This is a genomic window from Paenibacillus baimaensis (assembly GCF_025567575.1).
On sequence record NZ_JAOQIO010000089.1, the window covers coordinates 1 to 115,343 of the forward strand.

Genomic DNA, 115,343 nt, shown 5'->3' on the forward strand with positions numbered 1-115,343 from the left:
GGGGGAGTTAACTCTGAAATATATTGAATTTGGTCTGGGCAATCCATGGTTAAGACATTTCAGATTCTGGTTGTCTTGTGAGGTGTCAAAGCTCCTTTCTCCTTGTCACATTTACGTGAGACATGTCACCCCACGAAAACGCACACAATAGCAGGCTGTTGTGGGAGCAGCCTGTTAATTTAGTAAACTAACGTTTTCGATTACCGAACTTTTTTTCTTTGTATAAAAAGACGTATGCCTGCCGTGAGCAGTAGTAGCAATGTTACTATCCATGTGAAAAAAAAGGAAAGATCCAGACCAATATTGGCCCCTACTATCTTTGCAGGATTGTTGTTGTACAGCATATAAAGTAAAGGTAGAGTCAGGATGATGAATGTAGTTAATATACCTACCCATCGAAGGTTATGCTGGAAGCGGATTGTTCCCCATAGCAGCCAATGAGCGAACGCCAGAAGAATCAGAGAACCTGTGGAGTAAATGATTAGCACTAATTAACACTTCCTCTCTTACTTGTCTTTACTCTTTGCCTAAGTAAGTATTATAACTTTAAGTAAATCAGTTGCAGCGCGTATTCACCAATAAGGCAGAATATTATCGGTATCATTATTCCTTAGTATGGTAAAATTGTTTTAAAATTAGCCTGGATGGGGGGATTATACTTGCCTTGGCCTATGGTACACTTTGAAATTGCAAGGCGTTTGTACGGCGATCCAAGTCCTGAATTTTTGCTAGGAAGTTTGGCGCCCGATTCGATTCATGTAAGAACGAATGACCGTGTAGAGAAAAATAAGTCTCATCTCATGAAGCCAAACGGGGATTTTGCAACCAATGATGACCTGAAGGAATTTCTGAAAACCCAAAGAATTTACGATTCATTATATTTGGATTTTATTCTTGGATATGTTGCTCATATCTATGCCGACCGCGTATGGACCTTTACGGTATATCGCGAGTTTGAAAAGCAATCTGCTGATAAGAATGTCTACAATATCGATGTGAGCAAGATTGAGTTTTTGCTGTCGCGCTCAACGGAATGGTTTGAAGAAATCATTCAGAAGTTGAACAAATCCGCGTGCTATGATGTTGGTGGCCTAACAAGACAAGAGATCTTAACATACAAAGACGAGAAAATTGATTATTTGTCGGATCCTCTAAATGAGCCGATGAATGTACCTCGAATTATCTCTCTCGAAATGGTTGAAAGATTTATTGATGATGTGGCGCAAGAATTGAATTTGATGTTCGAAAATGTCTCGTTAGGAGCTAAAGAATGAGTGTAGTGTACGAATATCAGCTCCGAATCGCTCAATTATTTGGTGTAAATGAGACATTTGCCTTGCAAGCGGCGCTACTCCATGACGTTAGTAATGTTGTTCCGAAAGATAGGATGATGAGTATTGCAGAAGCTCAATCAATCGACATCATTGAAGTGGAGCTACGTTTTCCGAGAATCATTCATCAGAAGCTTTCGAAGGACATGGCTATGGGAATATTCGGTTGTACGGGTATAGCTATTTTAAACGCAATTGAATGCCATACGACCCTAAAGGCAGGAGCAAGTCCATTGGATAAGGTTTTATTCGCCGCTGATAAAATTTCTTGGGAACTGCCAGGTGAACATCCATATCAGGAGAAGATGAGACAGAAACTTGAGGTTTTTGATCTGGATGGGGCGATATTGGTCGAAACGTCTCATTTATAATCGTTACTCACAAAAGCCTTGATACATCGGGACTTTTTACGAATACATAGATGGAATATGAACAAAACGAAATACTTTAAATTTCCAACAGTTGAGCTTAGAAAGTATTGACAAAAAAAAGAAAACGTTTTACTATTTAGTTATCATTTAAATCGATTTAAATTAAAAGGAGCAGCTATTGAAAAATTTCACAGTTACAATAAAAGACGTTGCCAATCTAGCCAATGTTTCAACCGCGACCGTATCCTTAGCACTCTCTGGTGATCCAAGGGTAAACGTGAAAACGAAAAAGCTAGTTGAAGAAGCAGCTATGAAGTTAAATTATATTCCTAATGAGATTGGTCGCAGTCTTAGAGCTAAGAAAACCGAAACGATCTCATTTATCATTCCCAATACTTCTCACCATGTATTTACACACCCTTACTTTGCACAACTGCTAGAAGGGATTAACGAAGTATTAGACAGGCACAATTATAATTTACTAATTTCCACAAGCCCCTCCGAAAAAGATGAATCTGCCGCCTACAATAAAATATTAAAGAATCGACGTGCAGATGGGATTATACTTTCTTCAGCTTCTATCCATGACAAAAACATATTAAGAATGGTCGAATCTGGTTTCCCAGTTGTGTATCTGGGGAAATGGCATCATGACGATGCGCTAACTGTTGAAAGAGATGATATGGGGGGGGCTTATACAGCCACAGAGCATCTTATACGGATTGGCAGGAAGCGAATTGTACATATTACAGGCCCACTGGACCATCAAGAAGGTATTGATAGGTTGGAGGGATATAAGAGAGCACTCATGGATAATAAAATCCATTATGATGAAGCATTGATTATGGAGAAGGATTTTTCTAGAGAGTCCGGATATGAAGCTGCTGCAGAATTAATGCGTAAACAAATCGTTTATGATGCGTTATTCGCTGGGAATGATCTAATGGCGATTGGTGCACTGAAATTCTATAAAGAAAACAAGATTTCGGTTCCAACTGATGTGTCCGTTGTAGGTTTCGATGATATAGATATGTCGACAGTGGTTACTCCCATGTTAACGACAATTCATCAGCCTATGAGAGAGCTCGGTTATGTGGCCGCGGAGAAATTGATGGCCGTCTTAAATAACCAAGAAGTAAAGGAAAAAAGAACGGTTATGTCTACACATTTAATTATTCGTGAATCCTGTGGTGCGGGTATGACATAAAGTCTTTTTTTTTAAAACAAATTTAAATCGATTTAAATTTTAAAGGAGGTGATGTGCATGTAGCGTTATTGAGCTATCCAAGTTGTCAGAAAGTAAGGGTCTATCACATTTTAAACCAAACAGGAGGAATACTATGAACAACCTTTTAAACAAAAAGTCATGGTTGATTTCGTGCGTATCTGTATTTACTTTATCAGTGGTCCTGACAGCATGTGGAAGTAGCAACACAGGATCAGAAACAGGAAGCAAAGCAACTTCTGAAGCCAAAGTAACGCTAACGTATTGGAATGGGTTTACCGGTCCGGATCGTCCGGCTTATGAGGAACTTGTGAAGCGATTTAACGACAGTCACCCCAATATTCAGGTTACGATGGAGATCTCTCCTTGGGATGCACTTCTAGCCAAATTACCTACATCTCTTGCATCGGGTCAAGGGCCTGACATCGCATCCTTCGATTCCGCATTAATTCCACAATATGCCAAAGGTAATTTGATTCTTCCTGTAGATGATATTTATGGGAAGGGAATTGATCCTAAGGTGATGGCAACGAGTTTAGTCGATGCTATGAAATATAACAGTAAATTATATGCAGTACCTGCCAATACGGCAACGTTATTAATGTACTATAACAAGGACTTATTTAAAGCTGCTGGGATTACTGCTCCTCCGACGACATGGGCAGAATGGCAGGATGCTATTATGAAAACAACAAAAACGAACGGCAATGAGAAACAATATGGACTGGTGCTTGCTGACCATGCAACAATTCCGATGTGGCCCATTCTTATTTGGGGGAATGGCGGAGATATTCTTTCTGCAGATCATAAGAAATCAATGTTAAACGACAGTAAAACTGTGGAAGCGCTTAAAATATGGGCTGACTTAGTTGCAAACAAGCGGATTTCTCCTGTTAATCTGACGGGGGGAGATGCGGACAAAATCTTCGCTTCTGGCAAAGCTGCAATGGAAATCAATGGTCCTTGGATGGCTGGTGGGTTAAGCGGCGTAAACTATGGCGTTGCACCGGTTCCATCAGGCCCTGCAGGCAAAGTTACACTTGCTAATGCTGCTGCGATGGTGATTGGGAAAAACACCAAGCATAAAGATGAGGTTTACGAGTTCATGAAGTTCTGGAATAGTGCAGATGCTCAAGCTTATCTGTCTTCAAAAAGCGGTTTCCCTCCAACGAGAACTGATTTAAGTGACAATCCGCTAGTGAAGTCGAATCCTCTCATTCCACAATTCGCTGCAGTCGCAAATGAATCCAGATTTTACTTAGCAGGCTTAGAGCAATTTAGTAAAATTGACAGTGACATTTTCACACCAGCTATTCAAGCGATTACTAACAATAAAGGTACTGTCGAAGCTACTATGGCAGATGCAAGTAAGAAATTGGATGCCCTCTTATCAAACAAATAAGAATGAACGAGATCCAGGAGGTAGCTATGATAAGCCCACGCGTCAACAGAAGGACTTTGACCAAACAAAGCCGGGCAGCTTTTTTCTTTTTATTGCCAACAGCGCTCCTATTGTCATTATTTGTATTTTGGCCGATTATTAACTCATTCTGGTTAAGTCTGCATCAATGGAGTCTGCTGGAAACAGAGCACCCCTTCATTGGGATAAATAACTACAGCAAGCTGATGCAAGATGAACGCTTGTGGAACTCTGTGCGAAATACTGTTTATTTTACAGTAAGTTCTGTGCCTTTGGGTATTTTTTTCTCGCTGCTGCTCGCATTATTATGTAATTTGACACTCAAGGGAATGAGTTTCTTTAAAGCTATTTATTTTCTACCTGTGATTTCATCCTTTGCCGTACTTTCGATTATATGGTCATTTTTAATGGATCCGGATATCGGATTGCTATCTTATTATGGTCATATCATTGGCTTTTCCGTGACAGGTTGGCTACGGGATACAACATGGGCGATGCCAGCCGTCATTCTGATTGCTATTTGGAAAAATGTCGGATTCAATATGGTTATTTTTATGGCAGGCTTGCAAGGAATCTCGATCTCATTGTATGAGGCTGCAAAAATGGACGGTGCGAATACACTACAGAAATTTTGGCACATTACTTTGCCATCACTACGACATACAACACTGTTCGTAACCATAATATCCATAATTGCTTCATTTCAAGTATTCGATCAGGTATTTGTTATGACGCATGGAGGGCCCTTATTCAGTACGGAAACCATCGTGTATTACATTTACCATCAAGGCTTTGAATTGCTGGATATGGGCTATGCCTCTTCAGCGGCCTGGGTTTTGTTTGTTGTTGTATTTCTAATTACGTTAACTCAGCTTAAGCTGTTTAATTTCAATGAAACGGACTAGGGGGTACTGGGCATGAAGTCATATGTAACCCGCAATTTCCAGTATCTGATGCTGATTGCGGCAGCTGTTGTTGTTGCTTTTCCATTCGTATGGATGGTATTTACATCGTTTAAGCCTGAGAATGAAATTGTACAGTTTCCACCTACATTAGTACCGTCCAAGATAATCTTAGACTCGTATATACATGTATGGAGCAGGATTCCTTTTCTCACTTTTTTCAAAAATAGCGTTATTTTCTCCTTCAGTGTTACCTTGGTTTCTCTCCTTTTTGACTCCATGGCCGGTTATGCGTTTGCCAGACTTTCATTTAGAGGACGAAATCAGTTATTCCTCCTCGTGTTGGTCGCATTAATGATTCCTGTTCAGGTGACAATCATTCCGTTGTTTATCATGCTCAGCCATTTGGGCTGGCTCAACACATTTTGGGGATTGATTATTCCACGAGCAACGAATGCATTCGGTATTTTTATGCTTAGGCAATTTTTTATAGGATTGCCCAAAGAGTTGGATGAAGCAGCCAGAATTGACGGGTGCTCAGAATTTAGGCTGTATTGGCAAATTATTTTACCATTGGCTAAGCCCGCTATTGCCAGTCTGGCACTGTTCCACTTGATGTACAACTGGAATGATTTATTGTGGCCCTTAATTATTACGAGTACTGAGAATATGAGAACCTTGCCAGCTGGACTTGCCTTATTTATGGGTCAGCATGTGGTGGAATATGGGGTTTTAACCGCTGGTGCCGTGATTGCTACCTCTCCGCTTGTTATCGCTTTTTTATTTGCCCAGAAGTATTTTATTCAAGGCGTTGCTTTTACTGGCTTAAAAGAATAGAGATCAGAGATGACGGAAAAGGAGAAAGCTACTGTATGGACAAATTACATCCTTGGGTTTGGGCTGTAGGCTTCGAAAATACCTTCATTGGTCAAACGGCCAGAGGCGAGAGGGTTCTGGATGAATATGAGATTACGCAGCACTATCAATACTGGGAGGAGGATTTAAATAGAGTCAGGGAGACAGGGGCTACCATGATTCGTTATGGTATTCCTTGGTATCGAATTGAAACCAGTAACGGTGTATTCGATTGGTCATGGACGGATAAGGTAATGGCTTATTTCGATCAACATCGCGATTTAGTGCCTATTATTGACCTGATGCATTATGGTACGCCGTTATGGCTCAAGAATGAATTCATGAATGCGCAGTATCCGCAATTGGTTGCGAGATATGCCAAGGCATTTGCGGAAAGATACAAAGGTGTAACATCTTACTATACTCCACTTAATGAACCATTTGTTAATGCGGAATGGTGCGGGTGGAGTGGGAAATGGCCTCCATATCTAACAGGGGTACTTGGCTTTACACTGATGATAAATCAGTTGTGTAAGGGAATCATTATGACCGTTAAATGTTTAAAAGAGGTTGATCCCAATGCTGTAATGGTGCACGTGGAGGCTTCCAAGAAGTATGTGGCAGAAGATCCATCCTACGAAGAAGCAACCCGATTATGGAATGAAATACGATTCATTATGTGGGAGTTGGTGCAGGGGCGAATTCAGAAGGGACATCCACTGTTCACATGGGTTCAGGATCATCATATGAGCGATCAGGATTTGGCATGGTATGCGCAGAATCGCATTGAACTTGATCTGGTCGGAGTTAATTATTATCCGCAATTCTCCTTAAATGTGATTGGCAAAGAGACTGTTGAGCAAGGACAGGTCCCAAGGGCGGTGATGGGAACTGCCGAGGATATGATCGATATTGCCAGAGAACTGTATCAACGCTATCAAAGACCCATTTTCATTACGGAGACAAGTTACAATGGTAGCGAAGAAGAGAGAGTTTCCTGGCTGGAGGATGTTATTCGTGCAGGCTGGAAAATGAGTGAAGAGGGGATTGAGCTGTATGGTGTAACATGGTTCCCTTTTCTAGATATGGTGGATTGGCCCTACCGGACGAACGGTCTATCGTTTAAAGAAAATCTGGCTACCTTCGGTTTATATAACCTGGAAGAGCAGCCTGACGGAACGATCCACAGAGTGAAAAATGCAGCAGGAAAAAGATTCGAGGAAGAGCTGAGGGCAAAGTCAGTTTTGTGATAATAAAGCGGTTGTAAATCGGGGTGCTGGCTGGGACCATTGCGGGAAGCGCGGTGCAGCCAGCACCCCTTGGTAATTAAAAATATTAAAATATTACCAAATTAATTTTAGAAAATTACATTTTATTAATAAATGTTGAGAGTATAATTTTCTACATGAAGATATCTTTATAAGATTTGTAACGCAAATTATTGAACAGGAGGATGTTTGGTTAAAACTTATTGGAAGAGGGATGATGTAATTGAAAGCGGTTGTAGGCAGCTCTAGAGGCAATATCAAAGTAAACAGGAAAAACAGTATCGTACATAGTTTGAAAAAAGATTCTCTACTTTATTTTCTCTTACTGTTGCCAATAGCTTATATCATAATATTTAAATATGCTCCCATATATGGTGTATTGATGGCTTTCCAGGACTATAACATTTTTGAGGGAATTAGCGGGAGCGAGTGGGTTGGGCTGGACGTCTTCAAATTCATATTTGAACAAAATAGTTTTTACCGTGCTCTTAAAAACACACTGGTTTTAAACTTTCTGGATTTGATAGTCGGTTTCCCAGCACCAATAATACTGGCAGTTTTGTTGAATGAACTCCGGCATGTAAGATTTAAAAAAGCGACCCAAACTATTTTATATTTACCGCATTTCTTGTCCTGGATCATTATTGGAGGTATGGCATACCTGATATTTTCCTCTGGTGGCATGGCGAACAGTTTCCTATCTAGCCTTGGCTTTGCTAACATTGAGTTTCTGTCTCAAAAAACGAACTGGCTGATCATGTATCTGGCTATTGGGATATGGCAAAGTGCAGGGTGGGGTACAATCTTATATTTAGCGGCAATAACTGGAATAAACAAGGAGTTATATGAGGCTGCAGATATGGATGGGTGCAACAGGCTTCGTAAAATATGGCATATTACTTTGCCTGGAATTAAGCCAACAATTATTATTTTGCTTATTTTACAAATTGGAAGAATGCTCTCGATAGGGTTTGACCGGCCATTTGTTTTGGGAAATTCACTGGTAAGTGAATACTCCGATGTAATCAGTACATTTGTTTATAGGATCGGAATTGGATCTGGCGATTTTTCACAGGCAACAGCAGTGGGACTATTTCAATCTGTTGTCGGGTTGGTATTTTTAGTGACAGCGAATTTTATTGCTAAAAAAATAGGGGAACAGGGAATTTGGTGAGGAGATGGGCTTGTTGAGTAGAAAGCAAAAAACTAATTTAGTTGATCTATGTATTATATTATTCCTTACTGGAGTAGCCATTACTTGTCTGGTTCCATTTCTGTATATGATTGCTCTTTCTCTAAGCTCGAATAATGCAATTATTTCCCAGAAGGTTGCTCTTTGGCCGGTAGAATTCACAATTGAAACCTATAAAACAATCTTAAACGATATAGAGATGATTTATACACTAGGGTATACGATTGTTCTTACTATTATATATACAATAATTTGTATGTTTTTAACCATATGCGCAGCGTATCCGCTTACAAAGAAAAGATTAAAGGGAAGAAGCTTCTTTTTAACATTCCTGGTGTTTACGATGTATTTTAGTGGAGGTTTGATACCGAGCTATATTCTGGTAAAAAACCTGCTAATGATCAATACGATATGGAGCTTGGTTTTGCCTGGTGCTATGAGTGTTTTCAATTTGATCATACTCAAGACCTTCTTCTCATCACTTCCAGAAAGCCTGGAAGAATCGGCATCTATAGATGGTTGTAATGAATTTGGGATACTTGTACGGATAGTTCTTCCACTATCTTTGCCTGCTATAGCAACCTTAAGCCTCTTTTATGCGGTTGACAGATGGAATGGTTTTCAAGATGCACTTTTTTATATAACAGATAAGAACTTATATCCGATGCAATTAAAGCTGTATCAAATTATAACTGCAAATCAACAGTTAGATGCCCAGCAAGGTGAGGGTAGTATGGGTGCCTATATTGTTCCAGAGTCATTGAAAGCGGCAAGTGTAATGTTTGCGACAGTTCCTATATTAATTGTTTACCCTAAACTTCAAAAATATTTTGTTGATGGTGTCATGACGGGGGCAATTAAGGGCTGATCCTGAATCTGGAAAAGAAAGGAGGTGGTTACTTGCCGATCATCCAGGATTGGTGAGGACTCATACAAATGGCTGTAGAGTTTTAGAAATGACTAAGTAATAAGGAGAGGTCAAAAATGAAAAATAAAAAATTGTTGGCTGTATTACCGGTTATGACGTTATTAATAAGTACTGTGGTAGGATGTGAAAGCGGGAGTAAAAAGGAAGGCCAGCCAACGTCAACGGCAGCTGCAACGCCTTCAGCTTCGCCGGTTACACTAACAGTTGAAGTATTTGATAGAGGAGTACAGGGACAGCCGGATTTGAACAATAATACCTGGACACGGTACATAAATGAAAATTTCGGAAAACCGAATAATGCGGTTGTGAAGTTCGTTCCGGTACCCAGGTCACAGGAAATTGATAAGCTCAATGTATTGATGGCTGCAGGCGAGGCGCCTGATATATCATTTACTTATGACAGCGCAACCGTATCCCGATACGCTAAGGTTAATGGCATTATTCAATTGGATGATATATTAGCTAAGCATGGTAAGGAATTAACGAATTATCTCGGTAAGACCGTTCTTTCTTACGGACTTTTTGGTGGGAAGCAGATGGCGATCCCTGCAAAAAGAACTTCGCTCGCATGGAATGGTATGTTTATTAGAAAGGATTGGCTGGATAAAGTGGGGATGCCCGTTCCTACCACCCGAGATGAATTATATAATACATTAATTGCATTCAGAGATAAAAATCCTGGAGGCGTAGATCGGGTTATTCCCTGGGGATTGGCAGCAACCGGTATGAACTATAACTATGGAAATTTAGGCGAATCCTTCTGGGGGAAGCAGTCGGAGGAAGAATTCGTTACAACTCCGAGTTGGCTAAGACCCGGAAATAAAGATGCGCTCAAGTTTCTTAACAAGCTCTACAATGAAAAATTAATCAGCCCTGATTTTGCTCTAGACAAAACGGCTAAGCAGGCGGATGCTGACGTTACAAATGGTAAAGTTGGATTCTTGATTGCTAACTGGGATTATCCGTTAAGGCAAAGTATCAGTGAGCCCTTAAAAGCAAATGTACCTAACGCAAACTTTGTTCCTATTGATACTTTTAAGAATTCTGAAGGGAAATACAAGAAAATCGCGTACAATGAAAATGGAGTGAATATCTTTATCCCTAAGAGCAGTAAAAATGCAGAGCTGGCAATTAAATACTTAAACTGGATGTCCGACCCCAAGGTATTATTCTTCCTGCAATACGGACAGGAAGGCGTTAATCACAAGATGGTTAATGGTATTCCGCAGGTTATCAATCAAACAGGGGACAACATGCAAACCAGTAATCTAAATCTTGATCTTACATTGGTTGTAAATGGTGTGGAGCTGGGTGATCCTCAGAAGAATATTAAGGCTTTAGCTGCATCGGCTCCAGGTCTCGAAGATGCTGCAGAAAAATCATACAAAATCAATACTACGGATACTTACACAAATTTCTTCTATGATACGCCAAGTGAGTCTAATATTAAGTTTGGCAAAACACTTGGGGATATGGACAAACAAATGACGGATAAACTTATTGTTTGCAAGCCTGCAGAATTCGACAGCTTGTACGATAAGCTGGTTGCAGAATATATGGCAGCAGGCGGGCAGACTGTAATGGATGAAAATGTGAAAATCTACAAGGCCATGCAATCCAATAAGAAATAAGAAATAAGAAGTAATCCAAAAGTTCATACAGGCCGTTGACATATCAGCGGATAAGTTAAAAGCCTATGGACATAACGGCGTTATATCCATAGGTTTTTATCATGGAACGTGTGGCTGTCTTGTTATTTTGCTGGTAAAGAGTTAAAATTTAGCAGATTATAGGATGGTAGGGCGGACAGGCTGTTAGGAACAGGTATATCAGCTATCAAGGGGGTACTTATGTATAGTGTTATTATTATAGATGATGAACCGTGGGCGATAAAAGGAATACGGAATGCATTTAACTGGAATAAATACGGGTTTGAAATCACAGGCCAATTTACAAGCGTCCATAAGGCAATTGATTTTATAAACGAAGAGCGTCCTGATCTCGTTTTTACAGATATAAGAATGCCTGAAATTTCCGGCCTTGACCTTATTAGAATGACCAAAAAAAAGGAATTGGATGTTGAGTTCGTTATTGTAAGCGGTTTCGCTGAATTTGCATACGCGCAGGAGGCCTTAAGGTATGGTGCGCTGGATTATTTCCTAAAGCCCATAGATATAGAGATGGCAGATCCGTTAATTGAAAAGCTGGCATTGCATTTTTCTAAAAAGAAAAGTATGAGAAATAACCTTATTCTAGAGGCTCTAATCTCAACGGATAAAAGAGAATTAAAACATTTAACTTCATTTTTTGATCATACATCGGACTATTACTTTCGTGTACTTATCATGTATTCAAATAGCGAAAAAAAGGATTATAATGACAGACCGTTTTTTGATAGTAAACATACATTGGAAGTTGAATTTGGATCAAGAAAGACATTATATATTCTCAAAAGTGAAAAAAGTACTGATTTGGATGATAGATTGGATGCTACAGTTTTCACTGGTTCAGATATAAAAGCGGTAGGAATCAGCAGCATTTCTAATAATTATGAAAATATTTCCAAGCTTATAAAGGAATCAGATATCGCAGCGTCAAACATATTTTTAAATGAAGAAAAAGGTATATTTGAATATGAGCCAAAGCTTAATTTGGTTAAGCCGTTTATAGATCGAATTTCTTCTATTATTCAAGAGAATAAGTTTGAAGAAATGGATGACATCATGAAAACACTCATGTATTCTTTCAAACAAAATAATTTAGGTATGGGGGAGGTGGTTTATTTATGGAATCAAGTGGTCAGTGTGTTGGTTGGCACATATTACGAAGAGCTGAGATACATGGAACTTGATTTCCTGAATTACTCTGAACTGAAAGAGCGCTTTAAAAACTTTGAGTCATTATGCAGTTTTTTATATGACATTTTTATATACATAAAGCAACTGAACAGCGAGTCTGTAAATGAAGGTGATATAGACTCCTATTTTATTCAAATGGTTAAATACATCGACAATAATTATCAGCACAAGCTATATCTTAAAGATTTATCCGTAAAATTTTTTGTAAACCAAGTATATTGTTGCCAGCTTTTTAAAAAAGTTTTGGGCAAAACCTTTTCCGAATATGTAACTGAATTGAGGATAAAAAAAGCTTGTGAGCTATTGAAACATACAGAATTATCAATTGAAGAAATTACAACAAAAGTAGGGTTTTCTGATTACTATTATTTCAATAAAGTATTTAAGAAACAATGTGGGATAACGCCTACGAAATTCAGAAAAAGCTGATTTATATAACCTTTTTGCAGGATCGGAGTGGGGGAATTTGAAGATTAGTAGATTGAAGCTCAAACATCAGATATTACTCATATTTTTATTCGCGATTATAATATTTACAGCAATGGAGTTTTATTTCTATTATAGCTTTTATAATTTGACTCAAAATAGAGCTACCAATTATGGTAATAAAATTATCGAACAAACACGCCAAAAGATAGATTCAGTTTTTAACGATATAAAGGTCAGTACAAACATAGCTGTTAATAATAAAAAGATACAAGAATTCACCATTGCAGAGGATGACTATACGAGGGATTTCGATATAGGCACTTATGTACTGGATCTAATGGAGTATATGAGGTCCTTTAATTCTTATGTGAATGGAATTGTTATTAATGACAATCAAGGAAGACGAGTTTACAGCATAGCTTCCACAAATGGTGATATTTTTTTTTTGAAACAATATGATGAATTTATCAGTGATTATAAAAATGATAGTGAGTCTGTTAAAAAAGGAAAGTTTACAAACATATTAAAAAACGAAAAAACAGGAAATGAATATTTCTTTTATATAGCACCTATTATTGAATCTATTGGAGGGGTTTATTTTTCTCAAAAAACAGGCTATTGTTCAGTTATGGTTAATACGGAAAAAATGCAAGAACTTGTTGAAAATACGGAATTGACGCCTAACTCTACTTTGTATATTCTAAACAGCCGAAATGAGGTTATTGCATCCAATAATGCAAATTTACGTGGCATTTTATTCAAGGATATACTATCAGTAGATAGGAATAGTTTAACCAATGGAGTAAAAACAACAATAAATGGGGAAGACGTAATCGTTCAGGAAAAAGGCCTGGAGCAGGCGGATGGGTGGAGTATAGTAAGTATTATTCCGGTGCATGAATTGACAACGGACATGAATGCTATTAAAAATATTAGTATTATAGCAGGGATTGGTATAAGTCTAAGTATGATTATTCTCGGGTATTTTTTCTTGAATAATCTAACACGACCTGTCATGGGGCTTGTAGCAGATATGCGAAAAATTGGTGAAAGAGATATGGGCTTCAGGATAAAGGTACGCTCAACCAATGAAGTTGGAGTGTTGGCCTATGATATCAATAGCATGATTGACAAAATGGAAGAGATGACAAGAAATATATTTAATACACAGGGAAGATTATATGAGTCAGAGCTCAGCAAAAAGCAGGCCGAATTTTCTGCCTTACAAAGTCAAATAAACCCGCATTTCCTGTACAATACATTAAATTGCATAAGCAGTATCGGACTTGAATACGGGAGCAAGGAAATAGCGCAGATCACTTCAAGTATGTCCAAGATATTTCGATATAGTATTAAACAAGACGAACTTGTTAGGATAAGTGAAGAAATTCAATGTATTAAGGCATATTTGAATATTATCTCAATTAGATATGAAAACAAGTTTTCTATGGAAGTAAATGTTGATGAAAAGCTATTGGAAATGAAAACACCTAAAATGATCTTGCAGCCCATTGTTGAAAATTCAGTATATCATGGACTTGAAAGTATGGACGCAGGAGGTCATCTTAGCGTGAGTGGCCATATAGATGCTAATGGAGATGTTTGTTTTCAAGTATCGGATTCTGGAAAAGGGATAGGTAAAGATGAGCTGGAAAGCATTAAAGCGAAACTGAATATGGAAGATTCGGAGAGAGTGAAAAACAGTTTTGATGGGAAAAGTATCGGTCTTTCCAATATTAATAACAGGATAAAGCTGCTGTTTGGAGAAGGTTATGGGGTAGGGGTTGAAAGTCAGGTAGGTTATGGAACGACAGTGATAGTTAAGATCCCCTATATTTGAAGTAACTATATACATGCGAAGAACGCATCTATCTCAGGGATAGATGCGTTGTTTGTTATGATAATAATTTATAAACAACTTGAAGTCCGGTGAATCATGAGCGGAGCGGCCAAATGATCCTGGAGAAGCGTTAGTGTTTACTTTGTTTCGGAAGGATATTTGGCGGCGCAGCGGGACTTATTCACCGGACTTCTAGGCATCGACAGTTTGAATCCTTATGGCTGCCTGCGGCAGGCAGTCGGTGATAACTAGATCCAAACCGCCGCACGGGTTCATTGTCCAATTTACAACACAACCCGTACTGCTGGCTTCATACTGGTGTCCGCTCGCCATATTGACAATTAAGCTGAAAGGTTGATCGGTAGCACCTTCATAGCAGAATTCGGCTTTGTATGTGGTGAGCGTCTCGTTAAAGGACTGTTCCAGCATCCATACATTGAACCCGACAGAAACCTTGCCCCGTTCATAATAAGCGGCGAACCAGTTCAAGACGGGGGCCGACAGCCCGCCAAAATGATGCCATCCTGCTCCGCGCCCGGTTTGCACGATAAAATGCTCATAACAGTTATAAGTCGTTTCAGTTTCTCGTTTCCATACCGTAAGCGCTGTATCGGCAATTCGGAAAGCCAGCTCGGGATGACCCAAGTCCAGCATCGTTTTCCAGAAAAACCACTGGTGAGGCATCCAGACTGCACCGTTCCAGTACCCGTCTGCTCGATAGTAGGGGGCGCTTTGGTCAACTGTCGATATTCCGATTGGCGTCCAGAGTCGGGTTTCATCAAATAACGCGGAGATCAGCTGTTCGGCCCGCTCTTTGGTGCAAATTCCAGCAACTAAAGGATACAGGCCATCCATGCCCCTGTTATAATTGGTGCCTGAAGTATGCCGAAGGATGCCTTCGGGTTGGCCATCTTCGCCATGAACAACATAGCTGTAATAGCCGGCTTCTTCATCCCAAGCATACGCTTCAAGCGCTTCACTCCATAAGCGGATATCTGCCTCGTACTCTGGAATATCCTTCAGCCATGCATCCGACATGCGGGCAGCCATTTTGAGTATTTTAGCAACACGAATGGCTTGACTTGTAGTAATAACAGGTGCAACTGTATGCTCCAATGATTGTGCATGTACATATTTCTGAGGCGGATAGTCGTCCCAACCCCCGGAATTGTAGAAGTAATCCCATGTTTTTAGTAATCCTGAATGGCTTGTATCTGTTGTTGAGCCGCCGATTTTGCCGGCTAGAAACAAGTAATATTGCCTTAATTGCGGATATAAAGCATGCACGTAGGCTTGAGCTTGGCCGCGGTTCCACAATTCCAGGAACAAATAATGTTGGACAGGCACCGGACTGCCATGATGAATGAAGGCGGCCTGAGAATCTCCCGGCTCGGTCAAATAGGCATTCAAGCAGTCCAACGCACGCTGGGCATCCAGCTCCATGAGACCGAGTCCGATAAATCCAGAATCCCACGTATAAAGTGAATCCCACCATCGGCCGGGTGTATTGTGACGGATATAGCTGCGCTTCGTATAGACAGGAAATACCGTATTCGTGAGCAGCGTAGCTCTCATTAATTGTTGGCTGAACAGGTAGGTATCGCCTGTCGGATAGCAGGAAGGGCGATTCAGATCTGCCCTTGCTGCTTGATAAACAATCTCGCACTGCTCATCCTTCAAGGAAAACTGCTGAAGGGCGGCTTGCACCTCCTCGTATGAGCCAGAGCAAACCATGCCGTGCAGGGTAATGGATGAATTCGGATTCAAGTGAATCGGTCGCATGAAAATATTCGTAAAGTGGCCTTTCTCATTCCCGAGAAGGACCTCGTCGACATGATTGTGAACCGTATGACGCGCATAACGATCCAATTCGTCGTTCTTATATTGCCGAACCTCGACATCTGGAAAATTCCACATAAGTCCGTAATGATAAGGGCAATTGTCATACCGGAGAATCAGGCTGCCTGTCACAGGGCCCTCCAGAAGCTCAGGCTCCGTTTGCCAGGGTAAGTCAGGGAAAGAGACAACTTCGATATCAGCTTGTTCGACTAGTGTAAATCCATCTATTATTATGGCTCCTGTGCCTGTCCCATATAGTTCAACGCTGAACGAGCCCGCAGGGATTTCGCCTACGTGTATAGTTGAAGTACGAAGCTCTTCTGATTTATGCACATTCAAGCGATAGGACTGTTGGCCGATTCGAATATCGAGATTTCCGTTATGAGATGCTTGATATCGGAGAAGAAATGTGCCTTCCCGCAAGGAGGTGTTCAGTTGTACTTCATAGAGCAGCAGATCGCCTTCATCCGTACCGAAGCCTTGTCCGATGGCAGAGCCTCCGGTATAATGCTGACCGCGCGTTTCTCCACGCAAGTAGCCGTCATACACTAAACCGTCTGATGGGCGAGAGCGCGCAAAGGTCAATTCCTTGTAATCAAGCGAATCTATCCATTGGGCTCCTTGGGGCAGCCGAGCCTCAGCGCATACATGAATTTCCCTATGTCCCGGAAGCCGGGGCGGTTGTAGGGAAGCCATCCAATGCAGCACCAGGTTTTGAGCATGGTTGGTCTGGTTGACGAATCTCGCACGCACCAGACGAGAGTTATCGTCCAATCGGCTAAATGAGATATCCGTGTATACTTCATCCTTCCATTCCAACTCATGGCGGTGAGAGAAAAAGCTGTAATCTGCCGTAGCTTCCCACGGATGATAGCCGGATTCCCATAACACGGAGGGGATATCAATCTTTCTTCTGTAAAATCCCGGCATTAAGCTGAGGTCAAAGCGTAATCCACGCGCTTGATCGCTGATATGGGAGATGCCCATATATTGCTTCGTATAAGGGCCCCAAGCCGGCAGCCTCAGGTCATGACCAGCAGGTAAACTTTTCATGCCAAGTACACTCCTTCCATAGTGGCTTTCCTTCTCTTTATTTTAGATAATTATTTAGAAGAAAGCCTCTTGAAATCAGGTAAATATGTCTTGAAATCGGATATTTATGGTAGAATAGGGACAAGTCAAGAGGAAGTCGGAGGAACCGCTGTGCCCGTTAATCTCGAAGCGTACGACAAAGAGCAGGTGGACTATTCGGACCCTTATTTCAGGCTGAAGATATGGACCATTCATCATGCCAATGAGGCATCGGAGCAGTATGGCGTTTGGCACTACCATCAAGAAATGGAGTGGATAGCCGTTGTTGAGGGAGTGCTGCGGATGGAAACATCCACTTGCAGCTATGAGCTGCAAGCCGGCGATGTGGTGATGCTCGGCTCCAATGAACTGCATCGCTCTTATAAATATCGGCAGCAAGCGCTGACGTATATCGTTTGTCATGCAGACATAGCGTCGTTTATGAACCCGTCCTTGCTGCCCTATTATGCTGCGTTTACGGGACGGTCTACCAGCTTGATCCCATTAAACGAGAAGCTAATCAAGTACCCGGCATACAAGTTAGAAATATTTCGGCTTCTCCAACTAATACTGTTGGATATGTCGGAGAAGCAGCGCGGCTATGAGCTGTCTGTAAATGCAAGCTTGAAAGGTCTCCTGTATATGCTCATTAAAATTGACGAGGATCGGCTGATCGTACCCATGGATCCGCATCTTGCCGAAAAGCTGCGCCCAGCTCTCGCCTTTATCGAAGAATGTCTCGAAGGTCCTTGCCACCTTACTGCAGTTAGCGGCAAATTGAACTACAATGACAGTTATTTTGCCAAGCTGTTCAAAAAGGGAATGGGGATGACATTTACGTCTTATGTACAAATGCGCCGGATGAAGCGGGCGGAGCAGCTCTTGCTGACTGAGGCATGGTCGGTAACAGAAATTAGCGGAAAAGTTGGCTTTACGAGTCCTGCCCAGTTCTATCAATTGTTTAAAAGATATCAGGGGTGTTCACCAAGACAATATATGGATAGGCGTATGCACCAAGAAAGGCGGCATTAGCTATTGACTCCATAAAGTGGGTGAGTATATCTGTTTCTTCAGATAGCTCTTTAATCAGATTAAAGAGCCGGGCTTTGGTTTATAGAAAGCTCCAGACGGTTAGCGACCGACACTACCCGCTGGAGCAAATTCAGAAGGCCTGCCGCAATGAGGAAGCCGAGCGTAAAAGGGACAATGTCGTGATCTCAGTGTCGCTTGATCGCTAACCCCCCGCAAAAAGCCGTTGCCGTCTGCCTAGCATGAAAAGGAATCACACGCTTCAATCCTGATTTCGCTCAGCAGGGCAACAGGATCTCAATTTTCGTGCCTTGCCACACCTTGGATTGTACCTGGATTTCGCCGCCGTGCGCTTCCACGATGGTTTTGGCGATGCTCATCCCGAGCCCGGAGCCATTCGTCGATTCTATAGTATTCGTTCCCCGGTAGTAGCGATTGAACAAATGATGCAGCGTTTCCTCGTCCATTCCTTTGCCATTATCGATTACTCGGATGCAAGTCTTGTCGTTCATCCTGCCGACAGAGACGGTAACGATCACGCCCGGCGGGTTATGCTTCACGGCGTTGGACAGCAGATTGTCCATCAGCCGCTGCAGCCAGGTTTCATCTGCCTGTACCAGCAGGGGACTCTCCTCCCCAACGTAGTGAAACTGATACTCAGACATCGTGGCGTCGTTGACGTACTTCAGTACGGAGCGTCGCACCAGCTCAACCAAGTTGATCTCCCGAAGCTCCATGATCGAATCGCCCTGCTTGAGCTGATGAATCAATGAGAAGTCGGAGATCAGCTCCAGCATATAATCCCCCTTTTCCCGGATCGTCGAGCCCATGATGCGCATCTCCTCTTGGCTCCATTGCTCAGGCAAGCTCTCCAGCATATACCCATAGCCTTGAATTGTGGCCAGAGGCGTGCGCAGATCGTGGGAAATCCCTGACATCCACTCCGCTTGAGCCTTTTCCAGCCTCTCGCGTTCCTTCTCGATCTGAGCCAATTGATGAGTCATCTGATAGAAGGATTCAATCACTTCCTTATAGAGCCTGTAGCGGATTCGCATCATGCCATTGCGACGGAATACCTTGCGCATGTCCTTGGCGGTCAGTACCTGGTCGTACTGACCCCGGCCCATACGTTCGAACCAGCCTGCGAACAGAATCAGCGGCTGACCGTAGCGGTAGCCATGCCAGATGGAGATCGGCAGCGCCAAGAGCAGGATCAGAACTGCAAACCAGACGAGGCCACGCGCTGCCGTTTCCAGCACAGGATGCTTCAGAGGGGCTCCGGCTGCATGGGTCGTATAGAGCATCCAGGTCATTCCGCTCAGCTTGTCCCGATGGGCGACAATATTCGTGTCATAGTTGCTGGGCGATTGCTGGATGGCCAGAATATCCAGCGGTCGATATGCCTTCTTCACGTATGCTCCATCGCCGATGCCTTGTACGATATGGCTCTCGGGATCGATCACCTGCAGATAGCTGCCAGTTTCGCGAAGCCGCTGTTCCAAGAGGGGAATCGCTTCGCTGCGTATGATTCCCTGCTGCCCGTAGGTGTCGAACCAGGCTACGAGCTGGTCAAGGTCTGGACTAGGGTAGCCCAGCATATACAGAAGCGGCTCCTGGAAAGAAAAATTCAGTTGAGTGTGTACGGCATACGACCCAAGCGTCCGTGTTTCTTGAATATCGAGCAGTTGAGCGATAGAGTAGGAAGCCGGCAGTGCATGATCCGGAGTTGTATTGACGCCGTATATCACCTCTCCTTCGGCACTGACAACCTGCAGCCACATGCCTTTCTCCTTGATGAGCTTGTCCCACTCGGGGGAGATCTGAATCGTCCTATCCTTGTAATGAGCTTCTTGAGCGATCTGTTGCAGGACGCCAACCGGAAAGTTTCGGCGTATCTCATTACTCGTCATGTTCTGGAAAAACAGGATGCAGGCAACCAGAGTAATAGCCACAATCAGCAGGGCATAGAAGATCAATTGATACGTGAAGTGGAAGGCCATGCGTTGTTGGATCTTCATCGTTCCTGCGACTCCTTCACCAGCTTGTAGCCAAGCCCGCGTACGGTAAGCAGCAGCTTCGGATTGCCGGGATCGATCTCGATCCGCTCCCTTATGCGCCGGATATGCACCATTACCGTCGAGTCATCGCCCTGTCCGTTGATCCCCCAAACCTTGTCGTAGAGCTGTGTTTTGGAAAATACGATGCCGGGAGACTTACAGAAGTGCAGCAGCAACTGGAACACCTGCGCTGGGCAAGGAACTGGCTGTCCCTCCACGATTAGTTCGCCCTCCGCCTCGTTGACGGTGAAGTGACCGAACCGGTAAATCCCAGGATCGGGCCGTTTCGCCGGACTTGACGTCGAGGTTTCTGGATCTAGTCGGCGTATGCGCGCCTGAATTCTTGCGGCCACCTCCAGGGGATTGAAGGGTTTCGTGATATAATCGTCCCCGCCCATGGCGAAGCCTCGCAGGACATCGAGATCGGAAGCCTTGGCCGTTAGAAACAAAATATGCGGATTCCCGTATTCGCGGAGCTTGGAGCAGAGCTCCAGGCCGCTGCCGTCGGGGAGCATAATGTCGAGCAGGATGATATCGGGGGCTTCACGCTTCGCTAAATCGAGAGCTTCCGCACAGGTGGAGGCCGCGTACAGCTGATGAAACCCTTCCCTGCGAAGCACCATTTGCAGCATCGTGACAATCGAAGGCTCGTCGTCGACGATTGCGATTTTAATATCGGATAGATTTGTCATAGTTTTCACCCATTTCCATAGTAGCATAATCACCTTAACAGAACCTAAACGGCGGGAGCAAAATTAAGCTGATGTTTATCTATCCGTTCAGGTTCTGTTTCATTGGGGCTGGTAGGATAGGGGTTGAGCATCCTATTCGAACATCCAGGAGGAGTGGTTTATGAGAAGATCGTCCCTAATGGCCACCGTTCTCGTTGTACCCATGTCGTCCTATTCGCTGGCTGCCTCGGCTTCGTCGAACCAGCCAGCCGTCGATAGCAAGTCTACCGAGGCCAAGTCGGCTTAGGACAAACTTTCGGGAGGTCATGTCAATTCCAATTAGGCGCTTTCAATTGTAAGCAGCTTATCCAGGTAAGTAGGTCACTCAAAGCCTCTGATTATCAACAATTTATCATCTTACTACTAAGGAGCTTATATGCAGATGAAAAAAATTAGCACTTTATTTCTTTCCCTATTCTTGTTTGCTTCTGTATTCTCTACCGTTCACGCAGTAGAGAATGCCTTGTCCATATGGCTAAATGGCGAGCAAATCCAGTTCAGCAAGTCCGAACCGATCATAGAAAATGGGGTGACACTCGTCTCGATGCGTCCGATTCTGGAGAAGCTGGCTGTCAAAGTGAATTGGGATGAAGCGACCCAAACCGTCAGCGGCGCCAAAGAAGGTCTCACCTATTCCCTTCAAATTGGCAGCACAAATGCCATTGCAAATGGCAAAGCAGTCAAGCTGGAAGCAGCGCCAAAGCTAATCCAGAATGTCACGTATGTGCCGCTCCGCTTTGTCGCTGAAACTGTAGGCTATCAAGTTGCCTGGAACCAGTCTCTACGTCAGTTTACCCTTACCTCCAAGCAGCAATCCGATGGAAGCCGCGGCTTTCTGTGGAAGGTAGAGAATAAAGGCAACACGGTGTATATGCTGGGTTCCCTTCATTACGTACTTGAAGGAATGTATCCACTGCGTCCGGAGATTGAGAATGCGCTCCAAGCTGCTCATTATTTGGGCGTAGAGGTCGATTTGTCGAAGGTCGCTCCCGAAGAATTGCAAAAACAGGTATTGGACCTGGGTGTTTATAAAGACGGAACCACACTGAAGGATCATATCTCCGCCGATACGTATAACAAAGCTGCAGCATTGCTGCAAGCAAATGGAATGCCGGAAAACAGCTTCGATAACTTCAAGCCGTGGTTCGTCCAGCAAAACATCTTGGGGATTATAGTTGGAAAAGAAGGCTATCAATCGGAAATAGGGATTGACCAGTACCTGATCGATAAGGCCAACAAAGCGAAGAAACCGGTTATTTCGCTGGAAAGTATCGATTCCCAGTTCAATACGAACAACAACTACTCCGACTCACTGCAAGAAAAGCTGCTGCTCGACACACTGGACCCAGCTTCTGGCGTCACTCTTTCTCCTAAGGGAGGGATCGATTATTTTGCCGACATATGGAAAAAGGGCGATTATAACGCCTTGCATGAATATACCAACTCTTCTGATTGGGATGCTGAATATCACGAGGCTCTGCTGACTGACCGCAATGTAGAAATGGCCGAGAAGATTAAAGGCTATCTGAACAGTGATAATAAAGAAACATATATGGTTGTAGTTGGAATGCTGCATATGCTGGGCGACCAAGGGGTAGTTCCATTGCTGGAGAAGAAAGGCTTCACGGTGGAAAGACAGTAGTACTTGAATCATTGTTCCTAACACGACAAAGATCATCCATAGTCGCCGCCGTGCTCGTTCATCGCTCCGGGTCCAAGCCTGCAGCACATGATAGGAGCTCATCCGAATAAGGTAGATTGGAGCCTGAAGCGGAAAACAGCAACAAGCGTATCACCATATAACAAGACCAATTGAGGAGGATAATTTATGATTATAACCACTACACCAACTATTGAAGTTTCCCCGATCAAGCAGTATCTGGGTATTGCCACTGGTGAAGTCATTATGGGAGCCAACGTATTCAGAGACTTTAAGGCTACGATTACTGATCTCGTAGGGGGGCGCTCGCGCGCTTACGAAGGCAAACTTCAGGAAGCGAGAGATGCGGCATTTGCTGAGATGACCCAGAAAGCTTCGGGGATGGGAGCTAATGCGATTGTCGGGGTCGACATTGATTACGCAGTCATTCGCGATGGCATGCTGATGGTCGCCGTAAGCGGGACGGCTGTGATCGTGTAAGCCACCTCACGTCCTGATGCATCCGATTCTTGAGAAACAGGGTGTGAAATGGGATGAAGCGACCGGAACTGTCAGCGACGCCAAAAGAAGGTCTCCTCTTATCCCATTAACAGAAGTTAAGCAACCTCCAAACGCCGCTATCATTCAGATCAGGGCATTTAGGAACAAGGAGAGCCTAAGATAGCTGTAGCCATAATTCTCATTAACTTGGAGGAATTAACAAAGCAAAAACAATTGAAGAAAAAACAAATGCGACCGATAAAGCTGCACAAACCAGGCTGCAAGCCGACTTTTATGAAGCTGTAAATGCTAAATGGCTGGAGTCCACTGAATTGTCAGCAGATAAAATACTCGTAGGTGGCTTAATAGATCTCGATACGGATGTAAAAAAGCTGTAGTCAAAGAATATGGCAAAAATGGCACCGATGATTTCTACTCCACATTTGATGTCAAAGAAGGCGATGCTATGTACATTGCCCCAGAGAACAGAACTACTCTTTGGTAAAGTATTATATAAATACGAACAAAAGCTGAGAGGTTATTAACCTTGCAGCTTTTTTGCTGTAGAAGTCTTGGTTAGCGCAGACTAAAATTGATTGATTTTAATGCATATGTATCGGTTATTTGTACATTCTATCTTAGTATTATAATGAAATATTGGAGAGGAGCCATATTGAATGAAACACCTACTCATTTTTTCTCACCCAAGGAAAGATAGCTTTAACCATGCCATTCTGAAAACAGCAACTGAAGGTCTTCGGCAAGGAGGACATGAGGTCATTGTTAGAGACTTATACGAGATAGGTTTTAATCCAGGCAAGGATGATATCTTCGGAGGAGCCGGCGAGGATGTAAAGCAAGAACAAGAACATTTAATATGGGCAGATGTCGTTACTTTTATATATCCTATTTGGTGGACCGGATTACCAGCCATGATAAAAGGGTATATCGAACGTATTTTTTCTTACGGATTTGCATTCAAATATGTTGACGGAGTTCAAATGGGGTTGTTAAAAGGAAAAAAAGCGATCATTATTAATACACAAGGCAAATCTTTCGCCGAATACGAAGCAAATGGAATGCAGGATGCCCTTCGTCTCACATCTGATAAAGGAATATTTGAATATTGTGGATTTGAAATCATATATCATATTTTCTTCGATTCGACTGACCGCTCGGATGAACCTAAGCGGAAAGCTTTTCTCCGACAAATTTCAGATATGGCAAGCAAAGCGTGATGATTATCTGCTTGAAATTGTGAAAATAGTTAAGCATGTTGTCCAAATCAAGACTGCGTAAATCGCGGACTTGATAGTTAGTAATCAATCAATAATTTTGTGATTGACCAATCAATTATCAGGTGGTATAGTATTGGCATTAAGTAATTGAGTGATCAATCAATAACATGACAAATTGGAGAGGATGATACATGTGAATAAAGCTATCGTTGCAAGGGCAACAGGAGGAACAGGAGCTTCAATTACTGAGGATCTTATCAAGCGAGGGATTCACACGATTGCCCTCGGACGATCCCGTCAAAAGCTGGAGCAACTCGCGGCTAGGGTAGGGTATTCGTACGTATCGCTCGGAAAGCAAGTGGTAGCTCGAAACCGATTATTTCACTGGGGAGAGTTGGGTTATCTCTACTCGGCATGGTCGTCCCAGTGATGAAAGAAGTTGTTGAAATGTTATATTTAACTGAGGATCCGCTTGTTTTGAATGGAGACAAATACAAACGGCTCATCGGCCCGATTGTCGCGACACCGTTCGAAAAAGGTATCACCTTAACGATTCGCGGGTTGCAAGGGAGATAATGAATAATGTTTTTGATGAAATTTATTGATTGATCACTTAATTGATGTGATCTACAGTATCAGACATGGATTTTTGCATAATAAATATTATAGTGAAGGACTGATTTGCGATGGGGAAAACGAATAACAAAAAGCACTTTTTCTTCTTTGGTTTCTCGCTGCTCTTACTGTTAATTGGAGTGACGATCAGTTTATATTTCTGGCAAATTAGGCTTCAGAAGCCTGTGAAAGTCAATATGGGACAGCATCAGCATACCGCAAACGCCGTCTCGTCAGAGGGATCTCATGACCACCCTAACGATGGAGTTTCTTGCGAGAAGATAGTAGATAAGGAAACATCGGCACCAATACGCAAGTTCGAACTAACAGCTGCCCGCACCACAGTGAAGCTTGATAATGGCAAAACGGTCGAAGCATGGACCTTTAACGACATGTCGCCGGGTCCAGAACTTCGAGTTCAGCAGGGTGATAGAGTAGTTGTCACGCTGCACAATAAGGACATTGCGGAAGGTGTTACAATTCATTGGCACGGGGTAAAGGTTCCCTGCTCACAGGATGGAATAGCAGGAGTTACGCAGGAATCTATAATGCCTGGGAACCAGTTTACCTATACTTTTACCGCTTCAGAACCAGGCACGTATTGGTACCATTCTCATCAGATGAGCTCCATTCAGGTACAGAAGGGACTGCTTGGTTCGTTTATTGTGGAGCCGCGGACTTCGTCCATCCCACTGTCCACCGCGACAGAAATATCGGCGATCTTCCAACAGTTGAATTCAGCTATGTTGTTGAATGGTAGTGCTAGTGGATTGAATCTAGCGGGAAAAGCAGGCGATTATGAGAGACTGAGGCTGATCAATGCAGGAAACGATACGATAAACATTTCGGTCGACGGGGCGCCCTTCCAAGTTATTGCAATGGATGGCCACGATTTACATGAAACTGGTAAGCTGGACGGCGTTACTATACCGATAGGGGCAGGCCAGCGCTATGATTTGCTCGTTCAACTTCCCGAGCATAACAAGGTCGTTATAAGAAACGATTTGGATAAGAGCCTTTCGATTACGTTTGGCAGCGGAACCGATCCTGAGCCGTCAGGTGGCAGGGAGATGTTCTCATTCGTAAATTACGGCTCCCCACTTCCGAATGATCCGCTCAATAAGCTGACAGTTGATAAGCAGTTTGAATTACGACTTGGACGCTCCCTCTTCGTCAGCTCGATCAACAACCATTCCTTCCACGAGATTCCACCGATGAATGTGAAGGAAGGGGATCGTGTACTCATTACAATCACTAATGAGGGGGGAGGGGATCATCCGTTCCATATACATGGGCATACGTTCCGGGTATGGAGCAAAAACGGTGTTCTTTTAAAGGGCAGCCCTGTCTACTTGGATACACTCCTGACAAAAAAGGGAGAAACGTATGAAGTGTACCTTGTCGCGGACAATCCGGGCTTGTGGATGGCGCACTGCCATAATCTCCAGCATGCCTCAATGGGGATGAGCATGATGCTGAACTACGAGGGAATTACAACGCCTTTTCGGGTAGGAACCAATTCAGGTAATCTTCCCGACCTATAATATCAACATCTAATAAAAAAATTAGGAGTGATCGCAATGCGTAAAGCAATGGTTGTAAGAGCAGGCCGCGCAATAGGAAACGTTCTGGTTGAGGGATTAATAAAAGTAGGTATGGATGTCATCGCTTATTCAGGGTCACAACACAAGCTGTCCCGTATGAAAGAAGCTTTCGATCATTCCCCGCGTTTGCTTACGGCGCAAGGAGATGTTCGAAATGCAGACGAAATGCTTGTTGCTGCAGACGGAGTCGACGTTATTTACTGCGGCATATATTTGACTTATGATGAGAATGCAGAAAAGGTACAACAGATGCTCAAAGCAATCGAGACAGTCTCTTCCCGAACAGGTGCCAAAGTTGTTATCATAGAAGGTGTTTATCGTCCCTCAGGGCAGAATAAACTGCTGCTGGCCAATTTCGATCAACGTTATTTACATCTGAATAGTCCTGAGCTGTATGGGGCGGGAGCTTCCAATACGATCTTTCATTATTCACTCAAGAAAATCGCAAAAGGGCAAAAGGTGAAGGTTCTAGGTAACCCCTCTGTTAAACGGGAGTATCTGTATCTCAATGATGCCGCACAATATGCGGTGGAGCTTGCTTTAAAGGAATCTTCTTATGGTAAGACTTGGCGTCTACGCGGCGGCTCGACCGTTTCTACAGAAGCGTTGCTAACCATAGCTGCTTCTACCGTTAATATCGCGCCCCGGTTCGAACTCATCAGCGATTGGAAACTGCGCCTGCTTCGAGCGTATGAGCCGAGATCAAGAGCATTACTAGATCGCTATGAAAGTAACGATTGGAATCTTCAAGAATACGAACTCGAATATATTGGAAGCGGTCAGGTTACTACTCATGAAGCTGCTATAGCTGAAACAATAAACGGTATTATGGCGAGGTAATATCAGTCCACGATGCAAAAAGGATTAATAATCAGTACTACTGGAATCATCGTTCTCGTTTTAATCGTCTATAGTCTTTTGGACTAAGTTACAGCACAAAAAAGGAGGTTCGATTGATGGATGCACAAAACAAAAAAACTTGATTATCAGCATTGTCGTAGTGGTAGTCGTGTGGGACTAATTGATATTGATTAATCAATAAATATGAATTCATATTTATTGGAAAAAAACCGATATATAAACAATATCAATTTAAAGAAGGAGTATTTTTGTAATGAATATGAAAAAACTATTATCTACAATGTTAGCTCTAGTTATTTTTATTAGCATGTTCCTAATTCATTCTCAATCCGTCTCAGCAGAACCATCAAATGATAGCGGTTATTCGGACGGTACTTTCAAACCGGATACTCTCATAACGGAAGAAGAGTTTTTAACCATGGTTGTACGAGCGCTTAATCTTCCGATCCGTACACAACCATCCGATGCCTCGTTGTTTCTTCCTTACTACGATGCAGCCAGGAATGATGGAATCTATTATGATGATTATCGAAGTGATTGGTCAAGTCCCATTATTCGCGGAGATGCTGCGCAAACCTTGGTCAGAGCAACCCAAGCCGCTGAAAAAAATCGAATGCTTGCCAGGGAACGATCTCAGCAGGAAATTATGAGGATGAAGCCTGATGAGTTAAAAACTCTTCAGAACCTTCCGAATTTTAGAGGGATGGCTATCGGGAATATAAATGATGTCAAGGAGGTTCCCCAGTTAATTAAAGAACTGCGAATGTATCAGAATGATTTAATTGCGAAGTTCAAGGCCAATAAAACGGAAGGGACCTACTGCATTGTCGAAAAGGATAAGTCTCAAACCTGCTACTTACGTTCTGAGGCTGTTTACGGACAGGCGGTTGCGAAGTACATAGAGTTTCTACAATCTATTGTTCTGGAAGTGGAAGAAGCCGAAAAGAAGTACACTTACAATAAAATAGTATTTGAAGCTGCTAAGCGTGGCTTACTTACCGGGGTAGATGCGGAAGGCGAGCTTGCCCTTAGCTCTCCCCTGACCCGTGAACAAGCAGTAGTAAGTATTGGTCGAATGCTCGCATTTAATCAAGGAGAAATTCTTCCTGTTGATAAGCATGCGATGTCGAGAGCTGAAGTGTTATGGCATGGGACAAATGTATTTACGATGTGGCCCAGATATTTTCCCGAAAAGTTTATAGACTCTATTGATATCCATAAAGGCAAGTGGGATTCGGCAGACGGCATATATCATGAACAATTATTGGAGTTTATCGTTGTAGATGTAGAGGACCCTTATGATCCATTCAGGTCTGAAACCGAAGGGATGCTGTTCGATCGGAAGGTTTACGATTCAAACGAGAATCGATATAAATTACAAAAGATATCAGCTCCGCTTCAATCTTATATTTCCTATTCCAAAGTAAAACAAGAACTAACAGAACCGTATCCATGGTTGTATAACTCTGATGGAGGTAAGGCGCATATCAGTATCAGCCCCATTGATGAGAGCAGTAAAACTAATGAAGGTATCGTGTTTAACAAATCGGATAGCTATATCCCACAGGAAAGCGATGATCACATCGTATATAGCAAAAGCCAAAACGGACAAAATGAACAAGATCTTAATATAAAAAGAGGTTATAACCCTTTCAAAACAGTTCTTCAAGCTGGAGAGACTTATTACTGGGTTGCCGGACAATTGCACCCTAAAGGCGATATGAGCGCAGGCATTATATCCTATATTACCTATATGCCAAACAGCTACTATCGGCAACAAATCTATGGAAAAAACGGTGGGAATGCGAGTGTAACATTAATAAGTGCCAAGCCTAACTTTGAGGTACATAACGAGAGATAAATTGAATTAGTATTACATAATTAACACCAAGAAACATAATTTATCGTTGAAATATTCAAATGCTTCTGATATAAATGATTTAGGAATAATTTGGTATGTGTCACTGGCGTAACGTAGGTAACTACGAGGGAGCACATATTTCATAAGCCGTACGCCTGGGCAAAGTATTTGATCTTAGATCAGATGCTTTTTTATTTCAAATTATGAAAGGTCAGGTGCTTAGGGATGAAGATGGCCTACATTCTGTTTGACAAGATGACAACGTTAGATTTTGTTGGTTTTTACGAAGCGGTATCTTGGTTAAGCATTCTAAAAGCCAAAGAGGGAGTAACGTGGGATCTCTGTTCGAACAAAGAGGAAATTACTGACGATCGGGGTATGACGATTAAAATCAAGCATGTTAACCCAGATTTATCTGATTATGATTTGATATTTATTCCTGGTGGTATGCCCACTAGAGAACTGCAATATGATACAGAATTCGTTTCATGGATCCAAAGTGCACGCGATGTACAGTACAAAGTATCTGTCTGTACTGGTGCATTGCTTTTAGGGGCCGCAGGGTTCTTACATGGGAAAATGGCTACAACGAACCCTTCTGCCTACGAATTGTTGACTCCTTATTGCTCACAGGTTATTAAAGCCCGCATAGTACGGGACGGGGATACTTTTACGGGTGGCGGTGTTTCAGCTTCTATTGATTTAGGCTTATACCTTGTTGAATCTTTAACAAATGCGGATATGACGAAAAAGGTTCAAAAGCTGATGGACTATCCGTACTATCGATCAGGAAACTTATCTAATATTTACATGCCTAACGAATAAAACGCATAGTAAATTTTCCATATACTAGGCCGCAGCTTATTGAAGCCACTGGCAGGAGAGTTTACAAAGCTTATTATAATAGGGCTTATAAGTATTTAAAGTTTCATAAGGAAAAGAGCAATCTACATTATAAACTTGTGGGTTGCTCTTTTCTATTACGAATGTCGATCGAAGGTTACGAATTGTGATCCATTAAGCATTCAAATAAGTACAGAACGGTAAAATAAGAGATAACAATAAATAGCCGACTGTAATCGAGAAAAATACCACTTTATCGAACACCATCGATAATTCCGGTTTCTCTTGTCTTTTATAAAAGTTATAGGACAAAATGGATGCTACCACAATTAAAAAGACCGAAATCAATGACGATAACGTAAGGACATCCAAGAGTCCAAAGGTGCCTCCGTTTGCTGGAACGAGGGAATTTACAACATATGCGTTGGCAACTACGCCAAAGAATGAAGCGCCACCTAAGCCTGTTCGTGCATCGATAAGATCCGGTTTTGTCCATAATACTATTAAACCCAGAGCAACTGATAATAAGTACGGAAAAAATATTTTGAAATAAAAGCTCCAGTCGATTCTATTCATTGAAATAGCTATCGCATATTGAGAGAATACCCGGTTTAAGCCGTTTGCATTGGGCGAACTAAAGGTGGATTTATACTCATGTGGTTTAACCACATTCTGAAAATTAGTGACACGATAACCGGGAATTTTCACTCTGGAGCTGATGGCTGAGTTGTCATCCACAACATAGTTTAATGCTCCTCCATCATTTTTCTTATCTTCAATATAGATATTAAGCATATGATCTTCAAGTGAGAAACGCGTAGTATCGAAAACCTTATCTAAAGTAACGGTAATTTTATAGCGCTGGTAATTATTACCATTATCTAAATAGTGCTCGCTTGAAAGTTCCTTTGAATCCATTTTTCCACCTATAACCTGAAAGGTTTCACCCGGATTCAGATCTTTATTACCCAGCCATGAGAACCAGATGTAGAGATCGGCAGAAAATGTCGAATCTGCAATAGAAACATTATGTATGTTCTCCAGGTAAGAACCAACCTTAACCTCATTAAAGTTAGGTTTTTGAGGAGGATATTTAACCTCTACCTTAGTGATATCCATACGGTTTTTGTGATCCAAAAACGATTGTTCTCGTGCGTTTGACATAAATAAACCGAAATAAACGGTAAAAGCTACGTATATGGCCAGAATAACAATAGCACATAGGATCAATCCTGTTTTCTGTTTTTTTGTGATTTTCATTAGTTTTTCTTGCACGATACCACAACCTCCCCAAGTTTGTTCGCATTTTCTATATTAATTAACTGATTTATATTTCCGTTCATTACGTTCATTTCGTTCTTCCAATAACAAATATTTCAACTCCCGAACCTCGTCCCGCAGCTGTTGAATTTCCGATGTGTCTTCCTTAATATCATGCACGTCCTTTTCGATACCGGCTATATCTTCCTCGACATCTGCAGGAATATTGGCTGCATTATTAACAATCTCACCGACTACCAGATTCAGCATAACGAAGACGGCAAGAAAGATGAACGTAACAAAATAAACGAGGGAAAGTGGACTGTTCTCCGCAATAGGCCGATAAATGTTAGCCCAGTCATCGAAAGTAGCGATTTGGAACAGGGTAATCAGCGACGCAGACAGATCTCCAAAATAAACCGGCGATAATTCCGCGAAGAAGGTGGCGCCGACAACTCCATAAATATAAAAGACAATAATCATCAATAAGGAGATACTTCCAATAGTAGGAATCGCCATAAACAAGGATGTAATGATTCGACGCAGCGAATGGATAGAGGAGATCGTCTTCAGGATCCGGAGTACCCTTAATATTCGTAATACACTGACAAATTGAGATTGCATGAAGGCGATACTGGCCGCGACAACTATAAAATCAAATAAGTTCCATCCATCTTTGAAATATTTTCTTCGGTGCACAATCACTTTTAAGATAACCTCCAAAGTGAATATCCCTAAAAATATTAAATCAAATTTTTCAAAAAGAGATTCATATGCACTATTAATGGAAGGATAAGTCTGCAATCCGATAACAATGGCGTTTAAGAAAACACAGAGCAAAATAAAGTTGGTGAACAACTTGCTTTGAACGAACATTTTGAGACCTGATGATTGGTGTTCTGAAACCATGAGTTATGTGAACCCTCTTTTCTTATAAATGTAGTGAGCTTTTAATAAAAAGTAATATTTTTCATTACTATACTAGTCAAGCTAGTGCGAAAACGCATGTAACTAAAGTTATAAGAAATGTTAATTAATTGTAAAGGAGGGTAAATAGGTCCGAATTCCTATTTCAGTCATCTATTTTGCTGTGTTATTACGGATCACTCACCGAAGAATGAGGAGAAAAAGCAGGAAAAGAAGCTTTTGGGGCGAACAGGGATATCTAGTGAAGGGCAGGCAGGTAGAGTAGCCGCCAGTAAAGATCATTTTCGATTCAGAGGAGGAATTCAGTGCCCTTAGGAGTAAGATCCATGATCTTGAGAGGTCAACTCTGAATTTGAGTTAAATATACCTTTAATCTGAAGTGAGAGAGATGAGAATGTAAATTATGCGTAAATCCATGAAGTATTTGATTGCATATTATATGCTCTTTGTCATTTTGTTCTTTCCTCTGTGTTATCTATATAATCAGATTGATTACTTCATCCTTAAAACTCAATTAAAAAGGGCAGTAGTCGTTCTATTAGAAAGTAACTGTAAAGAAAGAGTCAATGTTCTACATGTAGAGATAAAAAATGAATGGTTTGCTGGGACAGTATGGAAAGCAGAAACTGACAGTCTATATATAACTAAGGTATCTGGTCGATATGCGGATAATGGAGTATCTGCTGATTTACAAAGTTTGTATGCATTGGAAAGCGAAAGAAGTATATGTAATTTTAATAACAACGATCTCTATTTTTTGGATCGATTTAATAATGAATTCATCCGAAGTAACAATACTATGCAGCCACTCAAAGTGAATTTAATTGGAATTTCACTAATAACCATTGGTTTAATCGGGGGAGTTGTAATATTTGCACTAATAGAATTGAGAAGTAAAAGTAGCAGATAATTGTGGGAATAATAAGTAAACAATCATGTAGAGGATCCTTACCTATGTGAGGATTTTTTACTGATTGGTGAAGTCATTTTGCAGCAAAGGCAATTATCGATAGGAGATGCTTATATGTTCTCGCGTTTTTTACTAAAAAATATGCCTCTACATCGTTTAAGCATCAGGACCATCATGCATGGCTGTTTTATCGTGATGGTTATGATCCCGCTGCTTACGATGGTTATTGTATCTTATCAGAGCTACAAATCGATTGTGACCGAGCAATCAACCCAACAAACATTACGAACCTTGGAGCAAGTATCGGTTGGCATTGACCGGGAAGCGAGTCAAATCACGAATACGGTAGGTTATTTTTTTAAAGATCAAACTTTACTTGAGGCTGTTGATAACCTGCAAGCACAAGCGAGTATGAACGAGAGCATCAAGAAGCACGAACGGGTGCAGGGTCTGGTACACAACTATTTTCAATATACGAATGAATTGATCGATGTTGTATTTTTCTATCGTGGAGGAGGCGTTTATTCCGCGAACTCATCCATTACGAATTATGAAAACATGATGAGAACATCCCTCTGGTACAACAAATCCCTGGCAGCCAAGGGGCAGATTAAATTGTTTGGTCTTCAGCCAAATGAAATCTCGCAAATTCATGAAAAATTTATCAATACAGCTGCGGTGGCTATTCCTGATCAAATGGCTGGTCAGACCAATGTGGAAGTTATTTATTTTATTTTTAAAGGCAGCTTGTTTCAGCATTTATTTGAATCCTCTACGAAGGAACAAGGAGATTTCCTTATCCTGGACAATGAAAGCCGGGCTATCGCGGCCAATCGGGAAACCTATATTCAAAATTGGCTTGATCAGCCGGCGTATCTATATAAGACAGGTTGGTTTGCATCTGGGGAATATACGGAAGATATTCGTGGACAGAAGGCATTTATTACTTATTTCACGGCACCGGTTACACAATTTAAGGTTATTCATATTATCCCCTATGATTCACTTACGGCACCCTTGCAAAAGGTGTTTATCATGACATTATGGATTGGGGCTGCCAGCACGGCTTTGTTCCTGCTTGCTTCCTATTTTTTTGTCCGCACCATTATTGGACCTATCAGCAGTCTGGTCCGCGAGATGTACCGTGTGCAGACGGGATCGCTCAAGCTCAATTTTACCCCTTCAGGACCGTCCGAGGTCTACCTGCTGGGCACCAAATTTCATGCGATGGTCAAGGAAATGGAAGTATTGATCAAGGAAAAGGAAGAACAGCAGCAGGCTAAGGCCTTAGCAGAGCTCCGTGCGCTGCAATCTCAAATCAATCCCCATTTTCTGCTCAACACCTTAAATGCAATCAAGTTAATGGCCACCATCAGCGGAGTCCCTAATATCCAGAAGATGACGGACGCCTTTATCCGACTGCTCTCGACTACGTTTAACCGCGGCGGTATGATGCATACCATCAAAGAAGAAATGAACTATTTGGAGCAATATTTGTATATCATGGAGTTTCGTTACGGAACCTATGTAGTTGAGTGGGAGTTTGACGAGCGTCTGGAGGACTGCTATATTCTTAAACAGCTTATTCAGCCGATCGTCGAAAATGCGATTGTTCACGGGCTTCAGCACAAGGAGAACCAGGGCCAGCTCAGACTCAAAGGCAGGTTAGACGGAGAACAGATTTTGATTACGATTGAGGATGATGGTGTGGGCATAGATTCCTCCGATTTGGCGGAGCTTCTTGCGCCCACTGAGGAAGCGGGCTTTAGCAGTATGGGCATTAAAAATGTGCATGACCGGATTCGGTTGAATTACGGAGGCCCGTTTGGATTAACGATTGTAAGCAGTGAAGGACAGGGAACGCGGGTCGAGGTGCGCTTGCCCTTCATCGTAATTCCTAATAAAGATGTGTAAAGGAGTGAAGAGCAAGATGCTTAAAGCCGGGTACTGCAATGTGTTGATTGTCGATGATGAACCACTCTTCAGGCTTGCTCTGCGGACCTTGTTAAGTGAAAGCGGACTACCCTTTCAAATCATCGGGGAAGCGTCAGATGGTGAATCGGCTCTGATGTATCAGCAAAAAAGTCCTGTTCCGGAATTGATCTTCGTGGATATGAAAATGCCCGGGATGAACGGTGTTGAATTCATGCGTCAATGGAAGGAGCTTGCCAAGCCGCAAGAGAACAACCCGGTCATGATCGCTCTAAGCGCGTATCAGGATTATGGGTTTGTTAGGGAGGCTTTCCTGGAAGGCGCGTTGGACTATATTGTAAAGGTTGATATGGATCAGCCGCATATTATACCCATTTTAAATAAAGCATTAGAATTACTGGAAAAGCGCAAGCAGCGGCCAGCTGCAGGAATAAATAGTGAGGTAAGCGGGAAAGACACTATGATCAGGAGCATGTTGGAGCACGGCACTGGAAACGAGGAGGCGCAGCAGAAGCTGTTAGTGGACATGGGTGTGATCCTTCCGGAGAAGGACCGTGTGGTAGCCGTCGTCTTAACGGATTATCAGCAGCAAAAGCTCGATTCCGTTGCAAGTGCCGAATTGATTAGAACTGTTTTGGAGCAGGTCCTGCAATCCAAGCAAATAGGGGCGGAAATCGTCAGCTATCATGTGGATGAGTATGTGATTGTTCTCCATCAAACTGAAGTGAAAAGCTATATGTACTTATGGAATCAGCTCAACGAATTATTTACAGTTGTACAGCGGAGATTATCGAATTACGCGAACCTGACTGTAACGGTAGGTGTGAGTCCGACCGGCTCCAAGCCATGGAAAACTTTATACGAAGGAGCTTCAGAGTCGGCATCGCTTCGTTTTTTTTGCGGCGGTGGTAAATTGTTTTTCCCGGACTCCCGGAAAGCGTGGGAATATGAGAACACTTCTAAAGTATTGAAGGAATCCGAGCTAGCGGAATATACGCAGGCTGTCCTGGATGCATTAAACAATCCAGATCCCGATCAATGGCTGAAATGCCTGAACGCTTGGTCGCAGCATGGAGTTCCTGCAATTAAGGAGCAGCAGGTTCGTAAGATGTTTTCCGATTTTGTCTGGAAATTAGGCTCCTTTATGCTGACAAAAGAATGTCAATGGGAGCAGCTGTCTGATCCTTACCGAAATCCGTTTCAATTTATGGAGGAGGGCAAGACGCTGGAGCACATGTGGAGTCAGCTTCAACTGCTTATGGAAGCCATCCATATGAAGATACATGAATCACCGATACAAGTGAAAAGCTTGCTGTATCAAGCCAAATCGTATATTGACCACCATTACGGGGATGGTATTACACTTACGCTGGTAAGTAATTGGGTTGGCGTCAGCGAAAGTCATTTAAGCAAATTATTCGTCAAGGATGCCGGTGTGAAATTTATTGATTATTTAACGAGAATCCGAATTCAGAAGGCCAAGGACCTCATGAATACAGGAATGAAGCTGTATGAAATTTCAGAAAGCGTCGGCTACCCGAATCCGGAACATTTCAGCCGAGTGTTTAAAAAAGAAGTTGGGCTCAGCCCTGCTCAATACCGGGACAAAATGGAGCAACAAAAATAATCAAGAAAATAACAAAAATCATCATCCTCATCCTCCTTGTGATTTGTCAAAATAACAATAGTAACAAACAGAAATCAAAGGGGAGTTGCACAATGAATAGAAAACGGTTTCTTGCAGCGGTTCTGGGTACCGCGATGATTATTCCGGCATGCTCAGGTGGAAGCGGTGATAACAAGCCAGCAGGAGCGGCAGGAGCAGAACCACAAAATAAGCCTAAAGCTCCGGTCACCATCGAATTTGCGGCAGGCTTGGATGCTACAGGCGAATTTGCCAAATCCATTGAACGGTTTAACAAATCCCATCCGGATATTCAAGTGAAATATATTGAACTCCCACAGGTTCCCAATGAGCAGTTAACTCGTTATACGACCTGGTTTAACAGTAAGAGCAAAACGCCGGATTTATTGATGGCGGATGTCACTTGGCCCAAAATGTTTGCCTCAGCCGGTTGGATTGCTCCGATTGACGAGTACATCAGTGCTGATTTCCTGAAGCAGTTTTATCCTGCTGCTGTTGATGTTGCCAAAATCGACGGCAAGCAGTACGGCGTCCAGGGTTGGATTGATGTAGGCATGATTTATTACCGGAAAGATCTGCTTGAGAAATATAATCAGAAAATCCCTCAAACATGGTCCGAGATGGAGCAGGTCGCACAGGAAATTATGAAAAAAGAAAGCGATCCCAATCTGGTCGGCTATGTGTTCCAAGGAGCCAAAATCGAAGGGGCTACCATTAACTGGCTGGAATTTTTATGGGGCAATGGTGGGGATGTGTTCGACGCCAACGGAAAAATTAAAGTGGATACACCTAAAGCTATTGAAGCTATGAAGAAAATGCATGCACTGGTGCATACGTCCAAAATATCTCCTGTCAGCGTAGCGACCTCCAGTCCGAACGATAATCAGATCGTATTCGGCAACGGCAATGCCATTTTCATGAGAAACTGGCCGAATACTTATACGAGCTTGAAGGAAACGAAGGTTAGCGAGAAATATGATGTGATGCCAATACCGAAATTTGAAGGCGGGAAAAGCCAGCCAAGCACAGGTGGTTGGGTGTATGTGATCAACAACAGCTCTGAGCATAAAAAGGAAGCCGCCGAGCTCATGAAGTTCTTCCTGTCCGATGCCGAGCAAAAATCGATGCTGCTTCAGACAAGCAAAATCGCAACAAATCGTAATGCGCTTGCTGATCCTGAGGTTGCTTCCAAGCAGCCGATCTCAACTGTAGCCCAACGTCTATTGGAAACCGCCAAGAGCCGACCGGCGCTGCGTGCTTATGAGCAGTTCAGTCGTGCTATGCAAACAGAGATTAACCTCGTATTGAATGGTCAGAAGGATCCGGAACAAGCTATGAAAGACGCCCAAAAAGAAATAGACAAGATTAAGGAATAGGGAGTGAAGCCGGTGTCGAGCTCTTCCATAACAGTACAGCAGGCTAACCCGGTCAGAAGAAAACGCAAGAGGTTGAACGAAAAGACGCTGGCCTTGTTGTTGATTACACCGCCCGTTTTGTTTCTTCTGCTATTCACGCTGTATCCCATTTTAAAAGTATTCTGGATGTCCCTGCATCAAATTTCGGTGTCCCAGCCATGGCTGGGCACCCCCTTTATCGGACTGGATAATTATGTCGAGGCCTTAAAGGATTCACGCTTCTGGCATTCTACCGGATTTACGCTTGCTTTTTCACTGATTACGGTTGTTTTCGAAATTGTATTAGGTTTGTTTCTGGCGATAATCGCTAACAAAACATTTCCGTTTCGCAGCTTTGTCCGTGCGGCCATCCTCTTTCCATGGGCTCTGCCGGCTGTTACGAATGCGTTAACGTGGAGATGGATGTATAACTCCGACTATGGATTATTTAACGGATTATTGTTGCAATGGGGCTGGATCGAGAAGCCGATTAACTGGCTGGGAAATACGGACCTTGCTTTTGTAGCTGTATGTACCGTGGCTATATGGAAAACGGCCTCCTTTATGGCGATTATTTTACTGGGCGGTCTGCAATCCATTTCCCATGATATTTACGAAGCCGCACATATTGACGGAGCCAGCAGGGTACAAGCTTTTTTTCAAATTACGCTTCCTCTGCTGAAAAATGTTTTTCTGGTTGCCCTTGTGCTGCGAACGATGCATTCTCTGCAGGCATTTGACCTGATGTTCGGTCTTACACAGGGAGGACCAGGAAATTCCACGGAGTCTTTGCCCATGTATATTCATACGAAAGCTTTTATTGAAATGGAATGGGGCTACGGATCGGCACTGGGTGTCCTGCTGTTTGTTATTATATTCGTCATTTCCATGCTCTATCTGAAATTTCTATATGACCCGGAATGAAGGAGGGAATATATTGACCCGTTATTTATTTGCTAAAAAATTGCTCTTTTTTATTACGATAGTGGCTCTTGTTATTCTTTCCTTCTTTCCGTTATATTGGCTGTTTATTTCTTCGCTAAAGCCAGCGGATCAATTGTTTTCCATGCCGCCCAAGCTATTCACATTAACGCCTACGCTTAAACATTATGTTGCTGCCTTCAAAACACAGCCATTGGCACTCTATTACTGGAATAGCACCGTCGTTGCCAGTATAACTTTAGTTATTACGCTTATTTTTGGTTGCATGATTGCTTATCCGGTAGCCCGCCTGCAATTTCGCGGCAAGTCGGCCGTATTGATGCTGGTTGTGGCCACATCGATGTTTCCGGCGATGACGATGGTTCTTCCGATTTTTTCTGCATTACGTGATATCGGACTGCTCAATTCTTTTATAGGCTTGGGTGTCACACACGCTGCATTTTCACTGCCGATGGTCGTTTGGCTGTTGTCTGCTCTCTTTAAGGAAGTGCCAATGGAGTTGGAGGATGCGGCTTTAATTGATGGATATAATCGGCTTCAGGCCTTTCTTAACATCATGCTTCCGCTGGCTGCTCCCGCAATGGCGACGGCAGCCATTCTGGTGTTCGTGAACAGCTGGAATGAGTTCTTGTTTTCATTCACACTGATGTCCGAGGCGGGTAAACGGACACTTCCGGTAGGCATCATGATGTTCCCCGGAGAGTATGAGTTTCCTTGGGCGACGATTTCGGCAGCTATCGTGGTATCGGTCGTTCCGCTTGTACTGGTTATTTTATTTTTTCAAAAGCAGGTTGTGCAAGGATTGACTAACGGTGCTGTGAAAGGATAAAAATAAAATTGCTATTGGAGAGGGTACACAATGAGAATTTTATTACTGGATTTGGATTCATTAAGCCCGGATCATATGGGCTGCTACGGATATCACCGAAATACGTCTCCGAATATCGATAACATTGCACAGCAAGGCGTGCGTTTTGACAATTATTATACTTCGGACGCGCCTTGTTCTCCTTCACGCGCTGCCTTAATGTCCGGTCGCTTTGGTATTCATAACGGCATTGTGGGTCATGGCGGAACCGCTGGCGATATGAGGCATGAGGGAGTTCCACGAGGCTTTCAGGATACTTTGGCCAAGGAGAGCCTGCCTGCTCTGTTGCGATCCGCAGGGTTGAAAACCGTACTTTTTAGCCCTTTTGGGGAAAGGCATTCGCAGTGGACCTTTTATGCGGGCTTCAACGAAATGCATAATACAGGCAATAAAGGGATGGAATCTGCTGAGGAGGTCACTCCCGAGGTTCTTAAATGGATGGAGCAAAATGCGTCACAGGATGACTGGTTTCTTTACGTGAATTATTGGGACCCGCATACGCCTTACCGGGCACCGGATAGCTTCGGTAATCCGTTTCAGGATGATCCACTTCCGGCTTGGATGACAGAGGGGGTACTGGAACGCCATAAAGCAAAGGTCGGTCCGCACAGCGCACGCGACATTAATATGTACAATAACGAAACGAATCCATCCTATCCGCGGCATCCCGGCGAAATTATGGATATGGACGGACTGAGAACGATGATTGACGGTTATGATTGCGGCATCCGGTATATGGATGATCATCTTGGCCGCTTGTTCAAGGAGCTTGAGCGTCAAGGTGTCATGGACGAGGTAGTCATTATGATTACAGCTGATCATGGTGAAAATATGGGTCAGCTTGGTATATACGGCGAGCACGGTACTGCTGATCAGGGCACATGTCATATCCCTATGATTGTCAGATGGCCGGGCATTACGCGTCCTCATGTTGACAAGGGGCTGCATTATCATTTGGATTTGGCTCCTACGTTGGCGGAATTATTGAATAAGCCAGCAGGTGCGAGCTGGGACGGACAAAGTTATGCGCCTGCTTTAACGCAGGGAGAGTCATGCGGTCGGGAATACCTCGTTGTATCTCAATGCGCGCATGTGTGCCAGAGAAGCGTTCGATTTGATGACTGGATCTATGTGCGTACTTATCATGATGGCTATCATTTGTTCCCGGATGAAATGCTGTACCATTTGAAGCAAGATCCGTTTGAGCAGGAGGATGTTGCGGACTCCAACTTATCGGTCCGTAAGGATGCTGTGTATTACTTGAATCAATGGCATGACGATCAGATGAAAACAATGCCGTTTGACACAGATCCTTTGTGGACGGTTATGAAGGAAGGCGGCCCCTTCCATGCCAAGGGCTACTTGAAGGACTACGCACTTAGGCTGGAACAATCGGAACGGGGACATGCGATAGAAGAACTGAGACAACGACATCCTCGGGAGTTTTAAGAGGTAGCGCACAACACAAAGAAGGTCACGACATTTTGTGTGGCCTTCTTTGTGTTGTGCTCTTGCTCCTGCAATCTGCTCCAGGCGTTTCGTGAACCTACCTGGGCTTTTTCTGCCTATGCCTGATCTTCTTTGAGCTTTTGCTTACTAAACTTACCTTCACCCAGCAGTTTTGCCGATATCACACCTACCAGCAAAGACCATACCGGAGCGGAAATACCAAGAAAGGAGAGATTCGATATGGCGATTACAAAAACAAACAAGATAGATAATTGATATGAAGGCTCAGAAAAGGAGGATCGCAAGCTGTTTAACAGAACTCCCAAAAGAGCAAAACCAGAAAGCAACGTAATGAATGAGGAAGGGAGCAGCTCAATAATCACGATCATTTTCCACGCAAATAGTCCGAACAATGCGACTAATCCACCGGAAACCAGGGCTGCTACCAGCCGTTTCTCTTTCGGGCCCGCTTCATCGCTACTGCAAAGCGCAGTCATCATCCCGCCTATATTTACTGCATGTCCCCCAAATAAACCAACAATTAACGTGCCCAATCCCGAAAAAACAAGTGTTTTATTGACAGGTGGATGATATCCATTTTTTTTCAGGGCAGCTAAAGCGACCGCGATATCATTACTTAAAATTAATACAGCTAAGGGAATCGCAATCGTAATAAAGCTATTCAATGTAAAGGCCGGCATAACAAGCTGAGGCAAACTAAATTCAGTCTCTTGAACAATTGGAAAATCGTAACCTATGAAAAGTCCTAAGACACCAAAAATAAGTACACCTAATAATGGAGAGATCCATTTAGATATTCTAGGTCCGATAAAAAATCCCAGAATGGCCAGACCACCTACAAGTGGAGACTCTTTAAAAGCAGGAACGATATGAACAACATAATTCAGAATAAGACCCGCGAGCATGGCATCAATCATCGGCTTGGGTATGAACGTCAATACTTTATTAAATAATCCCGAAAATCCGAATATAAGGATAAGTCCACCGGTCATCATGAAGCTGCCTGACAATTCATTGACTGAAAAATTAGCTGCCACTGTACTTAAAAAAGCGACGGCTGTTATGGAGTGTGCTCCGCCAAAAGGGATCTTGTACTTGAGAGACAAGGCGATGTTGAAAACACCACCGATAAAGTAAACAACGAATATCCATGAAATAAGCTCTGATCGGTTTAATCCAATCATTTCTGCACATTTAATGACCAGAATCGCGCCACCTGTGCAGGCCATTAAAGCGGACAGGATACCAGCCAAAACGTTTTGCATGTTCAAAATGGAAGCTACTCCTTCTCTTAACCTGTTGTATAGGAATGTGTTATATAGGCGGTTATGATTCCTTAACTATATTAACTTAAAAAAGATCATCAGTAACCATCCAATATATGAATTTTTGAAGTGGTATAAATTTTTTGGATTTGGTCATGTTCCTTGCTTATCAGTCAGAACCCTGACATTTATAATTAAACAATGACTATCAATATGATGAAGGTAGGGAGAAAAATATAATGAAATCTTTTCCATACGGATCCGTGCTCAAGGTACAACGGGAATTTACACTTGAAACGATCAAAAAGAAATTGGATGATATGAATCAATGTGGAATGAACTTTGTCGTCATTTGGCCTGCTGTTTTTTGGTGGGAAAATAAAGCCAATGCGAATTACCCTTTTCAGACAGGGATCGAGATTCTTAAGCATGCGGAGCAAATCGGCATGAAGGTTATTATGGAGCTGGCCGGGCAAATTACCGCGCTGGAATATGCGCCCGATTTTCTGATGAGGGAAGAATATTATGCTACCAAAGCGAATGGAACCGTGGATAATGATAAAATTATTTTCGATTATTTAAACTACAACCATCCTGAAGTGAAGCAGCTGGTTAAGAAAAATTACACCGATGTGGCCAATGCTTATAAAGGATATGCAGCTTTGTACGGCTACGATATTCTGAATGAGACGATGTTTACCTCGTATGATCGTTATACGCTGCAGCTGTTCCGCGGCTGGCTGGAGGAGAAATACGGTACGATTGACCGGTTAAATGAAGTATGGGACCGCTCGTATTATGATTGGCAGCAAATTGAATTCACCTATTGGCTATGGGCCAGCGTGATGCCGTTTGTCGATTGGGAGCAATTCCGCAAGGCTAACGTCGGCATGATTTTGAATGAGTGGAAAGGTTATGTGAAATCCGTTGACCCGGATCGTCCGACGATTGCCGATAATATCAATTCCATGATTGCTACGGATAATTTCTATACGAGACCGCATGATGACTGGAACGTTGCGGAAAATGTGGACGAGTACGGGATCTCATTTTATCCCAAAGAAAATTTAACAGGCCAGCCGCATTATAAGCGTTGGGAAACGTTTGTTGGTGTACATTCTGCTACAAAAACAGGCCGTTTCTGGATTTCGGAGCTGCAAAGCCATCATCGCAACATGTTCAATCCGAATAGTATTGTATATCCTTACGAGCTCAAATGGTGGAATTGGGAAGCTATTTCTCACGGGGCCAAAGGCATGATATATTGGAAATGGGATCCATTCATCAAAGGCATTCAAACAGCGGGTCGGGGATTGGTGGATACGCAGGGCGGGTTCACGCCAAGAGCGCATGCAGCGGCTGAAATTGCCGATATTCTCGAAGCACATGCCCATGAATTTACAACTTATGAGCCTGAGCAGCCGCGTGCGGTTATTCTCTACGATAAGCTGACCCATGACTTTACCAAAGCCTTTACGCTTACGGTGCCTAAAGAAACGAATATTTATATCAATTCCATTGCTGGCTTGTATGAAAGTTTGTGGGAGCTGAATATTCCGGTTAAATTTATTACACCTGAAGATGTGAAGAGTGGAAAAGTGAACGAGTTCCAGACTTTGTTCCTGACAAATCAACTAGCGATTGGGCCTGAGCTTGCAGCTGCAATCAAGCATTTTGCAGAGCAGGGCGGCACGGTTATCGCGGATGGTAAATTTGGCGAAATTCGTGAAGACAGCATCCTGAATGAGGAATTGCCGGGCGGAGCGCTGAATTCAGAGCTTGGCTACCGTTTCGTGGATATTGATCCACTGAACCTGCAAATCTCACTTGACGCAGATGGAGATAAGACAACGGGGATACCTGGATATTTTGAACGGAAAATCCTGAGTATTGATAATTCGAAGGCAGAAGTATGGGGCAGCTATTCCGATCATCATCCTGGAGTGCTGTGCTCGCCGATTGGCAAAGGCCGAATCATTTATATTTCCACAATGCTTTGGTATGGTTATCATATGGAACCTAATCCCGATGTATTGAAATGGGTTCAGCTGTTGGATGCCAAGTATTCGCTTTCCCTGCATGCCGCCGCTGATTCCCGATTGAAAATATGTACATTGCGAGGGGAAGACGGGCTCTTGTTGTTCGTATTCAACTACACAGACGAGGCCGTGGAATCGGAAGTGGTATTGAACGGAATCAGTTCGCAGCTTGAATCTGCTTCCAACATCACTAGTGGCAGCGCCGTGGAAGCACGTCAGCAGCAGGACCAAGTCGTATTACCTGTAGCTTTACAGAGCAAAGATGTAGCGATTTACAAGCTTTCATGGAGGGGATAACAATGTCCGAAACAAATTTCGACAAACTGGCTTCGCAGCCTATTTTGCTGCAAGCCAATCGGGTATGGCGCACGTATTCAGGCGGCAAGCTCATTGATCAATGGCAGGGCAATGATCATCCTGAAGACAGCAGCTTTCCGGAAGAGTGGGTTGCTTCTGTAGTAAAAGCTACGAATGTGGGACGCGAGCATATCCAGGATGAGGGATTAAGCACAATCAAGCTCACCGATGGAACAGAAGTTACCTTGCAGGAAGTCACCGATTCCAATCCGGAAGCGTTTCTGGGCAAGACTCATGTGGAAAAACACGGGTCCCACACAGCGGTACTGGTCAAATTGCTCGATTCCAGCGAACGGCTGACGATTCAGGTACACCCGGACCGCGAATTCGCGCAAACGATGTTCAATTCCCAATTCGGCAAAACGGAAGCCTGGTATGTGATTGGTGGCAGACAAATCGATGGGGAAGAGCCCTATGTTTTGTTTGGCTTCAAGCCTGGGATGACAGCAGAGAAATGGAAGGAGCTGTTCGAGCAGCAGGATATTCCTGGTATGATCGACGCCTTGCACCGGATTCCGGTTCGCGAGGGTGAGGTCTATCTGGTCGAGGGTGGCGTACCTCATGCTATTGGCATCGGCTGCTTCCTTATTGAAATTCAGGAGCCTACGGATTACACACTGCGTACGGAGAAAGTGACTCCAAGGGGAAATATTGTCCCGGATCAAGCGTGCCATCAGGGGCTTGGTTTTGAAAATATGCTTAATTGCTTTCATTATGATGCTTATTCCCTGGAGCAAATTAAAGACAAATGGTTCATTGCTCCAACCCAGCTTCAGGAAACAGCCGGAGGCAGCTTAAGAGCACTCATTAAGGAAACCGATACGGACCGCTTCACCATGAACCGTCTGACCGTCGTGTCCGAGTATGCTTACGAGAATGACGGGACGTTTGCGATTGCCATTGTTGTACAAGGAAAAGGCAAGCTGCTATGGGGATCAGAAGAAATCAGCATTAAACAGGGGAATACTTTTTTCCTGCCAGCCTCCTTATCTTCAGTGAAATGGATCAGCACAGATGAATCACCGTTGGAGGTCATTCTGTGCTACCCTCCCAAGCCATGATTCACTGAATCACGGCTCATAGCTCAAATATTACAAAGTTAAAGCTCTCCTGGACGTTCAGGAGGGCTTTTTCTTTTACGCAACGGGATTGCTTTCGTTAGGCTCACGTTAAATCACTACAAAGGGTCTCACGGTTATGAAAGACGTAAAGGCAAATCGGCACTTAGGGGTAAAAAGTGACAGACAGCAAAAAAAGATGAACAGAGGACATGGGTGTGGGGTGGAAAGTTTACGGGCCGTCTTTGAAGTCGTGTTCCCACCGCTTAGTCTCATCCATGGAACACGACTTCAACAACGGCTGCAACTCCATACCCATGTCCTCGCCAACGCACCCAAGTATGGGTTTAGAAAAGCACCTAACATGCCTTCCCCCAAACAAGTATAAATTTTTTCAAACCGGTCACTTTCAACGCTTATGGACAATCGTCGGGTTCCGTATACTAAAGTCAATGAACATCAATTAAGAAAGGAAAGGCTGAAGTCCATGAAAAAAAACAATGTCTCCGAAACCATAACGGGTTACATATTTATCGGCCCACTAGCGATAGGACTGCTTGTACTGACACTGATTCCCATTATTATCTCCATCGTGTTGAGTTTTACAAGCTGGAGTCTGGTTCAAGGGCTGCAGGGGATTCATTTTGTCGGATTGAAAAATTTTGTCCAATTGTTCAATGACCCTGTATTTCTTAAATCACTCAGCAATAATTTCATCTTTATTCTTGTCGTACCGGTGACGATGATTAGCGCCCTTCTCCTTGCTGTTACTATTAACAAGAATGTATATTGGAAAGACTTGTTCAAGGTCGTTTATTTCATGCCTTATATCTCAAGCATCGTAGCGGTAGCGATTGTATGTCAGGTGCTCTTTCATCCAGAGTACGGGCCGATTAATGAGACGCTAAAAGCTATTGGAATAGCCAATCCACCTAAGTGGCTTGCCGATCCTCAATTTTCACTGCTTACGATTATGGGGATCACGGTATGGACCGGGGTTGGGTATAATCTGATTATTTATTTGGCAGGTTTGCAAAGCATCCCGAAGGACTTGTATGAAGCGGCCGATATTGACGGGGCCAACTCGATCGTCAAGTTTTTCAAAATCACGCTGCCGTTATTATCGCCAACGACCTTCTTCCTGTTGGTAACGGGCATCATTGGCTCTTTTAAAGTGTTTGATATTATTGTTGTTTTGACCGGCGGAGGGCCTTCCGATTCCTCTTCCATGATGGTGTTTTACTTGTATCAACAAGCTTTTATCAATTTGAAGACGGGTTATGCATCCGCAGTATCGGTTGTTCTTCTCGTCTGTGTATTGATCATCACCTTGATTCAATTTTTCGCCCAGAAAAAATGGGTCAATTACTAGGAGGTTCGCTGCATGAATCTTAGCTTACGCAAATCCAGCATCACCTTACTGATGTTGATTATAGGTATCCTGTTTTTGTTTCCATTCTTTTGGATGATTTCCGCTTCATTCAAGCAGGAAACGGAAGTGTTCAACTTCCCGATCGAATGGATCCCGACGCATTGGAACGCGGTGCAAAATTACACGCAGGTATGGTTAAAAACCCCGTTTGCTCAATACTACGGGAACTCTATCCTCGTGTCCGTGTCAACGACAGCTTTATCCGTTTTTATTTCATGTATGGCGGCCTATGGATTTACTAAAGTCTATTTCAAAGGAAGAGAAGTCATTTTCCTTATTTTGCTAGTCGTTTATATGATCCCGCATCAAGCCATACTGGTACCACAATTTATTATTTTTCGTTGGTTAGGCTTGTACGATACACACATAGGGCTCATATTTTTAAATTGCTTCAGCGTACTGGGAACTTTTTTACTCCGTCAAGCTTTCTTAAGTATTAATGATGAATTTATAGAATCGGCCAGAATGGACGGGGCAGGTCACTTTCGGATCTTTACCTCGGTCATTGTGCCTTTGGTGAAACCGGTCGTTGCGACTTATGCGATCTTAAGATTCATCTGGACCTGGAACGATTATCAGAACCCGTTAATCTTTTTGAATTCCAAGCATTTGTTTACCCTTCAGTTGGGCATTCAATCGTTCGGTAATGAAAACGGTCAATTTTATTCATTGGTGATGGCTGGAGCCGTATCGGCTATTTTACCGCTGCTGATTGTGTTTATCATTGGTCAAAAGCATGTCATTGAAGGTATTTCTGCAGGCGGCGTGAAGGGTTAAAAAGTGTTGTTTAAGTAAAAATATTTACCAATAGGATAAAATTGTTGCTTATGTAGATATTTTCCGATCGACTATAATGAAGTTGCTGCTGGATCTTACAAAATTGAATTCAAATAAAGGGGATACATTCAAATGAAAAAGACAAGTGCTTTGCTACTTACCAGTGCAATGATGGCTTCGTTGTTAGCAGGCTGTGGAGAAAAGCCTAAGGAAGAGCAGGCTGCTGCAGGCGCTGGCAATGCGAAACAGGTTAATCTTAAGGTTTACACCTGGTTGTCTGAAGAAACGGCTCATTGGAGCAAGATTATGCCTGAATTTAATAAAGAATATCCGAACATCAAGGTTGATGTAAATATTCTATCCTCCAAGGATGATGCTCATGAAGCAATGAAAAAGCTGGACTTGGCGGCGGCTTCCGGTCAACAAATGGACGTTGTCATGCTGAATGACTCAACTGGATATACGCAGCGTGTGAATGCAGGAATGCTGGCTCCATTGGACGATTTTTTGAAAACTGACGGGATCGACTATGATAGCGAATACAAGGCTACAACTCAAATCAACGGTAAATATTACGCGCTTCCAGGCAGATTGCTTACCTGGTTTGTGATGTTAAACAAACAAAAGCTTGATGAAGCAGGCCTTGCGGTTCCCAAGGAATGGACCTGGGATGAGTTCATGGATTATTCCAAGAAGCTAACCAAAGGTGAAGGCCCATCCAAACAGTACGGAACTTATTTCCACAACTGGATGCAGTACATTACTTTGGCAAACGTGAACAATCCGACTAACAACCGTATCGTAACCGCGGATGGCAAGGTTGAAATTAATAACGACCGCATCCGTAAATCGTTGCAAATTGCCAATCAAGTGCAGAACGTGGACAAAACGGCTCATTCGTATGCAGATGTCATTTCGCAAAAATTAACATACCGCAATGAATACTTTGGTGGTAAAGCGGCTATCATCCCGACAGGAAATTGGATGATTACAGAAGCGGCAGGCAGTGAAACGATCCCAGCCAAATTTGTATCCGTGTTTGCTCCATACCCGAAATTTTCCAAAGACGATCCAAACGGCCAGACATTGGCGACGATTGATTATATTGGTGTAGCTGCAAGCTCGAAGAATCCGAAGGAAGCTTACGAGTTTACCCGCTGGTTTACGACCAAAGGTATCTTGGCTTCGGAAGCTATGATCTCATCATGGACGAAAGCAGATTTAAACAAAATGATTGACGGCTTGATTAAGACAGGTAAAAATCCGGAAATGGTCGATAAAGCCTCATTGGAATATGTAATGAACATTTCGAAGCCGGTTAAAATTGTTGCTCCTCCAGCTTATATCAGCGACGCGGAAAAAAGGTATACCTCGGAAGTAGAAAAATTCCTGTTGGACAAGGTAGATCTGGAAACGACGATTAAAAATGCAGAAAAAGCTGTAACTGATGTGGTTAATACCAATAAATAATTAGATGCAGGGTATGATACAATAGATCTATCAGAAAAATACAAGCCGTGGAGAGTGAATTACTCTTCACGGTTATCCTGTTTTACGCAAAGTAGGGATGGAATTGAACTCATTATTTAAAAAGCTGTTCAAATTGTCTCTGAGACAAAAAATTATGTTCTCCATTATCGCTTGTCTGATCGCTCCTCCCATTATCGCCATCCAGGTATCCGATTATTTTACAAGAGATGTACTGCGTGAGCAGGCTGCCACGAATGCTCAGGAATCATTGGATGTTGCGAATTTATATGTGACGGATCTGTTGAATTCCATGATTTATATGACCAATAACATTCAATTTGACAATGAAACTGCAACCGTCATGAGAAAGCTGGGTCAAGAGCCGTTTGATCCATCGTTAATCGTGATGGAAGGTAAATATATAACGAATAAACTGGAGACGCTTGTGTTCTCCAAGGATCATATGTATATCTCGGTCCTGCTGCCCAATGGGGCTTATTTTACGAATTATTCGGGCTCTGAATTCAATCCGCTGCAGTTTCGTTCCGAGCCCTGGTTTGCAAAGCTGGATTCCATGACCGAGTATGATATTCACTGGGTGGGAACACACCCGAACTATATTGGCTCAAGAACGAAAGCAAGCCCTAATCTGGTAACCATGGCAAGGGTGCTCAAGTCAAGCAGCTCCAAGCCCTATGCTTATATTGTTTTAAGTGCGGAGGAGCAGATGATCAGTGATTTTTTCAACAAGTATGCTCCAACGCAAAAAATGATGTTAACGGATTCAACAGGCACCATTCTTGCAAGTACGGATAACCAGCAAATAGGAACGGTCTTTTCACAGATGGAAGCTACGGATCAATCGAAAACCAAATTTTTAATGGTGGACAACCAGGAATATATATTATTAAATGAACCGCTTTCGATTTCGGGATGGCATCTGATCAGCTTGGTGTCTTACCAAACGGCGATTGAAAAGATTCAAAATATTCGCAAAAACGATTATTGGGCTCAATTTGTTTTTTTGCTTATTTTTATTGTGTTCCTGTTCTTGATCATTAACCGAATTACGAAACCGCTCGTTGTATTGGCGAGGGTAGCTGCCAGTGTTAAATTAGGAACGCTGAATGTCAGAGCGGATATTCGAGGCACGGATGAAATAGGCCGGCTTGGACAGGTGTTTAATCAGATGCTGGAACGCATTGAACTGATGATTGAGCAGATCACGGAGGAGCAGACGCGTAAACGGATGCTGGAGTTGGAGCTGCTGCAGGCGCAAATCAATCCGCATTTTTTATTTAACCTGTTAAATTCGATCCGGATGAAGATCCGAATGAGAGGGGACCGGGAAAGCGCCGATCTCATTACATCACTCTCCAAGCTGCTGCGTATGACGATCAACCGCAACAATGAGTTTTTGCCGGTGGATGTGGAAGTAGATACAGTTCGACATTATGTGAAGCTGATGAATGTTAGACATAATCAAAAAATCCAGTTTGAGGAGTCCATCGTACCGAATGTGCTGATGGAGGATATCCCTCGATTTACGATCCAGCCTTTTATTGAGAATGCTTTTATACATGGGTTAAATCAGAAATACGGTCACATCATCTTGTCTATATGGAAAGATCAAACTTATTTAATCATATCCGTGTGGGATGACGGTGTCGGCATCGATGAAGAAAAAATGGATGAACTGAAAAAATCATTGAATCGCGAAGCGAATGACTCCAAGAGCCGAATCAATGGGATTGGATTGAAAAATGTCCATGACCGTTTGGCCTTGATTTATGGTCCTTCCTTTCAAATGGATATTCAAAGCGATGCCAAGAGCGGCACGGAGATTACAATCAAGCTTCCGCTTCGGGCAAAAGGGGAGGATTAGTGTGTACAAAGTATTGTTGGCAGATGACGACTATCCGGTAATCGAATTTTTGAGACAAGAAATCCCTTGGGATGAACTGAATCTGCAATTCATCGGGTATGCGGAGGATGGTTTATCGGCATTGGCCAAAGCTCAGGAGGAGATGCCTGATATTTTGATTACCGATATTGGCATGCCCGGAATGAATGGCATCGAGCTGATCCAACACTTGAAGCAGCTCAACCCCAAAATGCGTACAGTCATTTTGTCCTGCCATGATGAATTTCAGTATACCCGCCAAGCGGTTAAGCTGCACGTACAAGATTATGTGCTCAAGGAATCGATGGAAATTGAAGAGATGGTCGATATTTTGAATAAGCTGCTGGTTCAAATGGATGAGGAACAGAACGAAACCCGAAGAAACCAAGGGATGCTGTTATCCTTCAAGCAAAATCAGGATACGCTGAAGGAGAAGCTGATCAGCAAGCTATTGCATGCTCCGATCTTTGATGAAGCCGAATGGCATCGGGAGTTTGACAAATTCGGTATTGACTTTTCAACTAAAAAATACTTCTCCGTCATTTGCTACATCAATCAATATGACAAGCAGTTGAAACGGTTCCAGTCCGAGGAAGTGCTTGTATATGCGATAAGCAATATCATCGATGAAATTTTGCATAATAATCAGGATGCGGTTTGTTTCCGTTTAGGCTCCAAGGAACTATTGTTTCTGTTTGCCGGGACCAGAATGACCGGGAATCAGGTTACGGATTTCGATAAGAAGCCTTTACAGGACATACAATCAGCCATTCACAAATATATAAAAATTGATGTTTCTTTTATTATGGGAGAGCATTACAGCAGCAATATTAAAGTGCTTAAAAGGGAGATCAATGTCTTAATGGAGTTGTCCCTTCAACGGTTTTATTTGCCTGATAGGGTAGTCATCCGAATGGAGCAGCTAACCGTTCCGTTTGCCCGCGAGGATATTTTCCAGTATTACTCGGAAGTCTCTGATGCCTTCGGGAAGCTGTTACTCGATGAAGCTGTGGAACTGATTGATGAAACGATTTCGGAATGGTTTCGTTTCTTCATCGAACATCGGTTTCATCCTGAAGAACTGAAGAGCTTCATTCTCAGACTGGTGATGGACCAATATGTGAAAGTCAGATCCTCAGCTCAATATTTTGATTTTGAAATGTCGAAGGAGCTGCTGCATCAGGCTGTTTTATCTGTCGAATCGGTCTACGAATTGGAAGTGTGGCTGAATTTATTTTGGAAATCGCTGCTCGAATCTATTTCGACCATGTCCAAACGTTCCAGACGTATGGAAATCATTAAGGCACAAAAATATGTACTGACCCATCTTGACCAGAAAATTACTTTGGAGGAAGTTTCGGAATTGCTGCATTTGAATCCGGCCTATTTCAGCCGTTTGTATAAAAAAGAGACCCAGGAGAGCTTTATCGGCTATGTCACCCGGATGAAGATGGAGAAGGCCAAGGAATGGCTCGAAACGACAAATAAAACGGTGGAGGAAATATCGGTTCAGCTTGGCTATGAGAATAAAAGCTACTTTAACAAATGCTTTAAATCGATTTACAATATGCCACCTTCCCTGATGCAGCAGAATCTCGGATTGAAGTAAGGTTGGATTACTAGCTTGTACCGCAGCGCGGCGGCCTGTCTGGATTGATGGGTGGCCGCACTAATTGATGTGAATCGTAAGTGAAATGTTGGAATGGAGATGAAAATTTTGAGCAATCCTAATGCTATCCTGCATTATATGAACGCGTATATGGAGCGTTTTCCGTTTTCAGGGGTTATCCGTGTTGTTAAACAAGGGGTAATTATTTGTACTCAGGCATATGGAAAGGCTTACATTGAATTCGATGTTTCCAATCATACCGACACCCGTTTTGGTTTAGCTTCAGTTTCAAAACAGTTTACAGCTTTTGCTGTAATGCAGTTGTATGACCAATTACTGATCGATATCGATCAACCCGTGAATGATTACCTTCCTGACGAGCTAAAGGTGGACCAGCGTATCACTGCCCATCATTTAATGTCACATACTTCCGGTTTACCCACTTTCCACGGACTGGATGGCCATTTCTTCGGAGACTATGACAAAACGAATTACAGACAGAGCGAGTTCGTAAAGTTTTTCCGGGAGCGTCCGCTGCATTTTGAACCGGGATCAGGATACGAATATTGTAATGCAGGATACCATATGCTTGCGTTCCTTGTTGAATCGGTAAGTGGTATTTCATTTAAAAAATATTTGGAGGGACATATTTTAAAGCCACTGGGGATGTTCGATACGACGCTTGAGGATGGAATTGGAATCCTGCCAGGTAAAGCCTTCGGATATGGTATGAACCATGAAAGTATAGTAAGAGGAGAATATCATAATCCGGCTTATAGTATCGGTGCTGGAGGTATGGTTTCTAACTGTTCAGACTTATATAAATGGTATCTTTGTCTCAAGGATCGTAAATTGCTGGGCAACAGCACGTATTCTCGCTTTATTCAGGAGAATGTAAACGGTTACTGCTATGGTTTATTCAAGGATTATATGTACGGAAAACCAAGATTTTATCATGACGGTGCATATCTTGGAATTGGTGCGTATATGCAAAGTTTTTTCGAAGATGATATTTGTATTATTGTGCTATGCAATTATGACTTCGTTAATTATTTTCGGGTAGGGAACGCGATCAGTGAGTTGATCTTTACAGGAAATGCAGAGCTTCCGCAGAAGCCGTTGGAAATCGTTCTTGATGAAGAGTTAGCTGAAAAGTATGAAGGCATCTACTTAAAAAATCGTGCAGAATTGAGAAAAGTTCATGATCATTGGGAATTTGTACATTTGGGCCGCTTTCACAAACCTCTCTATCCTATTGGGAACCATCAATTTCAGAGCACATGGTTGGATAAATCCTATATTCTAAAAGAATGTGAGGATGGTGAGTTTGAGTTTATAGGATTACGGAAGCAGATTGACTCCTGAAGGAGCTGCTTGAAATAGTGCGATAAGTTGTTTATAAGGGGGATACCATGCTCATCTTGCGAAAGGGAAACAGGAATGATCTTGAATTCTTGATTCGAATTGATTTGAAAAATGATGGATATACGTCAGGATCAGATGATATTGAACCGACAGAGCAGCAGCAAGAGGAACACCGCCAGAAGATACAGAAGTATGTAACTGATCCCAATAAAGGTGCATTTATTGCTGAGGATTCAGTTTTGTCCATGCCCATTGGTATGATCCATGGAAAACGATATATAATGAATTAGATCGTACCTTATTTCAAAGTGACGGTCGATTCCTCGAGATATTTCAATTATGGGTGCATCCAGATTACCGCAGAGCAGGCTTGGCAACACAACTTAAAAGCAAGCTGGAAGAAGAAGCTCAGTATCACAATGTCAATTTAATATATACACATACCGAAGCGGTAAATGATCACGTCATTGAGCTTAATAAAAAAATAGGTTATCAAGAGGTTCGACGTGGTCCTATTTGGGATGATATCATTCGTGTTAGCCTTATCAAACAGCTGAATGTATCCAATTAAGAGTATAAGCATTGGAGTTGAACACCATGTATTTGCGCAGCCTGGAAATTCTCAGAAATAAAGATCATGACTCAAAAACGTATCCCTTTACGATACCCGCGATCAAAGAATTGGACTCCATTTCGTTTGAAACGAATGTTACCTTTCTTGTGGGGGAAAATGGCTCAGGGAAATCGACACTGCTGGAGGCGATCGCCTATCAGTGTGGATTTAACACGGCTGGAGGAGGGAGGAACAACGCCTATGAGGTCGATGCTTCAGCGTCCATTCTAGGGGATCATATTCGGCTCTCATGGATGCCCAAAATCACGAATGGATTTTTTTTGCGAGCAGAAACCTTTTATCACTTTGCATCCCACATGGACACACTGCCCGAGAGCTTACAATATTACGGAGGTCGTTCCTTACATGAGCAATCGCATGGGGAGGCGTTTCTTTCACTTTTCACACATCGCTTTGGAAAAAGGGCGATTTACCTGCTGGATGAACCGGAAGCGGCTCTATCGCCTGCGCGGCAGCTGGCATTGCTGCGCATTATTAAAGATTTGGAGCACGATGCTCAGTTCATCATCGCTACACATTCACCAATTCTGCTCGGATATCCAAATGCGCAAATACTGAACTTTGACGTTCAGCCTGTAGCAGAGATTCGATATGAGGATACGCTGCATTATATTATTACCAGACGTTTTCTGGAAAACAGGAAGGCTGTCCTTAAGGAAATATTTGAAGATTAACAGATTTGATGAAAGACCTTCATACGAAGTATAGGGGTCTTTTTTGCAGTTAAGGATTCCCCGGGAAATATCGACATAATAAGAGGCGCGGCATGACTAATGACGGATAATTAATAAATGTGTTTTATTATTTTGGCAGCTACCAGAACAACAGGATTTACCAACTTCTTGTTGAATACAAATATATGTGCGACGCAGCGAAGGGGATGGTGTGAATGCCATGTCGTGTGTAATTCATTTTGAAATATTATAGTGTTATCAAAGCGACTTACAAGGAGGAAAAAGATTGAGTAAGCTCAAAGCGCAAAGTTATGACAATCATAAGAAATTTGTACCTCTATTCCATTTTGTCCTGGCACCCATCGCACTGATCCTATTCATTGCGTCGATTATTCACATGTTCAAAGAGCAATTTAGTTATGCTTCCCTTTTTGATTTTGGTATTTCCATATGTGTATTAATATTAGCGGCGCTTGTTCGCCTATTTGCAACCCAATTGCAGGATCGCAGCATTTTCCAGGAAGAGAACTTTCGGCACGTTCAACTTACAGGCAAACCCTTGGATGCAAGACTCAGTTTACAGCAGATCATCGCACTTCGTTTTGCTTCAGACGAATCATTTCCTCAATTATGTGTGAAGGCCGTCGAAACGGGGATGGAGCCTGACAAGATCAAGAAATCCATAACTGTGTGGAGGGCTGATCACCACCGAGTGTAACGTGATCATCTTTGCGGATTGTGTATTTGGAAAGGTTACAAACAGGATTCATATATCTCTTGGTTTGGGAGGCAGAGGAACGATGCATGCCCCTGGGCTCTATAAAACCTAAAGCCGCTAAACACTACTTTGAGTGTTTGGCGGTTTTTTTTAGCAGCGTGTTGACTTGGTACTGCTTGTGTCTGGCATTACATATCAATAAGATACACTTTAAGTATCATTCTTTAAATTAAAGGTATTTAGAATGAAAATAAACGAATTCCTATGTATTATATCCATTATAAGTTTAATATGTTATGTAAAATGAACATATTTATTAATATAATAAACTCATACCGATAAAGTAATCAATGGATGAACGGTTCAGAGAGGATGACTATCGTTGAGTAAATACAATTCAAACAAGATGGATACAGAGGGTCTACAAGCACGTATTGATGAGGTAATTGATCGTACACTTGCTGAAAAACGGTTGGTTGGCACGGTTATCCGAGTTGCGATTAATGGAGAGCAAAGTTATAGTCGTGCTGCCGGTTTTGCAGACCGTGAGCATCACCGGCTTATGCAAAATAATACGTTATTCCGACTTGCGTCCGTGTCCAAGCCGATCGTTTCCACGGCTGCCCTGGTACTCGTATCGCAAGGCCGCCTGCAATTAGAAGACCGTGTGGACTATTGGCTGCCCGAGTTTAAACCCCGTCTGCTAAGCGGTGAATTTGCTACAGTGACTATTCGGCATTTGTTGACTCACACGGCTGGGCTGACCTATCGATTCTTTCAGAAAGAACATGATTCTTACGAGAGCGCCGGAGTATCAGATGGCATGGACCAGGCTGACATTACATTGGATGAGAATCTACGCCGTATTGCTTCTGTACCGCTCCTCTATACGCCAGGCACCCAGTGGAAATATTCCATTGCAACAGATGTTCTTGGTGCAGTAATCGCCATAGTTGCGGGTGCCCCACTAAACGAAGCGGTGCGTTCTCTGGTGACCGAACCGCTTGGTATGAATGATACGGGGTTTATTGCGGTCGACCCGATACGGCTTTCTGCGGCATATGCGAGTGCTATTCCTGAGCCACGTCGTATGCTTGACTGTGACCATATTCCATTTATTGAAGGCACGGCCGGGTTCAGACTTGCTCCCGGTCGGGCACTTGATGATAGCGCTTATCAATCAGGTGGAGCAGGTATGGTTGGCAGCGCGGGAGATCTTTTGCAGCTGCTGGAAACTTTGCGGATGGGTGGGGCACCTCTTTTGCCGAAGAGTTTGGTCCAAGAGATGACGACTAACCAGATCGGAAGTCTTCCTATGGCTTACTGGCCGGGGCGTGGATTCGGTCTAGGTTTTACCGTGCTTAAAGATCCGGTCGTCGCAGAAACTTGCGAGTCACCAGGAACTTGGCGTATGGGGGGAACCTATGGTCATTCGTGGTTCGTTGATCCCGTAAAGCAAATAAGCGTCGTGGCGTTTACCAACACCGCACTGGAGGGCATGTCAGGCCAGTTTACGGTAGACCTTTGTAAAGCCGTTTATGAAGGGAGTAAGATGTGAAGAATGGCAGAAAACTCAAAGTAGAAATGTAGCCGTTTAAGACTCTCAGCTGCGAACGAGTCTTTTGGTAATGAAATCGACTCACACGAGAAAACGCATCGCTGTCAGCGATGCGCCCAGGTTCGCTAAAGCTCATGATCATTAATTGTTCTCATTTAAAAAAGTGTTAGTTTTCAATCCCAAGTACCTCATTTTAACGTCTACAGTTACATCAATATCTGCCTTCGCGAACTCGTCATTCCAATTTTCTTTGACTTTTTTGAAATTTTGATAATCCTGCCTATTCATGACTTCTCCGAAGCCAAATATATCGGAGCTATATTCCTTTTGGGCCTTTTCAATGGTCCCTTTAATTCCAGCTTTCACCTGTTCTTCAATCAGGCTTTGATAATGGGTATATGTTTCTAATTTCCTCATGTCATCGCTGCATTGTGTGCCTTCCATTTTGGCTTCCAAGGTAACCGAAATTTGTATAAAAGGTTTATCGTCTTTGTAGTGTGATTTAACTTTGGAATGAGAATTAAATATATGAACAGTGATGAACTTGTTTTCTCCACATGTAGTGGTTATAGAGGTGGATTTGATTTTGTTTTGGGTCCACAAATAATATCTGGTATCATCTACGTCAAGATAGCCTTTGAGCCGCTCGCCCTTGAAAATGGCTGTACCGCTTAGTATTACCATAGCATCGGGCTCAATTGTCTCCATGTTACTTTTTCTTTTCCCTTTATCAGCATCACCTTGGATGGTAACAGAGGTTAGTACAGGTTCTCTTCCTTTCGAAATTAACGAGGAAACAAAATCCTTGATTTTACTTTGAGGATCCCCGCCATAATCATGAAACATGGTTTCGAGCTGTTCTTTTATTTTAAATGAAGAAGATTTTTGCAGGGGATAAGAAACTTTTAATATATCGGATGCTGAAACTCCTTTTGCAATAATCAGATTATATTCATTTCGTATTTCTCGATTTCTATCCAGAAAGTCAATAAATTCAAGTAAGCCTTCCTTGGCTACCTCTTCACTAATGACTATGACTTGTACATGAGAGTAAGTTGAACTTCTCGTGAAGCCAATATTCAACCTATTCACAAGTTCTGCAATCATATCACCCTCCAGACTAAAAATGATGGATGGGGTAGCTTTCCCGCCTGTCTTTTGATTTATTTCTGTTTCAATGATCGATTCAGTTGTTAATTTATATTTTTTAAGCTCCCCTTTGTCTATGGCTATCCCTGTAATAAGGGATGTTGCATTAAGCTCTTTTCGGTCCCAACAACCACTTACAATAACGACGATAATAAGTAAAGGTACACACAAACCGATTATTCTTGTCATCATCCAGAGTCTTCCTCCATCGGGGGCGTAGGAGATTCAACGTTGGGTTGCCTAAGTTGTTTTTCCGTTTTGAGGTAGCTGGGTCTGTTTTTTAAAGAAAAAATAGGAAATCGGAAAATAACATCTTTTTGGTCCTCAATAATAAAGGGTGCAAACGGAGCCATGTAGGGAATTCCGAAAGAACGAAGACCGCACAAGTGTCCGATCAAAAGGAGCAAACCTAATGCGACTCCATAAAGACCGAAAACAGATGCAAAAAGAATCAGAATAAATCTCAATAAACGAGTCGATACAGCAAAGCTGTAAATAGGGGAAACAAAGCTTGAAATTGTCGATAATGCAATAATAATAACCGTAGAAGTTGAAACGATCCCCGCTTCAATTACGGCTTGACCGATAACCAAGCCTCCAACAATAGACACGGTAGGACCTACAGCTTTAGGCATTCGAGCACCTGCCTCACGTAAAATTTCAAATGTGATTTCCATAATAAATACTTCGAATAAAGCTGGAAAAGGAATATTTTCTCTCTGAGACGTGAGGCTTACCAATAAGGGTGTCGGAATGATTTCAATATGATAGGTGATAACGGATAAATATAAAGAAGGAAATAAGAGGGAGATCATAAAAGATAGATATCGAATCATTCGAGCAAACGAACTCATCAGGAAAGGATGATAATAATCTTCAGATATTTGGAAAAAGTCATTAAAAACAGTAGGAAGCAGGAGCACGAAAGGGCTCCCGTCCACTATAATTGCAATTTTTCCCTCCACTAAATTAGCTGAAATCGTATCGGGTCTTTCCGAATTGAAAATAAGCGGGAAAAGTGTGATGGTTTTATCCGAAATCAATTCTTCCAGCGTTCCCGAATCAAATATGGCAGTGGTTTTAATGTCACTGATTCTTTTGTTTATTTCCTCTAAAATTCCATGATTCACTATGCCATCAATGTAGCATACGTAAACAGTTGTAGCGGTATCTGAACCAAGAGTGTGTTTTTCGAAACGAAGTGAAGGATTTTTGATTCTGCGTCGAATCAGGCTTAAATTCGTATCACTTGATTCGGTAAAACCATCCTTTGGACCACGAATAATACCTTGCGTGCTGGGTTCTTCTATGGAGCGTGTAGAAATGGAATTCATACGTATAGAAATTGCTTTAGTAAAGTCTTTAATAAAGAGAATAACATGTCCAGACAGGATGTTGTCGATTACTTGAGTTTCATACTCTAACAACTGAAGCTGGGTTCCTGCTAATTTCTCCTTACAAAATTGTTCAAGCTCACTTTCATTGTCTATAGATAACGGATTAACGGAAGCGACAGAAAGAGAGAGCACAATTTTATCATTAATTGCTTGTTCATCGGTCATAGTCGTGAGGTAGCAAATCAATGCTTCTTGTTGCCCTATATACAGGGACTCTATATAGAAATCGGATGTATGTCCGAAAATTTCTTGAAAACGATTTTGGTTAGCTTTTAATTCTTTTCCAATTTTAATATTTCGACTTTCTTGTGGAGGAATCCAGGGGTCAATATTCCTTGTTTTGGATTTGAATAATTTTTTAAACAACATCTTTGGCAGCGCCTCCTTTTTTTATATTTTTACAAATGATAAACAAAAATATTAGGAATGGAATTATATATTGAATAGGTAAATGTATATACAGGGGCACAAGCTGAAAGCCTTCCTGGAAGTGTTCAGTAGTGTTTGCTGCAATTAATATGGCAAACAAGGCTATTTGCATTGCGACTGGAATAACAAATGGACGATAATGCAATTTGGAGACATATCCTATACCTCTCAACGCGCAATAGAAAAAGATACTCACCTTTACGTATATTCCCATCATCATCACAAAAACAACTACTGCGTCCAATCGCTCAATAAAATTAGCAACCGATATTTCTCTTGCTGCATTAAGTAGAGGAAACGTGGAACGTTCGTTAATTTCAAACCCCAAAACACTAATTTTAATCATAGTAAAACCAGTGAGTAGTAACCCTGCTAGAGTGACAGAAATGATACTGATCTTTTTTATATGCTTGCATTGAGTCACATAAGCTCCAATAATCGTAAGTACGATTAATTCACCATTAGGAAAAGTTAGAAGAACCGGAAAAATGGCCTTTAGAATGGGTTTAAATCCTTCAGCAAGAATGGGCTGTAAATTTTCAAGGTGAATGTTTCCGCCAATATAAAGTAAGAACATAATTAATATCAAAAAAAATACAGTATATGGGAAAAATATTTCCATACTCCTCCCCAAAACCTCAATTCCCATGTACAGAATATAAGCAATGACCAGCATGAAGGTTAACGAAATGAATTCCATAGGCGTATTTGGGAAAATAACGATTTTTATCAACTCGCAAAAATCACGTAAATTTCGGGAGGCATTATAAATAAAGTATTCAATGTAACCCAGGGATACTAAAATCGCTATTTTTCTTCCAAAGCAAGCCTCTAGAATTTCAAATAAGTTTTTATTGGGCATTTTCATTAAAATGAAACTATAAAATTGTATTAAACCGATCCCTATGAAAGAAGCAAGCAAAATAGCGATCCATGCGTCCTGTTTCGCTTGATTGGCAACACTAACAACAATTGTAGTACCCAAATGGAAGCTGAATATAAGAACGAATAGCTGCGACAGCGATATTTTTTCCACTAGTCTCACATTCACTCAGCTCCTTATTTAATCAGTATGATGGTTACAATGATTTTTATTTTTCCTTAATCGATAATCGACAATAATGGCATACATAAAGCTGAGTCCAATTGTTACAAATACAATTTCCCTCCCTGTGTGCATGTTAATTTCTGTGATGTTCATGAACGCTTTTAGGAAAGAAGTGCCATAAACAATCGAGTCTATATAAGTAATGATGACCATTCCGATAAGCAATGTGACAAAAGAAAAGAATGTAACCAAACCTTTATTCCTCTTTTCCTTAAGGTTTATTAATTTAAAGTACCCAAACATGAGGGATATATGCAGAAGATGGTTATTCTGGAATAATCAGTTGCTGAGAGGATTTCATTATTCGCATGGAAAAGGAGTCTTGTATCTGATGGGGTGAAACTGGAAATGGGGAGAAGTGTCTTTCAATAAATCGATCTTGAATTTTGTGAGAAGCACGGGTACGATCTGATTGAAATCCGCTTGAATTCATCAGCTTTCGAGTTGAAACCGGTTACAAATTCAGGAGGATACCGTCAGGGTCCTGCATGATTTGGCAGACCGTGCACAAGCTTACGGGGTAAGCCTGGCCTTCGAATTCGTGGGTTATCCGAACTGCTCGGTCAATACGTTTGAACAGGCCTATCAAATCGTTCAAGCGGCTAACCGCGACAATGTTGGAATCGTGCTGGATTGCTTCCATTTTCATGTAATGAACTCCAGGATTGAGGATTTACAGCAGGCAGATCCCGCTAAAATCTTCGTTTTCCATATTGACGATTGTGAAGATTTACCTGTTGGCGCTTTGAGGGATCAACACCGGGTATGGCCAGGGCATGGCTGCGTGGACTTGGATGCGATCCTAAGAACGCTGAGTGAAATTGGATACAGTGAAATGGTATCCGTGGAATTGTTCAGGCCGGAGTACTGGGATTGGGAGATTGAGCGAACGATTCAAACAGGTAAAGAAACGACGGAACAGGCGATCCGTACATATTTCGCTTAGCCGAAAGCTGCCTTACGCTCCGAAGCTCGTCCAATGTGTTGGGCGAGTGAGTGAAGAGGGCAGCTTGGTATCGGCATCGCCCTTCGCCGCGTTGAGCTGGGCTTGGGTGAGAAAGATACTGTCGGTGAGGTCGGCGCCACTGAGATCAGCGTCTCGGAAATCTGCCCCGATGAGGTCAGCCACTCTCAAGTCGGCACCTTTGAGGTCAGCGGCAATAAGGTACGCCCCTCGCAAGTTGGCGCCTTTGAGATCTGCTCCTCCAAGCTTGGCCCCGATAAGGTCAGCCCCTCGGCCGTAGTTCTTCTTACGCCGTGGGGAAGCCTCGTGCTGGTAACGAGCCTCGGCTCTTACAAGTTCGCTTGTCCTCAGGAGCAGAGAATTGACATAGGCCCGATGTTCGGCCACGTCAAGCTCCATGAGAGAGTCGGGACTGAGGTAAGTTAAGCGTTCTGTTTCTTCGAGTGCGAGGCTGAGCTCACCGTGGATTGGCTGGGCCGGCTGCAGCGTCAACGCTTCTTTCAAATACCAGAGCAGCTCATGGAGCTGCCGCATGATCGGAAATACCTCGAACATTGGCTTCGCCGTATCCGGGGCTTGCCGCCAGTCTTGTCCACCGAAGGTGACTTGGGAAACTTTCTGCCCTGCACCAAAGCAGTCATAAACCGTGCAACCTCGAAAACCGAGTTCTCTGAGGCTTGTATGAACACCGCAGCGAAAATCCGACTGCAGGTTGGGACAGGGCTGACCGGCATTTTTGTCGATTGCAAAATCAGACGAAGCTGCAAAGGGCAGCGCTGCACAGCACAAGCCGAAGCAATTCTCGCAGTCAGCTTGCAGATGGATACGACTCCTGTCAGGGAAAGTCTCTGATTTATCTTGATTCTTGGACATGTGTGGACTCCTTACGCTGCACCTTATAACAGCTAATTGACTCAAATTAGGTTAGAATGTTAACAATTAACGTAAAACCTTTAATGCGCCGCTCCAGGCAGTGACTTGATCGAAAAGCGTGTTGACGGCCGCTTCCTGATGAGGTGCGGGCTTTAGAATACTGTAGTTTTCAAAGTCTGTAAAGACCGATAAGGTAACCTGAGCGCGTACGTCAGCAACATGCAGCTCACCCAAAATTAGTCTCAGGTTTTCTGCCGCTCGAGCCCCGCCTGTACCGCCGCCATAGCTGACTATACCCGCGGCTTTATCCTTCCATTCGTTAAAAAGATAGTCGATGGCGTTTTTGAGTGCCCCGGGGATCGCATGATTATATTCAGGTGTTACGAAAACAAAGCCATCAAACGATTTGATTGCTTCAGACCAAGCGAGCGTATGCGGTTTCGTATATCGACTCAAAACTGGAGGATTGGGTTCATCATATAACGGCAAATTGAAAGCTGCTAGATCGACGAGCTCGTACTCAGCATCACTGCGTTTTTGGGCGATCTCATGCACCCATCGAGCAATGGCTTCACCTCTGCGACCTGGACGCGTGCTGCCAATAATAATGGCTATTTTTAGCATGAGAAACTCCTTCGTCATATTGACTGTATTTTTTGAATCGGCGTTATAACAATGATCTCTGTAGAGAATCATAACAGATGGATTCCGTACAGTTCAAAAGAAACAACCGTTATAACTAATGTTTCCGTTTGACAAAGTAGACAAAATGGTTATACAATAGAATGAACATTCGATCTATGATTGTTGACTAAGCTGATTCGCGGAGGGATGCTATGTTTGATAAATATAATAAAGTACAGCAGGCTGTTTTGGAGACAACCCTTCGCATCATTATTCAAAGGGAGCTGCAAGCTACATCAATGGCGTTGATCGCTAAGGAATCCGGCGTATCGACAGGTAATATTTATCACTATTTTCAGAGCAAGGAGGATATCGTTAATGAGCTGTATAAGGGGATTGTTACCTTTAACGGTGAATATGTAATTCAGGGCTTGAATCAGAAAGGAACCATTCGGGAACGCTTTAACTGGGGCTGGGAGAAGGTAATTGAGCTGAGCAAAAAGTATCCTGAAGGATTTTTGTTTATTGAGCAGTATTCGTTTTCGCCCTATATTTATGAAGAGGTCAAAAAAGAGGCATACTCGGGCGGCTGGTGCGGTCCAATGAACAAACTTTATGCCGAGGCGATTGATCAACAGCTCATTATCGACATGCAGCCGGAGTTAATGGTCCAAATGCATTACGGATCTATCGTATATATGGTCAAAGGACATATTCATGGGAACATTGAATTCACTGAAGAAATTGCTCGCAACGCGATACAGGCTTGCTGGAACGGAATAAGCCGAGATATCCAAATAGCCAATTAAACAGGTCTTGGTTAACCAGGGCCGATTTTTTTAAACGTCAGTAGAATGAACATTCGATCTATACACGCTTGAGATTGAGAATGATCCATATAAAACAAATCAGAAAGAGGAGATCAACCCATGAACAAAACGATTTTTATTACAGGAGCCAGCTCTGGGCTGGGCAAATTAACGGCAATTCATTTTGCCAAGATGGGCTGGAACGTAGCCGCTACGATGCGCACGCCTGACAAGGAAACGGAGCTTACCAAGTACAGCAATATTAAAATCTTCAAGCTGGATGTTACAAATGTGCAGCAAGTACGAACAGCCGTAGAGCAGGCGATTGCTGCATTCAGTCGAATCGATGTGGTTGTGAATAACGCGGGGATGGGTACCTATGGTGCCTTGGAGCTGGCCGATGAGGAAGATATAGATTGGCAGTTTGCTGTTAACGTTCGTGGTCCGATTAATGTGATTCGTGCGTTTTTGCCGCACTATCGTGCTAATGGGGGAGGCATGTTCATCAACATCAGCTCCATGATGGGGGTTACGACTGCCGTACCGACGGGATCGTTGTATAACATGTCCAAATTCGCATTGGAAGGACTGATCGAAGGTCTTTATTACGAGCTGAAGCCGCTGAATATCGAATTAAGATTGGTGGAGCAAGACGGTTCCAGTGGTAATAATTTTGTGAATAACGTCATTTGGAACACGAACGAAGATATTAAGGACTATGATGCCATAACCGCAAAAGTGAAGCGCATGTTCGAAAATATGGACAGCAGTCGTTTGGAGGACCCACAAAATATCGTCGATGAGATTGAGGCTTTGGCAACCGGGGCCAGCCAGCAATTCCGTACACTGGTAGGTCAATCCAGCAAGAATCTGGTCGCACTCAGAAATTCTGTACCGATTGAGGAATATTTGGAAAAGGTTATGGCAAACTTTAAATAAGTGGTAGTTTCTGTCGGAAGAGGATATAGAAGACATAACTCATAAGCAAAGGCAGGGAGCTGTTTAATAAGCTTCTCTGCCTTTATTTGTGTTCTATGATTTGCGCAGTGCTTGGTCCACGACAGTTGGCGCACCCGACCATATCTTCTTGGCTGTCCAATCGGCTGAGCCCTGCCAGAAGCTGGAATGAGCAGGCAGTCCCAAAGTAATAAATACGGTCGAACATAAATACAAGCTGCCCGTTGAAATATAATACTCGCCGATTCCCGGCTGCGTACCAGACAGGCCAATTTGCAGCCAGCCATTGACATCGTAGGTGCCAGGAGCTTCAAGCGTACGACGGATTACGGCGGTCAGTGCACAGCGGACTTGAGCCGGCGCGATATCGCCCGGCAGCTCTTCGCGCAGCGCGACTTGTGCGAGCAGCTGAAAGGCGCCGGTCCGATAAGCCAGTGACCGACCGATCGGAGGGAAGGTGCCTTCGGGTGAAATCAGCCGTTCCTGCACAGCTGCATATCGTTGTGCCCGCAAGAGGATCGGCGCGCGCATTTGCTGCCATTCGGGGTAACAGTCCCCGACAGTTTCAACAATGTCGATGAGCATGGGCTGAATCACATAGCTGTTGTAATAGTCCCAGTGAAATTCAGGGCCATCGCCATAGGCTCCATCGCCTTTATACCACTGCTCATGCTGCCTGAGGGCGTAATCAATACGCATGGAATCCCATGCGGCTCCCATCTTGAATAACGCGGCTTCGACAATAGCAGAGAACAGCAGCCAATTGTTGAAGCCGGGTTTGCAGTACCGCGTGGCCGTCAATTCGGCAATGAGGTTGTGCCTCACGGCGTCGTCGAGCTTGTCAAAAAGCTCAGTCGGTGCACGCAATATCGCATGCGCGACAAAGGCTGCATCGACGACAGGCTGAAAGCCTTGACGGAAATTAAGATAATCGGCTGAAGCAGGGTCAACCGCAGAACGAATCGCTTCGCGGGCCAGCACAGCGATATGCCTGCGCAATTCGCCTTCATGACCGGAATCCGAACCCGATTCCAACCATGGAGCAAGCCCGGTCAGCGTTCGTCCGAGTGCCTCGAGATGCGTGAATTGGGCACGGTCCCCCGTGTTGTTCTCTATCGGCATCGTTTGTTTGAGCTTGCCAGCGGCCAGTGCTTCCAGAACGGGGGTCACAACCCGACATAAGGTGTCGACCCAGTAGCTCCTGTCGTTCGTGGTTTCAGCTAGATGATTCACGAAGGTGCCTCCCTTATAAATAACGTCTCGCCTGATAAAAATTTCGAATCCAGCGGTGTTTATTTCTCAGCAGCTCGAATACTTCCTGTGGTAGCTCAGGACGAGCAGCCGCTTCAAGATTGGGGCGAATAAATTCGTGCACATGCATCGAGGTAATTGCTGTTGTAATGCCTTCAGGCTGTAAGGCGAATCGTATCGCCAGCTCGGCGAGACTTTCCGCATATTGTGGGATGAACGTTTGCAAGGCATTAATTTTGTCGATATAAATCGACCGCGGCAGCACATCAAAATAGTTGGCACGGAAGTCGCCTTCAGCAATGTGGGTATCTGCTTTCAAGAATCCGGTCAGTCCGCCTTCGTCGAGAATGATTCGTGCAATAACGGCAACCTGATGCTGACGGCAGATCGGGATCAGGCAATCGAGTGCCAAGGGATCAAAAATATTAAATAAGGTTTGCACCGCATCGATTTTACCAGAACGAACCAAAGCAATTGCAAGCTCGTGCCTGTGATCGGGAACGGAAATCCCAATATATCGTACCAAGCCCTCCTCCTGAAGGCGCAGCAGCTCCTCCATCCAATAATCGGAGTCGTCCCAATGCGCCCAGTATTGGTGCAGCTGGATAAGATCAAGCTGCTCAAGTCCCAGCTGCTGTAATGATTCAAGTACGCTCGTACGCAGCATGCCTCTCGGATAGGCAACCTCGACAGGCACAGGAGCATGCCAGCCCGAGCCAGGCGGGTATGAGGCTGGGGCCGGGGCCGGCTGTGCAGCAACCTTGGTCGCAACAAAAGGACGCTCGCCGGTCCACTGCTTTAAGGCTTTGCCGACCAGCTCCTCCGACCGTCCGTAAGCTCTGGCGGTATCGATAAAGTTGATGCCTCCATCCAGAGCAAGCAGGACGGAGCGGATCAAATATTCATCGTCATAGCTGCCGAAGCTCCCGGATAGGCCCATAGCTCCAAAGCCCAGCTTGGAAATACGTTCGCCGGAACGCGGAAATACGTTATTCGTACCCATCATGATCCTCTTTTCACCACCTTTACATCCTTAATAGTTCGTATATTGCAGCTCTACCGTAGACAACCCGCAAAAGCCCGGAAAGTTTTTGGCTACTCTGCGAATTTCTTCGGGATCACCGGGAATTTCCAATTTCTCCAGTCTGCGAATCCGGGCTCGCTCTGACATTTCCCGTGCGGTGATGATATCGTCGATTTGTTTGTACAGCTCGGGTCCCCATGTTTTGCCGAATTCCACATGCATCCGTTCATCGACCATGTCGAATTCACATTGGATTGCTGAGAGGGCATCCCCGAATTCCCAGAACTTCTCGACACATTTCCGCTTTTTGACGAATGAGCAGGGCTCTGCCACCATGGTCAACCCCGCATACATATCCGGGAACCATTCCTGCTTCAGCTCTTCAATGGAAGCGCCGGGGGAGGTGTTGAAAAACTTGAACTGCTCGGTTTTATAGCCCATTTGCTTCAAGCGGCGGACACCCATTTGACTGTGGCGCACTTCATCCCATAAGTGGCGGGCCAGATCATAATAAAACTCCAAGGGCATCTTCTGTACGCCATAATATAAGTAACAGAGCGATTCCGCCGCGCTAATCTCTGTTGCATTAATGTAATGCATTTGCCTCACACTATCCTGCAAGGGTGACATCGTCGGGTCGGAATACGATTGTTTGTAGGCATCGGTCCGTTCATAAACAGGAAACTGCGGATCATTGCTGGAATCTGCGGGTACGGGTCCTGCGGCCTCTGCGGCCGGGTGAACCGGCAGACGGAGCGCATCTACATCCAGCCGATGAGCGAGAACATCCTCGTACAGGCTCCACACCTCGGCAACATAGTCCTGCCACTGATCGGCTGCTGGCTTTTCGTCGCCAAACTGCTCCAGCCGATCGTACAAATAGTCGACAAGCTCATGCCGGGAATTCAAAATCGTACGCAGATGATCCACTGTAGGTGCGTCGAGAATTGTATCCAGCTTGGCCGATAACCCATCGTAAAGGACAAACATACGCCGCAGCACATGCAGATAGCCTGTGATGAAGCTGGCAGTGTCCGGAGCTTGCGAGATCCGTTCGAATACTTCGCGAGTCAAGGCCGGGGTGCCTTCTTTGACATTCAATGAACCCGGCAGCTCGATCAGTCGGGTATGGAGCGCTTTCGTATGCTGGCTGTGCAAGTAACCGAACCGACCGAGCTTCGTCTTAAGCTCATAATCGGCAACAGCAGGCAGCCATCCAAAAGCAAGGCGGGACAGCTCATACTCCTGCCACAGGAAGTCAAGCAGCAGGCGCGCGGTATCCTTCGGGCGTAAATAACGGTATGAGGCGGCTGCGCCTGCTGGCATTACATTTTCTTTTTCCGTCAAATTGTAATCTTCTTGTTCATGTTCTAGCATCGCAGATCCCTCCAAGGTTATAGTTAACGATCAGCCTTTTAATGCACCTACCATGACGCCTTTTACAAAATATTTTTGCATAAAAGGATAAACAAACAGAATCGGAAGTGTCGCTACCATAATCGTGGCATACTTGATCGTCTCACCAATCTGGAACAAATCACCGAAGGCGGCATTGCTGGACATGCTGTCTGTCGAATTCGCAATCAGGATTTCCCGCAGAATGAGCTGCAAGGGAAACAACTCGCGATCCTTAAGGAAAATGGAGGCGTAGAACCAGCCGTTCCAGCGTTCAACCGCGGCGTACAATACAATAACCGCAATAACAGGCAGAGAGAGCGGGAGTACAATTCTCAGCAAAATAATGAAGTGGTTCGCTCCATCGATTTTGGCGGATTCCTCCAGGCTTTCCGGCACAGCAGCAAAGGCGGTTCTCATGATGATCAAATGAAACGTATTCATCGCAAAGGGAACAATCGCAGCCCACAGCGAATTAATCAGTCCCATATCCTTAACGACCAAATATAAGGGGATCAAGCCTCCATGAAAAAACATCGTAAAGATGATAAAGAAAACGAAATAACGATTCCACAGCACGTTTTTTCTGGATAACACATAGGCTCCCAGACACGTGAGGGATAAACTCATCATAACGCCGACGACTACAATAAATAAGGTATTGGCGTAGCCAGTCAATATATTCGGATTTTTCAGCACGATTTGGTAAGCTTCGAGATGGAAGCCAAACGGCTTCAACAGCATCCCTTGATGTGCCATCAATTGGTCGGGATTACTGACAGATGCAAAGGCAACATGAATCAATGGATATAAGGTCACGATAACAAGCAGGGAAAGTACGAGATAAATCATCCATTCGAATAAACGATCCGCTAAACCGGAATGTGTATGCAAGCTCTTAACTCCTCTCACCAAAGGCTATTGTTGTTTACTTTACGACTGATATAGTTAGCCGTTATTAAGAGCACCAGATTGATCATGGAATTAAACAATCCGACTGCCGTACTGAAGCTCCAGCTGAATTCCAGCAAGCCTTTTCTATAAACGAATGACGAGATGACATCAGCGGTTTCATAGGTCGTAGGGTTGTAGAGCAAAATAATTTTCTCAAATCCGACATTGAGCAGGTTGCCCATCCGCAGAATAAACATAATGGCGATCGTCGGCATCAGGCCTGGCAGAGTAATATGAAGTATCTGCTTAAAGCGTCCTGCTCCGTCCATTCGTGCTGCTTCATACTGCTCCTGATCGATACTTGTGAGTGCTGCCAAATAGATGATCGATTCCCAGCCAACCTTTTGCCAAATTTCTGAAACAATGTAGATGGACCGGAACAACTGGGGCTGCTGCAGCATCGATTGCTCATTCCCGCCAAACAAAGCATACAGCGAATGAATGACACCTCCGGTGTTGGTAAAGTCCTTGACCATTCCACAGATGACGATCATGGAAATAAAATAAGGCATGTAAGTGACCGTCTGGACGAAGTTTTTGAACACCTTGTTGCGGAGCTCATTCACCAGCAGGGCCAGAATGATCGGTGCCGGGAATTCGAACAGCATCGAGTACACGCTGATCAACACAGTGTTGAGTAGAATGCGCCCGAAATAGTAGCTTTCAAAAAATGAAATAAAGTGGGTAAATCCAGCCCACTCACTGCCGAGTATCCCTTTGGCAGGGCTGTATTCCTTAAAAGCGATACTGGCCCCATACATCGGAAAGTAATGAAAAATGAGATAATAGGCAATAACCGGAATCATCATGATATACAAGTATTTATTGGCGGCGAGATCCCGTATAAACCGTGATTTTCCTCGGGGAATGGCATGGCCTCTGTTCAGGATTTGTTCGGTATTCATACCGGATCGGACCGGCTGTTCCTGTTTCATCAAGCGGTCGCTCTCCTTTTCTATGGTGGATGTGGGGCACCCGAATTCAGCCTGATGCCCCAACATGATGGTGTTTGTGTGCTATTGTTATCGCTTATCGTTTCTTGTATCGATCCAATGCCGCATTCTGAATTTCTACCGCGCGATCAATTCGTAATGTTTTTAATTTCTCTACATATTTATCGAAGTAATCCAGCGGCTCTGATCCCAAAATAATTTTTAATGAGGCTTCGTCGACTAGAGTGTTGACGTCATTCATGATTTTGGCCATCTCGGTTGCTTCCTGAGGTGTAGGAGAAACGGGAGGAAGACCATATTTGTCGTTGTCTGTATGTTTCCATACTGCCAAAGCGTCCTTCTGCTGCTTCAAAGTTAAATATTGCTCAATATAACGTTTGTCCTGGATGAAGGTACCGCCGTAGCTGCCTCTAAAATACAGCGACATCGCCTGGGCAGGTGCCAGCTTTTCAGGATTATTCATAATCAGATCGGTATACTTCGGATAGCCGTTCTCCAGATTGTAGCTGACCCCTGGCGTACCGAAGTTAAAGAAGAGGTGACCTTGCTCACCGTAGCCGTAATCAAGCATTTTGACAGCAAGCTCGGCATTTTTTGTTTTGGCGGAAATCGCAACATTACCGGTTATGGAGGTAAAGGCAAAATCCTTTTGACCGAATTTGGGTTTATCGCCCTTCTTCATGACCGGATATGGAGCGGCAATCAAGTCAGCCTTCGGGTCTTTGGCCTGCAGGGCAGGCAGCCATTTGCCGATACCGCTGCCTGCGTTGCCGATCATGGCACCGCTTACACCTGAGGTAATATTGGCATCCAACGCTTTGCTGTCCATGCCAGGGAAGTTTTTATCGAGCAGTCCTTCTTCATACCACTTGCGGAAGGTTGCGAGAAATTGCTTGTATTCCGGCTGTGCAGGTCCAAATTTGACCTGATTGTTATCGATATAGAACAGCCGATGAATACCGAAGGCGCCTATGAAGGCTCCATTGTATATGCCTTCCATCGCTCTCGGCTTGCTTAGGAAGGAGAGAGGAGCTTTACTTCCTTTTTTCTCCTTAAATGCCTTCAGCGTCGTGTACCATTCATCCATCGTTTCCGGAACGGGCAGTCCAAGCTCATCAAGCCAGTCCTTGCGCAGCATGGTACCCTGATAAACCATCAAATCCTCGTGATCTCTTATAAAAGGAAACACAAAGTAGCTGCCGTTATCGGTTTTGACCATTTTATCGACATCAGGGTGATCCTTTAAATATTTTTTGAGGTTAGGAGCATGCTTGTCGATCATATCATTGAGCTTCAAAATGTAGCCGTCATTGATCGCTTTTTCCGGTCCGCCGGGAAAGCCGCTGAGCCAGTCATATTCAACCATATCGGGAAGCTCGCCGGATGCCAGCATCACGTTAAAGGCTTCTTTGGATTGGCCGGTAGCAGGCTGCGTAAATTTCAGCTTCACTCCGGTTCTTTTTTGCCATTCCTGGAAAAAGGGTACCTCATTCAGACTTGATTTCAATCCGTTAAGATTGGCATTCATTTCTCCCCAATATTGCAAGGTCGTATCGGTTTTGATCGGATACGTAGTTCCCGCTGTACTCGGTGCGGTCCCCGGTGCTGTCGCTCCTGGCTTGGCAGGCTCAGCTGGCTTCGAACAGGCTGCAAGCGTGCCACCGCTTAATACGACAACAGCGAGCAGCGACGAAATACGTGAGCTTTTTTTCATTAGTAATGACTCCTCCTTATGGTTTGTTCTACTCTGATTATCCGGGAGTCTGAGTGAAATCGATATGGCGTATACTTGCAAACGGATGAACGGTTTATACCCGTCCGTAGACGATTGTTACAATCGGATGAATGATTGTTGCGATTAGGATTTAAACCAGGTTCATTTCCTTGAAAGCTCCTGGGGTAATACCTTCGATTTTTTTGAAGGTTCGAATATAAACATGGACATCGTTAAAGCCGGATACTTCGGAAATTTCACCCACAGTCAGCTCCTTTTGCAATAGCAGCTCCTTGGACCTTTCCACTCTTGTTTTACTAATAAAATCGATTAAGCTTTGGCCCGTCTGCTCCTTAAAAAGCCTGGCTATATAAGAGGGCTTCAAATCAAACAGCTGTCCGATCAGGGAGTTGTTCAGATTACGATCGCGATAATTAACATTGACGTAATCGATCACATCCTGAATGAGCAGCATATGCGTTTTATACCTCGTTTCCATGGAGGCAAGCTTGCGCTTGGCCGACGTATGACTGCATATTTCCTGGAGCGCTTCTGTCAGCAGCGATTGCAGCTCTTCGATCGTTTTACTGGAATGAAGCCGGTCCAATGCAGCCGCGTCCCGTGTGAAGCTGAAGGTACCAAGAGCACCGATGTCATCCACGGTTTTGATCAGCGTGCTCATCAAATTAAAAAGTAAATATTTACGAAGATGGACATGGCCGGTAACCTCGGAAAAATTGTGCTCGATGATGGAATCCATCGTGATTTTGGCTTGATCATAATCGCCCGCCTTCAGGCAATTCATCAACTGCTGCTCCAGCTGAATCGGATAGAAATAATCGGTACCCTGTCGTACAGTCTTCAAACTGGAGCGAATATCCTCGTGTGACAAAATCGGACTGCTGCCCATGACCAGCTTGTATTCCATCACATCCAGCGCTTCTTTATAAGCGATCGGAATATCGTTCAAGGTGGGGTGAGAGCTGCTGATGGAGATGGTAGCATCAATATGGAATTTTTTTAAGAGAAACTCACGGGCTTCTGTGGCAATTTGGCGTAGATCATTGGCATCACCGGAATCATGCTCAGTCTGGCCGCTGAAATTAATCAGGCAGACCATCAGATCATCGGCTTCGCATACATAACCGCGGTGAGTTTTACTGGCCAACTCCTCGACGACATTCGTAATAATGAAGCGCAGCAGCTTCATTTTCTCATTGGCTGTCTTCTGATCTAACCGTGATAAAAACTTATCGATATCGTTCAAATAAAATACGAGCACGGCAAATCGGCTGGACTGAAAATCGATGCCATATGCCTGAACGATATGTTCGACTGGCAGGGGAGCGTCCAATTGTCCCTTGAGCAGCCGATTTAGAAAATTGGAACGGAATAACTGATTTTGCTGCTTGAGATGCAGCCCGATTTTATCCTTTTCGTCGATGGTCTCCGTGAAAACATGCTCGATATACTGAAATTCGTTGTCGTTCCTGCTATAGGAGACACCCGTTTGCGCTGCCACCGAGCGGAGCAGGCGATGCAAGGGACCGTAATTTTTGCGGAGCAGGAAATAAGTCAGGATGCTGCCGCCTGTCAAACTGATGACAATACTGACAATTGTCAGGTTCCGGACATAGCGGTCCTTTTCCCAGAAAAGCGTACTTGGAATGAGCGAGACATAGGACAATCCGGAAATACCGGATTCAGCATGCATCACCTCAAACTGTTGGCCATCCTGTGCTTTATAAGGAAATTCGACTTCCTTCGAATTGTGTAAGCGCTCTATTTGCGGAAGCTGTATATCCGTGTCGGGTGAGTTGGATACCAGAATCGTATTATTTTCATTTAACACATACACTTGCCCACCACTAAACAACCGGATCTTGTCGGTCATATCGAGAAACTTGGCAGCATCTATGAGGATGACACAGGAGCCGACGCTTTGTTCATTAGGTCCCGCTGGAAAAGAGGTGATGAACGCAACTGCCGGCTTCAAAGAACCACCCTGGCTTTTTATTTGCATCGGAAGAAAGCCGTGATAGTTTTTGCGCTGCATAATCGCCATCCACTCCTCATAGCTCATCGATGGCGAGCCACCGTGAAGGTCCTCAAAGGCAAATTTGGAGTCCCGGTTTGTACCCGGCAATATGACGGTATTTTGCGCTGCCCAATAAATATAGAAATTGTCCACGAATGGATAGGACGCCTTGAATAACCTCAGCTCTTCTGAGGTTTCGTACACATCATAGATGTAGCTGTTGTTCGCGTATTTGTTGGAATACATCAACGATTGCACCATAGTATGCAGGGACAGTTCCATATTGAGCCTGCGGACATTTTGCAGCTCGTGGTCCATATTATCCCGCAATTGGGCAAGCAGGGTGGCATTGGCTCTATTAATTTCACCACGCAGCGTTTGCCCCGATTCCTGATTCACGGCGAGACTAACCAGAATGGGTAAAAATAAAATGGAAAAATAAGATATAATCCAGGTTAAAATAATGCTACGGCGTTTAGACAACCTATTACGAAATGACACAGCCGTATCCCTCCCAGTGGTCGTGGTGTCCGTATTTGTATGCGTTGTATCGTTCAGTATACAGGATTTTAACGCTCACCAATGTAACTCCATTGTGGTAAAATGTTGTTGGATTGATATTTTTGGGAGGGAACACCTTCGTGAACAAAATGGAGTATATCGCACTCGGTCCGGATCACTGTACATTTACTTTTAAAAAGCAAACAGTCGGCGACTTCCCCGGATATTATCATTACCATCGGGGGCTTGAGTTTTATTATGTGCACCAGGGTAAAGGCCATGTTGTGCTGAATCAGCGCATTTATGAGCTGCAGCCGGGTAAACTGTTCATTTATCGTCCTTATCAGCTTCATAAGCTGCACGTAGATACCGATGAAGCTGAGCCCTACACACGCAGTATCATCTTGTTTGAGCCGGCTGTTTTTGAGTTATATGTCAAACCGTATCCCAAGCTTCACCAATTATTTATGAGTTTGTGGAAGGAGGAACAGGAGCTGCAGGTGTATGAGCTGAACCCTTTTCACGATATGCTGATCCCGGTTATGGACCATTACGCACAGCGGCTGCGGGATACGAAGGATGGCGAGAAGGCACCTGTATTTGCACTGCTCCTGCTGCAATTGCTGGAGACTATTCATCCCTTGTGGAAGCAGGGCACGACGCTTAGCAAGCTGAGGTCGAGAACGCTCAAGCATTCGGAAACGATCATGGAATGGGTGGAGGAGCGATATGCAGAGGAGATTGGACTGGAGTGGATTGCAAGCAAGCTTCACCTGTCCAAGCATCATGTATCCCGATTATTCCGCAAGGAAACAGGAAGCAGTATTACCGAATATATTGCTAACAGACGAATTCGACAGGCTTGCTCATTGCTGGGCAGCACTTCTTTATCGATACAAACGATCGGACAGCGGGTTGGGCTTCACAACACCTCGTACTTTTGCCAGCTATTTCGAAGCATGACGGGAGTTTCCCCGCAACGCTTTCGTAAAGAGATCGATCCGTGGCATGATTTGGCAAGCAAGGGTTAGAGCCTATTTGAGGGAGAAGGTGGTTGGAGTATGAAAGAAGCGGGTGAGATTATGAAAGAAGGCTGGGAAAGAGCGGTGTCGCCCCTTTCTCTTGACCTGAGGCAAATGAATGAAATCGTCAGACCTGCCTTTGGGGGCAAACGGGTCACCTCCGCTGAACGCATAGGAGTCGGATGCAGCAATTTCAACTACAAAATCCAGCTGGAGGATGGCGTCGATTCGTACCTGGTTCGTATATTCAGTAGGGGAAAAGAGGTTGCAGATAAAGAGCTGGCCATCGCACAACTCGTACGGCAAGCCTTACCTGTTGCTGACTTCCTCTATGCCGATACGAGCTGCAGCGCGTTCGATAAACCATGGGCTGTGCAGGAGTGGAAGGAGGGATTTTTGTTAAGCGATGTGTTTAAAAACGGAACCCTTGAGGAACTCACATCGGCCGCAGCCTCAGTCGGCACCACGCTTGCCAACATCCACAGCTTTGCGTTTCCTGATTCGGGCTTTTTTGACAAGGAACTGAAGGTAACTCAGCCATTCAGCATGAACGGTGAGCGGTTTCTCTCATTCATCGAACAAAGCCTTTTTCATGAACCATGCGGCAAATGGCTGGGCGATGAGCTTACACAAGCGGTATGGTCCTACTGCCAAACCTATGGCCCTTTATTGACGGAGAGTCAAGAAAGGCCTGTTCTTGTTCATTCGGATTTCAATGGCTTGAATATATTGATGCAGCATGGATCCACAGGATGCTCGGTGTCTGCTGTACTTGATTGGGAGTTCGCCTTTGCCTGGAGTCGGTACGTGGATATTGCCAACATGCTAAGGTATGAACAGGAGGGCTCAGCCTTTGAACAGCATTTTATTCGAGGCTATCAGGAGCAAGGCGTGGTGCTGGAGCCTAATTGGCGGCTGCTTGCGAGGCTTGAGGACCTCGTTGCCTTGTGCGATATGATGAACACCTCCACCCTGGATACCCCTAACCGAATGCGTGATCTGAGGAGCTTGATCGTCGGAACCGTCCTGTCCTGATATGAATCTGTTGGCAGCCTATCCTATTGTGCGACAAGCTTGCGGCTGGACGGACGCAGTGCCCACGACGCGATGACCAGTGCCAGGAAGACGAGCGGTTGGGCGGTGAGAGCAAGGCCGTCACCCGACAATGCATGGGATGCAGCCGCACCGCTGAGTTCGAAGAAAAAACCTGCATAAGCCCATTCCTTCAAACGCGGAAAGCGTGGGATCACGATAGCAATCACACCCAGAAGCTTCCAGACACCCAGGATGGTAGCTACATAGACGGGATAACCGAGCTGGTTCAATACGGCCACCTGCTGCTCGCCGTGGGTGACGAACAGGAAGCCGCCGATGACGAAGCTTGCTGGACCGAATATCGTAGTTACCCAATAAAGAATCGTTTTCATTTTTCCATTTCTCATTGTGAAATCTCCTTTTCTTACCTGATTAATTGTATTCCATCCTACAACTAGAAGACCGGTGAATAAGTCTCGCTGCGCGGCCAAATATCCTTCCGGGGTATTGCTTACGAAGCCAGTTTGCTTTAGCAAACTCTCAGCTGTTGAAATCGTGAAATTAGATGAGATTAAGCGGTTTATTCACGATTTCAAAGGCGAACGCTTACGCTTCTCCAGGATCATTTGGCCGCTGCGCTCGTTCTTCACCGAACTTCTAGAGTTTATCATAAAACATAGATTTGGGTTTCTTGTGGATTGCTAACAAAAAGGATGCAGCGCTTAGTAAGCGGCATCCTTTTGTGTCTGATCAGGCATTTTTATGTTTGATAGGAATGTAGATATCCATTTGTGCATCTGGCTTGTCGGGGTGACAGCGTTCATCGTAAAGCTCGAACTCCGGTGTCCCGGCGTGCTCGTAACCGGAATGCGGAAACCATTCCGCGAAAATCGATTTCCATGTGCTTTGTATGGAGGGGGAGAACTGATCATGCGGAACTTTCGGTGTTGTAAACACGGCATATTCGGCGGACATGAACTCACGACATACCAGGCCGTCGGGAACCCCTTCGAAATGTTCAGCTTCCATGCCGATCAAATAAGTGAAGGTTCCCGAATCCATATCGAAGCTGTGGCAAATCCCAAGCTCGACAGGGCTATCTGGATGGATGCGGTTCGGAATGGACCTGGACCAACCGTTCTGAAGATATTGCTGCCAAAAAGCCGGGATTTGCTGCAGGTTCTCCCCATTATTGGTTGAAGTGCGAATCTCATAACCTACAACTTTAAAAGCAGGTTTGGTGATGATGCGGTATTCCATACGAATGCCTCCTAAATAAGGATTGTACTTACGTTGAAGCACGTTCAGCTTTGAATACTTGGGTGGTCGGATCCCTTTCTTGCGGTAATCGGTTGGCGTCAGTTCGAACATGCGCTTGAAGGCACGAGTAAATGTTTCATGATTGTGGAATCCGTTCTCCAGCGCAATGTCAAGCATCCGTGCATCCGTGTAGGCTACCTGATAAGCAGAGAGCGCCAATCGTCGTTTGCGCACGTATTCCATCACCGTAACCTCCGCCATGGATAGGAAGACGCGATGAAAATGATAATCGGAGAGCCTCGCAACCTGCGCCAGTCGCTCCAGTGACAGCTCCTCGGCTATATGTGCCTCCACGTAATCGATGGTCGCTTGAATCTGCTTCAGATAATCTTCCTTCATGCGATCGGATGGCCTCCCTTTGTCTCCATTCTAGACGGTATTCGCGTTTACTTCTTGATAATTCTTGCTATATTTGAGTTGAAGGACAAGATAAGGCAGCAGCTGTTATAATAGGGCTAGTCCTGATCGAGGAGGGATGCATATGAAGTTCGGAATGCCTACATTGGTACAATACACTTCCATTGCTGAAAATGTCCAGTTGTGCAAAAAACTGGGTTTGGATTTTATCGAATTAAATATGAATCTGCCTATCTGCATACCCGAAAATTTAAGCTTTTCAGAAATAAGAACCTATCAAGAACAATACGGCGTGGAGTTTACGATACATCTCCCCGAAGAATTGGATGTATCCTCCTATCACCCTTCAATAAGGAAGGGGCACTTGGAACGCTGCAGACAAGCGATGGAATGGGCCCATTTATCAGGCATCCAAACCTTGAACATGCATATGAATAATGGGATTTATTTTACCCTACCGCAGACAAAAGTCTGGATCAATGAGCAGTACGAAACCAATTTTAGGGAATTGCTTCAAGATTCGTATGCAGAGTTTTATCAAATAGCTGCAGCCTATGATGTAGCCTTATGTATTGAGAATACAGGCAATTTTCAACTTCCTTATATTCGAAAAGCTCTTGATCAGTTAAGTGCTTTCGATAACTTTTATTTGACCTGGGATGTTGGTCATGATGCCAAAGCGGGCTTTGCAGAGGAATCGTTCTTCGCTCATTACAATAATCGCATTCATCATATGCACCTGCATGATTATAATGGCAAGTCAGATCATCAAGCTTTATATACGGGCATCGTACCTATAAATGACAGATTGGAATTTGCCCGGACACATGATTGTTCGGTCGTTATTGAAGTGAAAACGAGTGATTCCTTGGCACAATCCGTAGCTAGCCTAAGGGGAAATGGATTTCTATAATAAAGGAGACTACGACGATGGGTTGGGGTGAAATGCAGCTGATACCGAATGAATATAATGATGAATTTAGATCCATTGACGAAACCATCCTGAGACTTCTGAATGAACGCAAGCTGCTTGCTAACGGCAAACGGTACTTTCCGACAAAAGAAATTATGGAGGAATGGGCGACAAGCTATGAGTTGGACATTCCCACAATCAGTTGGCTGATGCACAGTCTTAATGAGAGAAGCCAGCCCAAGATGCCGAATGAACCAGGCGAACTGCTGAGTGTATTACCCATTATGAAAAAGGCAGTTGTCGATGGCTTTGAATATTCTTTGACACATGCCATGCAGCATAAGAACGCAAGTATTGTCTTTCTGGAAATTGAGCAAGTACAAGGTGAAGAAATGAATGGTCATGTTCGCCCGCAATTGCTGCTGGAAGTAAAAGGGAATCAGGAATACTATGTTCGTAGAAACGGCTCCCACGGCGGCGGGGGACAAGCTCAGGTACGCTTTATGGTCACGCCGCCGCTACCTAATAATATCAATGAATGCAGCTTAGGCTTGATTCCATATGCAGCTCCCATGGAGTATCCACCTAAGGAGATTATTTTGGATCAAGAGGTTGTTTTTGAATAAGATTCATTTACCTTTATCATTTCGATTCAGGATAATGCTATAATCAGGCATATAAGAAAATGCATAATGACCACTGAAAGTATAAGGGATGTACATGTTCAGCAAGGGGTCTTTTGAAAGGGAATATCACGATCATGATGAAACAGGAAGATTTTTTTGTCCGCAAGCATAACGAAATTGGTGTGTCTCTCAGTGAAATTCAGAAGCAGGCGGTCCGGCAAACGGAGGGTGCCCTGCTTCTTTTGGCGTCGCCGGGATCGGGGAAGACGACTACGATTATTATGAGAATCGGCTATTTGATAGAGGAAAAGCGTGTGCATCCATCACGGATCAAGGCCGTTACCTTCAGTCGAGCCTCAGCGGCGGATATGAAAGAACGGTTCAAACGATTTTTCCCTGAGCTACCGCCTGTCGATTTTTCTACTATTCATAGTTTGGCCTTTGAGGTCGTTCGTGAGCATTTTCGCAAAACGAGAATAACCTATCATTTGATTGAAGGGAATATGGAGCATGAGGAGCAGGGGAAAACGAGGATGGATGGGCTGCCGCTGCACAAAAAGCTGATCCTGCGGGACCTGTATACCAGACTCCATAACGAACCGATTACCGAGGATCAAATGGAGGAGCTGACCACCTACATCAGCTACATCAAAAATAAAATGGTTCCTGAAGAATCGTGGCCGCTGGTCAAATGCGAGGTGCCCAAAGCGGATCGGATCCTGTGGGAATATGAGCGCTTTAAACGAACAGGTACCGACAAGCTGCTGGTCGATTATGATGATATGCTGACACTATGCAATGAGATTATGGAGAGAGATCGAGAGCTGCTGAAGAAATATCAGCACAGGTATGACCATATATTGACTGATGAAAGTCAGGATACCTCGATGGTGCAGCATGCTATTATCGAAAAGCTGGTGCGTGAGCATGGCAATCTGTGTGTGGTCGCGGATGATGACCAATCGATATACAGCTGGCGTGGTGCGGAGCCGTCGTATTTGCTTAACTTTAAAGAAGCTTATCCGAAGGCTGTAGCGCTGTTCATGGAGCAGAATTACAGATCGTCTCAAGATATAGTCAGTGTGACTAATCAATTCATTAAGCGTAATCAGAATCGGTACGACAAAAATATGTTTACAAGCAACCCTTCACACAAACCGATTCTGATCAGAAGCTTTGCCGATTATCAATATCAGGTCAAATATTTGATTGAACAGGTTCAAGAGGTGGACAATCTGCGGGATGTTGCCATTTTGTACCGCAACAATGCTTCATCGGTCATTTTGATTAATGAATTTGAGCGGGCGGGTATTCCTTTTTATATGAAGGATCACGATCTGCGTTTCTTCTCCCATTGGGTTGTGAAGGATATTTTGAATTTCATGCGGATGACCTTTACGGACAAGCGTGCCGATATTATGGAAGCTATTCATACCAAAATCAGCGGGTACATTACGAAGCAGCAAATGTCCGTTCTGAAGGAGATCAATAATAACGAATCCGTCTTTGATAATTTGCTGAATCATGTGGAGCTGCAGGATTATCAGCGAAAAATATTGCTGGAGTGCAAGGAAACCTTGGCTCAGATGAAGGATATGCCGCCGCTGAATGCGATCCAGGTAATACGTACCAGACTGGGTTATGAGAAAGCGATTGAGAAGCTGAGTGAGCGGCTCGGATTCCGCAAGGATACAGTGATCGGGATTCTGAACACGTTGGAAGGGATCGCCACCACCTTGGACACGATGACCGATTTTGCTCAGCGTCTGAAGCATCTGGAGTCCGTCATGAAGCAGTCCAAATTCCAAAGAGAGGACAATGTCGTCACATTCTCGACCTTGCACAGCTCCAAGGGTTTGGAATTTGAACGGGTATATATGATCGACCTGATTGATGGAATTCTGCCTTCCTCTGAAGATATCGAGAAGCAGGCGAAGGGGGATTTGGCGCTTATGGAGGAGGCAGTCCGCTTATTTTATGTAGGCATGACACGAACCAAATCGCAGCTGGAGCTGATTACCTACAAAGAGCGTGATGGAGAGAAGGTTAGCGGGTCTCAATTTGTGACGGCCGTTCAGCATATCCTGAGTCCTCCCAAGCCGATCTCTCCCCAAGATAAATCTGTGAAACAGGTGAAGCGCAAATCCGATATTCCCGACAATCCCAACGCGATCAAACGTAAGGCGGATCTGGGCGTAGGGCAATTTGTAAAGCATCGGGTTATCGGTCATGGGGAAATTACGAGCATCGAGGAGGATCGGGTACACATTCGTTTTAAAACGGGAATTAAAGCTTTATCGATTACCATGTGTATGGAGCTCGGCGTGTTGGAGCCGGTGGATGGAACTCCTCAGTCGGAGTAGATTCTTTCTGGAGTCTGATGGATTTTAACACTTAAAACCAGGCCCATCGAGATCATATTTGTCAGTAGTGAGCTGCCTCCATAGCTGATAAACGGCAGTGCAATGCCTGTTTAGGGCATTAACCCGATATGCATGGCAATATTTTCAAAAATTTGCAGCGTAAACATCGATATAACACCTATGACGACGTAGGTACCTTCTAATTCTGAGCGATTGATCGCGATTCGGATCATCCTATAAATTAGGATAAAATAGAGCAGCAGCAGCGCGGAGGCACCAAGAAAGCCGAATTCCTCACCGATAACAACAAAGATCGAGTCAGCGTAATCATAAGGAATATATCCTCTGTGCACCAACGTACCCTTTTGATAACCATCTCCTGTCAGCTGCCCGGCAGAGATAGCCTTGATGGAGTTTACGACGTGCCAGCTATTGTCAGGATCGTTTTTGGGGTCAAGGAACGTCTGAATCCGCTGCATTTGATGCGGCTTCACTATTTTGGAAAACAGCGGAGATCCGGACAAGTAGAGCGTTGTTACTCCTGCGACAAGAACACACACGGCAACAAGGCCTATAATGACGTGAGTCAGTCGAATATTGCCGATCCAGATCATACCTACAAATATAGCAACAAATACAATCGAGGTTCCAAGGTCCGGCTGTTCAAGCACAATGAAAAAAGGAACAAATACGATAGCGGCCATGGGAAGGAGATCCTTGAATAAATGCAGGGAATGACCTTCTCTTTTTTTCATCCATTTGGCGAGCAAGACAATAACGCAAATCTTCATGATTTCCGAAGGCTGAAAGGCCATAAAACCGATGTTCAGCCAACGTTTGGACCCGTTGATATCCATCCCTTTAGCCATAACTAACAAGAGCAGGATAATGCCAATGACGTAGATAATGATCGAGAGATGATTGACAATGATTCTGTAGTCGATAAGAGCAACACCGATCATCACAATAAAAAGCACACTGAAGGTAACGGCATTGTTAATATGCAGTCCATTGTAGCTGGTTCCCGCAGTGGCACTGAATATAACAGCCGTACTTATGATGAGGAAGCTGAATAAGACCCATAAGATGGGCTGATCCAGCTTTTTTAATTTTTCTTTCATATGATCACTCCGTCAAACATGATGTTGTGGTGCAAGCTCCTGCATGATACCGAGTAGTCCTGCCAAGTGAAGGCATGACTATTTCCTTATACCGCTGGCAAGTCAGTTTACGGGGGCGTGATGTCCCACAAGCAATCACCATTTGGGCTGGGCGGCATAAGGTAGGAGATGGTATTCATTATGGATGAAATGGGGGCATCTACATGCATTGGATTTCTATTATCTTCATTGCTTTAGCTTCCAATCTGGATAATCTTGGAATAGGTATCTCATTCGGCATCCGCTCGACCAGGATACCGGCATTATCCAATGGGATTATTGCGGTTATTACGATGCTGGGTACCTATGTGTCCGTAACCCTGGGAGAATATATGACAGCCTACATGCCCGGGTTTGCAGCTAACCTGTTGGGTGCATTCATGATCTTGTTTATCGGGGTTTGGGGTATAGTAAGCAGCCGTCGGCGTGCGCAGGCTCCCGAACCGTCTGCTGCTGGCGGCCATAGTCTGATTGATGTTATCCATCAACCTGCAACGGCTGACGTTGATCTGAATAAAGTCATTTCGTGGAAGGAAGCATTAACCTTGGGCTTGGCTCTGGCCTTGAATAATATGGCGACCGGATTTGGAGCTGGAGCGACGGGTGTCTCCCCTCTATGGACGACAGTGGCTGCGGGATTATTTTCAATTGTATTTATTAGCTGTGGCACGCGGATCGGCTTGATGGCTGCCAAAACCTGGGTGAGCCAATATGCTGATCTAATCGGTGGCATCCTGTTAATTCTTATAGGTATTTACGAAATGGTAGCGTAAGCAATACACAGACTGGTAACGGCCCCGCTGTATGGTTATCGAGGGCATAGCTTTCAGTATACCGCCGCCGATGGGGGATGTACAGTACTTAACGGGTTTCAGCCAGGGATAGGAGAGCTGCTGTACAGCAGTGGCGATATGGGATTTTGTTGAAATTGAACAATCATCGATGAATAGTTGAGAGGGAGGCAATCATGCTGAAAGGCCGCCACGATATGACGGCCGATCGGATAGAGGGTTGTTCGGAGGCGTGCTTAACCTGCTGTATACAGCCGAAGCAGCTGATCCTGAGTCAGCCGGATGTTGAGGGAATCGAGATTCTCCTGAAGCTGCTCCGGCTTGCTGGCTGCGATGATGGATAGGGTAGTCGGGGTGCTCTGGAGGAGCCACGCCAGGACGATTTGATTTAGGGTGCCACCGGTTTCCTGGGCTACTTCGGATAAGACGCTGAGTCTTGCTTGAGCATCCTCACTCTCATACTGCTTCGGAAGCGGTGTATCGCTGCGGGTGTAGGAACCATTCAGTAAAGGCGAATAGGCTAGCAGGGAGAAATCATCATGGGTTTGACAATAGTTCAACAGCTCGTCATTCGCACTGATTTGGACACCAAAGTCCGCACCAGGCTTTGGTCGAAGATACGTATATCTTTGCTGTATGCAGCTGTACGGTGCCCAATGATGGGATTTGCTAATAATCCGCGCTTTCTCTACTCGCCACGTATGATGGTTGCTGCAGCCTAAGGCTCTAACTTTTCCGGCACGGACAAGCCTATCGAATGCTTCCATCGTCTCCTCAAGCGGCGTATTGACATCATCGATGTGAGCGTAATAGAGATCGACATAATCGGTCCCGAGCCGTCTCAGGCTTCCGTCAATCGCTTGTTCAATGGCCTTGCGTGACAAGCCTTCCATACTCTCAAAGCCGCCCCCTGGAATCGTCGGTTGGGCGCCTACCTTGGTTGCGAGAACGATGTGCTCCCGATTTCCCCGATCCTTCAACCATTGACCCAGCAGCAGCTCGCTTTCTCCGCCCGAGCAGCCTTCATTCCAAAATGCATAATTATTGGACGTGTCCAGAAAGCTGCCGCCAGCATCGACATATTGATCGAGCAGTCGATAAGACGTTTCTTTATCCGTACGAGATCCGAAATTCAAACATCCCAAGCCGAGAGCGCTCACTTGTATCCCTGTATTTCCTAATAACAGCTGCTGCATCCAAAAGTCTCCTTTGTAAAAATGAGTGATTGAGGTCAGCCCGTTATCGGTTTCTTTTCATGCTGCGACATTTCCCATGAACGGTAATACCCGATTTTATCACTTAGCAGAGCAAGGGTGGTTTGCAGCTCCTGGTACTGCTCAAGCAATTTACGCTCATGAGCTTCCAATAATACGCACCGATCTGCAATGGTGGAGTCCCCTTGACGGACTAAGCTGGCAAATTGCTGCATCTCGGCGATCGGCATCTCGGTAGAACGCAAGTGTATTAACAAAACAATCCACTCGATATCATTCTCCTTATAAGAACGCCGCCCGTTAGGTGTACGATGGACTGGATCCATCAGACCGATTCGTTCATAATAACGAAGCGTATGTACACTTAAATCCGTTCGGTCAGCAACCTGCTGAATCGTTAATTCCATATCCATAGTAAATGGCCTCCTCATAAATGGATCATACAAGTTAGAGCGCGCTCGAAGTCAAGCGTATAAATTTTCAATGAGTGCCCCTTGTGTAAACCGATCACCTAATAATAGCTCTTTGATTTGTTCTGCCGCAAATTGCGGAGTAGTTAGCATCCCCTTGTCTTTGACCTGATTGAAAAGAACGGAGGAAGCAAATGTTTCTTGGTCGGCATTTCTTGCCTCCTCCTGAAGATGGGTATCAATCATTCCCGGCCAGACAGATACGACCTTCACCGCGTTATCCTTGCTGCCTTGTTCAAGAGCGACCGAGCTTGAGAATACGTCCAACCCGGCCTTGGCAGTCGAATAACAGCTCATGCCGGGAACGAGATGCTTGGCAGATGCGGACGAAATATTTAATATTCTTTTATCTATGGGCAGATGGCTGGAATGATGTATGAACAATGAGGTTAAGACGATGGGGGCCAGCAGATTAATGTGGATATTGTGGATGATTTGATCTACAGGGCTGTTCTCAATGGGAGCCAATGGGGCAACGACGGCCGCGTTATTGACCAAATAGATGGATTCCGCCTTGACTGGATCGATCTTATCAAAGATGGTATTTATGACGGTTTCAATTCCGTGTGTATGATTCAAATCAAATTGGATATAATCGAGACCCTTTCTTGCAGCCAGCGATTCGTTGGGTGTTCGGGAAATACAAAAGAGATGATGTTCGTCAGAAATCAGCTGATGGGCAAGCGCTTCGCCAATACCACGGGATGTACCTGTTAGTATAAAGTATTTCATAGTTCAATACCTCCATTAATTAAATAACTGATCAGTCAGTTTATTTATATGATATAATGGGTATTATTGTCAAGTTGTCGATTAGCCGAAATACGATATACATATTTATTTACGATCCGGGGTGATTCACATGGCGCGAACTGTTAATGAAAAGCTGAGGGAGGAGCGGCGCAAACAAATCATGGATGCCGCAACTGCGATGTTCTCTCGGCAAGGCTTTGCAGAAAGCACGATTAAGGACATTGCCAAAGAGGCAGGCATTAGTCATGCATCTGTATTTTTATATTTTGCGAACAAAGAAGACTTGTTTCACAAAGTGGTTGTGGAGCACCTGGATGCAGCGAAGAAGGCGTACCAAGCGGAATTGCTTGTGGAAGGCCCGCCTTTATCCAAAATCTATGCGCTTATTGAAGGCCAGATCGAAAGGCAGTTAAAGAACACTAGCTCTATCAGTCTGATCCAGTATGTAGTTGGATATCCGGAACGGTTTCCGGCTTTGGCAGCCGATTTGAAGCAGTTTGTTGCCGAGTTTGTCGATACGTTGATTCCGATCATTCAAGAGGCTCAGCAGCTGGAGCAAATTCAATCCGGTGATGCCTATTACATGGCATGGTCATGGTTTTCTTATATTAGCGGTATTGGCATGTGTCATATGGAGTATAGCGAAGAGGGTAGTCGAGCATTGGTGACGAATGGGTTGCGGATATTTGGGCCGAAGTGAGGGCGCAATGGAAGAGAGAGGGTTCTGATTGTATGTTGGTTATACAGTGGGAATGAGGATTCCGAAAGGACTGTGGAAAAAGCCTTTCGCGAGGACTACCACCATGCCTAGGTATCAGGGATATAATGTATAAATGAAGCTTGAACTCTTGCTAAAGCATTCAATAACAATAAAAAGGAAAATGCCAAAAAATGTCGAATTATTACAAGACATTGACTTATAGGACGGTATACTGTTATGCACAACTATGACTTTTTAAATTTATCAGCAATTGAATTTGAAGATTTAGCTAGAGACTTGCTCCAAAAGCAATTAAATATATATTTGGAAAGCTTTACTGAAGGAAAAGATGGTGGAATTGATTTACGAGGTAGTACTGATAAAAAGAAGAGTCTTTTGGTTCAATGTAAAAGATATAAAGATTTTAAGTCCTTAAAATCGAATTTAACTATTGAAGTTCCAAAGGTGAAAAAATTAAATCCCCAACGTTATGTTATAGTCACATCAGTAGGTTTAACGCCAAATAATAAAGCTGAATTAGTAAAAATGTTTGCACCTTATATTTTATCTACCACAGACATATTCGGTAAGAATGATTTGAATAATTTATTAGGACAGAATAATGATATTGAAGAAAAGTATTATAAATTATGGTTGTCAAGTACGACAGTGCTGAAAGCAATTTTACAAGCAAATGTAAAAAATCGTTCAGAATTCTTGGCAGATACTATTACAAATAGTATCAAGTTATTTGTTCAGAATAAGAGTGTAAATGAAGCGATTGATATATTAAATGATAACAATTTTATTATAATTTCCGGAAATCCCGGTGTTGGAAAAACAACACTGGCTAAGATGTTAATCTTTCAATACATGTCAAAAGGATATGAGCTAGTTGAAATAACTAAGGACATTGAGGAAGGAAATAAATTGTTTTCACCCGATCAGAATCAAGTGTTTTATTATGATGATTTTTTGGGGAGCAATTTTTTGGAGGATTCCATTGCAAAAAATGAAGATAAGAGGCTCTACAGTTTCATGGAAAGAGTAAAGATACATAATAATAAAAAGTTAATAATGACCACAAGGGAATACATTCTTAAACAAGCTCAGCAGAAGTATGAAGTCTTAGGAAGACAGGATGTTGATTTAGTAAAGCATATTTTGGACTTAGAAAGCTACACAAAGATTGCAAAGGCTGAAATTTTTTATAATCATTTGTTTTTTTCGGAACTTCCAGAGGAATATATTACTTCTATAGTTTCAAATAAAGGGTATTACAAAATTATTAATCATCTCAATTATAGTCCGCGTGTTATTGAGTTGATGACATTCAGGCTTAATAAGCAGCTAATTCCTCCTGATAAATATTTAGATCATTTTTTAATATCATTGACAAATCCGAGTGAAATATGGAAATCTGCTTTTGAAAATCAAATAAGCGAATTATCAAAATATATTTTATATGCGTTGTTATTAAGTAATAGCCCGATTTCAGAAGAAGGGCTAATTCTGTCAGTAAAAGGGATGATTGCTTATGATTCTCTTAAATTCAATCTATTATTGAAGAGAGGAGATTTTTTAAACTCTTTAAAAGAGTTAGAAAATACGTTTATAAAAATAACGAGGGGAGTTAATGGTGAGAATTTTATCCAATTCCAAAACCCTTCAGTTAAAGATTTTTTAATTTACTACATTGAGTTTGATAATGATTTAATTGAAATGATTATAAATAGTATGATTTTTTTTAATCAATTATTTACCATTTTTGATCCGTATGATAGAAGAGAATGGAGTCTGTATTCGTTTGGTTCTTCAGCGTCTAGTCGTAAAATTAAGTTAAACGCAAGATTAAGAAAATGTATAGAAAATAAAATTATTATTGATTTTGACAAGATGATAATAGTCGGATATGCTCCCGAAAACTCGTATAACGAAAAGTTAATTTATATTAATCGCTATTATAACTACAGTAACAAAGATATCAATTGTTTTTTAGCTGATAAAATGAAAAATGTTGATATTACTTTATTTGAAGCTGATGAACGAGAGACATTTGTTTCAATGCTCAAAAAGCTACAACATGTATTGAACTTTAATATAACAAATTTTATTGTTAGTTATACTAATTGTATGTCTTCTTTAAGTGATGTTAGAGGTTTGATTGAACTTGCTAGTATCTATCCTGAAGAATATGCAACTTTCTATGATAAATATGGTAAAGGTATGACAGATTTAATAGCCGTAGCTATTGATGATGATGTGAGTAATGTAGATGATACCGAGGATGACATAAATGGATTAATCGGTGAAATTGAGGATGTTAGCAATTTCTTTGAAGTAGAGATGAAAAGCGTTTTTACTTATTTAATGGAAAAACTAGAAGATCTAGAAAATGATATGTCCGATTATGCCGATCATAGACTAATTACTAAAAGTGAAGAAGCATTAGATCAAAAGATTGAAGATTTGAAGATAGACAATATGTTTAACTCACTCTTAAAATAGCTCCTTTAATTACCACAACTCAAATTGTTAGGAAGTGAGTTCATGGATTTTAGTTCATTGAAAGAAATAAAAGACTTGACTAAAGGTAATAAGATAATTTGCATTTTCTCAATAAAGATTAAATTGGAATAACGTTACATTATTACTAATTCAAACGTAATGAAGGATGGTATTAAGATGGATCAAGGAGATGTTTTTAAGATTATTCAAAAATATACACAAGATGTTCCTTTAATATTAATTGGTACTGGAGGTACCATCCCTTATGGAATTCCCGGAATGTCACTATTATCAGAACATTTAATTGCTCAAGTCGGCACGAAATATAATTCTGATAAGGTTTGGTCCCTATTTCAAGAACGTTTAATGGATGGTAAGGATCTGGAGACTGCATTAACGGGTTTGAATTTGTCTGAACAGATCATGTACGATATTACACGAAGTACATGGGAATTAATCTCTCAATATGATCTGAAATTGTTTTATAAAATGTTAAAAAACGAAGTTATTTTGACATTAGGGAAATTATTAAAGGCTATGTGTGTACCTCATCCAATGCAAGTCAATGTAATTACTACAAATTATGATCGAGTTATTGAATATTCTTGCGACCAATTCAATATATCAATTAATACACTTTGCGACGGTCGTTATATGAGGCTGATTGATACTGAATTAGTTAAACGGAACTATAAAGTTAATTTATTGAAAGTCCATGGATCTTTAGATTGGTTTGAACATGAGAATGGTAATGTATACTCTTTACCATTGCAGAATAATATTCCTGAACAAATGCATCCTAAAATTATTCCACCTGGTTCTGAAAAGTATCGATCAATTGCGCAACCACCTTGTAGAGATGTGATACATATTGCTGATAATTTCATAGCAAAGGCCGAGAGCTTTTTATGCATCGGTTATGGCTTCAACGATGAGCAAATTCAAACTAACATAATCAGCGCAATTCGCAAGGGTAAGCCTATAGTGGTGGTAACAAAAAAATTATCAGACACTGCACTCACAATGATTTCTAAAAATGCTGTTAAATATGTGGTCATACAAGAAAGTAATACATCTGGCTACACGGATTTCTTAATGAAAGATGCCAGGCATACAGAGAAAGGCGAATTTTGGAAAATAGAAGATTTTTATAATATCCTATATTAATTTTAAGGGGGGATCTAAATGGCTATTTTGAATTTTCCTGATGCTCAATCAGTTGGAAAAGTACAAAGTGTGGATACTTCCTCTGTGGTAGTGAAGGTCAATAGAAGTGATATGCTTTCAAAATTACAAGTTAATCATCTTGTAGCTATTCGTGCATCTAAACGTGGTCAGCATCTTATTGGTCTAGTTGTTAAGATTATGCGAAAATTTGATGAGGAAATAGAACCAAATAATGACGAAGATTCTCGTTCTAACGATATCGTCAAAATAACTTTAATCGGAACGTTTTTTGATAAAATTGGACTAAGTACTAACCAATTCAAGCGTACTTTAGAGTCAGTACCAGAAATTGATGCTGACTGTTTTATCATGGATGATGTAACTCTGACTAATTTTATGGGGGTAATATCTCAAAGTAACGCAGATGCTAAAAATCCTTTGTTCATTGGTACTTATACAATCAATGAGAATGCGAAAGCTTGGTTAGATGGTAATAAGTTATTTCAACGCCATGCCGTCATTGTCGGTAGTACTGGCTCAGGAAAGTCGTATACTGTTGCCTCTTTAGTTGAACAGATTGCGCAGCTAGATTCGGCAAATGCAATTCTGTTTGATATTCATGGTGAATATGAACCAATTAAAGGAAAAGGAATCAAACATTATAAAATTGCTGGGCCTGCAGACAATGTTAAAGATAACAGCATGTTTTTGCCATATTGGCTACTCACTTACGATGAAATGTTATCATTGATGCTTGATCGTAGTGATAACAACGCTCCTAATCAGGCAATGATTTTTAGTAGAACAGTTTTACAAGAAAAGGAAGTGTTCTTAAAAGATAATGATAAATTGTCTTTACTAGAAAATCTAACTATAGATAGTCCGGTTCCATATAAGATTAGTGAACTTATTAAAAATTTAGAAGATTTAGATACAAAGATGGTACCTGGGGCAGCTGGTAAAGAAAAACAAGGAGAGTTCCATGGTAAGTTGTCCAGATTCATACAAAGACTTTCTGCAAAAATAGAAGATAAACGTTTAAATTTTATGTTTTCGCAAGAACCAGCCTTGCTACAATATGATTTTATGAATTCACTTTGTAAGGAATTGATGGCACCCGCCTCTCAGGGAGGAGGAGTTAAAATTATTAACTTCTCAGAAGTACCTTCTGATGTTTTACCACTAATGGTGTCTTTGATAGCAAGGATTGTATTCTCAATTCAACAATGGATAGACAAAGATAAAATTCATCCTATTGCTTTATTTTGTGATGAAGCTCATCTCTATATCCCTGCTAATGTACAACAAGGGGTTGAAGCCTCTAGTTTATTAAGTTTTGAACGAATTGCAAAGGAAGGAAGAAAATATGGGGTCGGCTTAGTAGTTATTACCCAGAGACCATCTGAGGTTAATCGTACAGTACTTAGTCAAAGTAGTAATTTTATCGCTATGCGTTTAACGAATGCAGATGATCAAAGTGTTGTAAAAAAACTCCTTCCAGATAGTTTAGGGAACTTTGCGGAATTACTGCCAATTCTGGATATCGGAGAAGCATTAATCGTAGGAGATGCTAGTTTACTGCCAAGTAGAGTTAAAATAGCTGAACCTAAACAGCGACCCAATAGTGCTACAGTTAAATTTTGGGACAAATGGTCAGAGGGTGTGGTTCCTGATGTAATATCTATTGCTGTAGAATCATTACGTAAACAGTCCAAGTAGCTAAAACTTGGCTCAACAGAGGATTCAAGATAATGGCTTGTAAACCTTGAATAGTATTGAACGATCACAATATTTCCTACTCATATATAGATTCTGAATGTTTATTACATGTCATTGAGTTGAGATTATAAGGAACTAATCACTCTTTTCGAGAACGCCAATAAAAGGTTTCTCCTATATAGAACAAGAAAAATTAATCATCAGTAGTGTAGCTGAACGAACTTATGCGGAACGTTAATGATTTATCTTCAAGAGGAACTAAAGGGAACTGCTTATTCAAAGATATTATGTAGATGTCGAATATAACAGAAGCAATGGAAAAGTGAAGACTATCATAAATGAACACATTGAAGTGATACCAATTAATTGCTACATAAGAATTTATAGTAGAGGCAAGGGCATTTATCAAGATAATTTGATTGCTTTAGAAATGGAAAAATCGCTAAATAGAGAATCAGAAAATATTAAGGACAAGAACAGGCTAATCGCCTTAACTAAAGATAAGCTTGATGATGTCTGGTCATTAAGTCTTCCTGAACATGTATGTAGATACGGATTAGGAGTTTATTATGAAATCGCAGCGAAGAGGAAAGAATATATGGGGTATTATATAAAAGGAAAGTTAACATATACAAAAATGCTTGCTTTTGATCAAATCTAAGAGCACTTAACTTCAATTTATTTCAAAGAGGTGGTAGAGGATTTGAAAGATACAGAGTATATGTTAAAAGGATTAAGTGGAGGAGAATTACAGCGGCTTGCATTTGAGCTATTACCAAGAATTAATCATGAATTGGAAGGGCTTATTCATAGCGGAGCAGTTGAAGGTACCCACAAAACCAGAAAGGGTACACCCGATATGTGGAAGGAATCTGACGAAGGTTATCTTGTTTATGTTCAAGTGACGACTGATTCCAAATACGGGAAAGTGTATGAGGATCTTTCAAAAAGCGTCGAGCGACTTTTGGAAGAACACAGAGCAGAAGGTGCACTTTGTATAGCATTTGTAAGTACCGAACCTCAGTCTAGTGAAGTACTTCGATGTCAAACGTTATGCCAACAGAATGGCTGCCGATTTGAAATTTTTCATAATAGTAAAATTGCAAAAGCGTTGGATCAAGTGTTTAACCACGATTTACGAAAATATTTTTTAAATATAACACCGGAAATTAAAAAAAGTGAGAAAGCGGTTTTGATTACTCCAGTACAGAAGAGTGAGCCATCTTCAGATCCCCGAGTTTTTATTGGAATAGGAGTGATTCTGAGCGTCATTACAATGGTAATCTATTTAAGAAATCAGCCTCTTATATTCTGGACAGGAACTTCAATTTTTGTTGTAATGGTTATTAATTCCATATATCGAATATACACCCTTAAAAAGAAAAATGTATTCCACACATTAGATTCGAAATATAAGAGAGCACTTTGGACTCCTGTATTTAGTTGGGTAGGAGCTGTGGGGGCTATGAGCATTACAAAATTCCCCATTTACAGTTCTGCACAAATTGAATTGGTTAAAGAGGAAATAATACAGAATGGAATGCACGGCATTGTACCGCGTATTATTGAGATGTCCTTTCAGAATCCGATGGATTTGGTTTTTCTTTTAGGACAAGCACTATCTTTGTGGTTACTTGCTTTTTTATCTTTGCTCCTACTTACATTTGAAGTATTTCATACCACACATCTTATTCTGAACAAACGTAAACATTCAAAGAGTGTTGTGTTAAAACTCCTTGGTTGGATTAATAAACGAACTTCATTCTCGCAGTCTTTGATTTTCTTGAATTGCTATTTAATCGTAGTGAGTATTTTATTCGGAAGTGGTCTTTTTGCAATTTTTATTCAGTATTTTCAAAGTTCGACATCATCAGTTTTGAATCAAGCGATGTCATTGATTAAATGATTCGAAGTTCAATATTTATTATCAGAGGAGTTTCTATATGTTTAACTTAGTGGCCACACTTTTTCTTTTCTGAATACTTTGGTGTACTAGAACATAAAAACTTAAAACTTAAAAAGCTTTGTCCCAGAAAGTACTTCTCCTCTGTTCCCTTAACGTACATAAACCCTCTCACCACTCGTAGAGAAGAGGTCGTTGCTAGTAACTTTCAAATAATTTTGGTAGGATTTCTGGTAGGGAATGAGACATTAGACTTCCCGCGGCACATTGACAATGAAACACCTTCAATTTCAGAAAATCGCTCAAACCCTTGCCACACAAGACTTTACGCCTTAGTTTTCCTTTATGCTCAACCTCTAAAAAACCACCAAAATCCCCGAACCCACGCCCCATTGGCTGGGTTCCTTTTTTTACATGCCAAATTAACAAATCCACCTTCTTTCACCCCTCACTCCTTCACAGCTCGCCACCTCGTCAACAACTGCTCACGACGCTGAGCGGCAACATCAAACCGATACGTAACCAACAGATTCTCCAGCTTCACATGAGAGAGTAGAGGATGAACCGGAATGTCGGGAAGTACAGGGAGCGAGAAGGCGGCATTCATGTAATCGGTTTGTGCTTCCTTGGACAGGACGAAATCGACGAGCTTTTTGGCTGCTGTGGTATTGTTCCCGCTTTTCAGGATGGACACAGCTCCGATCTCCCAACCGGCCTGGGGCGGAATAAAGGAGTGGATATCATAGCCTGAATTCGTAAAGCGAAGCTGATCACCCAGAAAGCATACGACTGCGGCGACATCGCCTACGGCAAGCCGTTGGGCCGAAGTAATTCCGGCGAATGTGGTCGATGAGCTTTGCTTTTTCAAAGCTTGCATCAATTGAATGGCCGCATCTTCTCCACGCTGCTGTGCAAGAGAGGCCAACAGCGTATAGCCGGTGCCGGAGGTTTCAGGGTCCGGAATTTCGATTTTGCCTTTTAATTCAGGCAGGAGTAAATCCTCATAACGCTGCGGCAGTGGTAAGGAGGCGAGCTTCGGATCGCGCTGCCATATTTGTTGATTCACACCGATCGCAAGCGCTCCCATATACATGCCCGTCCAATAGCCTTCTTTATTTTTATACTGCAGCGGGATGTTATCGCTCTTCGGGGAGAAGTAGCTTACGGATTTGCCGCTGTTTCTTAATTGCTCATGGAGGTCAGCTGGTCCACCCAGCACGACATCAATTCCGCTTTTGTTCATGGTCAGCAGATGATAGCTGGCTTCCCCGCTGGACATGCGAATGATTTCGTACGCTTGCTCGGTCTGCTTTTTGAACTTTTCCAACAGGATCCGGCCTTCATCCTCCTGAAAAATAACATAAACCTTGAGCGGCTGGTTATTGGGGCTGCCCGAGTACAACGTATAGATAATGATCACGCTTGCCAGCAGCATCAAGAATACAATGCCTTTTTTCCACATCCCAACCGCCTCCTCCACATACACAGGCAAAAAAGGAAAACGGTTGTTTTCCTTTCATAGCTCTTATTTCAATCTCTTATTTCTATCTTTTATTTTAATCTATTTCAATTGCTGATTTTAATCAAATGAATTTTATTGGCTGAGGCATGTATTTTTACGATTCCCTGATAAGAGGTCTGACCAATGTCATACACATCGACAATCCACTCTTTACCGTCATCGCCAGCAAGGAAATACCGCTCCTTTTCACCGAGAAACATGGAATAGGTGACTACGACTCCATCCATAATAAATTCTCCTGCATCGGGTCCGTTGATACGCATCGACTCCGGTCGGATACTTAATAGAACATTCTCTCCAACCGTAAGCTGCTCATTGGTTTGAACGGTAACGGTATCATTTTTTTTGCCGTATTTGACAGTCGCCTGATCGCCTTCGAGTTGCAAAACGACCGCATCGACAAAATTTGTCGTTCCAATAAAATCGGCTACATATTGGGTGCGAGGCTTGTAATAGATTTCATGAGGGGTGCCGTACTGATCGATCGCCCCTTTATTAAAGACAACGATATGATCCGACATCGATAAGGCTTCTACCTGATCATGGGTCACGTAGATGACCGTTAAGCCCAGATCGAGCTGAATATTTCTCAATTCGACCCGTACCTCTTCACGCAGCTTGGCGTCCAAATTACTGAGCGGCTCATCCAGCAAAATAATCGGAGAGTCCATGACGAGTGCGCGGGCCATAGCCACACGCTGCTGCTGTCCACCGGACATCTGATGCGGGTAGCGTTCCTCCAGTCCGGTCAGCTTTACTTTGGCTAATGCGGATTTTACCCGATCCTGGATTTCACCTTCAGGGCGCTTTTGAACATCCAAGCCGTAAGCTACATTATCAAACACAGTCATATGAGGAAACAGCGCGTATTCCTGGAATACCATGGGGGTTCCTCGTTTATAAGGAGGCAAATCGTTCATCAGCTTGCCATCGATCCAGATTTCCCCTTCATCGACCGTATAGAAGCCCGCGATCGAACGCAGCAGGGTTGTTTTTCCGCAGCCGCTCGGACCCAGGAAAGTAATGAATTTGCCACGTTCAATCTGCAAGTTAATATTTTTCAAAACGTGATTGACGCCGAACACTTTATTCACGTTTTTGAGATCAAGTAATATTTCTGTACCCATTATTCCCACTCCCAGCCTCTAGAAATCAAATATCTTCACTTTAGAACGGAAAATCAATTTAATGATACCAAGCGTACCCAATGTTGCGCCCATCAGTCCCACAGCAACTGCGGCAGCCCAATAATAGGTGCCTGTCTCTGCATAGTTGAAAATGGATACTGCCGCAACAACCCATTGAGGTGTGATTAAAAAGACAATGGTACTTAAGGTGTTCATATTTTTCATAAACGCATAAACGAAATTCGCGACGATCGTTTTTTGCAGCATCGGAAATACGATTGTTGTTAATGTTTTGCGGCTGTCAGCGCCAAGATTCATCGAGGCTTCTTCAATGGATTTATCCACCTGCTTGAAGGAAGCACTGAGACCACGATAACCAACAGGCATCTGCTTGAGCAGCATCGCTACGATAATTAAGACAGCAGAACCTTGCAAAATAATGGGTCCGGAGCTGAAGGCTACGATCAATGCGAGTCCTACGAAGGTACCTGGTAAAGCGATAGGCAGTACAGCCGTGAAATCCAGCAATTTTTTGCCTGGGAAAGGCTTGCGTACTACGACATACGCTAATACGAGCCCAAACGCTACAGCAAGAAGGGAGCTGATTAAGGAGAGCACCAAGCTGTTAAGCACCGCAGGACTGGAAGTGCTGAACACAACCTTCATCATATGATCGAGCGTGAACGTATTGTCTCGGCCAAAGTTTTTCGTGAAAGCGAACAAGATAGTAATGGCAAACATCGCAATAATGAAAATGGACATCAACGTATTAAACGAAAAGAGCATGATATCGGTTTTTTTGGAGGTGGTCACCCGATTCAGGCCGGAAACAGGTTTGCCTGTAATGGTCGAATAGGAGCCTTTAGACAACAGTTTGTTTTGAATAACGAAAACAAGCAGGGCTGGAATGACCAAGATGATCCCCATAACCGAAGCGAGTCCAGGTTGGTTATTAATGATTTCACCATAAATTTCAACAGCCAGTAGGGTATAGTTGCCTCCAATCAGCTTCGGATTACCAAAATCGGCAAAACAGTTAATGGCTACAAGCAAGAAGGCATTGATAACACCCGGAAGCGCAAGCTTAAAGGTAATCGAGCGAAACAGCTTAAAGCCCCGAGCGCCCAGGTTTTGTGCAGCAACCTCCAGGTTCGGTGAAATCGAACGTAGGACGCCGGTTATTGTCATATACGCAAGCGGGAAATAGGAGATGGTTTGAACAATCCATAGTCCAGGTAACCCGTATAAGTCCAGCTCAACATTAAACCATAATTTCAAATATTGGGACACCATGCCGCCTCTGCCGAACAACAGCAGAAAAGCCAAGCCACTCATGACCGAAGGAGCCAAAAGAGGTAAGAAGGCAATAAAGCGGAAAAACTTTTTACCTTTGATGTTGCTGTAGTTAATCGCATACGCATAAATGAAACCGAATATGGTTGCTGTGATCGCAGATAGCGAGGAGCTAACTATTGTATTCATAAGTGCTGTGCCGTAACGGCCTTTGCTAAAAAAAGTGATCCAGTCTTCGCCACTAGGGATAAAAACGACAAACACGAGTGGATAGACAACAAATAAAAGTAGAATGATAAAGCTGATCAATACAAGCATGAGTGAAGAGGGATCCCTGACGAGCCGGCCGATCGACTCCCCGATGCCTTTTTTTTCTTTCATCATAGGGGGAGAGCTACCACCTTTCTGAATCTTCCAATGGAGACATAGCAAGACATTGACCGTCCTGCTATGCCGCAATGGTTCAACTTATTTCAAATCCTTTAATGCATCCTGCAATACTTTTCTTTGCTCGGCTGCCGTCCATAGGCTGTACGATTTATTGTATTTGGTCGTTTTGATATCGACGCCGCCTGGTGGAACTGGAACGCCCGGCTTCACGGAGACGGAATAGGCAGATTCTGTGTAAATTTTGCCTGGTTCAGCAGTTAACATATAATCCATCAGCTTTTTGGCTGCTGCCGTGTTAGGGCCATTTTTGACAATAGCTAATCCGCCTACTTCATAGCCAGCTGCTTCCGGTACGATGCTAATAATCGGATTGCCTTGATTTTTCACTTTGATTTGGTCGCCCAGGAACGTAATACCGATGGTATATTCGCCTTTACCGGCCTTTTGAATCGGTTCGATACCGGATTTAGGTCTTTCCTTCAGGTTAGGCAGCAATTGAGTCATGTATTTCAGCATTTCATCCTTGCCCCATACTTGAGCGAGCGAGGCAACAGCTGTGTAGGAAGTACCGGAAGTAGCCGGATCGGACATCCCGATCTCGCCTTTATACTTAGGATCTAACAAATCTTTAAAGGTTTCCGGATAAGCAGCTGTTCCGTATTTTTCTTTCCAACGTTGAGTATTAATGCCGATTGCAATTGGATTTAAATAAAATCCAGTCCATGCGCCTTCTTTATCCTTCATGTTATCTGGAATATCCGAAGCATTCGGAGAGATGTAGTTCTCCAATGCGCCAGCTTTTTTCAATACCTCATGGGAATCTGCGGGACCACCCATCAGGAAGTCAGCTTGCGGCTTACCCATTTCATTTTGTACTCTTGAAACCGCTTCACCACTTGGCAAACGTAAAATGTCATAGTCAATGCCGGTATCCGCTTTAAACTTATCCATGATTTTGCGTGCTTCTTCCTCTTGGAAAATCGAATATACGGTTACTTTGCCTTGAGCCTTGCCGCCAAACACGCCGGATTTGTACATAAAGAACCCCGCTATAAGCACAATTACAATTACTGATAAAACTATGACAGGTGTATTATTTTTCTTTCTAGCCATGCCATCCATCATCCCTTCAAATTGTTATGAGGCATCGTTCAATTTGAAATAGGCTCTTTGGTTGGTCTCATCCAACAGGTCGAATACCACAATGTAAGCGTTATTGTATCGGTCCAGATGTAGCCAATGCTGCTTGGACTTGGAGTCATCTGTGAGCCGTACAACATAGTGGGCGTCAGGCCGCTCTGCCAGGTAATCAAAATGGCTGAAGTCGATGACGCGGATAGCCGAACGCATTTTGGCGGTAAGCGCTTCCCGTTCAACACTTGTTAGCAGGGTAAGCTCACCTTGCTGCAAAGAGAACACATCGTTACGGGCATCGTCCATAGCGGCTCCAATAGTATCTGAAGTCAGCGTTTTATCGATGAGCGTACTTTGCAGCTTGCGAATTTCGGCACTGACATTGAGTGAATTGACTGATTCATCACCGAAACGAAAGGCGTTGGTCTCGACTTGAAAAGGAATGTCCTCCTGATCCAGATATGCCATTGAGCCTGTAAGCAGCAGTCGTGGAGATTTAGCTGGATTTTGCTGCTTGCCTATGGTCAATAGTCCTGAGAACGTATTGGATAATTTCAGAAGCTCCTTCGGGTCATCAATCGAGATGGTACCAAGGCCTGGGTAGGTGATATTGACGCGCATGGGAACTCCGGCTACCTTGTCGCGGTCATCCTGCTGAGGCGGAACGATGCGAACTTCATCCACAGGGATGCGAAAGGTATAGGCACACACGGCTATCAATATGCAGCCAACAACAACCTGTAGTAAAATGAGGCGAAACCATGAAAGCCCTTTCTTTTCCTCTGGCATTTACTTTACGCTCCTTTTATCTCAAAAAAATTGTAGGTTTGTATCAATTTTGTAACAACCTTTCACCAGAAAAGTCCCTTATTAAATTGCAGCTGTACTTCAGTTCCGACACCTGTCCGGCTGTTTATCACGATATTGCCGCCCTGCAGCTCCATTAATTGTTTGCACAACGGCAAGCCGAGCCCATGAGATTGAGCCGATATAATGCGGTCCTGCTTATGCTCAGACGGCACAAATAAGGTGAGCCTGTCCTGCTCGGAGATTCCTTTGCCGTTATCAACAATGCGAACACAGCCTTGTCCCTCATAATCCTCCAGCAAAATATCCAGATGTGTGCATTCGCTATGCTTAATCGCATTGTCAATCACATTGAATAGCACTTGCTGGGTACGTTCCGGATCCAGATACACATCGCATGGCGATATATGCAGGGTTGTCGTAATGGATGACTTGTGCAGGGTTGGCTCCAGAATTCGCAGACTGTCGGTGATCACAGTTGCCAGATCCATGAACTGCAGCTTCACTCGCCATGCCTCTTCACCTTTGAGTGAGGTTTGCAGCAGTTCCTCGACCATGTTCAATAGTCGGCCGCTTTCCTTGCGGATGTACACATTGCAATTGCGGATATCGTCCTTCTGATCCATGTGTGCGATCAAATCGGAGAAGCCGATGATGGAGGTAAGTGGTGTTTTCAATTCGTGGGTCATATTGTCGTAAAACGTTTTTTGCTTACTTTGCTCGTAATGCAGCATTTCGATATGGTGCTGTAAGGAATCGGACATGTGGTTAAAGTCTTTAGCCAGCTCCCTGACTTCATCCTTGCTGTTCACGACAATTTTTTTGCTGAAATCACCGACAGATACAAGCTTGAGCGCTTGCTTCAAATCATGCAGCGGCTTCATCAGGATGGAAAAGAAGGAGTAGCTTGCCAGTAACGATAAGAGCAGGCATCCCAAGGCTACGCCAATAAACCAATACCTCATTTCATCAAGCGTTTGGACATGCTGATTCAGATCAAGCAAGTACCGAAATCCGCCGACAATTTTACCCTCATACATAAATGGGGCCGAATAAATTAAATACTGCGTATCATCGGATTCCGTAATCACGGTAGCCTTTTGCCCTGTCAAAGCGGTCTCAATATCATCACGTTTAAGTAAATTTTCTTTGTCGCCGCTATTGCCGACGATCGTCTCGTCCAAAGCAAACAGCTGAACCTGAAAGTTGCTGTTAGCAGCCAAATGTGAAGCAATAAGCGGCGCATAGGTTCCGGAGAACAGCTGCTCGATGCTGATTCTTTTATCATTGACAATTTTTAACGCTTCGATGCGGTGCAAGGTGTTGTATTGGCTCAAGGTGCGGATATCGCGTTCAATCATGCTTTTGCTAATTGTATAATTTACGATAAAATACATGGCGGTAAGCAGCATAATAATGGTCACGGTATGTTGGAGAAACAGCTTATTTCGCAGTCCCATGGCCTATACCTCCAGCTTGTAGCCGGTACCGTGTACAGTTGCGACTAAATGGTCATAGGGCTTCATCTTTTCCCGCAGCCGATTCACCATCATATCGACGGAGCGTGTCTGTCCATAAAATTCAAAGCCCCATACCTGATCAAGAATTTGCTCACGCGTAAATACGGCTTTGGGATGGCTGCATAACAGCCACATAAAATCAAACTCCTTGCTGGTCGTTTTGATGAGGGTGCCGCCGACCTTTAAAGAACGCTCCCGCTTGTCGATCTCGATCTTGTCTACCTGGATAGTTTCAGGTGTTGAGCTCGTGGTGTTCATTCGCCGGATAACCGCCCGGATGCGTACAATCAGCTCCCTCGTTTCAAAGGGCTTTGTTAAATAGTCGTCTGCTCCCAGCTGAAAGCCGAGTATTTTATCGTTCATCTCATTTTTGGCACTGAGTACAATAACGGGAATCGTTTTGTAGTGCTGCTGGAGCGTTTGGAGGAGTTCAAAGCCGGAGCGATCAGGCAGCATCAGATCGAGCAGGATCAGATCCGTGTGTTGAGCCGCCAATGTGTCCATGCCAGCTGCCGCCGATCCGGCCACCATCGTTTGAAAGCCTTCAACCTCAAGACTGAGCTTGAGCAGCATTTGAATACTGGGATCGTCCTCGATAATTAATATATTCATAGTTAAACACCTTCCAAACCTCTTAGTATGAAAATACAGCAAGCGTCGATTCCAAGCATAGGGTAAAGCTGGGTTATCTACCGAAGTACGGTGAATAATGAGCGGAGCGGACAAATGATCCTGGAGAAGCGTTAGCGCTCGCCTACACGCTTTCTGTAAGAAAGCGACTACGAAAGCATAGGCTGTTTCCGTACTTTTACAGCTAAATCTCTTATAAAAATTCAAAAAATACGGAAACAACAGCGATCGGAAGGATATTTGGCCGCGCAGCGGGACTTATTCACTGGACTTCTAGTATGCGCGACCCGGATTATATTATAACTTAACGCTACCTTGCCAAAAAGTAAATGGAGCCTTTCAAGGGGTTGCAATATACAGCCGAACTATATATAGTATAACTATACATTTGAACTATATACAGTCGCGTTGAGTAAAAGGAGGGGAACCATGAGTAGAGACAAACATTTACCGCTAACGGAAACCGTTTATTATATTCTTCTGTCCTTGATCGAACCGGCTCATGGATATTTGATTTTGCAAAAGGTGGAGGAGCTCAGCGGCGGACAGGTAAGAATGGCGGCGGGGACACTTTACGGAGCCATTGAGAACTTGTTGAAGCTGAAATTTATACAGCCTGTTACCAGTGAGGACAGCCGGCGCAAGGTCTATGCTATCACAGAACTGGGACAGGAAATGCTACGTCTCGACTTTGAAAGAATGAATCATATGATTGAGGTTACGAAACATACCTTGAGATGAGAAATGAGGGAAATCGTGATGAGAAAATTCAAGTTTTTTATTAATTTTGACAAGGAAGAAGAGTGGCTGAATGAGATGGCGAGGCAAGGCTATCTATTCACAGGGAAATCATTCGGGTATAAGTTTCAACCAGCCAAGCCCGAGCATGCAGCGATAAAAATGGATTACCGCACCTTTAAGAAAAAAGAGGATTTTGAAGATTACCGCGCACTTTTTGAAGACAGTGGCTGGAAGCATATCGCCGGTACGAAAAGCTCCGGTGCTCAATATTTTAAAAATTCAGGCGCTCACGGAAGCGAAGATATTTTCTCGGACACCGATTCCAAAGCAGCAAGATATAAGAGAATTTCAGAAATATGGGTCTCAACGGCTACTGCCTTAATCCCTCTGTTCGTTGTACTGACGACTACTGACTCGATTGATGTGAAGGCTTTTTTGAACCCGAAATTATTATATTACACACAAGGATTATGGGAGAAAAGCGGAGCGGTTTTTTGGCAGGCCTTTCTTTTTGAAACACCGTTTGCTTTATTCAGAGGGTTTTTCTGGATGCTGATTCCGATTATGATCATTGTATGTTTTACCCTGGCCCATAAAGCGAATAAGCTGTATAAGGAATCACAAGAAGGTCATTATACAAAATAAGTTTTACAAACTAAGTTCTACAAACGTCTTTGTGAGGCTTCGTTTTTGACCGTAATATCAAAGCCCGACATGCTTCCGCTGAAAGGTGTTTCGACATCCTCGGCCCATTTTTTGAAGGTTACTGTTATGGAGCTTTTATGATGGGTGGCCATGTGAAGAGTTTGATCACCAAGCACATCCAATTGCTCAAGGAAAGCGTTGTTCGGAAACGGTTCTTTTCGAATCATGACAGAAAAATCGACACTCTGACCATGGTTAATAAACGTTAAGGTACAGCTGCCATTCAGCCATTGCTCTTCTCTTTTGTAGCTGCAGCTGCTGCCTTGCTTGTCATACTCCAATGCATAAATTCCTTTTGCAAACATGGTTTGATAGCCGATAACCAGGTTTGCTGGCAGCCATAATAGCGCGATGATAGCCGCGAGCACTATTTTACGCGGATGCTTGTATAAGGACGATCTCAGTAAAAACAAGCCGGTAAATGCAATCAGCAAAAGTAAAATGCTAAAATAATTGATCCCGGAATGGCCATTTGACCATGTAGGCAAGCCTGCCGCTGTAAACCATTGTTCGCCTAACGGGATTGCGTCAGGATATGTCCAGGATAAGACCAGTGTGAGTATGATTAAGCTTACAGCAGCGATTAAACGATTGCGAGAAAACATGGAATCAATCCCTTCCATTTTATTTTCCTTATTGTACCATACGGAAATTACCATTCCAGCCTTTCCTGATTTATAATCAAAGTGATCGATCATGCAAATAGCAGGGAGTGATAGCTATGAATCCAAAAGAAATTGCCGCTCAGCAGGCTGTCCAATTCATTGAAGAGGGAATGATTGTAGGACTCGGAACCGGATCTACTGCCTATTGGGCGATTCAACAGATAGGGCAGCGAGTACAAGCAGGACTGCATATCCGTGCGGTGGCAAGCTCACAAAGCTCAGAGGATCTGGCCAAACAAGCAGGGATTCCGATGGTCGAATTTTCCGAAATCACAAGTATTGATCTGACCATAGACGGGGCCGATGAGGTTGACGATCAGCTGAATTTGATCAAGGGTGGCGGAGGGGCGCTGCTGCGGGAAAAAATCATCGCTTTCCATAGCAAAAGGTTTATTGTCATCGTGGACGAATCGAAGCGGGTGGAGCATCTGGGACGGTTTTCGCTGCCTGTCGAGATCGTGCCATTTGCCTCCAATCTAACGATTAACCGTCTCACAGAACTGGACTGCAAGCCGCAGCTGCGTCTGGATAACGGCAAGGAATTTGTGACCGATAATGGCAACTGGATCGTGGACTGCAAATTTGAGAAAATCCTGCTGCCGCAAGAGCTGGGAGCCCAAATTCATTCGATACCGGGCGTTGTGGAGCATGGACTTTTCGTCCAAATGGCAAGCTCGGTTGTTGTTGGCTATAAGGACGGCTCAACGAAGATATTGTCCAATTGATGGGGCTTGTAGGACAGTCTGGCGAGGTAAAGTTTCTTCGCCAAGATTTGTCCTCAAAAGCGAAAGTATATGATACAATGAGAACCATTATACATGCAGTATGGAGGAAGCAGTATGCCCTCGCGATATTCTTTTTTTATCAAGCTTATGACATTTACTACCTTGATCAGCACCATTCCGCTCCTATTTCTCGGTATCTATTCTTTCTTCCAATCGACTTCCACGGTTCAAACTAAAGTTAACGAAGCCAACGTGTTCATCCTGCAGCAGTCGCAAAGCCGCGTCGAGCAAATTCTCAAAGTTATTGAGCAAGTATCAGGCCGTTTCGCAGAAACGCCTTTGGTTGTCAATTCTGTATCGAGACGTATGGAAATTGAAGACTTTCAGGATGTGGATTTGCTCGTTAAAGGACTTCTTAGTGTTCAAACCTATGAGCTTGGTGTTAAAGACATCGAGCTGCATAGTCTTCAGAACGGCTGGTATATCAAGGATAGCGGTTTTTACTTTGGAACGGATACAGCGAAGATACCCGTTTCTTTGAATGCTGCCAATAATTCCCGTTGGATGCCGGAGCAGAGTCCAACCTTTGCCGGCTTGAAGCTGGTGAAGGCCATTCCTGCCACGGCTGCTGAGCCAAAGGGTTATTTGTCCGTCCGTGTATCCAATACGGAGCTTGCCAAGCTGCTCACGCAGGGCTTTTCAACTCGGGAAACGATGATTCTGGACGATAAAATGAATATTATTATACACAGCAATGTGCAGAGGATCGGCCAAAGCGTTGCATCCGAGCCTTGGCTGCAGGAGCTCAAAAACACGGATCAGACACAAGGCTATATTAACAGCACCTCGCAGGGAGTTTCGTACAGTGTTATCTATAACCAGTCTCGCTATAATAACTGGACGTATGTGTCGATCATTCCTTTGGAGGAAGCGAAGAAGGAGTCCGCTTCGATCGGTTGGGCAACGCTAACTGCATGCGTGCTGCTGCTGCTTTTTACCGGACTGCTGTCTTATTGGGGCTCCAGACGAATGTATTTTCCAGTGCGCAGTCTGATGGAATTTACGATGCGTCACAGCAAACCTACGAGTGGAGGCGCTGCGGTTAAGGATGAATTGCAATGGATTGGTACGCAGTTTGCATCCTTGCATCAGTCTAATGAACAGCTGGAAGGGCAAATGAAGATCCAATCCGCACAGCTGGTTGATTATTTTATGTTGAAAATGTTTCAGGGCGAGCTGTATCGCAGCGAGCTGGAGGATAAAGCAGCCAAGTTTCAATTCCCGGTCTGGCGCCGTTATGCGGTGCTGGTTCTGCAAATCGATACACTTGCGCAAACCCGCTATAATGCGAATGAACAGGATTTGCTCCTGTTTGCCATTAATAATATGGCGTCCGAGCTGATTCCGCCGCCGCAGCGAATTCATGCGATGCCGATTGGTAATTATCAGGTGACACTTGTTGGTAGTGATGCCGAGAATCAAAGCGAGCTGTTAAGTGAGCTGGGCAGTCTGGCCGAGTCGGTTCAGCGGGCTGCTGCTGAATATTTGGAGCTGAAGGTCAGTATCGGGATCAGCAGACCGTATGAGCTGCTCTACACAACGTCGCAAGCCTTTCTGGAAGCGAAGGAAGCTCTTCAATACCGGATTCGTCTAGGAGAAAAGGCAATTCTGTATCTGGACGATCTGAAGCCGCAGCAGGAGTCACGTCATTATTATCCGCATCATTTGGTATCCGAGCTTACGCAGGCAATCTCCTTTCTCGATAAGGACAAGGCCGGAGAGCTTCTCCAGCAGTTCATACAGGATGTACTTCGGGTCGAAACCGATCCTCACTTGTACCGGATGTCGTTCGCGATGCTGCTGACTGATCTCGCCCGAATGCTCTACGATATGGGGGATACCGGAGAGCTGTTCTCTCAGGATCACCGCAATGAGTACGAGCAGCTGTTCAGTCTGAGGACGCCGCAGGAAATTGAAGACTGGTTCAAGACCCAGATCATTCATCCTATGATGGAGCTGACCCGCAAGCGGCATGAATCATCAGGCAAAAGCATTTCCCGTTCGGTAATGGATCTGGTACAGGAGCATTATGACAGTGATCTGACACTGGAGCAGTGTGCGCTGCGCCTGAATTATAGTACCCACTACATTCGCCGGATGTTCCGTAAGGAAACCGGAATGAACTACAGCGACTATTTGGCCGGGTATCGACATGATATGGCCAAGAGCTGGCTGAGTGGGACCGATATGAAAATCACGGAAGTCGCCGAGCGACTGCAATATACGAATGCACAAAACTTCATCCGGCAGTTTCGTAAGCTGGAAGGGATGACGCCGGGACAGTATCGGGAACAGAAAATGAGTGAGCTGTAAAGGCATCGTAGAGGAGCCAGGTTATGTATATCCGGAGCTCCTTTATGCTGCGTTTAAATCCATTAAGCAAAGCAGGTTATCCAGTATGAACCATAACGAACCGTCTAAATATCGTTTCAGTGAAGCACCTATTTGGGAACTGCAGCGAGCCTATTATGAGGAACAAGGAATTCGTGCCTGGCAGAGTGAAGAAGTTCCGCAGTACATCACGAGTAATCCGATGATTGCGACTGCATATGCGGAAATCATATTCGGGTTTCTTCAGGATAGAGCCAGATTAGGCCTTACATCCGCACCCGTTACGATTGTGGAGCTTGGAGCAGGCTCGGGTCGATTAGCCTGTCAGGTTCTTAAGGAGTTATGCGAGCTTAAGGATTATGCGGGCCTTCCGCTTCCTCCTTTTCGCTATGTCATGACGGACTTAGCTATCCGCAATATTTCGTATTGGCAGCAGCACGAGAGCTTGGTTCCCTATGTCGAGCAAGGGATATTGGATTTTGCGCAATTCGATGCGGTGTCAGGCACAGATCTGCATTTGACGCAATCGGGCGAGCGTATAGGACCTGCTGAATTGGAGCAGCCGCTGCTGATTATCGCGAATTATTTTTTTGACAGTATCCCGCAGGAACTGCTGTATGTGGATGAGGGCCGCATATTTGAATGCGATGTTTCGCTGCATGTCCCGGATGAAGCCACCAAGCAGACTCCGTCGGATGTGCTGGAAACCATCATCCCTGAGTACCATTATCGCAGAGCGGCTGAATACGAACAGGAATCGTATCCTTACCACAGCCTTATCGAGCTGTACATGGACAAGCTGGAGGATTCGCACGTTCTGCTTCCGGTAGTGGGACTGGCCTGTTTGGAACGCCTTGGGCAATTGTCGCGAGCAGGCTTTTGTCTGCTTACCGCAGATAAGGGAGACCATCGATTGGAAAGCTGGGAATTTGCCGAACCTCCCAAACTGATTCATCATGGGAGCTTTTCATTGGAGGCCAACTACCATGCTATTCAATATGTTTGTGAGCACAAGGGTGCGTTAACCTTATTCACCACGCATCAATATAACAATTTAAATGTGGGCTGCATCCTTATGCTTCAGGAACCGATCAATTATGCCCATACCCGTCTCGCATATCGGCGGTTTGTAGATCGCTTTGGCCCGGATGATTTTTTTAGTCTCAAAGCCTGGTTTGAGGAGCAAACCTCTGTCATGGAGCTGCCGCAGCTGCATGCTTTCTGGAGATTAAGTGGTTACGATGCTCAGCTGTTCCTTCATAGCACAGAGCGCATCGAGGAGCTGCTGCCCACATGCAGCGAGCAAGCAATGAAAGATATTTGTCATGGAATGCATACGATGTGGAAGAGCTACTACCCCATGGAAGAGAAACCGGATTTAGCTTTAGCTTGCGGGAGGCTGCTGGTTCAAATGGATTTGTTCGAGGATGCGTTGGTCTTCTTTGAACGGTTACGTTATGTAGATGATGCAGATTCTCATATCCTTTACACGATGGCGCTTTGCTATTATGAGGTCGGCAAAGAAGCTGCTGCAAGAAATTATGCCTATAGAGCTACAGCCTTGGAGCCTGATCATGAAGGGGCTTTGGCGCTGCTGGATCTATTGTAGATCGGCGATAGCCTCCAATGACCGATTATCAGATGCGGCAGGATGATCCCTGGATCCATTAAATCCAGAGCGATCTTCCTGCCGCACAACTGTACTTTACTCCGTTGGATTCATTTCTTTTTCAAAATCGGTATCCATATTTCACTTTTAAAAGTGGGTGAGGTTACATCCTTGTGGGCATTCCACAGCATTTCCGGACCTTCTATTTGTTCATAGCTGGAGGATGGGAACCATTCGGAATAAATACGTCCCCACACATTCTGCAGCGTATCAGGAAAGGGGCCGATGGCTTCAAATACAGCCCATGCTGAGGCAGGGACCTCGAGCAGTGTGAGATTATCCGGACACGCCTTGGTTGTTGCTGCACCAATATAGTGATCAAGCTCCCCTTTTTCCTCCATCCTGCCTTCTGAAAAGTTTGTTGATGCACTAAGCAGTCCTATTGGCTCGACATTGGAGAGGCTTTTAAGATTCTGGATCGTTTCAGCATCTAAGCTTTTCCACATAGCGTCAATCTCCGGATTAACTCCGTTGAAAATGATAGGAACTCTTTTCTTAATACCAACAATGCGAAATGCTTCTTTATCCTCAATTCGATAATTCATTTCAATTCCTCCTTTAATGGTTAGCTGGAAGGTCATAGGCGGGTAGGCTTTCAGAGAATGGCCATTATTTCTGGCTTCTGACGGTGTAATACCATGCACATGGTGAAAAGCTCTTGCAAACGAATCGGGAGAGCCGTAACCGTATTTTATTGCGATGTCAATGACCTTTACGCTGCTCTCTTTCAACTCAAATGCTGCCAGAGTAAGGCGTCTGCGTCGGATGTATTCCGATAACGTAATGCCTGAGAGAAAGGAAAACATCCTTTTAAAATGGTATTCGGAGCAGTAAGCCCGTCTTGCTGCTTCTTTTAGATCAATCTCACTCGTAAGATTTTCCTCCATGTACGTTATCGCTTTATTCATGTTCTTAAGCAAATCCATTTATTTGACCTCCTTGATTCATACAATAACAGGAATTGAAAACGTCCATCCGACATTTCGTGCACGATGATGTTGGGTCACTCCGATTATTCACTACCATTTAAGAGTACCCTATAATGCTTGGGTTTCCCAAATGCTGTCAAGGATGAATGGTCCCTGACGGTTTTTTAATAGGGCGCAGGCTTGCTTTCAATGATTACGGACAAGGGACGCTAGTGATTATTATCCATGCTAAATCGCTGCTAAACCCTTGATATGACTGGAACAAGGCAATTGGAGCGCTGTTGATTATTGAGCGCAATTCGGAGTCCTTGGTATGCTGACGCTATCAACAGGAATGAAGGAGGACGATGATTGGTGGAACTAACTTCTGTGCCGGCACAAACGGCTAACCGGAGCAAAGCCCGCCGAAGATTACAACGTCTGATGAAAAACAGGTGGCTGTATCTGATGGCACTCCCGGGTATGCTCTTCTTTATTATTTTTCGCTATTTTCCGATGTGGGGGTTACTTATTGCCTTTCAGGACTATCAACCGGCTCTCGGCATGATGAATAGCAATTGGGTCGGACTGAAGCATTTTGAACGTTTTTTCTTTGATGCTTCCTTCGGTATGCTGTTCAAGAACACACTGATATTGGCTATTTACAATTTGGTGTTCTTTTTTCCACTGCCGATTGTACTGGCTTTATTGTTGAATGAAATTCGCAAGGAAGCCTTCAAGCGCACGATTCAAACCATTGTATACATTCCGCATTTTGTATCGTGGGTCGTGGTTGTCGGGATCTCTTATATCTTCTTCACAACGGAAGGTGGAATTGTCAATGATATGCTGGCAGCTCTGGGATTTCCCAAAATCGATTTTTTAATTTCCAGTGACTGGTTCCGAACGATGATCGTATCTCAGGTCGTATGGAAGGAAACCGGCTGGGGAACGATTATTTTCCTGGCAGCATTGGCAGGGGTTGATCCTCAACTGTATGAGGCTGCAACGATTGATGGGGCCGGACGATTCAGACGGCTGTGGCATATTACACTTCCAGCGATCCGTGGCGTTATTGTTATTCTGTTCATTCTGAGACTTGGATCTTTCCTGGATACCGGATTTGAACAAATCTTCCTGATGCTCAATTCGATGAACCGCGAGGTAGGCGAAGTATTCGATACGTATGTCTATAATGTCGGGATTCAGCAGGGACAATTCAGCTACAGCACAACAGTCGGTTTGTTTAAATCGCTGATCGGGCTGGTGCTTGTAGTGGGCGCAAATCGAATGGCCAAAAAATTCGGTGAAAGCGGCCTGTATTAAGAAAGGGACGGTGCAGGATGGTTAATAAAGGCTTGGGCAGCCGTATCTTTGACGGCTTTAATTATACTTTTTTATTCGTATTCGCTTTAATCACGATAATCCCGTTTATTTACATCGTGTCGGTTTCCTTTGCAGAGCCGGAAGAGGTGCTTCGTCGTGGCTTTATCCTCTTTCCGACAACCTTTTCACTGGAGGGATACCGTTATATTTTCTCAACAGATACGATTGTTCGCAGTCTGTTCGTGACCATCGGCATTACCGTGGCGGGTACGCTGATCAATCTCATCTTCACCTCGCTGCTGGCTTATCCGTTATCCAGACAAGATTTTGACGGGAGAAAGCTTTGCATGATGCTGATTGTGTTCACCATGCTGTTTAATGGCGGCATTTTGCCGACCTTCATCGTAGTGAAAGCTATGGGGTTATTGAACAGCTATTGGGCTTTGCTGATTCCGAATGCAATCAGTGCCTTCAATCTAATCGTGATCGTCAGTTTTTTTCGGCAGCTGCCGGACGGTCTGGAGGAGGCGGCGAAGATCGACGGCTGCAGCGATCCGGGTATATTGGTGCGTATCGTGCTTCCTTTGTCAGCGCCGGTGCTGGCGACGTTTGCCTTATTTTATGCGGTAGGCCATTGGAATACCTTTTTCAGTGCGATTCTGTACATTAACGATTCGAAAATGTGGCCTATTCAGGTATGGCTGCGGCAAATCGTTATCTTGTCCCAGGGCGGGATTGGCGACTCGACCCAGTTCGACCAGAACTTTGTGGCGCTGCCGCCGCAAATTATCAAGATGGCCGTTATTGTCATCTCAACCGTACCGATTTTGCTCGTGTATCCTTTTTTACAGAAGCATTTTGCCAAAGGGGTACTGCTTGGTTCCGTAAAAGGTTGAAACGCGTTCGGACGATTG

The 115,343-nt window shown here is 43.6% G+C and carries 98 protein-coding genes, 2 pseudogenes and 1 riboswitch; of the genes and pseudogenes, 67 read left to right on the top strand and 33 right to left on the bottom strand.

The features are described from left to right. Nucleotides 1-659: 659 nt before the first annotated feature. The 12 genes from OB236_RS22575 (at nt 660) to OB236_RS22630 (ending at nt 14,619) form a co-directional block, all read left to right on the top strand. On the top strand, nt 660-1,274 hold the full coding sequence (locus OB236_RS22575) for a zinc dependent phospholipase C family protein (RefSeq protein WP_262685995.1): 615 nt from the start codon (nt 660-662) through the stop codon (nt 1,272-1,274). After that, on the top strand, nt 1,271-1,702 hold the full coding sequence (locus OB236_RS22580) for an HD domain-containing protein (RefSeq protein WP_262685996.1): 432 nt from the start codon (nt 1,271-1,273) through the stop codon (nt 1,700-1,702). Before OB236_RS22575 ends, OB236_RS22580 begins: the two co-directional genes overlap by 4 nt. Before the next feature lie 178 nt (nt 1,703-1,880). Next, the gene (locus OB236_RS22585; protein WP_262685997.1) at nt 1,881-2,909 is read left to right on the top strand and encodes a LacI family DNA-binding transcriptional regulator; all 1,029 of its coding nucleotides are present in this window, start codon (nt 1,881-1,883) and stop codon (nt 2,907-2,909) included. A gap of 133 nt (nt 2,910-3,042) precedes the next feature. Next, the gene (locus tag OB236_RS22590) at nt 3,043-4,329 is read left to right on the top strand and encodes an ABC transporter substrate-binding protein (protein ID WP_262685998.1); all 1,287 of its coding nucleotides are present in this window, start codon (nt 3,043-3,045) and stop codon (nt 4,327-4,329) included. A 26-nt stretch (nt 4,330-4,355) separates the two neighbouring features. Next, nucleotides 4,356-5,252: a carbohydrate ABC transporter permease gene (locus OB236_RS22595; RefSeq protein ID WP_262685999.1), complete on the top strand. Its 897-nt coding sequence runs from the start codon at nt 4,356-4,358 to the stop codon at nt 5,250-5,252. A gap of 12 nt (nt 5,253-5,264) precedes the next feature. Then, nucleotides 5,265-6,086 (top strand): carbohydrate ABC transporter permease, encoded by an 822-nt coding sequence (locus OB236_RS22600; protein ID WP_262686000.1) that lies wholly within the window; start codon nt 5,265-5,267, stop codon nt 6,084-6,086. A 35-nt stretch (nt 6,087-6,121) separates the two neighbouring features. Further along, on the top strand, nt 6,122-7,354 hold the full coding sequence (locus OB236_RS22605; protein WP_262686001.1) for a family 1 glycosylhydrolase: 1,233 nt from the start codon (nt 6,122-6,124) through the stop codon (nt 7,352-7,354). Between the two features lie 241 nt (nt 7,355-7,595). After that, nucleotides 7,596-8,546 carry an ABC transporter permease gene (locus OB236_RS22610; RefSeq protein ID WP_408638509.1) on the top strand — a complete coding sequence of 317 codons (951 nt, stop codon included), beginning with the start codon at nt 7,596-7,598 and terminating at the stop codon, nt 8,544-8,546. A 4-nt stretch (nt 8,547-8,550) separates the two neighbouring features. Further along, complete coding sequence (locus OB236_RS22615) at nt 8,551-9,432, top strand: carbohydrate ABC transporter permease (protein ID WP_262686002.1); 882 nt, start codon at nt 8,551-8,553, stop codon at nt 9,430-9,432. Nucleotides 9,433-9,548: 116 nt separating this feature from the next. Beyond that, nucleotides 9,549-11,123, top strand: a complete 1,575-nt coding sequence (locus OB236_RS22620) for an extracellular solute-binding protein (protein WP_262686003.1) — start codon at nt 9,549-9,551, stop codon at nt 11,121-11,123. Nucleotides 11,124-11,342: 219 nt separating this feature from the next. Beyond that, nucleotides 11,343-12,779: a response regulator transcription factor gene (locus OB236_RS22625; protein ID WP_262686004.1), complete on the top strand. Its 1,437-nt coding sequence runs from the start codon at nt 11,343-11,345 to the stop codon at nt 12,777-12,779. A gap of 37 nt (nt 12,780-12,816) precedes the next feature. Next, on the top strand, nt 12,817-14,619 hold the full coding sequence (locus OB236_RS22630) for a sensor histidine kinase (RefSeq protein WP_262686005.1): 1,803 nt from the start codon (nt 12,817-12,819) through the stop codon (nt 14,617-14,619). 192 nt (nt 14,620-14,811) lie between these two features. Here the strand turns inward: OB236_RS22630 and OB236_RS22635 are convergent, their stop codons facing one another. Further along, nucleotides 14,812-17,511 carry an MGH1-like glycoside hydrolase domain-containing protein gene (locus OB236_RS22635; protein WP_262686006.1) on the bottom strand — a complete coding sequence of 900 codons (2,700 nt, stop codon included), beginning with the start codon at nt 17,509-17,511 and terminating at the stop codon, nt 14,812-14,814. Between the two features lie 69 nt (nt 17,512-17,580). Between OB236_RS22635 and OB236_RS22640 the strand changes: the two genes are divergently transcribed. After that, a complete protein-coding gene (locus OB236_RS22640; protein ID WP_262686007.1) occupies nt 17,581-18,561 on the top strand; it encodes an AraC family transcriptional regulator in 981 nt (326 codons plus the stop codon). A 74-nt stretch (nt 18,562-18,635) separates the two neighbouring features. Further along, nucleotides 18,636-18,767, top strand: a complete 132-nt coding sequence (locus tag OB236_RS22645; protein ID WP_262686008.1) for a hypothetical protein — start codon at nt 18,636-18,638, stop codon at nt 18,765-18,767. Nucleotides 18,768-18,836: 69 nt separating this feature from the next. Here OB236_RS22645 and OB236_RS22650 read toward each other — a convergent pair whose 3' ends face one another. After that, a complete protein-coding gene (locus OB236_RS22650) occupies nt 18,837-20,306 on the bottom strand; it encodes a HAMP domain-containing sensor histidine kinase (RefSeq protein WP_262686009.1) in 1,470 nt (489 codons plus the stop codon). On the opposite strand from OB236_RS22650, the gene OB236_RS22655 reads away from it, so the two are divergent. Continuing rightward, entirely contained in the window at nt 20,274-20,606 is a 333-nt protein-coding gene (locus OB236_RS22655) for a hypothetical protein (RefSeq protein ID WP_262686010.1), read from the top strand. The two genes, OB236_RS22650 and OB236_RS22655, sit on opposite strands and share 33 nt — an antisense overlap. On the opposite strand, the gene OB236_RS22660 is transcribed toward OB236_RS22655, so the two are convergent. After that, the gene (locus tag OB236_RS22660; protein ID WP_262686011.1) at nt 20,573-21,307 is read right to left on the bottom strand and encodes a response regulator transcription factor; all 735 of its coding nucleotides are present in this window, start codon (nt 21,305-21,307) and stop codon (nt 20,573-20,575) included. The two genes, OB236_RS22655 and OB236_RS22660, sit on opposite strands and share 34 nt — an antisense overlap. Before the next feature lie 160 nt (nt 21,308-21,467). Between OB236_RS22660 and OB236_RS22665 the strand changes: the two genes are divergently transcribed. The 10 genes and pseudogenes from OB236_RS22665 to OB236_RS22710 all read left to right on the top strand — a co-directional run bounded on the left by OB236_RS22665 (nt 21,468) and on the right by OB236_RS22710 (nt 30,490). Beyond that, the gene (locus tag OB236_RS22665) at nt 21,468-21,593 is read left to right on the top strand and encodes a hypothetical protein (RefSeq protein ID WP_262686012.1); all 126 of its coding nucleotides are present in this window, start codon (nt 21,468-21,470) and stop codon (nt 21,591-21,593) included. Between the two features lie 135 nt (nt 21,594-21,728). Next, nucleotides 21,729-22,988, top strand: coding sequence for a TraB/GumN family protein (locus OB236_RS22670; protein WP_262686013.1), 1,260 nt, complete (start codon nt 21,729-21,731; stop codon nt 22,986-22,988). Nucleotides 22,989-23,174: 186 nt separating this feature from the next. After that, entirely contained in the window at nt 23,175-23,486 is a 312-nt protein-coding gene (locus tag OB236_RS22675; RefSeq protein ID WP_262686014.1) for a YbjQ family protein, read from the top strand. A 677-nt stretch (nt 23,487-24,163) separates the two neighbouring features. Then, nucleotides 24,164-24,724 (top strand): NAD(P)H-dependent oxidoreductase, encoded by a 561-nt coding sequence (locus tag OB236_RS22680; RefSeq protein ID WP_262686015.1) that lies wholly within the window; start codon nt 24,164-24,166, stop codon nt 24,722-24,724. Nucleotides 24,725-24,917: 193 nt separating this feature from the next. Further along, the gene (locus tag OB236_RS22685) at nt 24,918-25,154 is read left to right on the top strand and encodes a hypothetical protein (protein ID WP_262686016.1); all 237 of its coding nucleotides are present in this window, start codon (nt 24,918-24,920) and stop codon (nt 25,152-25,154) included. Next, nucleotides 25,049-25,300, top strand: a pseudogene (locus tag OB236_RS22690) (epimerase); the annotation flags it as partial. The gene OB236_RS22685 and the pseudogene OB236_RS22690, both read left to right, overlap by 106 nt. A gap of 110 nt (nt 25,301-25,410) precedes the next feature. Next, nucleotides 25,411-26,883, top strand: a complete 1,473-nt coding sequence (locus OB236_RS22695) for a multicopper oxidase family protein (RefSeq protein ID WP_262686017.1) — start codon at nt 25,411-25,413, stop codon at nt 26,881-26,883. A gap of 36 nt (nt 26,884-26,919) precedes the next feature. Continuing rightward, on the top strand, nt 26,920-27,783 hold the full coding sequence (locus OB236_RS22700; protein ID WP_262686018.1) for an NAD-dependent epimerase/dehydratase family protein: 864 nt from the start codon (nt 26,920-26,922) through the stop codon (nt 27,781-27,783). 274 nt (nt 27,784-28,057) lie between these two features. Further along, entirely contained in the window at nt 28,058-29,665 is a 1,608-nt protein-coding gene (locus OB236_RS22705; RefSeq protein WP_262686019.1) for an S-layer homology domain-containing protein, read from the top strand. 89 nt (nt 29,666-29,754) lie between these two features. Next, a riboswitch (ZMP/ZTP riboswitch) is annotated at nt 29,755-29,833 on the top strand. Between the two features lie 57 nt (nt 29,834-29,890). Continuing rightward, a complete protein-coding gene (locus OB236_RS22710; RefSeq protein WP_262686020.1) occupies nt 29,891-30,490 on the top strand; it encodes a DJ-1/PfpI family protein in 600 nt (199 codons plus the stop codon). A gap of 192 nt (nt 30,491-30,682) precedes the next feature. Here the strand turns inward: OB236_RS22710 and OB236_RS22715 are convergent, their stop codons facing one another. Together OB236_RS22715 and OB236_RS22720 are read right to left on the bottom strand one after the other, a co-directional pair. Next, complete coding sequence (locus OB236_RS22715) at nt 30,683-31,783, bottom strand: hypothetical protein (protein WP_262686021.1); 1,101 nt, start codon at nt 31,781-31,783, stop codon at nt 30,683-30,685. Nucleotides 31,784-31,822: 39 nt separating this feature from the next. Beyond that, the gene (locus OB236_RS22720; RefSeq protein ID WP_076236420.1) at nt 31,823-32,677 is read right to left on the bottom strand and encodes an ion transporter; all 855 of its coding nucleotides are present in this window, start codon (nt 32,675-32,677) and stop codon (nt 31,823-31,825) included. 421 nt (nt 32,678-33,098) lie between these two features. Here OB236_RS22720 and OB236_RS22725 point away from each other — a divergent pair, with 421 nt between their 5' ends. The 7 genes from OB236_RS22725 to OB236_RS22755 all read left to right on the top strand — a co-directional run bounded on the left by OB236_RS22725 (nt 33,099) and on the right by OB236_RS22755 (nt 41,835). Next, complete coding sequence (locus tag OB236_RS22725) at nt 33,099-33,605, top strand: hypothetical protein (RefSeq protein ID WP_262686022.1); 507 nt, start codon at nt 33,099-33,101, stop codon at nt 33,603-33,605. 114 nt (nt 33,606-33,719) lie between these two features. Beyond that, the gene (locus tag OB236_RS22730; RefSeq protein WP_262686023.1) at nt 33,720-35,519 is read left to right on the top strand and encodes a sensor histidine kinase; all 1,800 of its coding nucleotides are present in this window, start codon (nt 33,720-33,722) and stop codon (nt 35,517-35,519) included. A gap of 16 nt (nt 35,520-35,535) precedes the next feature. After that, entirely contained in the window at nt 35,536-37,164 is a 1,629-nt protein-coding gene (locus OB236_RS22735; protein WP_262686024.1) for a response regulator transcription factor, read from the top strand. Nucleotides 37,165-37,256: 92 nt separating this feature from the next. After that, a complete protein-coding gene (locus tag OB236_RS22740; protein ID WP_262686025.1) occupies nt 37,257-38,558 on the top strand; it encodes an ABC transporter substrate-binding protein in 1,302 nt (433 codons plus the stop codon). 12 nt (nt 38,559-38,570) lie between these two features. After that, nucleotides 38,571-39,500: a carbohydrate ABC transporter permease gene (locus tag OB236_RS22745; protein ID WP_262686026.1), complete on the top strand. Its 930-nt coding sequence runs from the start codon at nt 38,571-38,573 to the stop codon at nt 39,498-39,500. 13 nt (nt 39,501-39,513) lie between these two features. After that, a complete protein-coding gene (locus OB236_RS22750; protein ID WP_262686027.1) occupies nt 39,514-40,347 on the top strand; it encodes a carbohydrate ABC transporter permease in 834 nt (277 codons plus the stop codon). A gap of 30 nt (nt 40,348-40,377) precedes the next feature. Beyond that, nucleotides 40,378-41,835, top strand: coding sequence for a sulfatase family protein (locus OB236_RS22755; RefSeq protein WP_262686028.1), 1,458 nt, complete (start codon nt 40,378-40,380; stop codon nt 41,833-41,835). A 116-nt stretch (nt 41,836-41,951) separates the two neighbouring features. Here the strand turns inward: OB236_RS22755 and OB236_RS22760 are convergent, their stop codons facing one another. Next, complete coding sequence (locus OB236_RS22760) at nt 41,952-43,121, bottom strand: benzoate/H(+) symporter BenE family transporter (RefSeq protein WP_262686152.1); 1,170 nt, start codon at nt 43,119-43,121, stop codon at nt 41,952-41,954. Between the two features lie 239 nt (nt 43,122-43,360). On the opposite strand from OB236_RS22760, the gene OB236_RS22765 reads away from it, so the two are divergent. The 13 genes from OB236_RS22765 to OB236_RS22825 all read left to right on the top strand — a co-directional run bounded on the left by OB236_RS22765 (nt 43,361) and on the right by OB236_RS22825 (nt 58,715). After that, a complete protein-coding gene (locus OB236_RS22765) occupies nt 43,361-45,457 on the top strand; it encodes a beta-galactosidase (RefSeq protein WP_262686029.1) in 2,097 nt (698 codons plus the stop codon). 2 nt (nt 45,458-45,459) lie between these two features. Then, nucleotides 45,460-46,578, top strand: coding sequence for a type I phosphomannose isomerase catalytic subunit (locus OB236_RS22770; protein WP_262686030.1), 1,119 nt, complete (start codon nt 45,460-45,462; stop codon nt 46,576-46,578). Between the two features lie 484 nt (nt 46,579-47,062). Then, nucleotides 47,063-47,947: a carbohydrate ABC transporter permease gene (locus OB236_RS22775; RefSeq protein ID WP_262686031.1), complete on the top strand. Its 885-nt coding sequence runs from the start codon at nt 47,063-47,065 to the stop codon at nt 47,945-47,947. A gap of 12 nt (nt 47,948-47,959) precedes the next feature. Continuing rightward, nucleotides 47,960-48,784 (top strand): carbohydrate ABC transporter permease, encoded by an 825-nt coding sequence (locus OB236_RS22780; RefSeq protein ID WP_262686032.1) that lies wholly within the window; start codon nt 47,960-47,962, stop codon nt 48,782-48,784. A 132-nt stretch (nt 48,785-48,916) separates the two neighbouring features. Then, entirely contained in the window at nt 48,917-50,254 is a 1,338-nt protein-coding gene (locus tag OB236_RS22785; RefSeq protein WP_262686033.1) for an ABC transporter substrate-binding protein, read from the top strand. 103 nt (nt 50,255-50,357) lie between these two features. Then, nucleotides 50,358-52,139: a cache domain-containing sensor histidine kinase gene (locus OB236_RS22790; protein WP_262686034.1), complete on the top strand. Its 1,782-nt coding sequence runs from the start codon at nt 50,358-50,360 to the stop codon at nt 52,137-52,139. Nucleotide 52,140: 1 nt separating this feature from the next. Beyond that, nucleotides 52,141-53,766: a response regulator gene (locus tag OB236_RS22795; protein WP_262686036.1), complete on the top strand. Its 1,626-nt coding sequence runs from the start codon at nt 52,141-52,143 to the stop codon at nt 53,764-53,766. Nucleotides 53,767-53,859: 93 nt separating this feature from the next. Continuing rightward, nucleotides 53,860-55,131 carry a serine hydrolase domain-containing protein gene (locus OB236_RS22800; RefSeq protein ID WP_262686037.1) on the top strand — a complete coding sequence of 424 codons (1,272 nt, stop codon included), beginning with the start codon at nt 53,860-53,862 and terminating at the stop codon, nt 55,129-55,131. Nucleotides 55,132-55,178: 47 nt separating this feature from the next. Beyond that, a complete protein-coding gene (locus OB236_RS22805) occupies nt 55,179-55,421 on the top strand; it encodes a hypothetical protein (protein ID WP_262686038.1) in 243 nt (80 codons plus the stop codon). Then, nucleotides 55,406-55,702: a GNAT family N-acetyltransferase gene (locus tag OB236_RS22810; protein ID WP_262686153.1), complete on the top strand. Its 297-nt coding sequence runs from the start codon at nt 55,406-55,408 to the stop codon at nt 55,700-55,702. Before OB236_RS22805 ends, OB236_RS22810 begins: the two co-directional genes overlap by 16 nt. 26 nt (nt 55,703-55,728) lie before the next feature. Continuing rightward, nucleotides 55,729-56,439, top strand: a complete 711-nt coding sequence (locus OB236_RS22815; protein ID WP_262686039.1) for an AAA family ATPase — start codon at nt 55,729-55,731, stop codon at nt 56,437-56,439. 286 nt (nt 56,440-56,725) lie between these two features. Beyond that, nucleotides 56,726-57,157, top strand: a complete 432-nt coding sequence (locus OB236_RS22820; RefSeq protein ID WP_262686040.1) for a DUF6526 family protein — start codon at nt 56,726-56,728, stop codon at nt 57,155-57,157. 406 nt (nt 57,158-57,563) lie between these two features. After that, entirely contained in the window at nt 57,564-58,715 is a 1,152-nt protein-coding gene (locus OB236_RS22825) for a serine hydrolase domain-containing protein (RefSeq protein ID WP_262686154.1), read from the top strand. Between the two features lie 141 nt (nt 58,716-58,856). On the opposite strand, the gene OB236_RS22830 is transcribed toward OB236_RS22825, so the two are convergent. From OB236_RS22830 to OB236_RS22840, 3 genes are read right to left on the bottom strand one after another with little or no spacing between them, the layout of a single operon-like run. Next, on the bottom strand, nt 58,857-60,056 hold the full coding sequence (locus OB236_RS22830) for a Ger(x)C family spore germination protein (RefSeq protein WP_262686041.1): 1,200 nt from the start codon (nt 60,054-60,056) through the stop codon (nt 58,857-58,859). After that, a complete protein-coding gene (locus tag OB236_RS22835) occupies nt 60,053-61,630 on the bottom strand; it encodes a spore germination protein (RefSeq protein WP_262686042.1) in 1,578 nt (525 codons plus the stop codon). Before OB236_RS22835 ends, OB236_RS22830 begins: the two co-directional genes overlap by 4 nt. After that, nucleotides 61,620-62,735, bottom strand: coding sequence for a GerAB/ArcD/ProY family transporter (locus tag OB236_RS22840; RefSeq protein ID WP_262686043.1), 1,116 nt, complete (start codon nt 62,733-62,735; stop codon nt 61,620-61,622). The genes OB236_RS22835 and OB236_RS22840 overlap by 11 nt, the downstream gene beginning before the upstream one ends. Nucleotides 62,736-63,258: 523 nt before the next feature. Between OB236_RS22840 and OB236_RS22845 the strand changes: the two genes are divergently transcribed. Next, a complete protein-coding gene (locus tag OB236_RS22845) occupies nt 63,259-63,744 on the top strand; it encodes a sugar phosphate isomerase/epimerase family protein (RefSeq protein WP_408638510.1) in 486 nt (161 codons plus the stop codon). Between the two features lie 12 nt (nt 63,745-63,756). Here OB236_RS22845 and OB236_RS22850 read toward each other — a convergent pair whose 3' ends face one another. Together OB236_RS22850 and OB236_RS22855 are read right to left on the bottom strand one after the other, a co-directional pair. Next, nucleotides 63,757-64,635, bottom strand: a complete 879-nt coding sequence (locus OB236_RS22850; protein WP_262686044.1) for a pentapeptide repeat-containing protein — start codon at nt 64,633-64,635, stop codon at nt 63,757-63,759. A gap of 66 nt (nt 64,636-64,701) precedes the next feature. After that, nucleotides 64,702-65,259: an NADPH-dependent FMN reductase gene (locus OB236_RS22855; protein WP_262686045.1), complete on the bottom strand. Its 558-nt coding sequence runs from the start codon at nt 65,257-65,259 to the stop codon at nt 64,702-64,704. A gap of 212 nt (nt 65,260-65,471) precedes the next feature. Between OB236_RS22855 and OB236_RS22860 the strand changes: the two genes are divergently transcribed. Beyond that, nucleotides 65,472-66,068 (top strand): TetR/AcrR family transcriptional regulator, encoded by a 597-nt coding sequence (locus tag OB236_RS22860; protein ID WP_262686046.1) that lies wholly within the window; start codon nt 65,472-65,474, stop codon nt 66,066-66,068. Between the two features lie 120 nt (nt 66,069-66,188). Further along, complete coding sequence (locus OB236_RS22865) at nt 66,189-67,007, top strand: SDR family oxidoreductase (protein WP_262686047.1); 819 nt, start codon at nt 66,189-66,191, stop codon at nt 67,005-67,007. A 93-nt stretch (nt 67,008-67,100) separates the two neighbouring features. On the opposite strand, the gene OB236_RS22870 is transcribed toward OB236_RS22865, so the two are convergent. From OB236_RS22870 to OB236_RS22900, 7 genes are all read right to left on the bottom strand, one after another. Continuing rightward, nucleotides 67,101-68,258 (bottom strand): DUF2264 domain-containing protein, encoded by a 1,158-nt coding sequence (locus OB236_RS22870; RefSeq protein WP_262686048.1) that lies wholly within the window; start codon nt 68,256-68,258, stop codon nt 67,101-67,103. Nucleotides 68,259-68,271: 13 nt separating this feature from the next. After that, nucleotides 68,272-69,279: an aldo/keto reductase gene (locus OB236_RS22875; protein WP_262686049.1), complete on the bottom strand. Its 1,008-nt coding sequence runs from the start codon at nt 69,277-69,279 to the stop codon at nt 68,272-68,274. Between the two features lie 30 nt (nt 69,280-69,309). Beyond that, complete coding sequence (locus tag OB236_RS22880) at nt 69,310-70,677, bottom strand: DUF455 family protein (protein WP_262686050.1); 1,368 nt, start codon at nt 70,675-70,677, stop codon at nt 69,310-69,312. Between the two features lie 30 nt (nt 70,678-70,707). Further along, nucleotides 70,708-71,589, bottom strand: a complete 882-nt coding sequence (locus OB236_RS22885; protein WP_372237400.1) for a carbohydrate ABC transporter permease — start codon at nt 71,587-71,589, stop codon at nt 70,708-70,710. A 14-nt stretch (nt 71,590-71,603) separates the two neighbouring features. After that, a complete protein-coding gene (locus tag OB236_RS22890) occupies nt 71,604-72,554 on the bottom strand; it encodes an ABC transporter permease (RefSeq protein ID WP_408638511.1) in 951 nt (316 codons plus the stop codon). Nucleotides 72,555-72,678: 124 nt separating this feature from the next. Next, complete coding sequence (locus OB236_RS22895) at nt 72,679-74,316, bottom strand: extracellular solute-binding protein (protein WP_262686051.1); 1,638 nt, start codon at nt 74,314-74,316, stop codon at nt 72,679-72,681. Between the two features lie 151 nt (nt 74,317-74,467). Next, entirely contained in the window at nt 74,468-76,855 is a 2,388-nt protein-coding gene (locus OB236_RS22900) for a helix-turn-helix domain-containing protein (RefSeq protein WP_262686052.1), read from the bottom strand. Between the two features lie 149 nt (nt 76,856-77,004). Between OB236_RS22900 and OB236_RS22905 the strand changes: the two genes are divergently transcribed. Continuing rightward, on the top strand, nt 77,005-77,886 hold the full coding sequence (locus OB236_RS22905) for an AraC family transcriptional regulator (protein ID WP_262686156.1): 882 nt from the start codon (nt 77,005-77,007) through the stop codon (nt 77,884-77,886). Between the two features lie 30 nt (nt 77,887-77,916). Next, on the top strand, nt 77,917-78,912 hold the full coding sequence (locus tag OB236_RS22910) for a phosphotransferase family protein (protein ID WP_262686053.1): 996 nt from the start codon (nt 77,917-77,919) through the stop codon (nt 78,910-78,912). Nucleotides 78,913-78,935: 23 nt separating this feature from the next. Here the strand turns inward: OB236_RS22910 and OB236_RS22915 are convergent, their stop codons facing one another. Then, complete coding sequence (locus OB236_RS22915) at nt 78,936-79,448, bottom strand: DoxX family protein (RefSeq protein WP_262686054.1); 513 nt, start codon at nt 79,446-79,448, stop codon at nt 78,936-78,938. A gap of 214 nt (nt 79,449-79,662) precedes the next feature. Further along, nucleotides 79,663-80,571, bottom strand: a complete 909-nt coding sequence (locus OB236_RS22920; protein ID WP_262686055.1) for an AraC family transcriptional regulator — start codon at nt 80,569-80,571, stop codon at nt 79,663-79,665. A gap of 142 nt (nt 80,572-80,713) precedes the next feature. On the opposite strand from OB236_RS22920, the gene OB236_RS22925 reads away from it, so the two are divergent. From OB236_RS22925 to OB236_RS22935, 3 genes are all read left to right on the top strand, one after another. After that, the gene (locus tag OB236_RS22925; RefSeq protein ID WP_262686056.1) at nt 80,714-81,502 is read left to right on the top strand and encodes a sugar phosphate isomerase/epimerase family protein; all 789 of its coding nucleotides are present in this window, start codon (nt 80,714-80,716) and stop codon (nt 81,500-81,502) included. A gap of 17 nt (nt 81,503-81,519) precedes the next feature. Further along, nucleotides 81,520-82,128 carry a hypothetical protein gene (locus tag OB236_RS22930; protein WP_262686057.1) on the top strand — a complete coding sequence of 203 codons (609 nt, stop codon included), beginning with the start codon at nt 81,520-81,522 and terminating at the stop codon, nt 82,126-82,128. Between the two features lie 134 nt (nt 82,129-82,262). Beyond that, nucleotides 82,263-84,491: an ATP-dependent helicase gene (locus OB236_RS22935; RefSeq protein ID WP_262686058.1), complete on the top strand. Its 2,229-nt coding sequence runs from the start codon at nt 82,263-82,265 to the stop codon at nt 84,489-84,491. Here OB236_RS22935 and OB236_RS22940 read toward each other — a convergent pair. Further along, nucleotides 84,479-85,612: pseudogene (locus OB236_RS22940) on the bottom strand (FtsW/RodA/SpoVE family cell cycle protein). The gene OB236_RS22935 and the pseudogene OB236_RS22940 overlap by 13 nt on opposite strands. Before the next feature lie 203 nt (nt 85,613-85,815). Here OB236_RS22940 and ytaF point away from each other — a divergent pair. Then, nucleotides 85,816-86,424 (top strand): sporulation membrane protein YtaF, encoded by a 609-nt coding sequence (gene ytaF / locus OB236_RS22945; protein ID WP_262686059.1) that lies wholly within the window; start codon nt 85,816-85,818, stop codon nt 86,422-86,424. Between the two features lie 254 nt (nt 86,425-86,678). Here ytaF and OB236_RS22950 read toward each other — a convergent pair whose 3' ends face one another. From OB236_RS22950 to OB236_RS22960, 3 genes are read right to left on the bottom strand one after another with little or no spacing between them, the layout of a single operon-like run. After that, nucleotides 86,679-87,638: an aldo/keto reductase gene (locus tag OB236_RS22950; protein ID WP_262686060.1), complete on the bottom strand. Its 960-nt coding sequence runs from the start codon at nt 87,636-87,638 to the stop codon at nt 86,679-86,681. 35 nt (nt 87,639-87,673) lie between these two features. Further along, entirely contained in the window at nt 87,674-88,069 is a 396-nt protein-coding gene (locus OB236_RS22955; RefSeq protein WP_262686061.1) for a MerR family transcriptional regulator, read from the bottom strand. Nucleotides 88,070-88,120: 51 nt separating this feature from the next. After that, entirely contained in the window at nt 88,121-88,858 is a 738-nt protein-coding gene (locus OB236_RS22960; RefSeq protein ID WP_262686062.1) for an SDR family NAD(P)-dependent oxidoreductase, read from the bottom strand. Between the two features lie 130 nt (nt 88,859-88,988). On the opposite strand from OB236_RS22960, the gene OB236_RS22965 reads away from it, so the two are divergent. The 6 genes from OB236_RS22965 (at nt 88,989) to OB236_RS22990 (ending at nt 96,879) form a co-directional block, all read left to right on the top strand. Next, entirely contained in the window at nt 88,989-89,579 is a 591-nt protein-coding gene (locus OB236_RS22965) for a TetR/AcrR family transcriptional regulator (RefSeq protein ID WP_262686063.1), read from the top strand. Nucleotides 89,580-89,816: 237 nt separating this feature from the next. Continuing rightward, nucleotides 89,817-92,087 carry an nSTAND3 domain-containing NTPase gene (locus tag OB236_RS22970; protein WP_262686064.1) on the top strand — a complete coding sequence of 757 codons (2,271 nt, stop codon included), beginning with the start codon at nt 89,817-89,819 and terminating at the stop codon, nt 92,085-92,087. Between the two features lie 177 nt (nt 92,088-92,264). Then, nucleotides 92,265-93,254, top strand: a complete 990-nt coding sequence (locus OB236_RS22975) for an SIR2 family protein (RefSeq protein ID WP_262686065.1) — start codon at nt 92,265-92,267, stop codon at nt 93,252-93,254. Nucleotides 93,255-93,272: 18 nt separating this feature from the next. Next, nucleotides 93,273-94,973: an ATP-binding protein gene (locus OB236_RS22980; protein ID WP_262686066.1), complete on the top strand. Its 1,701-nt coding sequence runs from the start codon at nt 93,273-93,275 to the stop codon at nt 94,971-94,973. Nucleotides 94,974-95,295: 322 nt separating this feature from the next. Beyond that, nucleotides 95,296-95,634 carry a hypothetical protein gene (locus OB236_RS22985; protein ID WP_262686067.1) on the top strand — a complete coding sequence of 113 codons (339 nt, stop codon included), beginning with the start codon at nt 95,296-95,298 and terminating at the stop codon, nt 95,632-95,634. 42 nt (nt 95,635-95,676) lie between these two features. Further along, nucleotides 95,677-96,879 (top strand): hypothetical protein, encoded by a 1,203-nt coding sequence (locus tag OB236_RS22990; RefSeq protein ID WP_262686068.1) that lies wholly within the window; start codon nt 95,677-95,679, stop codon nt 96,877-96,879. 445 nt (nt 96,880-97,324) lie between these two features. On the opposite strand, the gene OB236_RS22995 is transcribed toward OB236_RS22990, so the two are convergent. From OB236_RS22995 to OB236_RS23025, 7 genes are all read right to left on the bottom strand, one after another. Further along, on the bottom strand, nt 97,325-98,338 hold the full coding sequence (locus OB236_RS22995; RefSeq protein WP_262686069.1) for an extracellular solute-binding protein: 1,014 nt from the start codon (nt 98,336-98,338) through the stop codon (nt 97,325-97,327). A 104-nt stretch (nt 98,339-98,442) separates the two neighbouring features. Further along, a complete protein-coding gene (locus tag OB236_RS23000; RefSeq protein ID WP_262686070.1) occupies nt 98,443-99,525 on the bottom strand; it encodes an ABC transporter ATP-binding protein in 1,083 nt (360 codons plus the stop codon). A gap of 18 nt (nt 99,526-99,543) precedes the next feature. Next, nucleotides 99,544-101,202 carry an ABC transporter permease gene (locus OB236_RS23005; RefSeq protein ID WP_262686071.1) on the bottom strand — a complete coding sequence of 553 codons (1,659 nt, stop codon included), beginning with the start codon at nt 101,200-101,202 and terminating at the stop codon, nt 99,544-99,546. A gap of 84 nt (nt 101,203-101,286) precedes the next feature. Beyond that, on the bottom strand, nt 101,287-102,321 hold the full coding sequence (locus OB236_RS23010) for an ABC transporter substrate-binding protein (RefSeq protein WP_179097620.1): 1,035 nt from the start codon (nt 102,319-102,321) through the stop codon (nt 101,287-101,289). 24 nt (nt 102,322-102,345) lie between these two features. Continuing rightward, the gene (locus OB236_RS23015) at nt 102,346-103,131 is read right to left on the bottom strand and encodes a DUF3919 family protein (RefSeq protein WP_262686072.1); all 786 of its coding nucleotides are present in this window, start codon (nt 103,129-103,131) and stop codon (nt 102,346-102,348) included. Nucleotides 103,132-103,193: 62 nt separating this feature from the next. Continuing rightward, nucleotides 103,194-104,609, bottom strand: a complete 1,416-nt coding sequence (locus tag OB236_RS23020; protein WP_262686073.1) for a HAMP domain-containing sensor histidine kinase — start codon at nt 104,607-104,609, stop codon at nt 103,194-103,196. Nucleotides 104,610-104,612: 3 nt separating this feature from the next. Beyond that, on the bottom strand, nt 104,613-105,281 hold the full coding sequence (locus tag OB236_RS23025; RefSeq protein WP_262686074.1) for a response regulator transcription factor: 669 nt from the start codon (nt 105,279-105,281) through the stop codon (nt 104,613-104,615). A 447-nt stretch (nt 105,282-105,728) separates the two neighbouring features. Here OB236_RS23025 and OB236_RS23030 point away from each other — a divergent pair, with 447 nt between their 5' ends. Both OB236_RS23030 and OB236_RS23035 read left to right on the top strand, forming a co-directional pair. Further along, on the top strand, nt 105,729-106,040 hold the full coding sequence (locus OB236_RS23030; protein WP_262686075.1) for a PadR family transcriptional regulator: 312 nt from the start codon (nt 105,729-105,731) through the stop codon (nt 106,038-106,040). Between the two features lie 18 nt (nt 106,041-106,058). Further along, nucleotides 106,059-106,685, top strand: coding sequence for a DUF2812 domain-containing protein (locus tag OB236_RS23035; RefSeq protein WP_262686076.1), 627 nt, complete (start codon nt 106,059-106,061; stop codon nt 106,683-106,685). A 17-nt stretch (nt 106,686-106,702) separates the two neighbouring features. Here the strand turns inward: OB236_RS23035 and OB236_RS23040 are convergent, their stop codons facing one another. Continuing rightward, complete coding sequence (locus tag OB236_RS23040) at nt 106,703-107,404, bottom strand: hypothetical protein (protein ID WP_262686077.1); 702 nt, start codon at nt 107,402-107,404, stop codon at nt 106,703-106,705. A 62-nt stretch (nt 107,405-107,466) separates the two neighbouring features. Between OB236_RS23040 and rpiA the strand changes: the two genes are divergently transcribed. From rpiA to OB236_RS23055, 3 genes are all read left to right on the top strand, one after another. After that, nucleotides 107,467-108,135 (top strand): ribose-5-phosphate isomerase RpiA, encoded by a 669-nt coding sequence (gene rpiA / locus OB236_RS23045; RefSeq protein WP_262686079.1) that lies wholly within the window; start codon nt 107,467-107,469, stop codon nt 108,133-108,135. Between the two features lie 114 nt (nt 108,136-108,249). Next, complete coding sequence (locus OB236_RS23050; RefSeq protein ID WP_262686081.1) at nt 108,250-110,508, top strand: helix-turn-helix domain-containing protein; 2,259 nt, start codon at nt 108,250-108,252, stop codon at nt 110,506-110,508. Nucleotides 110,509-110,593: 85 nt separating this feature from the next. Next, the gene (locus OB236_RS23055; protein WP_262686082.1) at nt 110,594-112,135 is read left to right on the top strand and encodes an SAM-dependent methyltransferase; all 1,542 of its coding nucleotides are present in this window, start codon (nt 110,594-110,596) and stop codon (nt 112,133-112,135) included. A 110-nt stretch (nt 112,136-112,245) separates the two neighbouring features. On the opposite strand, the gene OB236_RS23060 is transcribed toward OB236_RS23055, so the two are convergent. Next, the gene (locus tag OB236_RS23060; RefSeq protein ID WP_262686083.1) at nt 112,246-113,121 is read right to left on the bottom strand and encodes an AraC family transcriptional regulator; all 876 of its coding nucleotides are present in this window, start codon (nt 113,119-113,121) and stop codon (nt 112,246-112,248) included. A gap of 426 nt (nt 113,122-113,547) precedes the next feature. Between OB236_RS23060 and OB236_RS23065 the strand changes: the two genes are divergently transcribed. Together OB236_RS23065 and OB236_RS23070 are read left to right on the top strand one after the other, a co-directional pair. Continuing rightward, a complete protein-coding gene (locus OB236_RS23065; RefSeq protein ID WP_083689640.1) occupies nt 113,548-114,429 on the top strand; it encodes an ABC transporter permease in 882 nt (293 codons plus the stop codon). A 17-nt stretch (nt 114,430-114,446) separates the two neighbouring features. Continuing rightward, nucleotides 114,447-115,325, top strand: a complete 879-nt coding sequence (locus OB236_RS23070; RefSeq protein ID WP_076235003.1) for a carbohydrate ABC transporter permease — start codon at nt 114,447-114,449, stop codon at nt 115,323-115,325. Nucleotides 115,326-115,343: the final 18 nt, after the last annotated feature.

Excerpts from the sequence above, each read along its gene's own strand:
- OB236_RS22975 (WP_262686065.1), top strand. The coding sequence starts at position 92,265 with ATGGATCAAGGAGATGTTTTTAAGATTATTCAAAAATATACACAAGAT.
- OB236_RS22825 (WP_262686154.1), top strand. The coding sequence starts at position 57,564 with ATGGATACAGAGGGTCTACAAGCACGTATTGATGAGGTAATTGATCGT.
- OB236_RS22595 (WP_262685999.1), top strand. The coding sequence starts at position 4,356 with ATGATAAGCCCACGCGTCAACAGAAGGACTTTGACCAAACAAAGCCGG.
- OB236_RS22930 (WP_262686057.1), top strand. The coding sequence starts at position 81,520 with ATGGGTTGGGGTGAAATGCAGCTGATACCGAATGAATATAATGATGAA.
- OB236_RS22765 (WP_262686029.1), top strand. The coding sequence starts at position 43,361 with ATGAAATCTTTTCCATACGGATCCGTGCTCAAGGTACAACGGGAATTT.
- OB236_RS22720 (WP_076236420.1), bottom strand. The coding sequence starts at position 32,677 with ATGGTTTCAGAACACCAATCATCAGGTCTCAAAATGTTCGTTCAAAGC.
- OB236_RS23025 (WP_262686074.1), bottom strand. The coding sequence starts at position 105,281 with ATGAATATATTAATTATCGAGGACGATCCCAGTATTCAAATGCTGCTC.
- OB236_RS22625 (WP_262686004.1), top strand. The coding sequence starts at position 11,343 with ATGTATAGTGTTATTATTATAGATGATGAACCGTGGGCGATAAAAGGA.
- OB236_RS23055 (WP_262686082.1), top strand. The coding sequence starts at position 110,594 with ATGAACCATAACGAACCGTCTAAATATCGTTTCAGTGAAGCACCTATT.
- OB236_RS22670 (WP_262686013.1), top strand. The coding sequence starts at position 21,729 with ATGAAAAAAATTAGCACTTTATTTCTTTCCCTATTCTTGTTTGCTTCT.
- OB236_RS23015 (WP_262686072.1), bottom strand. The coding sequence starts at position 103,131 with ATGCCAGAGGAAAAGAAAGGGCTTTCATGGTTTCGCCTCATTTTACTA.
- OB236_RS22755 (WP_262686028.1), top strand. The coding sequence starts at position 40,378 with ATGAGAATTTTATTACTGGATTTGGATTCATTAAGCCCGGATCATATG.
- OB236_RS22580 (WP_262685996.1), top strand. The coding sequence starts at position 1,271 with ATGAGTGTAGTGTACGAATATCAGCTCCGAATCGCTCAATTATTTGGT.
- OB236_RS22730 (WP_262686023.1), top strand. The coding sequence starts at position 33,720 with ATGTTCTCGCGTTTTTTACTAAAAAATATGCCTCTACATCGTTTAAGC.
- rpiA (WP_262686079.1), top strand. The coding sequence starts at position 107,467 with ATGAATCCAAAAGAAATTGCCGCTCAGCAGGCTGTCCAATTCATTGAA.
- OB236_RS22875 (WP_262686049.1), bottom strand. The coding sequence starts at position 69,279 with ATGGGTACGAATAACGTATTTCCGCGTTCCGGCGAACGTATTTCCAAG.
- OB236_RS22950 (WP_262686060.1), bottom strand. The coding sequence starts at position 87,638 with ATGCAGCAGCTGTTATTAGGAAATACAGGGATACAAGTGAGCGCTCTC.
- OB236_RS22710 (WP_262686020.1), top strand. The coding sequence starts at position 29,891 with ATGAAGATGGCCTACATTCTGTTTGACAAGATGACAACGTTAGATTTT.
- OB236_RS22735 (WP_262686024.1), top strand. The coding sequence starts at position 35,536 with ATGCTTAAAGCCGGGTACTGCAATGTGTTGATTGTCGATGATGAACCA.
- OB236_RS22895 (WP_262686051.1), bottom strand. The coding sequence starts at position 74,316 with ATGAAAAAAAGCTCACGTATTTCGTCGCTGCTCGCTGTTGTCGTATTA.
- OB236_RS23020 (WP_262686073.1), bottom strand. The coding sequence starts at position 104,609 with ATGGGACTGCGAAATAAGCTGTTTCTCCAACATACCGTGACCATTATT.
- OB236_RS23070 (WP_076235003.1), top strand. The coding sequence starts at position 114,447 with ATGGTTAATAAAGGCTTGGGCAGCCGTATCTTTGACGGCTTTAATTAT.
- OB236_RS22695 (WP_262686017.1), top strand. The coding sequence starts at position 25,411 with ATGGGGAAAACGAATAACAAAAAGCACTTTTTCTTCTTTGGTTTCTCG.
- OB236_RS22760 (WP_262686152.1), bottom strand. The coding sequence starts at position 43,121 with ATGCAAAACGTTTTGGCTGGTATCCTGTCCGCTTTAATGGCCTGCACA.
- OB236_RS22955 (WP_262686061.1), bottom strand. The coding sequence starts at position 88,069 with ATGGATATGGAATTAACGATTCAGCAGGTTGCTGACCGAACGGATTTA.
- OB236_RS23035 (WP_262686076.1), top strand. The coding sequence starts at position 106,059 with ATGAGAAAATTCAAGTTTTTTATTAATTTTGACAAGGAAGAAGAGTGG.
- OB236_RS22860 (WP_262686046.1), top strand. The coding sequence starts at position 65,472 with ATGTTTGATAAATATAATAAAGTACAGCAGGCTGTTTTGGAGACAACC.
- OB236_RS22835 (WP_262686042.1), bottom strand. The coding sequence starts at position 61,630 with ATGTTGTTTAAAAAATTATTCAAATCCAAAACAAGGAATATTGACCCC.
- OB236_RS22960 (WP_262686062.1), bottom strand. The coding sequence starts at position 88,858 with ATGAAATACTTTATACTAACAGGTACATCCCGTGGTATTGGCGAAGCG.
- OB236_RS22655 (WP_262686010.1), top strand. The coding sequence starts at position 20,274 with ATGATCCGGAGTTGTATTGACGCCGTATATCACCTCTCCTTCGGCACT.
- OB236_RS22800 (WP_262686037.1), top strand. The coding sequence starts at position 53,860 with ATGGAGATGAAAATTTTGAGCAATCCTAATGCTATCCTGCATTATATG.
- OB236_RS22700 (WP_262686018.1), top strand. The coding sequence starts at position 26,920 with ATGCGTAAAGCAATGGTTGTAAGAGCAGGCCGCGCAATAGGAAACGTT.
- OB236_RS22890 (WP_408638511.1), bottom strand. The coding sequence starts at position 72,554 with ATGAATACCGAACAAATCCTGAACAGAGGCCATGCCATTCCCCGAGGA.
- OB236_RS22935 (WP_262686058.1), top strand. The coding sequence starts at position 82,263 with ATGATGAAACAGGAAGATTTTTTTGTCCGCAAGCATAACGAAATTGGT.
- OB236_RS22865 (WP_262686047.1), top strand. The coding sequence starts at position 66,189 with ATGAACAAAACGATTTTTATTACAGGAGCCAGCTCTGGGCTGGGCAAA.
- OB236_RS22910 (WP_262686053.1), top strand. The coding sequence starts at position 77,917 with ATGAAAGAAGCGGGTGAGATTATGAAAGAAGGCTGGGAAAGAGCGGTG.
- OB236_RS22905 (WP_262686156.1), top strand. The coding sequence starts at position 77,005 with ATGGAGTATATCGCACTCGGTCCGGATCACTGTACATTTACTTTTAAA.
- OB236_RS22980 (WP_262686066.1), top strand. The coding sequence starts at position 93,273 with ATGGCTATTTTGAATTTTCCTGATGCTCAATCAGTTGGAAAAGTACAA.
- OB236_RS22925 (WP_262686056.1), top strand. The coding sequence starts at position 80,714 with ATGAAGTTCGGAATGCCTACATTGGTACAATACACTTCCATTGCTGAA.
- OB236_RS22920 (WP_262686055.1), bottom strand. The coding sequence starts at position 80,571 with ATGAAGGAAGATTATCTGAAGCAGATTCAAGCGACCATCGATTACGTG.
- OB236_RS23010 (WP_179097620.1), bottom strand. The coding sequence starts at position 102,321 with ATGGCTAGAAAGAAAAATAATACACCTGTCATAGTTTTATCAGTAATT.
- OB236_RS22675 (WP_262686014.1), top strand. The coding sequence starts at position 23,175 with ATGATTATAACCACTACACCAACTATTGAAGTTTCCCCGATCAAGCAG.
- OB236_RS22740 (WP_262686025.1), top strand. The coding sequence starts at position 37,257 with ATGAATAGAAAACGGTTTCTTGCAGCGGTTCTGGGTACCGCGATGATT.
- OB236_RS22660 (WP_262686011.1), bottom strand. The coding sequence starts at position 21,307 with ATGACAAATCTATCCGATATTAAAATCGCAATCGTCGACGACGAGCCT.
- OB236_RS22590 (WP_262685998.1), top strand. The coding sequence starts at position 3,043 with ATGAACAACCTTTTAAACAAAAAGTCATGGTTGATTTCGTGCGTATCT.
- OB236_RS22815 (WP_262686039.1), top strand. The coding sequence starts at position 55,729 with ATGTATTTGCGCAGCCTGGAAATTCTCAGAAATAAAGATCATGACTCA.
- OB236_RS23000 (WP_262686070.1), bottom strand. The coding sequence starts at position 99,525 with ATGGGTACAGAAATATTACTTGATCTCAAAAACGTGAATAAAGTGTTC.
- OB236_RS22785 (WP_262686033.1), top strand. The coding sequence starts at position 48,917 with ATGAAAAAGACAAGTGCTTTGCTACTTACCAGTGCAATGATGGCTTCG.
- OB236_RS22855 (WP_262686045.1), bottom strand. The coding sequence starts at position 65,259 with ATGCTAAAAATAGCCATTATTATTGGCAGCACGCGTCCAGGTCGCAGA.
- OB236_RS22600 (WP_262686000.1), top strand. The coding sequence starts at position 5,265 with ATGAAGTCATATGTAACCCGCAATTTCCAGTATCTGATGCTGATTGCG.
- OB236_RS22830 (WP_262686041.1), bottom strand. The coding sequence starts at position 60,056 with ATGATGACAAGAATAATCGGTTTGTGTGTACCTTTACTTATTATCGTC.
- OB236_RS22665 (WP_262686012.1), top strand. The coding sequence starts at position 21,468 with ATGAGAAGATCGTCCCTAATGGCCACCGTTCTCGTTGTACCCATGTCG.
- OB236_RS22680 (WP_262686015.1), top strand. The coding sequence starts at position 24,164 with ATGAAACACCTACTCATTTTTTCTCACCCAAGGAAAGATAGCTTTAAC.
- OB236_RS22775 (WP_262686031.1), top strand. The coding sequence starts at position 47,063 with ATGAAAAAAAACAATGTCTCCGAAACCATAACGGGTTACATATTTATC.
- OB236_RS22635 (WP_262686006.1), bottom strand. The coding sequence starts at position 17,511 with ATGAAAAGTTTACCTGCTGGTCATGACCTGAGGCTGCCGGCTTGGGGC.
- OB236_RS22850 (WP_262686044.1), bottom strand. The coding sequence starts at position 64,635 with ATGTCCAAGAATCAAGATAAATCAGAGACTTTCCCTGACAGGAGTCGT.
- OB236_RS22805 (WP_262686038.1), top strand. The coding sequence starts at position 55,179 with ATGCTCATCTTGCGAAAGGGAAACAGGAATGATCTTGAATTCTTGATT.
- OB236_RS22965 (WP_262686063.1), top strand. The coding sequence starts at position 88,989 with ATGGCGCGAACTGTTAATGAAAAGCTGAGGGAGGAGCGGCGCAAACAA.
- OB236_RS23030 (WP_262686075.1), top strand. The coding sequence starts at position 105,729 with ATGAGTAGAGACAAACATTTACCGCTAACGGAAACCGTTTATTATATT.
- OB236_RS23040 (WP_262686077.1), bottom strand. The coding sequence starts at position 107,404 with ATGGTAATTTCCGTATGGTACAATAAGGAAAATAAAATGGAAGGGATT.
- OB236_RS22620 (WP_262686003.1), top strand. The coding sequence starts at position 9,549 with ATGAAAAATAAAAAATTGTTGGCTGTATTACCGGTTATGACGTTATTA.
- OB236_RS22970 (WP_262686064.1), top strand. The coding sequence starts at position 89,817 with ATGCACAACTATGACTTTTTAAATTTATCAGCAATTGAATTTGAAGAT.
- OB236_RS22770 (WP_262686030.1), top strand. The coding sequence starts at position 45,460 with ATGTCCGAAACAAATTTCGACAAACTGGCTTCGCAGCCTATTTTGCTG.
- OB236_RS22705 (WP_262686019.1), top strand. The coding sequence starts at position 28,058 with ATGAATATGAAAAAACTATTATCTACAATGTTAGCTCTAGTTATTTTT.
- OB236_RS22880 (WP_262686050.1), bottom strand. The coding sequence starts at position 70,677 with ATGCTAGAACATGAACAAGAAGATTACAATTTGACGGAAAAAGAAAAT.
- OB236_RS23065 (WP_083689640.1), top strand. The coding sequence starts at position 113,548 with ATGAAAAACAGGTGGCTGTATCTGATGGCACTCCCGGGTATGCTCTTC.
- OB236_RS22995 (WP_262686069.1), bottom strand. The coding sequence starts at position 98,338 with ATGTGGAAAAAAGGCATTGTATTCTTGATGCTGCTGGCAAGCGTGATC.
- ytaF (WP_262686059.1), top strand. The coding sequence starts at position 85,816 with ATGCATTGGATTTCTATTATCTTCATTGCTTTAGCTTCCAATCTGGAT.
- OB236_RS23005 (WP_262686071.1), bottom strand. The coding sequence starts at position 101,202 with ATGATGAAAGAAAAAAAAGGCATCGGGGAGTCGATCGGCCGGCTCGTC.
- OB236_RS22780 (WP_262686032.1), top strand. The coding sequence starts at position 47,960 with ATGAATCTTAGCTTACGCAAATCCAGCATCACCTTACTGATGTTGATT.
- OB236_RS23050 (WP_262686081.1), top strand. The coding sequence starts at position 108,250 with ATGCCCTCGCGATATTCTTTTTTTATCAAGCTTATGACATTTACTACC.
- OB236_RS22725 (WP_262686022.1), top strand. The coding sequence starts at position 33,099 with ATGCGTAAATCCATGAAGTATTTGATTGCATATTATATGCTCTTTGTC.
- OB236_RS22605 (WP_262686001.1), top strand. The coding sequence starts at position 6,122 with ATGGACAAATTACATCCTTGGGTTTGGGCTGTAGGCTTCGAAAATACC.
- OB236_RS23060 (WP_262686083.1), bottom strand. The coding sequence starts at position 113,121 with ATGGATTTGCTTAAGAACATGAATAAAGCGATAACGTACATGGAGGAA.
- OB236_RS22615 (WP_262686002.1), top strand. The coding sequence starts at position 8,551 with ATGGGCTTGTTGAGTAGAAAGCAAAAAACTAATTTAGTTGATCTATGT.